96 protein-coding genes and 9 tRNA genes (2 of these 105 only partly in view) are annotated in these 115343 nt (G+C 45.4%); 85 read left to right on the forward strand and 20 right to left on the reverse strand.

Annotated elements, in window-relative coordinates; translation table 11 throughout:
- The 4 genes from ABD744_RS02730 to gloB all read right to left on the reverse strand — a co-directional run.
- Positions 1-1539, reverse strand: the 5' portion of a protein-coding gene (locus ABD744_RS02730) for an extracellular solute-binding protein (protein WP_344795214.1). 360 nt of this gene lie to the left of the window's left edge; 1539 of the gene's 1899 nt are visible here — the first part of the coding sequence; the start codon lies at positions 1537-1539; its stop codon lies beyond the left edge, outside the window.
- A gap of 12 nt (positions 1540-1551) precedes the next feature.
- Positions 1552-3399 (reverse strand): extracellular solute-binding protein, encoded by a 1848-nt coding sequence (locus tag ABD744_RS02735; RefSeq protein ID WP_344795216.1) that lies wholly within the window; start codon positions 3397-3399, stop codon positions 1552-1554.
- Between the two features lie 115 nt (positions 3400-3514).
- The gene (locus ABD744_RS02740) at positions 3515-5188 is read right to left on the reverse strand and encodes a lytic transglycosylase (RefSeq protein ID WP_344795218.1); all 1674 of its coding nucleotides are present in this window, start codon (positions 5186-5188) and stop codon (positions 3515-3517) included.
- Between the two features lie 110 nt (positions 5189-5298).
- Positions 5299-6093: a hydroxyacylglutathione hydrolase gene (gene gloB, locus ABD744_RS02745; RefSeq protein WP_344795220.1), complete on the reverse strand. Its 795-nt coding sequence runs from the start codon at positions 6091-6093 to the stop codon at positions 5299-5301.
- Positions 6094-6184: 91 nt separating this feature from the next.
- Between gloB and ABD744_RS02750 the strand changes: the two genes are divergently transcribed.
- From ABD744_RS02750 to dnaQ, 3 genes are read left to right on the forward strand one after another with little or no spacing between them, the layout of a single operon-like run.
- Positions 6185-7033, forward strand: a complete 849-nt coding sequence (locus ABD744_RS02750; protein WP_344795222.1) for a class I SAM-dependent methyltransferase — start codon at positions 6185-6187, stop codon at positions 7031-7033.
- Positions 6996-7454 (forward strand): ribonuclease HI, encoded by a 459-nt coding sequence (rnhA, locus tag ABD744_RS02755; protein WP_344795224.1) that lies wholly within the window; start codon positions 6996-6998, stop codon positions 7452-7454. Before ABD744_RS02750 ends, rnhA begins: the two co-directional genes overlap by 38 nt.
- Positions 7455-7465: 11 nt before the next feature.
- Positions 7466-8185 carry a DNA polymerase III subunit epsilon gene (dnaQ, locus tag ABD744_RS02760; protein WP_344795226.1) on the forward strand — a complete coding sequence of 240 codons (720 nt, stop codon included), beginning with the start codon at positions 7466-7468 and terminating at the stop codon, positions 8183-8185.
- Positions 8186-8273: 88 nt separating this feature from the next.
- Here the strand turns inward: dnaQ and nhaB are convergent, their stop codons facing one another.
- On the reverse strand, positions 8274-9917 hold the full coding sequence (gene nhaB / locus ABD744_RS02765) for a sodium/proton antiporter NhaB (RefSeq protein ID WP_344795228.1): 1644 nt from the start codon (positions 9915-9917) through the stop codon (positions 8274-8276).
- Positions 9918-10105: 188 nt separating this feature from the next.
- On the opposite strand from nhaB, the gene ABD744_RS02770 reads away from it, so the two are divergent.
- Together ABD744_RS02770 and ABD744_RS02775 are read left to right on the forward strand one after the other, a co-directional pair.
- A complete protein-coding gene (locus ABD744_RS02770; protein ID WP_344795231.1) occupies positions 10106-11809 on the forward strand; it encodes a FimL-related protein in 1704 nt (567 codons plus the stop codon).
- Between the two features lie 55 nt (positions 11810-11864).
- Complete coding sequence (locus ABD744_RS02775) at positions 11865-12482, forward strand: hypothetical protein (protein ID WP_344795233.1); 618 nt, start codon at positions 11865-11867, stop codon at positions 12480-12482.
- A 78-nt stretch (positions 12483-12560) separates the two neighbouring features.
- Here ABD744_RS02775 and ABD744_RS02780 read toward each other — a convergent pair whose 3' ends face one another.
- Positions 12561-12875, reverse strand: a complete 315-nt coding sequence (locus tag ABD744_RS02780) for an SCP2 sterol-binding domain-containing protein (RefSeq protein WP_344795235.1) — start codon at positions 12873-12875, stop codon at positions 12561-12563.
- A gap of 327 nt (positions 12876-13202) precedes the next feature.
- On the opposite strand from ABD744_RS02780, the gene sohB reads away from it, so the two are divergent.
- Together sohB and ABD744_RS02790 are read left to right on the forward strand one after the other, a co-directional pair.
- A complete protein-coding gene (sohB, locus tag ABD744_RS02785) occupies positions 13203-14267 on the forward strand; it encodes a protease SohB (protein WP_344795237.1) in 1065 nt (354 codons plus the stop codon).
- 57 nt (positions 14268-14324) lie between these two features.
- Positions 14325-15323, forward strand: a complete 999-nt coding sequence (locus ABD744_RS02790; RefSeq protein ID WP_344795239.1) for a YhdH/YhfP family quinone oxidoreductase — start codon at positions 14325-14327, stop codon at positions 15321-15323.
- A 94-nt stretch (positions 15324-15417) separates the two neighbouring features.
- Here the strand turns inward: ABD744_RS02790 and ABD744_RS02795 are convergent, their stop codons facing one another.
- The 5 genes from ABD744_RS02795 to metH all read right to left on the reverse strand — a co-directional run bounded on the left by ABD744_RS02795 (position 15418) and on the right by metH (position 24237).
- Entirely contained in the window at positions 15418-16599 is a 1182-nt protein-coding gene (locus ABD744_RS02795) for a cation:proton antiporter domain-containing protein (RefSeq protein WP_344795241.1), read from the reverse strand.
- A 175-nt stretch (positions 16600-16774) separates the two neighbouring features.
- The gene (locus ABD744_RS02800; protein ID WP_344795243.1) at positions 16775-17269 is read right to left on the reverse strand and encodes a DUF934 domain-containing protein; all 495 of its coding nucleotides are present in this window, start codon (positions 17267-17269) and stop codon (positions 16775-16777) included.
- On the reverse strand, positions 17253-18920 hold the full coding sequence (locus ABD744_RS02805; RefSeq protein ID WP_344795245.1) for a nitrite/sulfite reductase: 1668 nt from the start codon (positions 18918-18920) through the stop codon (positions 17253-17255). Before ABD744_RS02805 ends, ABD744_RS02800 begins: the two co-directional genes overlap by 17 nt.
- A gap of 210 nt (positions 18921-19130) precedes the next feature.
- Positions 19131-20522, reverse strand: a complete 1392-nt coding sequence (locus ABD744_RS02810; RefSeq protein WP_344795247.1) for an MATE family efflux transporter — start codon at positions 20520-20522, stop codon at positions 19131-19133.
- Positions 20523-20544: 22 nt separating this feature from the next.
- Positions 20545-24237, reverse strand: coding sequence for a methionine synthase (metH, locus tag ABD744_RS02815; RefSeq protein WP_344795249.1), 3693 nt, complete (start codon positions 24235-24237; stop codon positions 20545-20547).
- A gap of 253 nt (positions 24238-24490) precedes the next feature.
- Here metH and nfuA point away from each other — a divergent pair, with 253 nt between their 5' ends.
- A complete protein-coding gene (nfuA, locus tag ABD744_RS02820; RefSeq protein WP_344795251.1) occupies positions 24491-25099 on the forward strand; it encodes a Fe-S biogenesis protein NfuA in 609 nt (202 codons plus the stop codon).
- Positions 25100-25243: 144 nt separating this feature from the next.
- On the opposite strand, the gene ABD744_RS02825 is transcribed toward nfuA, so the two are convergent.
- Positions 25244-25573 (reverse strand): hypothetical protein, encoded by a 330-nt coding sequence (locus ABD744_RS02825; RefSeq protein WP_344795253.1) that lies wholly within the window; start codon positions 25571-25573, stop codon positions 25244-25246.
- 275 nt (positions 25574-25848) lie between these two features.
- Here ABD744_RS02825 and ABD744_RS02830 point away from each other — a divergent pair, with 275 nt between their 5' ends.
- The 8 genes from ABD744_RS02830 to ABD744_RS02865 all read left to right on the forward strand — a co-directional run bounded on the left by ABD744_RS02830 (position 25849) and on the right by ABD744_RS02865 (position 36507).
- Positions 25849-27357, forward strand: coding sequence for a sigma-54 interaction domain-containing protein (locus tag ABD744_RS02830; protein ID WP_344795255.1), 1509 nt, complete (start codon positions 25849-25851; stop codon positions 27355-27357).
- Between the two features lie 59 nt (positions 27358-27416).
- On the forward strand, positions 27417-28229 hold the full coding sequence (locus ABD744_RS02835; RefSeq protein ID WP_344795257.1) for a pseudouridine synthase: 813 nt from the start codon (positions 27417-27419) through the stop codon (positions 28227-28229).
- Positions 28230-28440: 211 nt separating this feature from the next.
- Positions 28441-29880, forward strand: coding sequence for a cytochrome c oxidase accessory protein CcoG (gene ccoG, locus ABD744_RS02840; RefSeq protein ID WP_344795259.1), 1440 nt, complete (start codon positions 28441-28443; stop codon positions 29878-29880).
- 125 nt (positions 29881-30005) lie between these two features.
- Positions 30006-30635 (forward strand): glutathione S-transferase family protein, encoded by a 630-nt coding sequence (locus tag ABD744_RS02845; protein ID WP_344795261.1) that lies wholly within the window; start codon positions 30006-30008, stop codon positions 30633-30635.
- Positions 30636-30989: 354 nt separating this feature from the next.
- Positions 30990-32033 (forward strand): GGDEF domain-containing protein, encoded by a 1044-nt coding sequence (locus ABD744_RS02850; protein WP_344795263.1) that lies wholly within the window; start codon positions 30990-30992, stop codon positions 32031-32033.
- 186 nt (positions 32034-32219) lie between these two features.
- Positions 32220-33293, forward strand: coding sequence for a helix-turn-helix transcriptional regulator (locus ABD744_RS02855; RefSeq protein WP_344795265.1), 1074 nt, complete (start codon positions 32220-32222; stop codon positions 33291-33293).
- A 254-nt stretch (positions 33294-33547) separates the two neighbouring features.
- Positions 33548-35194, forward strand: coding sequence for a parallel beta-helix domain-containing protein (locus ABD744_RS02860; protein WP_344795267.1), 1647 nt, complete (start codon positions 33548-33550; stop codon positions 35192-35194).
- Between the two features lie 26 nt (positions 35195-35220).
- Positions 35221-36507, forward strand: coding sequence for an SO2930 family diheme c-type cytochrome (locus tag ABD744_RS02865; protein ID WP_344795269.1), 1287 nt, complete (start codon positions 35221-35223; stop codon positions 36505-36507).
- Between the two features lie 164 nt (positions 36508-36671).
- Here the strand turns inward: ABD744_RS02865 and ABD744_RS02870 are convergent, their stop codons facing one another.
- Positions 36672-37640 (reverse strand): ChaN family lipoprotein, encoded by a 969-nt coding sequence (locus tag ABD744_RS02870; RefSeq protein ID WP_344795271.1) that lies wholly within the window; start codon positions 37638-37640, stop codon positions 36672-36674.
- Between the two features lie 41 nt (positions 37641-37681).
- On the opposite strand from ABD744_RS02870, the gene ABD744_RS02875 reads away from it, so the two are divergent.
- Positions 37682-38335 (forward strand): methyltransferase domain-containing protein, encoded by a 654-nt coding sequence (locus tag ABD744_RS02875; RefSeq protein ID WP_344795273.1) that lies wholly within the window; start codon positions 37682-37684, stop codon positions 38333-38335.
- Between the two features lie 122 nt (positions 38336-38457).
- On the forward strand, positions 38458-39093 hold the full coding sequence (locus ABD744_RS02880; RefSeq protein ID WP_344795275.1) for a MiaE family protein: 636 nt from the start codon (positions 38458-38460) through the stop codon (positions 39091-39093).
- 87 nt (positions 39094-39180) lie between these two features.
- Here the strand turns inward: ABD744_RS02880 and ABD744_RS02885 are convergent, their stop codons facing one another.
- The 3 genes from ABD744_RS02885 to ABD744_RS02895 form a co-directional block, all read right to left on the reverse strand.
- On the reverse strand, positions 39181-40752 hold the full coding sequence (locus tag ABD744_RS02885; protein WP_344795277.1) for a cation:proton antiporter domain-containing protein: 1572 nt from the start codon (positions 40750-40752) through the stop codon (positions 39181-39183).
- Positions 40753-40855: 103 nt separating this feature from the next.
- Positions 40856-41596 (reverse strand): UDP-2,3-diacylglucosamine diphosphatase, encoded by a 741-nt coding sequence (locus tag ABD744_RS02890; RefSeq protein ID WP_344795279.1) that lies wholly within the window; start codon positions 41594-41596, stop codon positions 40856-40858.
- Between the two features lie 10 nt (positions 41597-41606).
- Positions 41607-42104, reverse strand: coding sequence for a peptidylprolyl isomerase (locus ABD744_RS02895; protein WP_344795281.1), 498 nt, complete (start codon positions 42102-42104; stop codon positions 41607-41609).
- 151 nt (positions 42105-42255) lie between these two features.
- Between ABD744_RS02895 and ABD744_RS02900 the strand changes: the two genes are divergently transcribed.
- Positions 42256-43935 carry a glutamine--tRNA ligase/YqeY domain fusion protein gene (locus ABD744_RS02900; RefSeq protein ID WP_344795283.1) on the forward strand — a complete coding sequence of 560 codons (1680 nt, stop codon included), beginning with the start codon at positions 42256-42258 and terminating at the stop codon, positions 43933-43935.
- 90 nt (positions 43936-44025) lie between these two features.
- Here ABD744_RS02900 and folD read toward each other — a convergent pair whose 3' ends face one another.
- Positions 44026-44883 (reverse strand): bifunctional methylenetetrahydrofolate dehydrogenase/methenyltetrahydrofolate cyclohydrolase FolD, encoded by an 858-nt coding sequence (gene folD / locus ABD744_RS02905; RefSeq protein ID WP_344795285.1) that lies wholly within the window; start codon positions 44881-44883, stop codon positions 44026-44028.
- A 228-nt stretch (positions 44884-45111) separates the two neighbouring features.
- Here folD and ABD744_RS02910 point away from each other — a divergent pair.
- From ABD744_RS02910 to ABD744_RS02950, 9 genes are all read left to right on the forward strand, one after another.
- A tRNA-Arg gene (locus ABD744_RS02910) sits at positions 45112-45188 on the forward strand.
- Between the two features lie 17 nt (positions 45189-45205).
- Positions 45206-45290 (forward strand) — tRNA-Leu (locus ABD744_RS02915).
- 216 nt (positions 45291-45506) lie between these two features.
- The gene (tig, locus tag ABD744_RS02920) at positions 45507-46817 is read left to right on the forward strand and encodes a trigger factor (protein ID WP_344795287.1); all 1311 of its coding nucleotides are present in this window, start codon (positions 45507-45509) and stop codon (positions 46815-46817) included.
- A 222-nt stretch (positions 46818-47039) separates the two neighbouring features.
- Entirely contained in the window at positions 47040-47645 is a 606-nt protein-coding gene (gene clpP / locus ABD744_RS02925; protein ID WP_344797697.1) for an ATP-dependent Clp endopeptidase proteolytic subunit ClpP, read from the forward strand.
- A 67-nt stretch (positions 47646-47712) separates the two neighbouring features.
- The gene (gene clpX, locus ABD744_RS02930) at positions 47713-48999 is read left to right on the forward strand and encodes an ATP-dependent Clp protease ATP-binding subunit ClpX (protein ID WP_344795289.1); all 1287 of its coding nucleotides are present in this window, start codon (positions 47713-47715) and stop codon (positions 48997-48999) included.
- A 129-nt stretch (positions 49000-49128) separates the two neighbouring features.
- Complete coding sequence (gene lon, locus ABD744_RS02935) at positions 49129-51531, forward strand: endopeptidase La (protein WP_425562112.1); 2403 nt, start codon at positions 49129-49131, stop codon at positions 51529-51531.
- Positions 51532-51739: 208 nt separating this feature from the next.
- The gene (locus tag ABD744_RS02940; protein WP_344797701.1) at positions 51740-52051 is read left to right on the forward strand and encodes an HU family DNA-binding protein; all 312 of its coding nucleotides are present in this window, start codon (positions 51740-51742) and stop codon (positions 52049-52051) included.
- 21 nt (positions 52052-52072) lie between these two features.
- A tRNA-Asp gene (locus tag ABD744_RS02945) sits at positions 52073-52149 on the forward strand.
- Positions 52150-52248: 99 nt separating this feature from the next.
- Positions 52249-54126, forward strand: a complete 1878-nt coding sequence (locus ABD744_RS02950; protein ID WP_344795291.1) for a SurA N-terminal domain-containing protein — start codon at positions 52249-52251, stop codon at positions 54124-54126.
- 48 nt (positions 54127-54174) lie between these two features.
- Here ABD744_RS02950 and ppsR read toward each other — a convergent pair whose 3' ends face one another.
- On the reverse strand, positions 54175-54996 hold the full coding sequence (gene ppsR / locus ABD744_RS02955; protein WP_344795293.1) for a posphoenolpyruvate synthetase regulatory kinase/phosphorylase PpsR: 822 nt from the start codon (positions 54994-54996) through the stop codon (positions 54175-54177).
- A 217-nt stretch (positions 54997-55213) separates the two neighbouring features.
- On the opposite strand from ppsR, the gene ppsA reads away from it, so the two are divergent.
- The 10 genes from ppsA (at position 55214) to ABD744_RS03005 (ending at position 63866) form a co-directional block, all read left to right on the forward strand.
- Positions 55214-57574, forward strand: coding sequence for a phosphoenolpyruvate synthase (gene ppsA, locus ABD744_RS02960; RefSeq protein ID WP_344795295.1), 2361 nt, complete (start codon positions 55214-55216; stop codon positions 57572-57574).
- 75 nt (positions 57575-57649) lie between these two features.
- Positions 57650-58333, forward strand: a complete 684-nt coding sequence (locus tag ABD744_RS02965) for a Rossmann-fold NAD(P)-binding domain-containing protein (RefSeq protein ID WP_344795297.1) — start codon at positions 57650-57652, stop codon at positions 58331-58333.
- A 112-nt stretch (positions 58334-58445) separates the two neighbouring features.
- The gene (gene rraA, locus ABD744_RS02970; RefSeq protein WP_344795301.1) at positions 58446-58931 is read left to right on the forward strand and encodes a ribonuclease E activity regulator RraA; all 486 of its coding nucleotides are present in this window, start codon (positions 58446-58448) and stop codon (positions 58929-58931) included.
- Positions 58932-59033: 102 nt separating this feature from the next.
- Entirely contained in the window at positions 59034-59930 is an 897-nt protein-coding gene (locus ABD744_RS02975; RefSeq protein WP_344795303.1) for a diguanylate cyclase, read from the forward strand.
- Positions 59931-60315: 385 nt separating this feature from the next.
- Positions 60316-60618 carry an integration host factor subunit beta gene (gene ihfB / locus ABD744_RS02980; RefSeq protein ID WP_344795305.1) on the forward strand — a complete coding sequence of 101 codons (303 nt, stop codon included), beginning with the start codon at positions 60316-60318 and terminating at the stop codon, positions 60616-60618.
- Positions 60618-60917 carry a LapA family protein gene (locus ABD744_RS02985; protein ID WP_344795307.1) on the forward strand — a complete coding sequence of 100 codons (300 nt, stop codon included), beginning with the start codon at positions 60618-60620 and terminating at the stop codon, positions 60915-60917. Before ihfB ends, ABD744_RS02985 begins: the two co-directional genes overlap by 1 nt.
- A 12-nt stretch (positions 60918-60929) precedes the next feature.
- The gene (locus ABD744_RS02990) at positions 60930-62081 is read left to right on the forward strand and encodes a tetratricopeptide repeat protein (protein ID WP_344795309.1); all 1152 of its coding nucleotides are present in this window, start codon (positions 60930-60932) and stop codon (positions 62079-62081) included.
- A 17-nt stretch (positions 62082-62098) separates the two neighbouring features.
- Positions 62099-62794: an orotidine-5'-phosphate decarboxylase gene (gene pyrF, locus ABD744_RS02995; protein ID WP_344795311.1), complete on the forward strand. Its 696-nt coding sequence runs from the start codon at positions 62099-62101 to the stop codon at positions 62792-62794.
- Between the two features lie 132 nt (positions 62795-62926).
- Positions 62927-63184, forward strand: coding sequence for a ComEA family DNA-binding protein (locus ABD744_RS03000; protein ID WP_344795313.1), 258 nt, complete (start codon positions 62927-62929; stop codon positions 63182-63184).
- A gap of 25 nt (positions 63185-63209) precedes the next feature.
- Positions 63210-63866 (forward strand): YjbF family lipoprotein, encoded by a 657-nt coding sequence (locus ABD744_RS03005; RefSeq protein WP_344795315.1) that lies wholly within the window; start codon positions 63210-63212, stop codon positions 63864-63866.
- Here ABD744_RS03005 and ABD744_RS03010 read toward each other — a convergent pair.
- Entirely contained in the window at positions 63846-64094 is a 249-nt protein-coding gene (locus ABD744_RS03010; RefSeq protein WP_344795317.1) for a hypothetical protein, read from the reverse strand. The genes ABD744_RS03005 and ABD744_RS03010 overlap by 21 nt on opposite strands.
- Before the next feature lie 496 nt (positions 64095-64590).
- On the opposite strand from ABD744_RS03010, the gene ABD744_RS03015 reads away from it, so the two are divergent.
- From ABD744_RS03015 to ABD744_RS03055, 9 genes are all read left to right on the forward strand, one after another.
- A tRNA-Val gene (locus tag ABD744_RS03015) sits at positions 64591-64666 on the forward strand.
- 22 nt (positions 64667-64688) lie between these two features.
- Positions 64689-64765 (forward strand) — tRNA-Asp (locus ABD744_RS03020).
- An 8-nt stretch (positions 64766-64773) separates the two neighbouring features.
- Positions 64774-64849 (forward strand) — tRNA-Val (locus ABD744_RS03025).
- Positions 64850-64881: 32 nt separating this feature from the next.
- A tRNA-Asp gene (locus ABD744_RS03030) sits at positions 64882-64958 on the forward strand.
- A 7-nt stretch (positions 64959-64965) separates the two neighbouring features.
- A tRNA-Val gene (locus ABD744_RS03035) sits at positions 64966-65041 on the forward strand.
- Between the two features lie 55 nt (positions 65042-65096).
- Positions 65097-65173: transfer RNA gene (locus tag ABD744_RS03040), tRNA-Asp, on the forward strand.
- 531 nt (positions 65174-65704) lie between these two features.
- Positions 65705-67735 (forward strand): oxidoreductase, encoded by a 2031-nt coding sequence (locus tag ABD744_RS03045; protein ID WP_344795319.1) that lies wholly within the window; start codon positions 65705-65707, stop codon positions 67733-67735.
- A gap of 230 nt (positions 67736-67965) precedes the next feature.
- The gene (locus ABD744_RS03050; protein ID WP_344795321.1) at positions 67966-68985 is read left to right on the forward strand and encodes a hypothetical protein; all 1020 of its coding nucleotides are present in this window, start codon (positions 67966-67968) and stop codon (positions 68983-68985) included.
- Between the two features lie 81 nt (positions 68986-69066).
- Positions 69067-70074, forward strand: a complete 1008-nt coding sequence (locus ABD744_RS03055) for a 1-aminocyclopropane-1-carboxylate deaminase/D-cysteine desulfhydrase (protein ID WP_344795325.1) — start codon at positions 69067-69069, stop codon at positions 70072-70074.
- Here ABD744_RS03055 and ABD744_RS03060 read toward each other — a convergent pair.
- Positions 70002-71000 (reverse strand): DUF1853 family protein, encoded by a 999-nt coding sequence (locus tag ABD744_RS03060; RefSeq protein ID WP_344795327.1) that lies wholly within the window; start codon positions 70998-71000, stop codon positions 70002-70004. The two genes, ABD744_RS03055 and ABD744_RS03060, sit on opposite strands and share 73 nt — an antisense overlap.
- Before the next feature lie 108 nt (positions 71001-71108).
- Between ABD744_RS03060 and ABD744_RS03065 the strand changes: the two genes are divergently transcribed.
- The 38 genes from ABD744_RS03065 to flhA all read left to right on the forward strand — a co-directional run.
- Positions 71109-71996 (forward strand): NAD(+) kinase, encoded by an 888-nt coding sequence (locus ABD744_RS03065; RefSeq protein WP_344795329.1) that lies wholly within the window; start codon positions 71109-71111, stop codon positions 71994-71996.
- The gene (locus ABD744_RS03070; protein WP_344795331.1) at positions 71996-73009 is read left to right on the forward strand and encodes a metallophosphoesterase; all 1014 of its coding nucleotides are present in this window, start codon (positions 71996-71998) and stop codon (positions 73007-73009) included. Before ABD744_RS03065 ends, ABD744_RS03070 begins: the two co-directional genes overlap by 1 nt.
- Positions 73002-73856: a rhomboid family intramembrane serine protease gene (locus tag ABD744_RS03075; protein ID WP_344795334.1), complete on the forward strand. Its 855-nt coding sequence runs from the start codon at positions 73002-73004 to the stop codon at positions 73854-73856. Before ABD744_RS03070 ends, ABD744_RS03075 begins: the two co-directional genes overlap by 8 nt.
- 60 nt (positions 73857-73916) lie before the next feature.
- Positions 73917-74195 (forward strand): YeaC family protein, encoded by a 279-nt coding sequence (locus ABD744_RS03080; protein ID WP_344795336.1) that lies wholly within the window; start codon positions 73917-73919, stop codon positions 74193-74195.
- 23 nt (positions 74196-74218) lie between these two features.
- Positions 74219-75133: a DUF2797 domain-containing protein gene (locus ABD744_RS03085; protein ID WP_344795338.1), complete on the forward strand. Its 915-nt coding sequence runs from the start codon at positions 74219-74221 to the stop codon at positions 75131-75133.
- 81 nt (positions 75134-75214) lie between these two features.
- The gene (gene pepN / locus ABD744_RS03090) at positions 75215-77845 is read left to right on the forward strand and encodes an aminopeptidase N (protein ID WP_344795340.1); all 2631 of its coding nucleotides are present in this window, start codon (positions 75215-75217) and stop codon (positions 77843-77845) included.
- A gap of 225 nt (positions 77846-78070) precedes the next feature.
- On the forward strand, positions 78071-79453 hold the full coding sequence (locus tag ABD744_RS03095) for a DUF1329 domain-containing protein (RefSeq protein WP_344795342.1): 1383 nt from the start codon (positions 78071-78073) through the stop codon (positions 79451-79453).
- A 101-nt stretch (positions 79454-79554) separates the two neighbouring features.
- On the forward strand, positions 79555-80706 hold the full coding sequence (locus ABD744_RS03100) for a WD40/YVTN/BNR-like repeat-containing protein (RefSeq protein WP_344795344.1): 1152 nt from the start codon (positions 79555-79557) through the stop codon (positions 80704-80706).
- A 23-nt stretch (positions 80707-80729) separates the two neighbouring features.
- Positions 80730-83132 carry an efflux RND transporter permease subunit gene (locus ABD744_RS03105; RefSeq protein ID WP_344795346.1) on the forward strand — a complete coding sequence of 801 codons (2403 nt, stop codon included), beginning with the start codon at positions 80730-80732 and terminating at the stop codon, positions 83130-83132.
- Between the two features lie 284 nt (positions 83133-83416).
- Positions 83417-84724: a sensor histidine kinase gene (locus ABD744_RS03110; protein ID WP_344795348.1), complete on the forward strand. Its 1308-nt coding sequence runs from the start codon at positions 83417-83419 to the stop codon at positions 84722-84724.
- Positions 84724-86256: a sigma-54-dependent transcriptional regulator gene (locus tag ABD744_RS03115; protein WP_344795350.1), complete on the forward strand. Its 1533-nt coding sequence runs from the start codon at positions 84724-84726 to the stop codon at positions 86254-86256. Before ABD744_RS03110 ends, ABD744_RS03115 begins: the two co-directional genes overlap by 1 nt.
- 320 nt (positions 86257-86576) lie before the next feature.
- Positions 86577-86942, forward strand: coding sequence for a flagellar hook-basal body complex protein FliE (gene fliE / locus ABD744_RS03120; RefSeq protein ID WP_344795352.1), 366 nt, complete (start codon positions 86577-86579; stop codon positions 86940-86942).
- Positions 86943-87049: 107 nt separating this feature from the next.
- Complete coding sequence (fliF, locus tag ABD744_RS03125) at positions 87050-88849, forward strand: flagellar basal-body MS-ring/collar protein FliF (RefSeq protein WP_344795354.1); 1800 nt, start codon at positions 87050-87052, stop codon at positions 88847-88849.
- Positions 88836-89858 (forward strand): flagellar motor switch protein FliG, encoded by a 1023-nt coding sequence (gene fliG / locus ABD744_RS03130; RefSeq protein ID WP_425562113.1) that lies wholly within the window; start codon positions 88836-88838, stop codon positions 89856-89858. The genes fliF and fliG overlap by 14 nt, the downstream gene beginning before the upstream one ends.
- Positions 89859-90044: 186 nt before the next feature.
- On the forward strand, positions 90045-92336 hold the full coding sequence (locus tag ABD744_RS03135; protein WP_344795358.1) for a FliH/SctL family protein: 2292 nt from the start codon (positions 90045-90047) through the stop codon (positions 92334-92336).
- Positions 92337-92349: 13 nt separating this feature from the next.
- Positions 92350-93780, forward strand: coding sequence for a flagellar protein export ATPase FliI (gene fliI, locus ABD744_RS03140; RefSeq protein WP_344795360.1), 1431 nt, complete (start codon positions 92350-92352; stop codon positions 93778-93780).
- An 18-nt stretch (positions 93781-93798) separates the two neighbouring features.
- On the forward strand, positions 93799-94242 hold the full coding sequence (gene fliJ, locus ABD744_RS03145) for a flagellar export protein FliJ (RefSeq protein ID WP_344795362.1): 444 nt from the start codon (positions 93799-93801) through the stop codon (positions 94240-94242).
- A gap of 154 nt (positions 94243-94396) precedes the next feature.
- A complete protein-coding gene (locus tag ABD744_RS03150; RefSeq protein ID WP_344795364.1) occupies positions 94397-94675 on the forward strand; it encodes an STAS domain-containing protein in 279 nt (92 codons plus the stop codon).
- A 92-nt stretch (positions 94676-94767) separates the two neighbouring features.
- On the forward strand, positions 94768-95130 hold the full coding sequence (locus ABD744_RS03155; RefSeq protein ID WP_344795366.1) for a response regulator: 363 nt from the start codon (positions 94768-94770) through the stop codon (positions 95128-95130).
- 30 nt (positions 95131-95160) lie between these two features.
- Positions 95161-97371, forward strand: a complete 2211-nt coding sequence (locus tag ABD744_RS03160; RefSeq protein WP_344795368.1) for a chemotaxis protein CheA — start codon at positions 95161-95163, stop codon at positions 97369-97371.
- Between the two features lie 16 nt (positions 97372-97387).
- Positions 97388-97945 carry a chemotaxis protein CheW gene (locus ABD744_RS03165; protein ID WP_344795370.1) on the forward strand — a complete coding sequence of 186 codons (558 nt, stop codon included), beginning with the start codon at positions 97388-97390 and terminating at the stop codon, positions 97943-97945.
- A 347-nt stretch (positions 97946-98292) separates the two neighbouring features.
- Positions 98293-101034 (forward strand): methyl-accepting chemotaxis protein, encoded by a 2742-nt coding sequence (locus ABD744_RS03170; RefSeq protein ID WP_344795372.1) that lies wholly within the window; start codon positions 98293-98295, stop codon positions 101032-101034.
- A 105-nt stretch (positions 101035-101139) separates the two neighbouring features.
- Positions 101140-101985, forward strand: coding sequence for a CheR family methyltransferase (locus ABD744_RS03175; RefSeq protein ID WP_344795374.1), 846 nt, complete (start codon positions 101140-101142; stop codon positions 101983-101985).
- A 9-nt stretch (positions 101986-101994) separates the two neighbouring features.
- Entirely contained in the window at positions 101995-102651 is a 657-nt protein-coding gene (cheD, locus tag ABD744_RS03180) for a chemoreceptor glutamine deamidase CheD (RefSeq protein WP_344795376.1), read from the forward strand.
- Between the two features lie 14 nt (positions 102652-102665).
- Complete coding sequence (locus ABD744_RS03185; RefSeq protein ID WP_344795378.1) at positions 102666-103718, forward strand: protein-glutamate methylesterase/protein-glutamine glutaminase; 1053 nt, start codon at positions 102666-102668, stop codon at positions 103716-103718.
- A 141-nt stretch (positions 103719-103859) separates the two neighbouring features.
- The gene (locus ABD744_RS03190) at positions 103860-104165 is read left to right on the forward strand and encodes an STAS domain-containing protein (RefSeq protein WP_344795380.1); all 306 of its coding nucleotides are present in this window, start codon (positions 103860-103862) and stop codon (positions 104163-104165) included.
- 39 nt (positions 104166-104204) lie between these two features.
- Positions 104205-105923, forward strand: a complete 1719-nt coding sequence (locus ABD744_RS03195; protein WP_344795382.1) for an ATP-binding SpoIIE family protein phosphatase — start codon at positions 104205-104207, stop codon at positions 105921-105923.
- A 134-nt stretch (positions 105924-106057) separates the two neighbouring features.
- Positions 106058-106402: an Hpt domain-containing protein gene (locus ABD744_RS03200; RefSeq protein ID WP_344795384.1), complete on the forward strand. Its 345-nt coding sequence runs from the start codon at positions 106058-106060 to the stop codon at positions 106400-106402.
- 55 nt (positions 106403-106457) lie between these two features.
- Entirely contained in the window at positions 106458-107663 is a 1206-nt protein-coding gene (locus ABD744_RS03205; RefSeq protein WP_344795386.1) for a flagellar hook-length control protein FliK, read from the forward strand.
- Positions 107664-107829: 166 nt separating this feature from the next.
- The gene (locus tag ABD744_RS03210; protein ID WP_344795388.1) at positions 107830-108330 is read left to right on the forward strand and encodes a flagellar basal body-associated FliL family protein; all 501 of its coding nucleotides are present in this window, start codon (positions 107830-107832) and stop codon (positions 108328-108330) included.
- A gap of 111 nt (positions 108331-108441) precedes the next feature.
- Positions 108442-109413 carry a flagellar motor switch protein FliM gene (gene fliM / locus ABD744_RS03215; RefSeq protein WP_344795390.1) on the forward strand — a complete coding sequence of 324 codons (972 nt, stop codon included), beginning with the start codon at positions 108442-108444 and terminating at the stop codon, positions 109411-109413.
- A 108-nt stretch (positions 109414-109521) separates the two neighbouring features.
- Positions 109522-109977 (forward strand): flagellar motor switch protein FliN, encoded by a 456-nt coding sequence (fliN, locus tag ABD744_RS03220; protein WP_344795392.1) that lies wholly within the window; start codon positions 109522-109524, stop codon positions 109975-109977.
- A 148-nt stretch (positions 109978-110125) separates the two neighbouring features.
- Positions 110126-110806, forward strand: a complete 681-nt coding sequence (fliO, locus tag ABD744_RS03225; RefSeq protein ID WP_344795394.1) for a flagellar biosynthetic protein FliO — start codon at positions 110126-110128, stop codon at positions 110804-110806.
- Positions 110775-111527 (forward strand): flagellar type III secretion system pore protein FliP, encoded by a 753-nt coding sequence (gene fliP, locus ABD744_RS03230; protein WP_344795396.1) that lies wholly within the window; start codon positions 110775-110777, stop codon positions 111525-111527. Before fliO ends, fliP begins: the two co-directional genes overlap by 32 nt.
- A gap of 15 nt (positions 111528-111542) precedes the next feature.
- Complete coding sequence (gene fliQ / locus ABD744_RS03235; RefSeq protein WP_344795398.1) at positions 111543-111812, forward strand: flagellar biosynthesis protein FliQ; 270 nt, start codon at positions 111543-111545, stop codon at positions 111810-111812.
- Positions 111813-111822: 10 nt separating this feature from the next.
- Entirely contained in the window at positions 111823-112599 is a 777-nt protein-coding gene (fliR, locus tag ABD744_RS03240; protein ID WP_344795400.1) for a flagellar biosynthetic protein FliR, read from the forward strand.
- A gap of 42 nt (positions 112600-112641) precedes the next feature.
- On the forward strand, positions 112642-113775 hold the full coding sequence (gene flhB / locus ABD744_RS03245) for a flagellar biosynthesis protein FlhB (RefSeq protein WP_344795402.1): 1134 nt from the start codon (positions 112642-112644) through the stop codon (positions 113773-113775).
- A 264-nt stretch (positions 113776-114039) separates the two neighbouring features.
- A protein-coding gene (gene flhA / locus ABD744_RS03250) for a flagellar biosynthesis protein FlhA (protein ID WP_344795404.1) crosses the window boundary here: on the forward strand, positions 114040-115343 show its 5' portion. The gene runs 832 nt beyond the window's last position; 1304 of the gene's 2136 nt are visible here — the first part of the coding sequence; it begins with the start codon at positions 114040-114042; the stop codon falls past the right edge of the window.

Below are 115343 nucleotides of genomic sequence, written 5' to 3' on the forward strand. Positions count from 1 at the left end.
AAAATCAAATTCCTGATGTCGTTTGATGTATTGTTGAACGTCAATGGTTCGGATATTGACATCAATGCCCACTCGCTGAAGATTTTTCTGGAAGGGCAGTACCACGCGTTCAAAGGTTGGTTGGGCCAGTAATATCTCAAACTTCATTTGCTTGCCGTCTGAGTTGACCAGTTTGCCTTTTTTGAGCTGCCAGCCTGCGCTTTTCAGAATCCGAATGGCCTGACGCAGGTTGTTACGAATATTGCCGCTGCCATCGGTGGTCGGGATTTTATATTCCTTGGTGAAGACTTCTTCGGGCAATTGATCTCTGAATTTATTCAGCAGTTCCAATTCTTTGCCTTCCGGCAGTCCGGAAGAGGCCAATTCTGAGTTTTCAAAATAGCTGTCGGTACGTGTATAAGAACCATAAAACAAAGATTTGTTCGTCCATTCGTAATCGAACAGGTAACTCAGCGCTTCCCGGACTTTGATGTCATTGAAAGGGGCTCTTCGTGTGTTAAAGGCAAAAGCCTGCATACCGCTTGGGTTGTCATGCATGATCATTTCTTTGACCATTTTGCCTTCTTTGAATAACTTGCCGTTATAGGCCGTTGCCCACTCTTTGGCTGAGTTCTCAACCCGAAAGTCAAATACACCGGATTTCAGCGCTTCAATCATGACGTTGTCATCGAGGAAATATTCAAACTTGACTTCGTCGAAATTGAAGCGTCCCTTGTTGATGCCTTTATCTTTTGCCCACCAGTCTTCCACTCGTTCGTAGACAATGGATCGACCTGGATCAAGGGATTTGATGGTGTATGGCCCACTGCCCACAGGGGGAGTTAAGGTGGTTTTATTAAACTCTTTATCCTGCCAATAATGTTTCGGCAGAATAGGGAGTTGCCCCATAATCAAAGCCAGTTCTTTATTGGTGGTGTCTTTAAAACGGAATGTTACCGTGAATTCGTCCGGTGTTTCGACGGAAGTGACATTTCCGTAATAGGACGCATAGAGCGGGTGGCCTTGTTGGGTAAGTGTTTCGAAAGAAAACTTTACGTCGTCCGAACGAATGGCTTCGCCATCATGAAATTTTGCGTTGGGTTCCAACTTAAAGGTAACGTAGGATCGGTCTTCAGGCCAGATGATGGTTTTGGCAATGGCACCGTATTGCGAAAAGGGTTCATCTTCGGATTGAGTGGTCAGGGAGTCATAAAACAGACCTTGGCCTAAATAGCCCAGGCCTGAGGCCGGTGTACCTTTGAGAATAAAAGGATTGAGGCTGTCAAAATTGCCTCGGGACGCTCGTCGGATTTCTCCACCTTTGGGGGCATCCGGGTTGGCGTAATCAAAGTGCTTAAAATTATCAGGGTATTTAAGGTCACCGTGCATGGCGATGCCATGAGACTGATGAATTGCCTGAGGTTTTTTCAGGGATTCATCTTCAGCTGCTTGAGTGAAGGAACTGACAGTAATAGATAAAAGGGTAACGACGGATAGATTTTTAAGTGAACTTTTTAAAGAAAGACGTTCATTGTTAGCTGTTACAAAATTTAAAAGCATAATTTCCCTTTATTATTGTTTGGTCTCATTTATCCACCAGGTATCAAACGCCAGATCATAGATGGCCTGAGTGTTTGGTCGGCCAAAAAATGACTGGTAGGCCACTCTGTGGTGAGATATATGCCAATTTGGAATCATATAATGCTGCCATAAGAGTGCACGATCAAGTGCTTTACTGGCGGCAACCAGTTCTTCTCGTGTTTGGGCCGCAATTATCTTGTTTGTTAAATGGTCAATGGCCGGGTTTTCGATGCCGGCTAAGTTTAAGCTGCCTTTTACGTTCGCATTTTCGGAATGAAAATACAGTTTTTGTTCGTGTCCGGGGGACAGTGTTTGCCCAAGTACATAGGTGGTCATTTCGAAATCAAAGTCGTCAATGCGTTGCTTGTATTGACTTGGGTCCACCACCCTGGCTGTGGCTTTGATGCCTATTTTGGACAAGTTTTTAATGAAGGGGTTCACTACCCGGGTTAAGCTTGGCTGTCGGATGAGAATCTCAAACTCAAAAACTTCACCGGTTTTTTGATGGGTCAGCTGGTTTTCTTTCAGTGTCCAGCCTGCCTGTTTAAACAGAGATAAAGCCTGCCTTATTTTTCGGCGAATGTTCCCGGAACCGTTGGTTTTTGGCAGATTAAAGGCGTCGGTAAACAGCTTTTCCGGTAAGTGCTGTTTCACTTCCTTGAGGTAGTCCAGCTCTTTACCTTGAGGCAGGCCGGTTTGTGCCAATTCAGTGTTGGCAAAATAACTGTTGGATCGCTGATAAGCACCATAGAAAAGTTGCTTGTTGGTCCATTCAAAATCAAACATCAGCCCAATGGCTTCCCGTACTTTTACATGCTTGAACAGCTCTGTTCTGGTGTTCATAAAAAAGCCCTGACTGCCCGCCAGAGATTGATGCGGAATTTCTTCTTTTATGATTTTTCCCTGGTTCAGCAGAGGGAAGTCGTAGCCGGTCGCCCAGTTTTTTGAGATGTACTCAAGGTATATGTCGAAGTTACCAGCTTTAAACGCTTCAAATGCGACGGTTAAGTCTCGATAGAAGTCAAAGCGGACGCTGGAAAAGTTAAATCGCCCTTGGTTAACCGGAAGGTTATTGCCCCAATAGTTTTCTACTCGTTTAAAGGTAATCGTTTTTCCCCAGTCAAAGGTTTCTATCTGGTATGGGCCGCTCAACAGCGGTGGTTCAAGCAGGCTCTTTTCAAACGTTTTTCCGTGCCAGAAGTTTTTTGACAGAATGGGCATTTCGCCAATTCTTAGTGGGAGGGCGCGTTTATCGAGGCCTTTCAGTGGGAACTCAACCACCCGAGCGCTGAGGGCAATGGGTTGGCCGACGGCTCTCAGTTTGTTCTGAAATTGAGGGTGGCCGTGTTTGATTAAGGTTTCATACGAAAAAATAACGTCTTCAGCCGTAATCGGGCTGTTGTCATGAAACCGGGCTTCGGGACGAATATGGAACCTGACCCAGTCAAGCGAGGTAGGGTATTCGATGAACTCAGCAATCAGTCCATAACCTGTTTGAGGCTCATCGCCGGATATGCCTGGGTGCTCGGAGCCGGTCAGTAGGGTTTCGTTCAGTTCTGCTACCCCATACTTGAACATTCCTGGCGATTTATACGGGCTGTTGCCTTTTAATGTATACGGGTTCAGGGTGTCAAAGGTACCTGTGGCCATGACTTTTATATGGCCGCCTTTTGGAGCATTGGGGTTAACGTAATGAAAGTGCTTGAAGTCGGCAGGGTATTTGGGCGATCCATGCAGAGCATAGGCATGTGTTTTGATTATTGGGGTTTCTGAGGAAACTACGGAAGAAGAGAGCGTAAGCGTCAATAATACAAGACAGATTCGTATCAGTCGGTTCATCTTTGCCTTCCTTGTTTATAGCCTCGGTGGACTTTTATAATTATTATTTTTTTTGTGCAGTGCAAGATCTCAGAGTGCGTTGGGAGACCGCACTCTGAGTAGAGTAACGTTAAATTTAATTCAGTTTAGTGACATCAACGTACAGCGTAATGGATTGGCCTGGGTGGATGTACTTTGAGTCCGCTTTTGGATTCCAGCGTTTGATGTCGCCCACAGAGACGCTGAACTTGCTGGCTATGCGGGCGAGAGAATCGCCTCTGCGAACTTTATAGCCCACTTTGCGTATAACCTTCTGGCCATTTTTCTGAGTTTTTGGTGCTTTCGTCCAAATAACCAGTTTTTGATTGATTTTCAACGGGTCCGTTGGCGCCATTTGATTCCATTTAGCCAGCTCTCGGACACCCACACCATACTTACGTGAAATGGTCCAGAAACTATCTCCAGACTTTACGGCGTAGCTCGACTTATGGCGGCCATTTCCTGGGGATCGGCTTTGTCGTTTATTGAGGCGCTGAATTGCGCTGAGTGTGTATTCATCCATATCTCTGCTGGATGTTGGAATTAATAGCGTTTTTCCTGCCCGAATCATGTTGTTGCGAACATTGTTCACTTCGCGGATGACCTGAGGGGTGGTGCGGAATTTTTTAGCGATGGTGATTAAGCTGTCGCCGGAGCGTATCTTATAGCGCTTCCAGTGCACGCGTTGTTTGTTATCCAGTGCTGCAAAGTTCTCGGTGAACACGTCGTGTTTTTCAAGAGGTACAAGAATGCGGTGCGGCCCGTCCGGGTGAGTTGCCCATTGGTTGAACGCCGGGTTCAGTTTGTAAAGTTCGTCGATTTCTATTTCGGCCATGTCTGCGGCTTGGGCTAAGTCGATTTGGCTGTCGATTTCCATCACTTTAAAGAAGGGTTGGTTCGGCACATAAGGCCAGACCATATCGTATTTTTCCGGGTTGGCCAGTAATTCTGCCAGAGCGACTATTTTGGGGGCGTATGCGGATGTTTCTCGAGGCAAAGAAAGAGACCAGAAGTCAGTGGCACGATTTCTTTTTCTGTTTTTGCGCATGGCTTTGGATACATTGCCGCCCCCCGCGTTATAGGCAGACAAGGCCAGTAGCCAGTCGTTATCAAATCTTTTATTGAGATTTTCCAGATATGTCAGTGCTGCATCTGTGGATGAGATGATGTCTCTGCGACCGTCGTACCACCAATCTTGCTTCAGATTGAAGTATCGACCTGTGCTTGGAATGAACTGCCATAAGCCCGAGGCACGACCGTGGGAATAGGCGAACGGGTCGTAGGCACTTTCTACAATGGGAAGCAACGCCAGTTCAGCTGGCAAGCCTCGTTCTTCGATCTCTTGTACCACATGATACATATACTTTTCAGCGCGTTGGCTGATTCTTACGAAGTACTTGGGGTGGCGCTTATACCAGTTGATTTGGGCGATGACTCGGGGCTGACTGATGTCCCGCTCAAGTTGCATATTGTCTCGGATTCTGTCCCACAAATTGTCGTAGTACTCAGGACCAGCAAAGGTATCGTCTTTGAAATTGTAAATGCTGGCAGGTGCTTTATCTAACTCTGAAGCGTAAGAAGGGGTTTTGTGTTTGGTGGAAGCGTTATTGGATAGAGAGTCGTTTGTTTCATCTTTTGAGTCGTGCTTATTACCAAACAGGGTTTCGTAACCGTTCGACGTTGTCGTAGAAAGCTGGGCGCACCCGGAAAGTACGGAGGCGTTGAGCATTACAAAGGCAGATAAGATGCATAACTTAATTGTCTGGGCCATAAATACACGCAATTTATTAAAGATGGATGAATGTCGGTGCAAAAAATGCGCCCAGTATAGCCTACCCCTGACGCTCATAAAATAGGGCAGTTCATTTTATGTATAGTCGTCTAGAAAGTGTCTTTCCAACGGCGCAATGCTATGAAACAGTCTTTTTCGGTAAGGCTATCGGCCCCAATTTTCTGGGCTAGAGCTACATTACGTTGAACAGACTGTTGTGCACATCGCATAAAAGGATTGATCTTGCGTTCTTTTTTTAAGGTTGTGGGCAAGCTGGGGCAGGAGGTTAGGTCGAGCTGATTAACCCGTGTTATTTCTTTTTGAATGGCTTGATTGTCAGGCTCAACGGCCAAGGCGAACTTTAAGTTAGCGGTGGTGTATTCATGCGTGCAGAACACTTGTGTATCTTCCGGCAGTTGGTTAATTCGGTTCAGTGAGCTAAATAATAGTTCCGCACTTCCATCAAACACTCGGCCACAGCCTGCGCTGAATAAAGTATCACCGCAAAATAGGGTCGGGCTGTCGTTTGATGTTTGCATAAGGTACGCGATATGGTCTTTGGTGTGCCCTGGTACTTCCATGATGGAAACCGGAAGATCAAAAATACAGAGTTGATCTCCTTCGGATACCGTATTCGTAATTTCTGAAATTTTATCACTGTCCGGGCCATACACCGGGATGTCTCGGTTCTGAATAAGCTCTTTAATGCCGGTGATATGATCCCAGTGATGGTGCGTCACTAAAATACCTTTTAATTTAAGGTGGTTTGAGGATAAATAGTCTTCAACCACACCTGCATGTCCAGGATCAACGACCCAAGCCTGATGATTATCATTGGTGATGCACCATATATAGTTGTCTGTGTAGGCGTAGATAGGTAAAACGGATACAGTTGATTCAGGCATAAGAGAAGGCTTTTTTGTCGTTGTATTTGAGAGAGTGGTTATAATTTAAGTTGAGTTAACAAACAAATCCAGTGATTGAGTAGCTTGAAATATGCAAACCGATAAACATCACGCGCATCGATATTCCGATACCGCTTCTGTCAATTTGGCCTGGCAGGATTGGTTAGTCAGTCCAATGGGTAAAAAACTGCTGGATCAGGAAACGGAATTATTCAACAGCATCTTACCCGGTTTGCGGGGATATGCCTTAGCTATTTCATCATTGAGTCAACCGGACGCATTAGTAGCAGGTTCTAGGAATGCCCATCGTTGGTGGTTAAAGGTGGACGCCACCACAAAAGTGGCGGGAGCAGCCACTGAGTTGCCGATGGTTGTTCATGACCCTGTGCAGTGGCCGTTTCAAGATGATTCTTTGGATGTGGTGGTGCTTCATCATACTCTTGAGTTTTCGCAGTGGCCGCATCAAACCCTGAGGGAAGCCGTTCGCTGTTTAGAACCTTCTGGTCACTTGGTGGTTGTGGGCTTCAATCCTTTCTCATTGTGGGGTATAGGGCGGGCATTGTTTGGCCGCTGGAGTACTAAAATTCCTTGGTTATCCCGGTTCATCAGTCCCTGGCGTGTGGCTGACTGGTTGACGATGCTCGACTGCAAAGTGACCAGAGCGTATTATACCCGCGCGCTTTTTCCTTGGCAGAATATATTCAGCCGATGGGGCATCGGAATTAAGTTAAATAGTAAGAGTTTTTCTTCGGGCTACTGGCCCGGTGCAAGCTATGCCTTGGTATGTAAGCCTGAGGTTCCCTGTTTAACGCCAATTCAAAAGAGCTGGCGCCGAAGAGAGTTTACCGGATTACCTCTTGCAGGAAGAACCATCAAAGAAGCCCCAAATATCAGGAGCAGTCATGTCACAAACGGCCATGCCAGCAAGCATCGTCACTGAAATCTTTACCGATGGCGCTTGCCGGGGTAACCCCGGCCCGGGCGGCTGGGGAGCTTTACTTCGTTATGGCAACATAGAAAAGAGGATACACGGTGGGGAGTGCGATACCACCAATAACCGGATGGAATTAAAAGCCGCCATCGAAGGGTTGGCGGTTCTTAAACGGCACGCGAATGTCCGGCTGACCACGGATTCGCAATACGTTCGCAAAGGCATTACTCAATGGATTCATGGTTGGAAAAAGAATGGCTGGAAAACGTCATCGAAACAACCGGTAAAAAATGCAGATTTATGGCAACAACTGGATAGCCTGGTGTCGAAACATCAGGTGGAGTGGCGTTGGGTGAAAGGCCACAGCGGCCACAGAGAAAATGAGATCGCTGATCAATTAGCCAATTTAGGCGTGGATGAATTGAAATAAATGAGGTTGTAATGGCTAATCGTCAAATTGTACTGGATACCGAGACAACGGGTCTTAATGCCAAAACGGGCGACCGTGTGATTGAGATCGGTTGTGTGGAACTGATTAACCGTAAGCTGACGGGTAATCACTATCATGTTTATATCAATCCTCAGCGTGATGTACCGGAAGATGCAATTGCGGTTCACGGTATCACCAATGAGTTTCTGGCAGATAAACCCTTGTTTAAGGACGTCGCCAATGAGTTCCTGGACTATGTTCGTGGGGCAGAGCTTGTCATTCATAATGCGCCCTTTGACGTTGGTTTCTTGGAAAATGAATATCTGTTACTGACCGGAAAACCGTTCAACCTTCGGGATCATTGCGGTGTCCTGGATACATTGGCGATGGCTCGTCAGAAGTATCCGGGTCAAAGGGCTACGCTGGATGCATTATGTAAGCGTCTGGATGTGGATAACTCTGCCCGGGAATTGCACGGCGCTTTATTGGATTCCGAGATTCTGGCCGATGTTTATTTAGCGATGACGGGTGGCCAGACTTCATTGATTTTGGACGAAAATGATAATGGAGAGGGCGGCTCAGGCGGTATTCGGGCGCACAAAAAGTTAACTGATGTGAAGGATTTACCCGTTATTCTGGCGGCGCAGGATGAGCTTGAAAACCATAATTACTGTTTGGATCTGGTGGATAAGAAAAGTGATGGTGCGCTGTGGCGTAAAGAGACATCTTAGTAACCTGTGCTGCTTTGCTAAGAATTAAGGTCTGAAATAAAAAAGCCCGCTGGAAGGTTAACGCCAGCGGGCTTTTTTTTTAGAGAAACTATTTAACAATCAGCTTTTCTAATTCAGGGAACTTGTTAACGCAAATGTGCAGCTCACTGTTCACTTTCTCTGGGGCTGTAGGCTCAGAGATATTCGTTGCGCTGACAATCTCATTACACGTTGCGTTGCTGTAATACTCGTAGTTAGAAACGCCAATGAAACCAACCAACGTAAGAACAATCGTATATGGGAAAGCCATAATCACCATTCGACCGTAAGATAATCTGATCAATGGCGCCAGCGCTGAAGTTAATAGGAACAGGAATGCAGCCTGGCCATTAGGTGTCGCAACGCTTGGTAGATTGGTACCCGTGTTGATTGCAACGGACAGAGTTTCAAAATGCTCCCGGCTGATTTCTCCCTTTTCAAACACTTGTGCTACTTCAGAAATATAAACAGTAGCTACGAAAACGTTATCACTGATCATTGAAAGAATACCGTTTGCCAGAAAGAACATGCCAGGTTGCGCGCTTGGCTCCAGGCTCAGCACCCAATTCGTGACCGGGCTGAACAGATGTTGTTCGTGAATAACAGCAACGACGGCAAAAAACACCACCAACAGGGCAGTAAAAGGTAACGCTTCTTCAAACGCATGGCCGATCTGATGCTCTTCGGTATAGCCGTTGAACGCCGTCAGGAATACGATCACCAGAAGGCCGATCAAGCCGACTTCGGCAATGTGGAAGGCCAGACCCAGTACAAGGATCAGGGCTCCAATCGCTTGAATGATCAGTTGCGCCTTATGCTTTTTGTTCATGTTTTTGGCTTCTTTAGCCGCAAAGTCTTCCAGAATATGACGAACACTGTCCGGAAGGGTGTGGCCATAACCAAACCACTTGGTTTTTTCTAAGACTACGACAGTCAGCAAACCTGCAACTAATACAGGCATCGTCACAGGGGCCATCATTGAGAAGAACTTAATGAAATCATCCCAGCCGACGTACTTGGCAATCAAAAGGTTCTGAGGTTCACCAACCAGAGTACAAACACCGCCCAGCGCAGTACCTACGGCACCGTGCATGATCAGGCTTCTTAAGAATGAACGGAACTCTTCAAGATCTTCACGTTGATGATCTTCCATTTTGGAGTCATCGGAAGTGTCGTGGTGCTCTGGTTCGTAATGGCCGCTTGAAACCACTTTGTGATAAACGGAGTAAAATCCGACCCCAACGCTGATTAAGACGGCGGTCACCGTAAGCGCGTCCAGAAATGCAGATAAAAGCGCTGCTGCGATTGAGAAAAGAAGTGACAGTGCTAACTTGGACTTTACGTTAATCAGTAGTTTGGTAAATACAAAAAGGAGCAAGTCCTTCATAAAGTAGATACCTGCTACCATAAACATCAGTAATAAAATAACCGGGAAGTTAACTAATGCTTCATGGTAGACGTTTTCAGGTGTTGTCATACCGAGCGCAACGGCTTCAATGGCGAGTAAGCCGCCAGGCTGAAGTGGGTAACAACGCAGCGCCATTGCTAATGTAAAAATGAATTCTGCAATCAGCACCCATCCCGCAATGAAGGGGCCAAGCGTGAAAAGTATCAGTGGGTTAATAATTAAAAAAGCGATAATGGCTTTTTTGTACCACACTGGAGAGTGGCCTAAAAAGTTTTTCGCAAAAGCGTTGGGTAGAGTGTGTGGCATGTGTTTTTGTTTATTCCATGAGCTTGAAAGTTGCGCGATTTTAGGGATCTTCCAAGGTTATGTATAGGTTTTTTGAACTGAAAAACATTATTTTTTAACAGGATAGATTATATTTTCTTTAAAGAAAGTGGCTCGTGTGCATAATTGTCCGACTCACATACCTATATTTATTAGTAAAGGATTTCAAGATGGCGTCGACTGGTCATACCCCAATCAATCAAGCGATCTCATTTAATATCGTTCGAGAAGAGGTGATAGATTCGTTAAGCCAGGCAGAAGCAGCTTTAGAACGTTTTCTCGAAAACAGAGAAAGTGCTGCTGACATGCAGTTGTGTATTGATCAATTCACAGCATTAAAAGGTGTGTTTGATATTATTGAACTTGAGGGAGCAAAGATTCTTTGTGATGAAATCCTTGAGGTTGCCAATGAAGTTCCTGTGGGCGCTGGTGATGAGAAAGACACTGTCCTGACCGCAATGGGAAAAGGGATATTTTCTTTATCCCGTTATTTGGAATTTATTAATACCCGTCAAAAAGATTTACCGGAGTTGCTCATTCCGATTGTGAACGAGCTGCGTCAACAGCGGGATCAAACTTTAATTCCTGATAGCCACTACTTTGCCGTAAACCTGAATGTAAACCGACCGAAAACAAATGGTCAGTCAGTGCCTGTTGAGCAAATTGTAGAAATCAGCAAACGTTATCGCCATATGTACATGGTGGGCTTATTGGGCATTATGAAAGGTGAGCATGTTCCTTTGTGTTTACGTTTGATGTTGCGTAGCATGGAAGGGTTGGAAAAATTATGCGGTGATCACTCTGTTGGTAAACTTTGGTGGTTAGCGGCTTCGGCATTTGAAGGTTTATCTGTGATGCCGGTTACTGAAATTGCGGATGGCCGTAAGCGTCTTTACATGCAAATTGAGCGCTACATCAAAAAGTTAAATGTTAACCCTGATCAGGTGTTGGACATTGAACCGCCAAGAGGTCTCATTAAAGATATTCTCTATATTAATGCACTGGTTAAAGGCGAAAACGCACGTTCTCAGGAAGTACTCAAAACTTATGGTCTTGATAGTTATGCAGACAGTGAAATTGATCGCCAGCACCAAATAGCGTTGTTGATGGGGCCGGGTAGCTCTGTATTAGCGTCGGTATCGGCTGCCTTATGTGATGAACTGAATAAGCTAAAAGATCAGATAGATCTGACTGCACGAGTTCTAAGGCAAGAACCTGAAGACCTTGTGGATATCATCAGTGAACTCCGGAAAATATTAAGTACTCTGGTTTTGATCAATCTGGATGCAGAAGCAAAGCAGATTCACCGTCAGGTGGAACGTTTTGAAGGCTGGAAGTCTGAAGGTCAGCAAATTGATAATGAAGACCTGATGCAGACAGCCGATGTGCTACTGGCCGTTGAAGATTCAGTTAGAAACCTTGAAGTGACCTTGGTGAACCAAGCTGAAAATACCGTAGGGTCGCACAATATTTTGACTCACGAGTTGGATCAGGCGCAAATTAATGTGTTGAAAGAAGCGGATGCGGGTTTATCAATTACTAAGCGTGCACTTAATGACTTCGTTGAGTCCGATTGGGATAAAATGAATCTGGCCAACGTCAACTCAACCTTGGCCACTGTCCGTGGTGGATTCCAGTTCCTGGGCAAAGACAGAGCTGCTAATATTTTAGATGTGTGTTCTCGATATATTGAAAACTCAATCATTCGAATGAGTCAGCCTCCAAGAGAATCTGAGCTAAACGCCATTGCTGATGTTTTGTCGAGTCTGGAGTATTACCTTGAAGGCATGCTAACTTCGAGTGGTGGCTTTGGTGAACAGGTTCTTGATTTGGCAGAAGATGCGTTAAAGCAACTAGGGTGCAGAATAAGCTGATCTATCGAAATTGTTTTAATCTTTCATTGTTTCATTTTAACTAAGGGGCTTTGCCATGGAGTTGGCTCTCTTAAAATATACGTTGATTTTTTCAGGTGTAGTGGTGTTTTTTGTAGCCGCTTTTATCTTCTTTAGATTAACGAACTGGCTGGTCTGGTTAAAAGGAAATGTCCCGTTTTTTGTGGCTGTAATCGGGATGTGCTTGGCACTGATGGGTTTCAGCATGCTGCCTTATGTTGCTGTCAGTCCTGTTCATAGCATTATGAATGCCTCTGTTCAGAAATTGCCGGATGGGCAATACAAATTGCTGGTTGATAATGGCTCTGACGCTATTGAGTTGATAGGCCATGGTGATCAATGGCAGGCCAAGGTGGAGTTGGTTAAGCCGGGGTTTGTCATGTCAGTGCTTGGCATGACTGAACTGGCTGTGCTTGATTCGCTTACCCTGGAAGAGAACAGTTTTGAAAAATCGGTCTTGGCCGATGGCAAAGAGCAGTGGGTCAGGGATTACGGTTTTGCAGGAAAATTTGAATCAGTGGCAGTGACCAATGAACTGCACTTGTCCCGACAGTTACCACTGGTGAGCGGCGCTATTTTCGGTTTAGTAAAACGCTATGGCCGTTTGGTTTGGGTTGGCGTTAATCCGATTGCGGAAGAGGCGTTGGCCGAGTAATTCAATGCATGTGAAATGATTGATGCGAAAAAAAACCAGCCTTTGGCTGGTTTTTTTTGTGTTCCGAATAAGTAAAACTTATACAGGGAACAGCTCAGATAGCTTAGTAGCTAGCATGATGTCGCCTTCAGCTTTAAGCTGACCCATCATGAATGCTTGCATACCATCAACATCGCCACTCATTAAGCCACTTAGAGTTTCAGTGGTCATGATTAGAGTTACAGAAGGGTCATCGTTTTCACCTTCAGCGATTTCAAAGCTACCGTCATTGATAGTCAAGAAGAAGTCGTCGCCATCTTCAATGCTGAACTGGAAAACATTTTCCATACCTGATGCTGCGTCAGCGTTAAACTTGCTCTTCATAGTTTCAATGATTTCTGCAACTGTAGACATCGATTCTATCCCTTCTTTGTCGGGCTTCTGCCCTTATTAGTGTTTGACCAACGTGGTCGTTTGGTGTTTCGCCGCACAATTGTACTGGCTAAGCGATAGCCGAGATTAAAATGTCTTTAGTCGAGAGTCAAGGATTAATCAAACGAGCGTTTGAATGGTTGCCTGAAGCCATTGGATTTGGTGAATCTTTGATAAGGTTATGTAGATGAGACGACTTTTCTTGAACTAACTTCGGTTATTTGTCTTTTGACAATTGTTCTCAACAGCAGAGAGCTTTATTATCCATGAGATCAAATTTTGAATATTTTATAGCTAGGGAGAATCAGCTTGGGCTTTTGGAGTGAGTACAGTGTATTTCTTGCACAGACGGTCACCGTCGTGGTGGCAATTATTGTGATTGTTGGTTTTGTTGCTGCCTCGGGTCAAAGAAGCAGGAAAGAAGGTCACATTGAAATTAAAAAAATTAACGATAAGTTCAGTGATTTGCAAGATCAGTTTGAAGAAGCCGTGCTTTCTAAAGACGAGTATAAAGCGAAAGCCAAAGCACTGAAGAAAGAAGAAAAAGAAAAGCAAAAAGCAGCGAAAAAAGAATCGAAGCAAACGAAAAACGAAGAGAAAGCGATTGCGAGAGGCAAGCGGGTTTATGTGCTGGACTTCGATGGCGATATCAATGCTTCTGCAACCGACTCCATGCGCGAAGAAATCAGTGCTGTGCTCATGACGGCAGAGCCTTGTGATGAAGTGGTTGTTCGTTTAGAAAGCCCGGGTGGTGTGGTTCATGGCTATGGCCTTGCGGCATCCCAGCTAGACAGAATTATTAAGAAAGACATCCCCTTGACCGTCTGTGTTGATAAAGTAGCTGCAAGTGGTGGTTACATGATGGCTTGTTTGGCCAATAAGATCGTGTCGGCGCCGTTTGCCATCATTGGTTCCATTGGGGTGGTCGCTCAGATTCCTAACATTCATCGCTTGTTAAAAAAGAACGACATTGATGTAGAGCTTCATACTGCGGGTGAGTATAAGCGTACTTTGACGATGATCGGTGAAAATACCGAAGAAGGCAGAGAGAAGTTCAGACAAGACTTGCAAGATACTCATGAGTTATTTAAAAGTCATGTGTCCCATCATCGCCCGGAATTGGCCATTGATAAGGTTGCCAATGGGGATATTTGGTACGGAACGGAAGCGCTGAACAACGGTTTAGTTGATCAGGTCATGACCAGTGATGAGTATTTGATGCAACTGGCGGATGAAGCGGACGTTTTTGAAGTGCACTATGAAATGAAAAAGACACTTCAGGAAAAATTAGGTATGGCGGCTTCGATGGGCATTACACGCAGTGTGGATCGCATCATGACTAAATTTGTCGACAGCCGTACTCATATCCGTTGATTTGAATATGAACTGCGTGGCTCTGTTTTAAAAAGTTTGATTTTAGAGGCAAGGTGAATGGAAAGTTATCAGGCGTTTGAAGTGACGGAAAATTCGGAAGGCGCTTTCGAGCAGCAGGTTGTGACTCGCTCAGTACCTGAACTGGAAGAAGGCAAGGTACTTATTCGCGTGCGGTACTCCGCAATTAACTTTAAAGACGCCTTGTCCTCGACTGGCAATAAAGGCGTGACTCGTGAATACCCTCATGTTCCGGGTATTGATGCAGCAGGTGAAGTGCTTCAGTCATCGAGCGATCGTTTTTCAGTGGGTCAGCCGGTGGTTGTCACCGGCCATGACTTGGGCATGAATACGGATGGCGGCTTTGGTCAGGTGATTTCTGTGCCCGTTGATTGGGTTCATGCTTTGCCAGAGTCTCTGTCGGTACGAAATGCAGCGGTATTAGGAACGGCGGGAATCACGGCATCTTTGTGTATTGATAAGTTGTTGATGACCGGTTTAAAGCCGTCAGATGGCCCGGTTCTGGTGACAGGTTCTACGGGCGGTGTGGGCAGTGTCGCTATTGCACTTTTGTTCGGATTGGGTTTTGAAGTTCATGCCATTACGGGAAAAGCAGCGCAACATGATGCACTGAAGGCTCTGGGGGTGACTGAAATCTTTGGCCGGGAAGAGCTGTCAGAACCTTCTAAGCGGCCCATCTTAAAAGGACGTTGGGCTGCCGCCATCGACACTGTGGGTGGTGTACCGTTAGAAAATGTATTGAAATCGCTGAAACCTCAAGGGTCTGCGGCTATTTGTGGTTTGGTGGCTTCACCGACACTGAATATGACGGTTTTCCCGTTCATTTTAAAAGGAATTAACCTTTTAGGTGTTGATTCGGCCGAAGTCACTCCTCAAAAGAAAGCGGACATGTGGCGCTTTATGATAGAAAACCAGGCCGCTTTGACTAAATATCAGGACTGGGTGACTGAAATTGGTTTGGCTCAATTACCTGAATATGTCGATAAGATTCTACAAGGTAAGATTGCAGGGAGAACTTTGGTGTCTTTGGATCAATAACCGCAGACGCGCTTCCTTGCGAAAAAGCACTGCCAATAGGCGGTGCTTTTTTTTGAGGTGCTTTTTTTGCGCTTGTTTTTTGAGGTGTGTTTGGTCAGTCTCTCCGTAACTTGTCCGTCATGGCGATGGGGGACGGATATCGAGTGATGACTAAATACGTCGATATCAGAAAAGTAATAATGGCGGTTGCTTGAATAACGTGGGCCGCTTCGTTGCCAATCATCCCGGTGCCGAGCGCCAGGAAGGCGACCAATAAGGCAAACTCGCTGTTTTGACCCAGTCTGAAGCCGACTTCCCAGCCCATGTTCTGGCTTTCTTCCATCTTAAATAAAAGAAAGCGGAATACGAGGGGTTTAAGCACCAGAAAAATCGCCGCTAGTATCACGGAAGGCAACCAAACGTCGGGGAGAAGCCCTAAGTTGAAACTCGCCCCCAGTGAAAAGAAAAACAGTACCAGGAAAAAGTCTCTCAGTGGTTTCAGAGTTAATGCGACAAACTGTGCGATCGGGGTTAAAGCCATCGTCACGCCAGCCACGAAAGCGCCAATCTCAGTGGACAGCCCTAGGAATTTAGCCAGCTCGGCAAGGCCAAGGCACCAACCGATGGTAATCAGGAACATGAACTCCTGAATGCTATCAAACTTGATCAGCAATGGAATAATGACCCATTTGACGGCCGCCCAGGCGACTAAAATAAGCAGAGGTAACATGAGTAATGGCTTGATCATGCTGAATAAGTTCATGCCCTCACCAGCGGATTGATTACTGAGTGACTGAATGGCAATCAGAACCAGAATGGCTATCAAGTCTTGTAGTAATAATAAGCCCGTGACTAATTCACCGACGTGTTTATGATGCAGAGCTGTTGTTGGTAGCAGCTTGATGCCTATGATGGTGCTTGAAAACATCATAGCCAGACCAATAACTAATGCTTCAATGTCGCTGTAGCCGAACAGACTGGCGAAGGAGAATCCAGCAAACGCAAAGATAGCAGAAGAAGCTATCGCTACCAGAGTGGCTTTTTTGAGCATGTTAACCAGCTTGTTGGGCTGCATGTCCAATCCGAGCAGGTAGAGAAGAAAGACAATGCCGATGTGGGCCAAATCACTGATCAGGGTAGGGTCGTCAATCAGTTCAAAGCCGTAGGGGCCAAGAAGCGCGCCTAAAACAATGTAAGCGATGAGCAGGGGTTGTCTACCGAACATAGCCAGCGTGGCCAGAGCCGCTGAGCCTGTAAAGATGACAAAAAAGTAAAAGGTGATGTCAGTATGATCCATTACAGGCAAAAAACTCCTTGCTCATGAGCTTTTGACTATAGCGTTTTTAAGAGGGCTTGGACAGTTTGTTTTAGGAATGAGTCGCAGTGAGGCTGGAGAGAGAATTGAGCTGAATAATTGCTGATACAAAAAAGGACGAAGTGTATTCGTCCTTTTTCGGTGGTGCTTATCTCGATTAGCCTAAGCGCTTTCTGAAAAGCGGTGAAGGATCATCGTTAGCGCCCTGATAAGAATAACGGAAAGCTTCAAATGCTTTCAGTGCTTCTTCTGCATCACGGTCTTCACGGACAGCAAAGCTGTCGAAGCCACAGCGGGCCATGAAGTGCAGCTGATCTAACAGCACATCGCCAATAGCACGCAGTTCACCTGTGTAATTAAAGCGTTCACGGATCAGGCGAGCGTAAGAGTAGCCACGGCCATCAGCAAACTTAGGGAAGTTTACCGCTAAGAAAGCGACTTCATCAGCGATCTCTTTCAGCAGTTCTGCAGGTTGATCCGATTCCAGCCAAACCGCGACGTCGTCGCGGCCAGCAAGCTCAGCTCTTTGATCCAGATAAACCTGGACTGGCAAAATGATTTTTCCGGCAGGCACTGCATCGCCTTCGTTGAATTCTTTGATGAGTACGAAATCGTCTTCAACAACTGAGCGATTCTTAATTAGCTTTGGCATAGACGCGCTCCTTGAAAGTGCTCATTCCGATGCGATTGAAAGTGTCGATGAAAAGTTCATCGTCCTGGCGGTGTTCAACGTAAATATTCAGGATCTTATCCAAGACATTGACGACTTCATCACGCTTGAATGACGGGCCAAGAATTTTACCAATGGCAGTATCAGTGATCTTACCGGAATCTCCGCCAAGGGAGATCTGATAGAATTCTTCGCCTTTTTTATCAACACCCAGAATACCGATGTTGCCTACGTGGTGATGGCCACAGGCGTTCATACAACCTGAGATGTTCAGGTCAATATCACCCAGGTCGTGCAGGTAATCAATGTCGTCGAAACGGCGCATGATTTCATCGGCAACAGGAATTGACTTGGCGTTAGCCAGCGCACAGTAGTCACCACCCGGGCAGCAGATCATGTCTGTCAGCAGGCCAAGGTTTGGCGTGGCGAAACCGGCTTCTTTGGCTTCTTCCCAGATGGCATAAAGGTCTGATTTCTTAACATCAGCCAGCACAATATTTTGCTCGTGAGTGGTACGTGCTTCACCAAAGCTGTATTTGTCTGCCAGGTCGGCAATCTTTTCAAGCTGAAGGTCTGTCACGTCGCCCGGTGCATGTCCAGGGCGTTTAATCGCCAGTGTGGCAACTGCGTAACCGGGCTTTTTGTGCTCAGCAACGTTGCGCTTCACCCAGTTGGCGAACCCTTTAGACTCTGCTAACTTAGCTTCAAACGCTTCGTTGTTGTCGCTCAGTGCTTCGTAAGCCGGTTCAGTGAAGTATGACTTCATTTTCTCAATCAATTCTGGCGTCAGCTTGCTGTCGCTGTCTTTGATGTGTGACCACTCTTCTTCAACCAGTTCAGCGAATACTTCAGGTGTCAGTGCTTTAACAAGAATCTTAATACGAGCCTTGTATTTGTTGAGTCGGTTACCCTTCTGGTTGTATACGCGAATGATTGCGTCCAGATAAGTCAGCAGGTCTTCTGCTGGCAGGTATTCACGAATAGTGCTGCCAATGATTGGCGTACGGCCCAGGCCGCCACCCGCAACAACACGGAAGCCTGTTTCACCAGCGTCGTTCTTCACTAGGTGCAAAGAAATGTCGTGTACATCCGTAGCAGAGCGATCCGACAAAGTGTTTGCGTTCACTGCAATCTTGAATTTTCTTGGTAGAAACGCAAATTCAGGATGGAAAGTAGACCACTGACGAATGATTTCACAATAAGGGCGTGGATCTTCAATTTCACCGTGACAAACGCCGGCGAACTGGTCGGTCGTTGTGTTACGGATGCAGTTGCCTGAGGTTTGAACCGCGTGCATTTCTACGGTCGCTAACTCGGCCAGAATTTCAGGTACGTCTGCCAATTCAGGCCAGTTGAACTGTACGTTTTGACGAGTACTGAAGTGCGCGTAGCCCTTATCGTACTTGCGTGCAATCTCTGCCAGTTTGCGCAGTTGGTTTGAAGCAAGCATGCCGTATGGCACAGCCACACGAAGCATAGGCGCCATACGTTGAACGTAAAGGCCGTTTTGCAAACGTAAAGGCAAGAATTCTTCTTCACTCAGTTTGCCATCAAAGTAGCGATTGGTTTGATCGCGGAATTGATTCACACGGTCTTCAATGATCGCATGATCGTAGTCATCGTAAACGTACATGGGTTTGGTCTACTCCAGTTTCTCTGGTATTCAGAGAGCACTTAATCACAGTAATTATTGGTATTTAAAATTTTGCCAAAGATACAGCAATCTCGCCCGAGGCTAAACTACTGTTTTTTTATAATGGGCGCATTCTAAGTTATAAGGTTGTCAGGTCAAAATTCATATTTAATATAAACATAATCGAAAAAGCCGATTATCTTGGCTCTTTTAATTGATTTTGTGCATATCAAGGTGGTCAAGGCTGACGGAGTGGTGGTTGCGCTTGTGTTCTCTGCGCCAAATGGAATACAGCCAGATGCTGTTGACGGCCCTTTGGCCTGCGTGCATCAAAAGATACAGTTCCAGTGAGCCGTTTTCAGTAAGGTGTAAGACCAGCATCGAAGGCAGTAAAACGCCCCACTGGGTAAACACCAGAACTTTCATGACCGCTTTGTTTTGACGAATGGCATACAAAGACTGTTTGGTTGTGATGGCAAATGCTTCAAGCAAAAGAGAAGGCGCTAAAACAAGCAGTGGGATGAAGGCCGCGTCTATCACATCGGGCTCATCAGTGAGTGTTTGAAGTATTTCGTTGGGGAAGGCATAAAGGCCGAGGCTTATCATGGCCACTAAACCGCCGGCGATCTGAATCGCAATGCGATACCAGTCTGTTGACAGCTCGGGATGTTGTCCGGTGGCCTGAAATTGGCTGTATGATTGGCTTATGAAGGTTGTAGCCGCCATGCCAATGCCAACGATTGGTAAGATCAATATAAGTGACAGGGTAATGAGCAGATGGGCTGCAGCCAGTTCACTGACGCCTAAGCGACCTATAATGGCCATGAATGCAGCGGTTCCGATGGCAAAAATGGTTTGTTGTAATGACGTTGGCCACGCCAGGTGCCAGCCAGTTTTGAGTTCACTTAAGCTAATTCGTTGTATTTCTTGCTTAACAAACAGGTGGCGACTTAATAGAAGTAAAATTAAGGTGCCGACCGTGATGGAAATCAAGTTGCCGACAGCCGCTCCGTTTAATCCCAGCTCAGGAAGTCCAAGTTCGCCATTCACTAATAAATAGCACAACACGCCCGAGCCTATGTGGCTTGCGAGTAAGCAAAGTAAAAACACTTTGGGCTTGTTGGCGCCGTGCCAATAGCCACGCATAGACATGAGGAGGGCAATTGGGAGAACGCTGAAGGTTTTGATTTGAAGGTAGATGGAGCCTGCTTCAATCAGAACAGGGTCATTCACCTGGAACGCAATAATCTCTGTTTTAAACAGGGAGACAGCCCCCAGGATGAGTAATGCGCAGCTGGTGATCTGAAAAATACAGATGTGAACAAAACGGCGGGCTTTTTGCGGGTCGCTGTCAATATAACGCGCAACCTGGGTTTGAGCAGAAATTGCAAAGCCGGCAAATGCAGACAGAAAAATAAAAAAGACGTAGTTGGCGGCTCCGCTCGCCGCGAGTGCAACTTGATTGTAGTGACCAAGAATGATGGTTTCGACCAAACTAAGCAGGCTAAGGGATAGCATCCCGGCGGCAATAGGCAAAGCCAGCTTGGTCAGTTGACGAGCGGAGGGTGCGTGGGCACCCCCATTTGTAAGCTCTGATGTCATGCTTGGTTACTGCTGGTTGCTATTAAGAGTCGTAAGATAAGACAGGCGATAACCAACGTTCCAGTTCATTAAGTGGCATATTCTTACGCTCGGCCAGACTCTCGACCTGATCTTTAGCGATTTTTCCGGTGCCGAAGTAACGGCAATCCGGGTGAGAGAAGTACCAGCCGCTGACTGATGCCGCAGGGTACATGGCGAAGTGCTCGGTCAGCTCAACGCCAGTGTTCTTTTCGGCGTCCAGTAACTTAAATAAGGTCGCTTTTTCGGTGTGATCCGGGCAGGCAGGGTAACCCGGTGCCGGACGAATGCCCTGATAGCGCTCTTTGATAAGTTCGTCGTTGGACAGTTCTTCGTCAGGAATATAACTCCATAGTTCTTTACGAACTTTGCGGTGCATGTATTCTGCGAAGGATTCCGCCAGGCGATCTGCTAATGCTTTAACCAGAATTGAGTTGTAATCGTCGTTGTTGTCTTCGTAGGATTTGGCCAGCTCTTCTGCGCCTATGCCAGCGGTTGTTACGAAACCGCCGACGTAGTCGTTTTTACCTGAAGCTTTCGGCGCGACAAAATCGGCCAAACTTTGGTTGGACTTGCCTTCCGGGCGTCGGTTTTGTTGACGAATATGGTGCAGGGTTTCCAGCAGTTCATTGTTCTCGCCATAGACTTCAATGTCGTCATCGTTGACCTGGTTGGCAGGCCAGAAGCCCACAACCGCTCTTGCTTGAATGAGTTTTTCATCGACGATCTTCTTAAGCATTTTCTGAGCATCGTTGTACAGGTTCGTCGCGGCTTCTCCTACCACTTCATCTTTAAGGATTTTGGGGAATTTACCCGCAAGATCCCAAGAGATGAAGAATGGCGTCCAGTCAATGGTGTCGACCAACTCTTCCAAAGGGAAATCCTCATACACTTTAACACCGGTGAAGCTTGGTGCCGGCGGCGTATAGCTGTCCCAATCGATTTGAGTTTTATTGTTAATGGCTTCCTGGTAAGTCAGGTCGGCTTGTTTCGGCTTGCGCTTGGCGTTGCGTTCACGAACTTTGACGTATTCGGCGCGGGTGTCCGATACAAATTTATCGCGCATGTCATCACTTAACAACGAGGTTGCAACCCCAACGCTGCGTGAAGCATCGGCCACGTAGCACGCCAGGTTTTTGGTGTAGTTTTGTTCAATCTTCACCGCTGTATGGGCTTTGGAGGTCGTCGCACCACCGATGAGCAGCGGGATATCAAAACCCTGACGCTCCATTTCTTTAGCAACGTGTACCATTTCGTCCAGTGACGGCGTAATCAAGCCGCTGAGGCCAATGATGTCGACATTGTGTTCTTTGGCCGCTTTTAGAATGGTTTCACAGGGCACCATTACGCCAAGGTCGATTACTTCGTAGTTATTACACTGCAGAACTACGCCAACGATGTTTTTACCGATGTCGTGAACGTCGCCTTTTACGGTGGCCATCAGAATTTTGCCGTTGGATTGAATGACACCGTCTTTTTCCGCTTCAATGAATGGAATCAAGTGCGCTACAGCCTGTTTCATTACGCGGGCACTTTTTACCACCTGAGGCAGGAACATTTTACCGGCGCCAAACAAATCGCCGACCACGTTCATGCCGTCCATCAGCGGGCCTTCAATGACTTCAATCGGGCGTTTTGCCTGAAGACGCGCTTCTTCGGTGTCTTCAATAATGAAATTGGTTAAGCCCTTTACTAAGGCGTGCTCAATCCGCTTGTTTACCGGTTGTTCGCGCCAGCTCAGATCTTCTTGCTGTTGTTTGACGCCGTCGCCACGGTACTGGTCGGCAATTTCAAGCAGTCTGTCCGTTCCATCTTCCCGGCGGTTAAGAATAACGTCCTCAACCCGTTCGCGAAGTTCTTTGGGAACTTCTTCGTAAATTTCCAGTTGGCCTGCATTTACAATCCCCATGCTCATGCCTTTTTGAATGGCGTGATACAGGAATACGGCGTGGATGGCTTCTCGTACCGGGTTGTTGCCCCGGAAGGAGAAAGATACGTTACTCACGCCGCCGGATATTTTTGCGTATGGCAGGTTTTTAATGATGTAGTCACAAGAGTTAATAAAATCGACAGCATAGTTGTTATGCTCTTCGATGCCCGTAGCAACCGCAAAGATGTTGGGGTCGAAGATGATGTCTTCCGGGTTGAAACCAACTTCATTAACCAGAATGTCATAAGAACGTTGGCAAATTTCATTTTTACGCGCTTCGGTGTCCGCCTGGCCAACTTCATCAAAGGCCATAACAATGACAGCAGCGCCGTAGCGCATACATAGCTTAGCGTGATGAACGAACGCTTCTTTGCCTTCTTTCATGCTGATGGAGTTTACAACGCACTTGCCCTGGACGCACTTTAGGCCCGCTTCGATGATTTCCCATTTCGAGGAGTCAATCATAATCGGTACGCGTGAAATGTCCGGTTCAGAAGCAATCAGGTTAAGGAAGTGAACCATGGCGTCCTGCGATTCCAACATGCCTTCATCCATGTTGATATCAATGATTTGAGCGCCGGCTTCTACCTGTTGGCGAGCAACTTCGAGAGCTTCATCGAACTGCTCTTCAACGATCAGGCGTTTAAAACGGGCCGAACCAGTCACGTTGGTTCGTTCCCCCACGTTTACAAACAAAGAATCTTCTGTGATGTTAAACGGCTCAAGACCACTTAAACGACATGCTTTCGGAATGTCCGGAATGACGCGTGGCTTAATGCCTGAAACTTTATCGGCAATGGCTTTGATATGCTCAGGGCTGGTACCGCAACAACCACCTACAATGTTGACGAAGCCGCTGGTGGCGAACTCAGCAACAATGTTGCCAGTTTCTTCCGGAGTTTCGTCATACTCGCCAAACTCGTTGGGTAAACCCGCATTCGGGTGTGCACTGACAAAACAATCTGCTTTGGCGGCTAATTCTTCAACGTAAGGGCGAAGTTCGTCGCCACCTAATGCACAGTTAAAACCAATGCTTAATGGCTTGGCGTGAGCCAGTGAGTTGTAGAATGCTTCCGCCGTTTGACCTGATAAGGTACGACCACTGGCGTCAGTGATGGTGCCTGAGATCATGATCGGCAGGTCAAAACCCAGTTCTTCAAATACGTCCTGTACAGCAAATACGGCCGCTTTCGCATTTAAGGTATCGAAAATGGTTTCGATCAAAATAATGTCCGCACCGCCTTCAATTAAGCCGTGGGTTGCTTCCCGGTAGTTTTCAGCAAGCTCATCGAAAGTAACGTTACGCTTTGACGGATCATTCACGTCAGGAGAAATGGACGCAGTACGGCTGGTTGGGCCTAATACTCCGGCAACAAAACGGGGTTTGTCTGGATTCTTGGCGGTGTATGCATCGGCAGCGGCACGAGCAACACGAGCGGACTCTCGGTTCAGCTCTTTAGCAATTTCCTGCATGTCGTAATCGGCTTGGGAAACTTGCGTCGAGTTAAAGGTGTTGGTTTCAAGAATATCGGTGCCTGATTCCAAATAGGCTTCATGAATCTTTTGGATAATCTCTGGCTGAGTAATCGACAGTAAATCATTGTTGCCTTTGATTTCCATATGGAAATCAGAAAAACGATCGCCTCGATAATCTTTTTCTTCCAGCTTATAGCTTTGGATCATAGTGCCCATTGCACCATCCAAGACCAGGATGCGTTTTTCTAATTCTTGTTTTAGTCGCTCTGTTCTTTGCTGTCTGGTATCCATTAACTTACCGCCGTAATTTTCGCTGCTTGGTTCAACATGATTTGTTCATTTAAATCATGCTGATACATATTTCGAACTAAACCTGTTGTGAAATGACAGATTATATAAACCTAAAAGGGCGGTTATTCTACCAGATTTCCCAGAAGTTGAAATGGCTGGTACTTGAGTAAAACACTATACTAATTGAAGTAACCGTAAGTTAGAGTACAATGCACATCCTTGATGATGAGCCGCAGGCATAAAAAGGCAGGTTATGAGCGAATACGAAGATATTGATCACAACATTAACGTGACAGATGGTGCAAAGAAGTACTTGGGTGAGTTATTGGCTAAACAAAATTCTCCAGGTATGGGTGTCCGTATGTATGTGACTCAGGCTGGAACCAAAGACGCTGAGACATGCCTGGCATATTGTAAGCCTGACGAAATCGTAGAATCAGACTTGGTCTCTGACTACATTGATTTTCGTTTGTACGTTGAACGCAACAGCGTTCCTTATTTGGATGAAGCGGTGGTGGATTTTGCTGAGGACAAACTTGGCGGCCAGCTTACAATTAAGGCACCGAATGCGAAAATGCCGAAAGTGGACGAAAACAGCCCGCTGCATGATCGCATCAACTACTTGTTAATGACCGAAGTTAATCCTGGTTTGGCTGCGCACGGTGGTGAAGTGAGTCTGGTCGAAATCACCGAAGATAAAGTGGCGGTATTACGTTTTGGTGGTGGTTGTCAGGGGTGTAGTGCGGTGGATATTACGCTGAAGAACGGTGTCGAAAAGCGTTTGCTTGAAGTGATTACTGAGTTGTCAGGTGTTCGTGATGTTACCGACCACACTGTGACGGATAACGCTTATTATCAGTGATTATTGATCTTAGCGGCCAAGCGCTGCTATGAAAAAATAAAGCCCGAAGAGTATTTGCTGTTCGGGCTTTTTTGTTAAAGGTGTGATGAGTATAAACATGAAGTTGGCCTGAGTTGAATTATGTATGATTTCAAGCGAACTCAGTTATTTTATGTCCTTCATGGATGCTCGAATGTAATCCGTTTCACCGTAAGCCTCTAGGATGGATATTTCTCTCAGCAGCTGGTTGGGGTCTATGCAGGTGGGCCTGTCCTCTAAATGACTGTGACCTAAGCTGCTGCCTGAAAAATCCCACTCTATGAGAAAACCCATGCTGGCGGGGTTTTCTAAAAAACGGCGCATTATTGGACTGTAACGCTCTTCCAGGATGTCCAGCGTTCGTTGTTTTAGAGGCGTAAGGCTTTCAAAAATGACGCTCCATTTGGCGATTTCCTGTTGTTGCTTGTCATTTCTTCCAGCAAAAGCATGAACCATTGTTGCCTCCTGTATCTTTCCTCATGTGGTTATTACTGGCGTCGTAGCTAAAGCGCTACATTGAATTGAGCCCTTTAACTCGATTCAGTAATCCTTTAAGTCTAGTTCGAAGGTATTAATATGGCTCGCTATTGATATGTGAGTTAATAGCTCTTTCGGATGGGCGGTTCGTAAAAAGACGACTTTAAAACCTGATTAATGTCAGTGAGGGTAACTCTCTAAGTTGCTAGAATGGTTGTTTAATGGATTTGTTATGACAGTTGAGTTTCAAAACTATGGCGCTTAAAAATAAACCGAATCAAGCAATGATGGGCTTGCGAAATGATAATTCGGTGGATGAGTTTGTACAGCGATATGAGCTGATTCTAAGTTCAATGAGCGAAGGCGTTTATGGGCTGGATACAGAAGGGAGGGCGACGTTTGTGAATCCGGCGGCGGAGCAAATTACCGGATGGACGGCAGGGGAAACCATCGGTCATATGATTCACGGAATGCATCATCATACCAAACCGGATGGCAGTCCTTACCCTCAGCATGAATGCCCTATTTTTAAAACGGCTAAGACGGGTGTGCAGCATGCCATAGAGTATGAGCTGTTTTGGCGAAAAGACGGTACCAGTTTTCCTGTTGAATATTCCAGTACGCCCATTTATATGAATGGAGATATCGTCGGTGCTGTGGTGGTCTTTAAAGATATTTCGGAGCGAAAACAGGCGGAAGCGAAACTTCAGCAGGCATTCCATCAAGTAAAAGTCTTAACGGAAAAGCTCGAAGCTGAGAATCGTTACCTCAAGGATGAAATGGAGGATGAGCTGGATTTATCGAGTTTGATCGGTGGTAGCTCTGCATTGAAGTCGGTTCAGGTTCAGATCGAACAGGTTGCGCCTACCGACGCTTCGGTGTTAATCCAGGGAGAGAGTGGAACGGGCAAGGAGTTAATTGCCCACGCGATATACCAATCAAGCCTTCGAAAAAAACAACCCATTGTGAAAGTGAATTGTGGTGCCATTCCTTCTAATTTGGTTGAGAGTGAATTGTTTGGTCATGAAAAAGGGGCGTTTACCGGGGCCATTGGGCGCCATATTGGCCGCTTTGAGTTGGCAAATGGCGGCACACTATTTCTGGACGAAGTGGGGGAGTTACCACTGAATGTTCAGGTTAAGCTATTGCGTGTGTTGCAAGAAGGTGAGATCGAGCGAGTGGGGGGCACAGGCACCATTCCGGTGGATGTTCGGGTCATTGCAGCAACAAATCGTGACTTGAGAGTCATGGTGGATGAAGGGCAGTTCCGGTCTGATTTGTATTATCGATTGAATGTTTTTCCGTTAATTTCGCCGCCGTTACGTGACAGAAAAGAAGACATTCCGGCCTTAATTCAGTTTCGATTGCGCAAACTGGAAAAGCAGTTAGGAAAAAGTTTGTTGGGTGTTACGCCTGAAACCATGTCTCAGTTCATGAGTTATCAGTGGCCTGGTAATATCCGGGAGTTAAATAATCTTCTGGAGAGGGCCGCAATCATTAGCGCAACGCCTTGGTTGGAGGTTTCAGGGCTTGAACCTTCGTACCAAAGGAAAGGCAGCGTGACTTCCTCGGTTGCTAAGACGTTATCTTGTTTTTCTGCAAATATGACCATGGCTGAAGCCGAACGAAATCATATCGTCTCGGTTTTGGACTCCGTGGGGTGGTTAATTGCGGGGAAGGGAGGGGCCGCAGAAGTGCTTGACCTGCCGCCGAGTACGTTGCGTTCGAAAATGAAAAAGCTGAATATTCAGCGACCATTGTGACGTGGTAAATCCAGTAGAATAGCTCAGTTAATCCAGTACATTTAATTCAGTAATAGCTAATGAAATTAGAAATCCTTTATATTGACGACAATCTTGTGGCCATCAATAAACCGGCGGGTTTGTTGGTGCATCGTGGTGAACGTGATAAACCGGGTACCTTAATGGCCTTGCAGTTGTTGCGTGATCAGCTTGGGCGAAGAGTTTACCCTGTTCACCGCTTGGATAGAGCAACATCAGGCGTGATGATCTTTGCCTTGAATTCTGAAACCGCAAGTGTGATGGTGGATCAGTGGCGGGAGCGGGATGTTGAGAAACGGTACTTGGCCATCACAAGAGGCTTTATGCCGGATGAAGTGCATTTGGATTATGCCATGTCTCCACCGATTGATCGCTTTGCTCGCCGGCCAAAGGTTAAACCACCTCAGGAAGCAATTACCGATTTCCGGTGTTTGGCTACAGTAGAGATACCGATAGCAATTGATAAATACCCTCAGTCTCGGTATTCGCTGGTTGAGGCTTTACCTCGGACGGGAAGAAAGCATCAGATTCGTCGTCATTTAAAACACCTTAATCATCCGATTATTGGCGATACCCGTTATGGGAAAGGGCGTCATACTCAATATTTTAGGGATCATTTTCAGTCACCAAGAATGTTACTTCATTCCTGGAAATTGTCTTTCATTCACCCTTATTCAAAGCAGTCATTAACTTTGATTGCTGGTCTGGACACCGTTTGGTGTTCGCTGCTTGAACGATTTGACTGGCTTAGTGCTTTACCTCAAACGTTACTTTCTGCGACCGATAAAAGCCCCGGTGAGGACGCGTCTCGTGTACTTCCTGTTCTGCCTGGGGATGACTTGCCAGAGCCGTAGTCACGACATTGATTAAACGAAATACCGTGCGCACGTTATTTCGTGTCTGTATTTGGTTTTGTTGTTGAGGTGTTCACTTTTCCTGGATTGATAATTCTAATTAAATCAATGTGTTAGTTTATTCGAGTGTCGATTTTTAAAGCTTGGTTTGATGGTACATCGCTTGCAATAGATGCCTGTGACAAGATTTTCTTGATGAGACAGGTAAGTAATGAATAGCAAAATAGATGTAAAGCAACTCGAATCAGAGCCTTCTTTAAGTATTGTAGAAAGCTTCAACCAAAACGTTCAATCCAGTGAAAAAATTCAAGTTAAAGCGGCTACAGGTTTTCACAGTAATCTAAGAAAGATCGTAGCGGGGCTGGGTTTTTTAGCGTTTTTTGGTTGTGTCTGGCTGCAATGGGGAGGCCATCAGGCGGTGCTCTGGGATTTATCCAATCGCCAGTTCTTAATTTTCGGCCTTACTGTTTGGCCTCAGGATTTGTATTTGCTTTCGTTTGCTCTGGTGATCAGTGCTTTTGGCTTGTTTGCTGTGACGACCTTGTATGGCAGGGTGTGGTGTGGATATGCCTGCCCTCAAAGCACCTGGTCATGGGTGTTTATCTGGATCGAGAACTACGTTGAAGGCGACAGAAATAAACGCAGGAAGCTGGATAAGCAGCCTTGGTCTTTAAGTAAATTTGCTAAGAAATCGCTCAAGCATCTGGGTTGGTTTACGGTGGCATTTTTCACCGGGTTGACGTTTGTGGGCTATTTCACACCCATCAGAGAGTTGGTGGCAGACATAATCAGCCTGGATATTTCATTAATTGCCTTGAGTTGGGTGATGCTGTTTACCGTCCTGACCTATTTGAATGCTGGGTGGTTGCGAGAGCAGGTTTGTTTGCATATGTGCCCATACGCGCGTTTTCAGGCTGTAATGTTTGACAGTAATACCATGGTCATTTCTTACGATGAAGAAAGGGGTGAACCCAGAACGGCGTCAAAAAGGAAACGAAACCCGGAGTGGGTAGAAGGAAGCCAACCGGCGGTCGGTGATTGTGTGGATTGTACCTTGTGTGTTCAGGTGTGCCCGACGGACATTGATATTCGGGATGGTCTTCAGTATGAGTGTATCAGCTGCGGAAAGTGCATTGATGCGTGCAACAGCGTGATGGATAAGATGGGATTTGCCCGAGGCCTGATCAGTTATACCAGCGAGAATAAACTCAAACATAAAGCGTCCTCTTTTTTTTCGAAACGTTTTTTGGGCTATTCAACGGTGTTGACCATCATGGTTGGCTGTCTTACGTTTGGTGTCCTGACCTTACCAACGGTGGACTTAGAAGTGGATCGCGGCAGAGGTGCCAGTTTATACCGGGAGAACTATCTGGGCGATATTGTGAACAGTTATAACCTGAGGGTGATGAACAAAACGCAAACCACCCAAACGTTTGAAGTGAAAGTGACCGGTTTGGACTACAAAACGGTGGAAGGCCTTGAGCCTGTTACTTTGGATGTGGGTGAAGTCAGTCAGTTACCGGTTGCGGTCACGGTAAAACTTGAGAAGTTATCCGAACGGGTTTCGCCGATTCAGTTTGAAGTCTGGAATGTTAATGATCCAGACCAGAATGATGTGGTGGAGAGCCGGTTTGTGGCCCCAGTGCATTAACTTAGGATGATGATGGTATAGCGTTCCCTGAAAGGCCTTCACTGAAGGCCTTTCTTATGGGTGACATTTTTATGTAAAGATTCTATGCTCTGCCAGAACAAATTCAACAGTATGAAGGACTCTACATGATCAAAGTCTATGGTTACCCGAAAACACGTGCGACCCGAATCGTTTGGTTGCTGGAAGAGATGGGGATCGATTACCAATATTGTTTAGTGGACTTTGCAAAGGGGGAGTCTCAGTCGCCCGAGTTTTTGAAAGTGAATCCGGCGGGTAAAGTGCCTGCCGTTGAAATGGATGGATTTGTTATGATCGAGTCGGGCGCGATCGTTACACATCTAGCGGATAAGTATTCGGCCGGTGAGCTGATCCCTGAAACGGGCACGGCTGAACGCGCACGCTATGAGCAGTGGAGTTACTTTGCATTAACCGAACTTGAGCAGCCATTGTGGACATTGGGTAAACATAAATTTGCATTGCCTAAGAAATATCGTGTTGAAGCTGCGTTACCGACTGCAGCCTGGGAGTTTCAAAAAGCGTTGAAATTACTCAGTGAAGGTTTGGGCGATAAGCAATATATGCTGGGCGATAAATTTACCGCAGTGGATATTTTAATGGCGCAAACCCTGCGTTGGGGGATTAATTTCAAACAGCCTGTAGAGCAGGAAAACCTGCTGGCCTATTTGGAACAAGTGGAATCACGGCCTGCCCGAGAAAAAGCACTGCAAAGAGAAGCGGCAGAAGCTTCCGCTTAACTGAACCAATATCTTAGGCTCCTGACGTGCGTGAACTGAATTCTATATTCTCAGTTTCGAGCTTCAGGGGCTGTTTATAGAACAATATTGTTTGTCAAAATCATCGCTCTTATCTCACGGCCATTCGTCTATCTGTCCATTTATTTATACTTATTTCTGATGTAATGTTGTTGATCGAAAAATGACCTTTTTGAATGTGTTGTTCCGTCTATACAACACTGAATTTTACAAATGTTAACTTAAGTGGTGTAGAACCGAACACATAACTTCGAGTACGTTTGGAAAATGCTCATAATTTTGAGTGGATTAAAAAATTACAATAACAATATCAGACAATCGAAAATAAGTAGTCTTATGTCAGGGATCGGACTGGAAAATACTCGAAGAAACGATGCTTTAAGCTCTTCATTGTGCTTGTTGGGTACCTTCTTTCTGACAGTATTTGGTATTAAATCCTATTTGTCGGGCTTGCCTTCGTATGGCATGGGTCTGATCATTTTTGCGTTTTGCACTTTTCTGGTTTGGCTTCAATTTCAACTGACTAAGAATTGGCTGGTGTTTCAGGCGATGATCTGCCTGGGGTTTTCGTTTTTGTATCTTTTTCTTTTGGCCTCCGGTGGTCAGGAAAATACAGGCCTTTTGTGGTGTTATGCGTATCCGCTGATCGTTTTTTCTTTGTTTGGAAGTCGGTTAGGGGCATTGCTGGTGGGTGTCGTGCTGATTCTTTCTTGCGTGATTTTATACGTTCCGGATTTATCATTCGTCAGTCACGGTTATACCGATGATATTAAATATCGCTTTACTGGTTCTATTTTGTTTGTGACTGCGATGGGTTACATGATGGAGAACTCAAGAATGCAAGCTCAGCGAAAAAGCGATGAAGCGAATGCCGTATTGAAGTCGATGGCGCACCGGGATGAATTAACCGGTTTGTTTAACCGAAGGGGCATTAAAGAATGTCATGGTTCTGATGCTCACCTGGATTGTTCATCTCAACCGGAGATGACAGTGGCGGTGTGTGACTTAGACCACTTCAAGAAAATAAATGATCAATACGGACACGACGTTGGTGATGAGGTGTTAAAGTTGGTCGCCAATAAGTTGAAGACTTGTCTAAGGGAGTCTGATCTGATTGGACGCTGGGGTGGTGAAGAGTTTTTGATTTTGTTGCCGAAAACCACACTGAAAGAAGGTTATGTGCTCATTGACCGGGTTCGTCAGGTTATTGCGGAATGCGAATACAAGGTCGGCGACGAGCTGATTACTCTATCGATCAGTTCTGGGTTAAGCTCTACCCGGTATTATGACTCCTGGGATAGTTTAATAAAGGCGGCGGATAAGCATCTTTACCGTGCAAAGAATCAAGGTCGAAACTGCACTTGTACCACTGAGCACTGAAGGCTGTTATCAGAGCTTCGGTGCGGAGGTTTGGGTTCTGAAAACCCTGGATCTGGCATGCAGTTATTCATTTCTGATAGTTTTATTAATTATTTCCTTTCAAAGCATACTGACCTCTGGGTAGTATTATTTCCATATGGAAGACTTCCAAATGGAAGCTTGTGACGTTCTGGTTGAGGGTAAAGTGTGGAGTTTTTAACTGGCTTCGGGTTGGCGTGTTTGTCATTGATTTTTGTATTAATTGCCCGTGATTTTGGCCGTTTAACCGTTGCCAAGGTGTTTCTTGCGTTGTTATTTGCGGCAGGGGGGTTTCTTTTGCACCCTTTGGTGCCCTCTCAATATCACTGGTTCACCATTGATCTGCAGGTCATGGTGCCGGGGTTATTTTGGCTTTTATGTCAGTTTGCGTTTACGGATCGGCCCAAATTAAAGTCGGTTTGGGCCGTGATGGCGCTTTACACCGCATTGGCTCCTATTACCGCCCGAGCTTTCTGGGATCGAGATGTGGTTGAGGGAGGTATACAGTTCTTTGGCTGGACGTTCGGGGAGTGGCTGGAATATCCGGTAATTTTAAATGGTTTATGGGTCATTGTTTCCAACTGGTCGAATGATTTGGTGGAGTCTCGTCGTCGGTTACGGGTTGCGATGTTGGTGATTGTTGGCTTTGCTGTTGGCAGTGCGGTGGTCTCCTTGAATTTTCGTTTGGCGGGTGAATACACTCGCGCAATCATTGTGTCTGTGTCCACATTTACGGTGGCGCTTCTCATGCTTAAAGGCAGAACCGGTGCGCTATATGGTGAGGCTCCCGAGCCTAAGCCTCCAGCGGAGTTGATTTTGCAGGCTGAGGAGGAACTTGAACCTGCTTTTGAAGGCGAGAAAGAAACTGTTTCTGATGCTGTGCCAGACGAAAATACACTTCAGAAAGAAGATGAAAAGAAGTTGCATACGGTTATGGCGAAAGGTTTTTATCGCACGGAGAACTTAACGCTGCGAATGTTGGCAAAAGAAATCGGGTTGCCTGAATATAAAACCCGAACTTTAATCAATCAAACCATGGGCTATCGTAATTTCAATGATTATATAAATCAGTTGCGGATCAGTGAGGCTGCTCAGCGTTTAATTGAAGACCCAGAAGTGCCCATTTTAAATATTTCTTTGGATGTGGGGTATCGTTCTATCAGTTCTTTCAATCGTGCTTTTAAAGACATTATGTCTTTGTCACCCACTTCTTACCGGCAAGAAACCATTCAAAAAAACTAATGGTAAATTCTTAGGTGTAGGCTGCGAACTCGGTGCCTAATTTTCAGAATGTTGCTCAAAAAGTGCAAATGGAGTTTTTGAGCAACCATAATTCATTGAATTGCAAACCCTTTCTAACCCCTGTAAATACTGACTATTCAAGAATTTGCATATGAGTTTTGTAATTTGAAAATAGCTTCTGCTCGTCGGCGGTAGCCAAACTCTTTAATTTCTAACTCGTAATAATTACAAAAATAAGTGTTTGGAGATTAGGAATGAAGAATCGAAATTTGAAGCCTGCCTGGTTAAAGAAAAGCTTGTACTTGTGTCTAACCGCTGCCTTGTTAGCGGGTTGTAGCAGTGATGACGGAAAAGACGGAACCAACGGTCTTAATGGGGCTGATGGTGCAGCAGGCGCTGCTGGTGCCGATGGTAATGGAAATCAAGATCCTTCGTTGGTGACAACGTCCGGCTACGCGTTTCCTTCGGACGCCATATTTGTTGCTCCAAACGCTCAGGATGGAGACAACATCACGGCAGACTTATTGCTGGCATTGTTTGATGCCCCTGCGGGAAGCACCGTGGTGATGCCTAAAGGCAGTTTCGTGGTTGATGAAACGATTACGGTTGCTAACGCCAATGAATTAACGTTAACCGGTTATGGAATTACAGACACTAAGCTCGATTTCACCGGGGCTACCGGGGATGACGCATTTCGTTTTGAAGCTGGTCTCGATATTACTATTCGTGATTTTGGTGTTTACGAGGCCAATAAAAACGGCATTAAAGTGGTGGGCGTTAACGGTGTTCATCTAACGTATACCGCGACCATCTGGGAAGGTGCTCTGGAAGCGGATAACGGTGCATATGGGTTGTATCCTCTGCAGAGTCAAAACATCTTAATGGAGCATAACTATGCCCGTGGTTCTGCGGATGCCGGTATTTATGTTGGCCAGTCCAATAACATTGTGGTGCGTAACAATATAGCCAAAGAAAACGTGGCAGGCATTGAGATTGAGAACTCAAACAATGCTGATGTGTATAACAACCTGGCGGTGGGTAATACCGGCGGTATTTTGGTGTTTGATCTGCCTGGGCTGGATCAGGCTTATGGTGGAAACGTCCGCGTATTTAATAATGAATCATACGCCAATAATGCTGAAAACTTTGCCGGTGGTGGTGCGGTGAGCATTGTTCCTCCGGGTACGGGTATTTTGATTTTTGCCACCAGTGGTGTGGAAATTTACAACAATACATTGACGGATAACGAAACCTCAGCCATTGAGATAGCAAGTTATTTCTTATCCGATGCGGATGTGGCCAATTATCCGGCAAATTATGGCGGAACCATGGCCAATGGTTGGAGCCCGCAAATCAAAAACGTTTATATGCACGACAACATCATCAAGCGTTCAGGTGCAAATCCTCGCGGAACCTTGCTTACTGATATCGTGAATGGTTACACCGCACCTGTTGCTTTGGGTGGAAAAGGCGAAACTATGCCGGCCATTCTGTACGGCGGCATTGGTGAGTTACTTTCAAATGCAGGCGCTTTGGCTGCGTTTAACGGTTTGATCACTGATCAGGATGCCATAGATGATGGTGTTAACTATAACCCATACACGGCTGCTGACTTGATTTGTGCCAATAACAATATCAATGATAATGAAGCGGCGGCTTTGCCTCAGTTCCCGGATGTGAACATTGGTTTGGTGTATGGCACGGACCCTACCGACAATGCACCTGCTAACTTTGATGGCGACGGTAACCCGGTGCCTACCTTACGAAGCGAACCATTGCAGGGCAATGCCACACTGCTTAACTGCACCTTGGATCGGCTGGCGCCAACAGAAGTGACTTTCCGTGGGAAGACTTACGGCTGTTCTGGTGATGACCTGGCTGAACCGGCCTGTTCTTTATAAGTCTGTCTGCTTAGAAGGTGTATGTTATGAAAATGAAAGAACTACATAAACTGATGTGTGGCAGCTTGGTGTTGCTTGCAACGACCTTAGGGTTGAGTGCGTGCAGTGACAGTGACTCGTCTGGCTCAAGCAGTTCAGCTCCAACGGCCAATTCCAGTTCGGTAAACGACGGTGCCGGTGCGCCTGATGGTCAGGAAGGTTCGTGCGATGCAGAAACTATAGGCGTCAATTGGAATGCTTTGATGACGAAAACCTGCCCGAACTTGTCCGATTACAATTTGTTTAAGGACAGCTCTGATCCTACTGATAATCCGAACACTGGTGGTATGCCTTATGGCTTATCGACCGCGTTGTTCACGGATTATGCCACTAAGTATCGCTATGTTTTTGTGCCTGAAGGTGAAAAAGCCGAGTATACCGAAAATGAGGTTCTGGACTTCCCGGTGGGTACGGTATTGGTTAAAACCTTTGCCTTGCCGGAGAACACCGCGTTCAGAGACGGCGCAGAAACCGTGATTGAAACGCGCCTTTTGGTTCATCGCGAGTCAGGATGGAAAGCGCTGCCTTATTATTGGGACACCGAAAACGATGCTTCTTTGGCCATTACAGGCAAAAGCATTGCAAATATGACGACCAATCATAACGGCGTGGATTTGAACTTCACTTATCAGGTGCCTAAGGCAACGTCCTGTACTTCATGTCACTCTGTAGTGCCTATTCTACAGGGGCCAGATGACCGTCGTCAGGCAATTTTCAAACCGATCGGGCCTAAAGCAAGGTTCTTGAATCGGGACTTTGATTACGCCGACAGCAGTATGAATCAACTTGTTTATTGGCAAGAGCAGGGCATTTTGGACAATTTGCCAGCGGATTTATCCACTGTGTCTAAGGCGCCAGTGTTTGACGATTCAACGGATATTGGCGCTTTGACGGCCGCAGAAGTGGATGACGCAGCAAAAGCCTACCTGGATATTAACTGTGCGCATTGTCATCGCTCTGAGCTTAGTTTGCCTGAACCAAATTACGCAGGGCCAGCGGGAAGCAGTGGCGTGAATGTGGAATATAACCGTGTTTATGCTGACAATCCGACCAAGTTTGGTACTTGTAAAGTGCCCGTGGCCGGCGGTCATGAAGACTATTCAGCCGACGTTGTGCCGCAGGATGCAGGTGATTCGTATTTGTTGTTCAGAATGAGCACGAATGATCAGCGTCATCGTATGCCGGAACTGGGTCGTTCGACGGTGCATCAGGAAGGAGTTGATCTGATTGCCGCCTGGATCAACGGATTGCCAGCTGCGAGTTGCACCCCGTAGTGCGTTATTAATTGATTGTATATTTTTCTCTTGTTAGGGGTTCTGGCTGAGTTTTACAGAAGCCCCACCGGTTACCAACTTGCTAGTGGTGAGCGTTTGGCAGCTAAAGTGACCTTTGGCTGCCTTTTTTGTTTGCGGGGTTTAAAACTCATTGGTACTAAGAGTTAAAGCTGATTGCCTTTGGCTTTGATGTCGTCGCAATAGTCTCTGTTACTCCACTTGGGTGTGAACCATAAATAATCGGCCGTTTGATCATCGACCTTCAGGTAATCAGAAGGTTCTGTTTTGCCCGGTTCAACTTCCACTATTTGTACAATCAGACTGGTAGCTTTGGGTTCTAGCTGCGCCAGATGAACAGGAACGCCAAGTGTTTTGTTCGCATGAAAATTACCGGTTATGAGTATGTTTTTGGGGGCTGATGAATTGACCATCGAGAACGCTAAACTGGCGTCTTTCGCTATTTGGATTTTGCTCATAGGCCCAACCTGGGACATAGGCATTAATTCGCAGTGTTGTTCAAAAATGTATTTGTCCAGCGTTAACATTTGAGCGTCGTTAAGCACATTCATGGTGGTGAATCGGTTGGCGGGTTTGAGAGACGCCGGGTTTGCTGAATACAGGGTCATGATCTGTTCTTTGGGCAGGTTGCCGCCAGAAATGGTTGCGCCTTTGTTTAGCGAAGTCTGAAGCAGAGGCAGGTACATTTGAGGTGCCCAACCTGAGGTTTGAAAGTTGGCGGCCGTTGCTATGTCACTTGTTAGGGAGGATGCGTTTAGCGTGTCCAGCTGGCTTTGCTGGTCGTAGGTCATCATTTCATAGGTTACTTGGTATTTCGCATTGGGCAGCAGCTGAGTGAGTAGCCAGTTTTGAAGCAGGTGGTGATCCGGGTTGTCGTGTTTTTCGCCGATCAGCACATAGTCCGCTTCAGCAAGCTCTTCCACTAACTGGCTGTCAGAAATACTGTGCTGTGTATCGGTTTTGATGATGTGGCCAACCAATGGGTGATTCATTTCCAGCTCGGACTGCCACTGTACTTCTGTTTGAGGGTAATAGGCACACGCAGTCATTCCTAAAAAAAATACACTCAATAAGCAGTTGGAAGCGTGTTTCAATGTCATAATGCGATTTAACATAGGTTTTAAGTCGATCCTTCATAGGACAATTGGAATTCGGAATGGAACATAACTTCTGGCATAACAAATGGCAAATTAATCAAATAGGTTTTCATCAGCAAGATGCTCATATCGGATTAGTGAACTACTTTCCGAAATTAACAGCGCAGTCCAAAGTAATGGTTCCTTTGTGTGGTAAATCGGTCGATATGATTTGGTTGGCTCAGCAGGGTTGTCGGGTTGTGGGCGTTGAATTGTCTGAAATTGCCGCGCATCATTTTTTGAAAGAAAATAATTTATCGGCGCAAAGAAGTGACATATCGATAGAAGGTGCATCGTTCATCGTGTTTCGTTGTAAAGAACTGTCGATTGATCTTTATATTGGTGATTATCTGAAATTCAAAGGTCAAACGTTCGATGTGATTTATGACCGGGCTGCCTTGGTAGCCTTGCCTGACGTCATGCGCGCTGAATACGTTGATCACAGTAAGCAGTTGCTAAATGAGGGCGGACGATTGTTTATCGTAACGCTGGAATACGACACTGATATTGCGTCAGGCCCACCGTTTTCTGTGGATGAACGTGAGTTAACCGAGCTTTGGCAAGGCGTTTTCAACTTGCTTTCTGAGCAGGAGTTGATTGATCAGGAAGAGCGTTGGCGCAAAAAGGGGTTGTCCAGTTTTGTGGAAAAGACTTGGTTGTGGTCTGAAACGTAAAACGTTGAACCTGAACGGGGGAAGACTGGGTGTTGAATGGAACTTGTTCTGAATCAGTTGTGAGTCCGTTGAACTTGGTTATAATGCCTGCTCGAATTTACGAGACCAGAAGTTGATTAGAAATGCAGCAAGTAGACCCGAAAGCCCTCGAAGAACTGAAAGCCTTTTTACCTTGTGAAACCCCCGACGCTTGGGTTCAGGAGGCTCTGGATAATCAGGAAACGCTGTTGATCAATCATGCTTATCTGGAGAAGTGCGCCGCCAGAACGGCACTGAATCTCATGTTCAAGCATCCGGATAAGCCTGACTTACTGCATAAAATGTCACGTTTGGCGCGTGAAGAGCTAGTTCACTTTGAACAGGTAATGAAAATTATTAAAAAACGAGGGTTGAAGTATAAAGCCCATAAGCCTTCTCGCTATGCAGGGTTGCTTGGGAGCGAGATTCGTAAACAAGACCCGCATCGGGTTGTGGATACGCTGATTGTGGGGGCTTTAATTGAAGCTCGATCGTGCGAGCGTTTTTCTAAATTAGCCCCGCACTTGGATGAAGAGCTGGAGAAATTCTATACCTCGCTTTTAAAATCGGAAGCGCGACATTTTAAAGACTATATCACCCTTGCTGAAAAGTATGCTGGTGAGCCCATTGATGATCGGATCGCGTTTTTTGCTCAGATTGAAAAAGAAGCCATTGAATCACCGGACCCTCAGTTCCGCTTCCATAGTGGTGTCCCAGTGAATGCTGTCCCTACGAAGTAGTCCCACTGATAAGTGTCGCTACGAAGTAGTCCCAGTAAAGTAACTCTATTAACTTCTATTTATTTTTAAGTCATACAATGAGCCTCGTTACTGAGGCTCGTTGATGATTTTTAAACTCTCCTCAGCAAAGCCTGTACCTGCTTCTGAAAAGAAGTTAAATACATGATCAATACCGTAGCTTTGAAGCAGCAGTTGCTCGTCAGCGTATCGAGCGATGCCGGCAATCGAGCCTTTATAGTTGTTAAAGCGAAGTTGTTCGGTAATGTTTTGCATATCGTCAATGGAGGGCAGAGCAAGCATCACCAGTTTTACTTTGTTCAGGTTGATGTTGTCCCAGAAGTCGGCATCTTCTGCATCGCCGAGTACTGCGGGCATGCCATCCTCTGATAAGTTTTTGATGGTGCGGTTGTCTGCATCAATGCCGCAAACGCGCTCGCCAATTTCTTTGTAAAGAGACCTATAGGCCCCTTGGCCTACCCGGCCTAAGCCGATCACAAATACTTCGGCGTTGGGCGGCTGACAAAAAATATCCCGGTTCAGGCGTTGTTCGGATTCGAAGCGACGGATCAGGTGCTTGTTCTTGGCGTAAAATACATGCGCACCTTTGTATGAAATGCTGGTGAAAACGAATGAGATGGATACAGCCAGGGCCACAATCACCAGCCAGTTGTTGTCCAGCCAGCCGGAATTAACACTGAGTACCATCACGATAAGGCCGAATTCACTGAAATTCATTAAGGACAAGCCAGATAAGTAAGACGTTCTTCCTCTGAGTTTTAACCCTGTTAACAGACCAAAATACAATACAGCTTTAAATATCAATAACAGGCAAACACCGAGAGCGATGAAGAACATATCCAGGGTTGGCAGAGCAGTGAAGCCAATGGTTAAGAAAAAACCAATCAGGAACAAGTCTTTAAAACTTAGAAGGGACTTGGCCAGTTCTCCGGCTTTTCGGTGATCAGCCAGTAAGGCTCCGAAAACTAACGCGCCTAGATCGCCTTTCATGCCTACCAGTTCGAACAGCTCATAACCGCCAAAAGCAAACAGAAAGCCGGTGAGCGGGAGCATTTCACCGTGCCCTGAGCGGTCTAGCAATATCTTTAAAAACGGCTTGGAGAATACCAAAAGCAATAAGCCCAGCGCCCAGATACTGGGTAATTCACCCTTGGCAAAGACCAAGAATAATACGGCAGCAAGATCCTGAATGACCAAAATGCCGATGGCTAACTTACCGTGGCGGGTTTTCATTTCTCCGCTTTCTTCCAGTAATTTTACCACGCACACAGTACTACTGAAGCTAAGTGCAAAGGCGATGATGGCGGATGACTGGAGTGTTAAATCAGTGAAGTAAGGTAGCGCGGTGGCGGATAATAAAGTAAACAGGCCGGTCAGCAAGCTGGTCCAGATGGCCATATGAAACAATGTTCCGCCCCAGACCTCGATGCGGGTAAGGTCTTTAATCTGAACTTTCAGGCCGATTGTAAACAGCAGCAGTATGACGCCGTATTTGCCCAGTGCGTAAAGAAGATCATCTGCTTGAAAGCCGTAGGCATGGAGGCCGAAACCTGCAAGTAGGTAGCCAATCAGAGGAGGAAATCCCAGTTGTTTAATAACGAAGCCGAAAATGTAGGCAATCAGAATCCAGATGAAATCCATAAAGTACTCAATATATTATGATGACGCTTTCGGGGGAGCTTATGATGATGCTCCCTAAGTGATTAGCAGAAGAACATTCAGTATTGCAAAATATACAGCTTCCTTATTGATTAATATCAAAATCCACTAAAACCAGCTGGCCTTTATCGTAGCTCAGAAACCAGCCTTTTTTGTCCCAGTCGCCCAAAACAATTCTTTCAGCGTTCGAGCATTGAAGGGCTTGGGCTATTTCCGGCATAGGGTGGCGTTGAGGTCGATGAGTGTGGCCGTGAATTATTAACGGCACGTTTTTTTCAATCATGACCTGTTCTATGGTGTCGATGGTGACATCCAGAATACTGTAGTCGCTGATGTCTCTGGATTTACTTTGAGAGCGAAGTTTGGCACCGATATTTTGGCGAATGCGTTTAGGCAGCTTTAAAAAAAACCATTGCACCAGAGGGTTGTGAACCACTCTGCGGTACTGTTGGTACTTTTCATCACTGGTGCACCAAACATCGCCGTGGGAGAGCAGGGCGTGTGTCAGACCGAGCCGAACAGGGTGCGGGTCAGGCAGCAAGGTTGCCTCTGCGATGTCACAGAATTTTTGGCCGACCAGAAAGTCGCGGTTGCCATGCATGAAATAGGTGGTTACTTGCTTTTCTTTTAGGGTGCCCAGTTTTTCTGCTACTTCTCGCTGAAAATCTGTCATCAGGTCGTCGCCGACCCAAACTTCAAAGAAGTCACCCAGGATGTAAAGGGTGTCTTGAGGCTGGACTTTTTCATCAAGAAATCGATAAAACGCCCGGGTAATGTCCGGGCGTTCTTCTTGCAGATGCAAGTCTGAAATAAACAGAGTGGTCATATAGAGGAAATTACTCTTCGATGATCTCTGCTTTTTCGATGGTTACGGTTTGAGCTGGTACGTCCTGGTAGCCCATGTGAACCGTTGTCGAAACTTTCTTGATTTGGTTTACGATGTCCATGCCTTCTACGACTTTACCGAAAACTGCGTAACCCCAGCCTTCCATCGTTTCTGCTGTATGATCCAGGAATGTGTTGTCAGCCACGTTGATGAAGAACTGTGCTGATGCTGAATGAGGGTCCATGGTGCGAGCCATTGCAATGGTGCCTGTCATGTTGCTTAGGCCATTGTTCGCTTCGTTTTTGATTGGATCGTTCGTGGTTTTTTCTTTCATGTCAGCGTCGAAACCGCCACCCTGAACCATGAAGCCATCGATTACCCGGTGAAAGATCACGCCATCGTAAAAGCCGCTTTTTACGTACTCTTCAAAATTTTTCGCGGTATTTGGTGCCTTTTCGTAATCTAATTGAATATCGATGTTACCAAAATTGGTGGTTAGACGGATCATGGAAAGCCTCATGCTTTGTTAAAATTAATATAAAAGAATCAACCGACCGTAACATGGATCGGTAGCACTAACTTGTGCTCGAAGGTACAATGATACGATTTTGAACGCTTTAAAAAAACACGTTTGTTTGTAGGGATAGTGAATTTTAGATATGACAGCTTCTGAAGCACCAAATACGCCAAGTAATTTTATCCGTCAGATTATTGATAAAGATTTAGCCAGTGGTAAGCACAATCAAGTGATCACACGTTTTCCTCCGGAGCCGAATGGTTACCTGCATGTGGGTCACGCTAAGTCTATTTGTTTGAATTTTGGTATTGCTCAGTCGTATCAAGGTATCTGTAATCTTCGTTTTGACGATACTAATCCTGAGAAAGAGAATCCCGAATACATCGAGTCTATTCGTAACGATGTTGAGTGGCTTGGTTTTCAGTGGAGTGATGATGTTAAGTTTTCTTCCAGCTATTTTGACGCCTTGTATGGGTACGCGATTGAACTGATTGAGAACGGCAAAGCCTATGTGTGCGATTTGACACCGGAAGAAGCCCGAGCACATCGGGGTAACCTGACCGAACCGGGTAAAGACAGTCCTTACCGTAATCGCTCGGTTGCAGAAAATCTGGACTTGTTTGAGCGCATGCGTAAGGGTGAGTTTGAAGAAGGGAAAATGGTGTTGCGTGCCAAGATTGATATGGCCTCGCCAAATATGAATATGCGTGACCCTATCATCTATCGCATACGTTTTGCAGAGCACCATCAGACAGGGGATAAGTGGTGTATTTATCCAATGTATGATTTTACTCATCCGATTTCTGATGCACTGGAAGACATTACTCATTCCTTATGTACGCTTGAATTTGAAGATCATCGCCCATTTTACGATTGGCTGTTGGACAACATTTCACTGGAATGCCACCCTCAGCAAATTGAGTTTGCGCGTTTGCAGTTAAATTACACGGTGACCAGTAAGCGTAAACTAAAGCAGTTGGTGGATGAAGGGCATGTTAGTGCCTGGGATGATCCGCGTATGCCAACCATTTCAGGCATGCGTCGTCGTGGTTACACACCGGCGGCTATTCGTAACTTCTGTGATTCTATTGGTGTGGCAAAGGCAAACAGTACCGTCGATGTGGCGATGTTAGAAGCTGCGATACGGGATGACTTGAATGAGAATTCGCCACGCGCTATGTGTGTTTTGAATCCTCTGAAGATTACCATCACTAATTACCCAGAAGGCCAGGTGGAAACGCTTTCTGCACCGATTCATCCGCAAAAGGAAATGGGTAATCGAGAGCTGCCTTTTACACGCGAAATCCTGATTGATAAAGAGGATTTTCGTGAAGAGGCAAATAAGAAGTTCAAGCGTTTGGTGTTGGGCAAAGAAGTTCGTCTAAGGAATGCCTATGTAATTCAGGCGAACGAGGTGATAAAAGATGAATCGGGTGAGATTGTAGAAATCTTATGTACTTATGACCCGGAAACGTTGGGTAAAAATCCGGCGGATGGTCGTAAAGTGAAAGGTGTGATTCACTGGGTATCTGAGTCCGAATCTTTACCGGCTGAAGTTAGAGTTTACGATCGTTTGTTTTTGGATGAGAATCCGGACGGCAACAAAGAAAAAAGCTTTTTGGAATTAATCAATCCGGATGCGTTTTCAAAAATTACCACTGCGCGCGTAGAGCCGGGAGTGGCAAAATTTGAAGCGGAGCAGGGTTTCCAGTTTGAGCGTGAAGGTTATTTCTGTATTGATCGTTATGACAGCAAGCCTGAGCAACTGGTGTTTAATAAAACGATTGGCTTGAGAGATACGTGGGCTAACTCTGGCGGTTAAGCCGTTGTCGGCGCTAGGGCTGATCCATGTATTAAGCACAAAAAAGCCGGCGAGTTGCCGGCTTTTTTGTGTTTGTGAATAACAGGCTGCTTATTTGTCGTGCAGGGTCTCGCAAGCGTACAGCGTATTTTCCATTAGGGTTGCAACCGTCATTGGGCCTACCCCTCCTGGTACGGGTGTGATCCAGCCAGCTCGTTTTTGTGCTTCTTCAAAACCTACGTCGCCAACTAACTTGCCTGATTCCAGGCGGTTGATGCCTACATCAATTACGATACAGCCCTCTGGAACCCATTCGCCTTTTACGAGGTCTGGCTTGCCGGCGGCGGCAATGATGATATCCGCTTGTGCCAAATGTCCCGGAAGGTCTTTAGTGAATCTGTGTGTTGTGGTGACCGTACAGCCTTTAATGAGTAACTCAAGGCCCATTGGTCGACCGACAATGTTGGATGCGCCCACAATAACAGCATGTTTTCCGTGAAGATCAACGCCAGTGGATTCCAGTAAAGTGATTACGCCTTTAGGGGTGCAGGGGCGCAGAACGGGTAAGCGTTGAGCCAATCGACCCAGATTGTAAGGGTGGAAACCGTCTACGTCTTTGTCGGGTTTGATGCGTTCCAGAAGGTCGTCTGCATTTAAATGGGCTGGCAGAGGTAATTGAACCAAAATGCCGTCGATGGCTTCATCTTCATTTAACTCGTCAATCAGACTTTCCAGGGATTCCTGGGAGGTGTTTTCAGGCAAATCAAATGACTTAGAAAGGAAGCCAACTTGTTGGCAGGACTTGCGCTTATGGGCCACATATACTTGAGATGCCGGGTTTCCTCCGACGAGGACAACGGCTAGTCCTGGTGCTCGCTTGCCTTGCTTTGCACGGTCAGCAACGCGCTCGCCTATCTCCTTTTTGATGTTTTCAGAGATTTGTTTTCCGTCGATAATTTGAGCTGTCATTTTGATTGATACCCCTCTGGATGGGTGTCCTGCCGATAGTTTTTATTTCACTGTAAATTGAAAATAACCATTATTTTTGCAGGGCTGGTAAAATTTGCGCGCATTTTCTCATGACCACCGCTTAAGGGCAAAAAGATATTTCATGTTTTATGAATAAATTTGGGTGAAATAAAAATTATTGGTTGACCGAGAAAAAAAGCTGATTATAATCTGCGTCCATCTTGAGTTGGGGGTGTAGCTCAGCTGGATAGAGCAACGGCCTTCTAAGCCGTAGGTCGCGGGTTCGACTCCTGCCACCCTCGCCATCATCAAGATACTTGTTGCGGAAGTGGTGAAATTGGTAGACACGCTGGATTTAGGTTCCAGTGCTTCACGGCGTGAGAGTTCGAGTCTCTCCTTCCGCACCATTCTTTATGTTTCCTTTCTGTTTTTAAGACCCTGTACAGTCAATTAATATCAGCTTTTGTCTATAACTGTGCCAGTATTTTGTTCGTTGCATATTTTTCTTGATTCCTTTGGCATCAATCCTTAAAGTAGCGGTTTATTTTTTTGCCGTACTGGTGCTGGAATGTGCATCAATAAATTGGCGTCACTACGAATTAAGTTAAGTTTGAGGAAGTTCCATGCAAGTTTCAGTAGAAACAACATCAGGCCTAGAGCGCAAAATGACAGTAGGTATTCCTTCTGATCGTATCGATACAGAAGTGAATAACCGCCTAAAAGACACTGCTAAGCGCGTTCGAATTGACGGCTTCCGCCCTGGCAAAGTTCCAATGAGCGAAGTTAAGCGTCGTTATGGCTTAGGTGCTCGCCAGGAAGTTCTAAGCGAATTAATGCGTTCAACGTATTTTGAAGCGGTAATGCAAGAGAAGTTGAACCCAGCGGGTGCTCCTTCTATTGAGCCTGTTGAAGCTGCTTCAGAAGGTGAATTCTCTTATGTTGCTACATTTGAAGTTTACCCTGAAATTGAGCCAAAAGGCCTTGAAGCAATCAGTGTTGTTCGTCCGAACGTAGAAATTAAAGACGAAGACGTTGCTGAAATGATCGATATCCTACGTAAGCAACAAGCTACTTGGGAAGAAGTTGATCGTGCTGCCGCTGATGGCGATCAGGTAACGATTGATTATGTTGGTACTAAAGACGGTGAAGAGTTCGACGGCGGCAAAGCTGAAAACGCACCGTTAGTTTTGGGCTCAAACAGCTTTATTCCTGGTTTTGAAGAGGGCCTTGTGGGCGCTAAAGCCGGTGAAGAAAAAGTACTGGATCTTACTTTCCCTGAAGACTATGGCAACAAAGATCTGGCAGGTGCAGCAGTACAGTTTACTGTAACTGTTAAAGCGGTTTCTGAGCAGAAGCTGGCAGAGCTGAACGAAGAGTTCTATGAGCGTTTCGGCGTGCAGGACAACAGCGAAGAGTCTTTCCGTGCTGAAGTGTTGAAAAACATGGAACGCGAGCTATCTCAAGCGGTTAAGAACAAAGTTAAAACACAAGTGATGGATGGTTTGGTTGAGCAAAACGAAACTGACATTCCTGCATCTCTTGTGAATGAAGAAATCGATCGCATGCGTGAGCAGGCTGTACAACAGTTTGGCGGTGGTGCTCAGGGTTTTGATCCTAAGTCTCTTCCGGCTGAAATGTTCCAGGATCAGGCTAAGAAGCGTGTTCATGTAGGTTTGGTTGTTGCGGAAATCATTAAAACGAATGAATTGACTGCAGACGACGAAAAAGTAGATGCGATGCTTCAGGAAATGGCATCTGTTTATCAAGAGCCTCAGCAAGTAATTGACTGGTACAAGAACAACCCTGAACAGCTGAATCAGCTGAAAGCGGTAGTTTTGGAAGAGCAGGTTGTTGAAAAAGTGTTAGCTTCAGCTCAGGTTGAAGAAAAAACGATGGGTTATCAGGAAGCAGTTAAGCCTGAAGGCCAAGCTTAATCCTGAACACTCTGTTTAGAGATTAAATCAATAGCATCTGTCGCGAGTGGTTCCATTCGGCAACGACAGGTGCTATTTTTGTATCAGAGTACACAAATAAAACTAATAGTCTGATTTTGCTTACAATTTGAGCAGTTTTTCAGGGAAATCCGAAATTCTTTAGGGAGTGGGCAGTTAATGATTAACTATCCTTTTGGTAACCAGTTTTCTTCAACTGAAGGTATGAATGTAACTGATCCGAGTGCAGCGCTTGTTCCAATGGTTATCGAGCAAACTTCTCGAGGCGAACGTTCATACGATATTTATTCTCGTCTGTTAAAAGAGCGTGTGATCTTTCTTGTTGGCCAGGTTGAAGATCATATGGCGAATTTGATTGTTGCTCAGTTATTGTTTCTTGAGTCAGAAAACCCAGACAAAGATATTCATTTGTATATTAACTCTCCTGGTGGTTCTGTGACTGCGGGTCTTTCGATCTATGACACAATGCAATTCATTAAGCCGAATGTAAGCACTATGTGTATTGGGCAGGCTTGCTCAATGGGTGCATTTTTGTTGGCGGCAGGGGAGAAAGGTAAGCGTTTTGCCTTGCCTAATTCGCGCGTTATGATTCACCAGCCAAGCGGTGGTGCTCAAGGCCAGGCATCAGACATAAAGATTCACGCTCAGGAAATTCTTGACCTTCGTGATCGTTTGAATCAAACGTTGGCAGATCATACCGGGCAGCCTTTAGAGGCCATTGAGCGTGATACCGAACGAGATAACTTTATGTCGGCAAATCAGGCAAAAGAATATGGTTTAGTGGATGCAGTACTCGACAGACGAGTATAGGCGTCCTAATATAGCCTAAAATGAAGCCATTTTTTATGGCAGTGTATAGAAAGATACGGAGTAGTCGATGTCCGACGAAACCAAAAACAAAGGCGACGATAACGGAAAACTTCTTTATTGTTCGTTTTGTGGTAAGAGTCAACACGAAGTAAAGAAGCTGATTGCTGGTCCTTCGGTTTTCATTTGCGATGAGTGTGTTGATCTTTGTAATGATATTATCCGTGAAGAGGTTCAGGAAGCTGAAGCTGAATCACAGGGTGATCGTTTACCTACGCCTCTGGAAATCAAAGAGACCTTGGACGAATACGTCATTGGTCAGGATAAGGCTAAGGTAGTTTTATCGGTTGCTGTATATAACCACTACAAGCGTTTGCGCTATGGTGACCGTGCCGGTGAAGTCGAATTAGGTAAGAGTAATATTCTTCTGATTGGTCCGACCGGTAGTGGTAAAACATTATTGGCTGACACGCTTGCACGTTTATTGAATGTTCCTTTCACGATTGCTGACGCTACCACGCTTACTGAAGCGGGTTATGTGGGCGAGGATGTGGAAAACATCATTCAGAAGCTTCTTCAGAAATGCGATTATGATGTAGAACGAGCTCAAATGGGCATTGTTTACATTGATGAGATTGATAAAATTTCTCGTAAGTCTGATAACCCATCCATTACGCGTGACGTATCGGGTGAGGGTGTTCAGCAAGCATTGTTGAAGCTTATCGAAGGGACTGTTGCATCTGTGCCTCCTCAGGGCGGACGTAAACATCCTCAGCAGGAATTTTTACAAGTTGATACTTCAAACGTTTTGTTTATCTGTGGCGGTGCATTTGCGGGCTTGGATAAAGTAATACGTGATCGTACAGAGAAAAGTGGTATTGGTTTCTCTGCGGTGGTATCCAGCAAAGACGACTCTAAACAAGTTGGTGAAGTGCTGAATGAAGTCGAGACTGAAGATTTGGTTCGATATGGTTTGATTCCGGAATTTGTTGGTCGTCTTCCTGTGGTTGCGACACTGACAGAACTGGATGAAGATGCTTTAATCGAGATTTTGGTTGAACCGAAGAATTCTCTCACAAAGCAATACATCAAGTTGTTTGAAATGGAAGGTGTAGAGCTTGAATTCAGAGATGAAGCATTACGTGCTGTGGCTAAAAAAGCTTTAGTGCGTAAAACAGGTGCTCGTGGTCTGCGTTCAATTCTTGAATCTGTACTTCTATCTACCATGTACCGTATTCCATCCGAAGAGAATGTGAGTAAGGTCGTGATTGATGAGAGCGTGATTAGCTCAGACGCTGAGCCCCTTCTTATTTATGAATCTCAAGACGCACCCAAGGTCGCATCTTCTGAAGATTAAAAAATAAAGGCCCTTTTTAGGGCCTTTTCCTTGTTTTTATACTTTTAATCCCCACATAATCTTAAAGACTGTTACGCCGGTTTCTTTTTATCTTTTCTGCACGCCGGTATTTATTTAGAGGAAGTGTTTATGACAGCAACTGAGATTGAAAAAACGAACGGTGTTCCTGTATTACCTCTCCGTGATGTGGTTGTGTTTCCGCATATGGTTATTCCATTGTTCGTAGGAAGAGAAAAGTCCATTGCTGCGCTCGAAGAAGCAATGGCTGCGGATAAGAAAGTTTTATTGGTTGCTCAGAAAGATGCCAATCTGGACGACCCTCAAGCGAACGACTTGTACCAGGTGGGGACTGTAGCCACAATTTTACAGTTGCTTAAATTGCCTGACGGAACAGTAAAAGTATTGGTTGAAGGGTTGCAGCGCGCAAATATTGATGCAGTTGAAATTCAGAATGAACTCATGGTGGCTAATTTAACCTTGCTTGAATCGGAAGAGCTTAAGGGTGAAGAGTTTCAGCAGGTTATAGATACCGCAATTGAAGAAGTTGAAAAGTACATTAAGCAAAGCAAGAAAGTACCTTCTGAGGTGCTGAGTGCCATTAAGAATATTTCTTCTCTGAATCGTTTAACGGATACTTTGGCTGCTCACTTTACGTCATTGAAGGTGCCTGAAAAGCAGGCGTTACTTGAGTTGTCAGATCCGCTGGATCGCTATGACCAGATTTTGGGAATCATTGACCGTGAACTGGATGTGGTTCAGGTGGACAAAAAGATTCGTGGTCGAGTTAAAAAGCAAATGGAGAAAAGCCAGCGAGAGTATTACCTTAATGAACAGGTTAAGGCGATTCATAAAGAGCTGGGTGAAATGGACGAAGGCTCAAGTGAGCTGGATGAACTTGAGAAGCGCATTGACTCATCCGGCATGCCTAAGGAAGCAAGAGAGAAGGCGGGTTCTGAGCTGAAAAAGTTGAGAATGATGTCGCCGATGTCGGCTGAGGCTTCTGTGGTTCGTGGTTACTTGGATTGGTTGGTCAATGTTCCTTGGAAAAAACGTTCTAAAGTTCGCTTGGATTTAAATAAAGCCGAAGAGGTTTTGGATGAAGATCACTACGGGCTGGAAGAAGTAAAGGATCGTATTGTTGAGTACCTTGCCGTTCAAAAACGAGTGAAGAAACTTAAAGGACCGGTCTTGTGTTTGGTTGGTCCTCCTGGTGTGGGTAAAACGTCTTTGGGTAAATCCATTGCCCGTGCTACGAACCGCCAGTTCGTGCGTATGGCTTTGGGTGGCGTGCGTGATGAATCAGAGATTCGTGGCCACCGCAGAACCTATATTGGTTCAATGCCGGGTAAGCTGATTCAAAAGATGTCTAAAGTCGGTGTTAAAAACCCGCTGTTCTTGTTGGATGAAATCGACAAGATGGGGATGGATCAACGTGGTGATCCGGCTTCAGCGCTTTTGGAGGTGTTGGACCCTGAGCAGAATAATGCATTTAATGATCACTATATGGAAGTCGATTACGATCTTTCGGATGTGATGTTTATTTGTACCTCGAACTCGATGAATATTCCTGCGCCCTTGCTGGATCGAATGGAAATAATTCGAATTCCAGGTTACACCGAAGATGAAAAAGTAAATATTGCGCAAAAATATCTGATACCAAAGCAATGCAAAGATAACGGTCTGAAAGACGGTGAGCTTGAAGTTCCGGAAGAAACTATTCGTGAGCTGGTTCGTCATTACACCCGTGAGTCTGGTGTTCGTGGTTTGGAACGTGAAATTGCTAAGCTTTGCCGTAAAGTGGTTAAGTCTGTGGTGACGGGTGATGAACATAAAGCGCAGGTTGAGCCTTCTCATCTTGAAGATTTAATTGGTGTTCAGAAATTTAAATACGGTATTGCTGAAGAAGAGAATAAGGTTGGTCAAGTAACGGGGCTGGCCTGGACTCAGGTGGGTGGCGAACTGTTAACCATCGAAGCGGTTGCCATGCCGGGTAAAGGCAGAACGATCAAAACCGGTTCTTTGGGTGATGTGATGCAGGAGTCTATCCAGGCTGCAACGACTGTTGTTCGTAGTCGTTCAAAAATCCTGGGTATTCCGGATGATTTTTACGAAAACCAGGATTTACACATTCACGTGCCTGAAGGGGCAACGCCAAAAGACGGGCCGAGTGCGGGTATTGCAATGTGCACGGCGCTGGTTTCTGTATTGACTGGTGTACCGGTGCGTTGTGATGTGGCAATGACCGGTGAAATTACCCTGAGGGGACAGGTTCTGCCAATTGGTGGCCTGAAAGAAAAGTTATTAGCTGCTCATCGAGGCGGAATTAAGACCGTTATTATCCCGGATGATAATGTTCGGGATTTAAAGGAAATACCATCTCATATCAAAGAAGACCTCGAAATACGTGCTGTTAAATGGATCGATGAAGTCTTGGATGTCGCGCTGGAATACGTGCCTGAACCTGGCAATGAAAGTGTAAATGACAAAAAAAGTGACGTCGATGGCGGTGATGACCGAATTAATGCACATTAATTTACAAAAAAGTGCCTCAAAGTAGAAAAAAAGTACTTTGGGGCAGTTACTTTTGTGAAGATTTAGGTAAAATAACTCGCACTTAAATAAGAAACTGAGCGTGCTCGGGACAGAGAAACCCGCCTTCTATATGCTTGACAGGATAGATAGGTAATTGATAGATTTTTTCTTCCTGTTAGATACAAAATGCACCGCAGGGAATTATTAGATCAGTTTAAATACTGCTGACTTTTTAAAGGGGAATAATGTGAATAAGTCTGAATTAATCGAAGCTATTGCTGAATCTGCTGACATCAACAAAGCTGAAGCAGGTCGTGCTCTAGATGCAACTATTTCTGCAATTACTGGTGCTCTAAAAGAAGGTGATCAAGTTGCATTGGTTGGCTTTGGTACTTTTGCTGTTAAAGATCGTGCAGCACGTACAGGTCGTAACCCTCAGACTGGTGCGCCAATCGAAATCGCTGCTGCTAAAATCCCAGGATTTAAAGCAGGTAAGGCGTTGAAGGATGCCGTAAACTAAAATCTGTTTACATAGATTTTAGGAGCAGTAGTTCAGTTGGTTAGAATACCGGCCTGTCACGCCGGGGGTCGCGGGTTCGAGTCCCGTCTGTTCCGCCAATATACGGGGCGCATCAACTGATGCGCCTTTTTTGTTTGAGAAAGATGCTTTTGCATCTGATTTGAATTGTTATAGATAGGGATAAGCTAGGTTAAGCTATGCTTCAGAGTATCAGGAATAACACACAAAGCCTGTTTGCCAAGATCTTGGTAGGCGTGATTGTTTTAGTTTTTGCATTATGGGGCGTAGATGCCATCGTTGGCGGCTTTAACGGTGAAAAGCCAGCAGCTACTGTTAACGGCGAAGACATTGCTGAGGTAAACCTTCAGCGTGCAATAGAGTTGAAGAAGCGGGAATTATATTCTCGGTTTGGTGAAGGGTTTGACCCGTCCTTGATCGATGATAATTTGATTCGTAACGCTGCCCTGGAAGAGTTAATCGGTCGCGAGATTATTGCTTCCGACGCTTCGGCCCAAGGTGTTTCTTTTTCAGATCAGGCGCTGGATAAGATGATTGTAAATGCGCCTACTTTTCAGGTAGACGGTAAGTTTTCTCAGGAAGCATTTGATTCGGCCATCCGAAGCTTGGGCTATACCCGTGTTGGTTTCCGTGAGATGGCCCGTGAAGATATGATGATTGGCCAGGTGCGTGGTGCACTGTCTTCAACTGCATTTGTTACCGAGCGAGAAGCAAAGCGTTTAACTGCCCTTGAGCAGCAGCGTCGCGATTATGCATACACAACGATTTCCCGTTCTTCTATGGATGATAAGGTTGAGCTTTCTGACGAACAAATCGAAACTTATTATCAAGACAATGCCCAGAATTATAAAACCGAAGAGCAGGTCAAAGTTGAATACATTACTGTTTCCTTGGACGATTACACAGCAGGTGTAGAAGTCAATGAAGAAGACCTAAAAGCGCTTTACGATGAGAGCGTTCGTGAGATGGAAGTAACTGAAGAAAGAAAAGCCTCTCATATTCTGGTAGCCGTTGACGACGAAGTATCCGAGGAAGCTGCGATTGCAAAGATTTCAGATCTTAAAGCACGTATTGATGCAGGTGAGTCTTTTGAAGATTTGGCTAAGGAATTTTCTGATGATCCAGGTTCTGCTCAACAAGGTGGTGATCTAGGATTTGCGGGCACAGGTACCTACGTTGAACCTTTCGAAGACGCGCTTTTTGCTCTGAATGAAGGGCAGATGTCTGAGCCGGTGGTAACAACCTTTGGTGTTCACTTAATCAAATTGACTGATCTTCGTACACAAAACATTCCTACTTTTGAAGAAATGAAACCTAGATTAGAGCAAGAACTTCGCGTGTCTGAAGCCAAAACAGCGTTCGTTGCTGCAGGTGAAGAGCTGGCGAACAGTGCATTCTCGGCGGATACTTTGGCTGAAGTGGCGTCAGAGCTATCGTTGGAGGTTGTGACCACAGATTACATCACCAGAGAAGGCGGTGCCGATCAGGTAACCAGCAACGCTCAAATCATCAATCAGATTTTTAATGAAGAATTCATTGCAGATGCCCGGACCAGTGATTTGATTGAATTAAGCGATGAACAGTCGGTTGTGATTCGGGTGATTGATCACATCGTTCCGGAAGTTAAGTCTCTGGAGGAAGTTAAAGAGCAGGTCGTGTCTGCATTAACTTCTGAGTTGGCACAGCAGAAGGCTCGTGATGCTGCGGAAGCGCTTTTAAAAGAACTTCGTGAAGGTAAGGCTCTGGAAGACTTCACCGAAGTGCCTGGCCTTTCCTGGTCGGTGATTGAAAGTGCAGGACGCACAACAGACTCTGTGAATGCCGCAATTAATAATAAAGCGTTTACGATTGGGGCTTCAGAGTCCGGAAGTTTCGACCGCGTTTCATTAGGTAATGGTGATGTGGTTGTGATTCGTCTTGATCAAATTATTGAGGCGGAACAACTTGATGAAGAAGAAATTAAGTCTACGCTGCAGCTTCAGGGTAACCAAGCGGCTCGTTTGGATTATCAGGCATATCAACAGTCGCTTCGTGCACGCGCTGAGATTGAAAGATAAAACCTGATGTTGTAAAAAAAGCCACAATTTGTGGCTTTTTTTTCGTCCTCAGTTTTTACGCTCAATGCCAGTGATGTTCAAAATTCTGGCAGATATTTCTTCAATCGAGAAAAAAGTGCTGTTGATGTGAGGAATGCCTTCCTTGATAAATAACTCTTCGACTGAATCGACTTCCATCTCACACTGAGCAAGAGAAGAATAGCGGCTGTTCGCTCTTCGTTCATTGCGAATGTTAGATAGGTTTTCAGCATTGATGGTGAGCCCAAACAGCTTATGTTGGTTCTCTTTCAGAAATTTTGGCAGTGTGATCATGCCGTCGCGCATGTCTTCTTCGGTAATGGGGTAGTTGGCAGCGCATAAACCGTATTGAAGAGCCATATATATGCAGGTAGGTGTTTTTCCGCAACGGGATACGCCAATTAGAATGATATCGGCATCTCGGAAATTTTTTGTCCTGATACCATCGTCGTTATCGAGTGCAAAATGAACTGCGTCGATTCTGCTTTTGTAGGTGTCTTCTTCGGTGATGGAGTGTGACGTTCCTACCGTATACGAAGATTGGTGGCCCAGTTCTCGTTCCAAAGGGGATAGAAAGGTTTCAAAAATATCAATCGGAAAACCGTTACACGTTCGTATCACGGAGCGAATCTCTTTATCCACTACCGTGTCGAAGATAATGGGTTTTTGGCCGTCTGTGATAAACGCTTTGTTAATTCTTTCAGCGGTTGTTTGAGCTTTCTCAATTGTGTCGATATAAGGTAAGACGTTTCTTTCGAACTCTATCCCTTCAAATTGCGTTAATAATGCATTACCCAGTGCTTCAGCAGTAATGCCTGTTCCGTCAGATATGAAGAAAACGCTGCGTTTCATGTAAATTTATCTCTGAAATTGAAGTTCGAACTATTATAGCGTGCAACTGGCTTTCTATAATACCTGCTCCTAACATTGATCTTTGTTAATTCAATAAAGAATAAGTGCAGTGAAAAAAGAAACGCACTAGAGTTTCATAACGATTTTCCAGTACTATACTGGCCTATCTGGGTACGGGCTTCTACCGATGGGGTTAGCCTTTTAGAAGGAGAGAAAATTGAGCAAGAATATTATTTGGTTCGATAAATTAGGATTAACAGATATCGAGTCTGTAGGAGGCAAAAATGCATCCTTAGGAGAAATGATCAGCCACTTAAGCGATGCTGGCGTTTCAGTTCCAAATGGTTTTGCTACTACTTCTAGTGCTTATCAAGAATTTATTCACTCCAATGGCTTGGCTGAAGACATCAATGCTTTGTTGGCTGAGTTGGATGTGTCCGATGTGAATCGATTAAGCGATGTAGGCTCTCAAATCCGAAACTTAATTTTGAATGCTCGCTTCTCTGAGGCGTTTGAAAATGACATAAGAGCCTCGTTTGAAACTTTGTCGGAAGGTCACAATATTGCAGTGGCTGTTCGTTCCTCTGCGACGGCGGAGGACTTGCCGGATGCTTCGTTTGCAGGCCAGCAAGAAACTTTCCTGAATATTAAGGGCGTAGACAATGTCCTTCTGTCCATAAAACAGGTATTTGCTTCTTTATTTAATGATCGTGCGATTTCATACCGTTCACATTATGGGTTTGATCATGATCAGGTTTCCTTATCTGCAGGGATTCAAAGAATGGTTCGCAGTGAAACGGCGAGCAGCGGTGTTATGTTTACCTTAGATACAGAATCAGGCTTTAGGGACGCTGTATTTATTACCTCTTCTTACGGTTTAGGAGAAACGGTGGTACAGGGGGCAGTCAACCCGGATGAGTTTTATGTGCATAAGCCAACACTGCTCGCTGGTCGTCCGGCCATTTTAAGAAGAAATATGGGTTCTAAAGCCGTAAAAATGATTTACGGTACTTCCACCGATGTAGGTAAAACGGTTGAGACTGTTCCGGTTGAAAAGACATTGCGACAGAGTCTTTCAATTACGGATGAGGAAGTGACAGAGCTTGCTAAACAGGCGGTCATCATTGAAGAGCATTATCAGCGTCCGATGGACATTGAGTGGGCGAAAGATGGTGACGATGGTAAGTTGTACATCGTACAGGCTCGCCCTGAAACTGTTAAAAGCAGAACCACAGCGACTCAAATTGAACGTTTTTTATTGAATGAAACCGGTACTGTGATTGCCGAAGGCCGCAGCATCGGTCATAAAATTGGCTCGGGGCAAGTCCGTATAGTTCAGGATGTTTCCGAGCTTGATAAGGTTCAAACAGGCGATGTTTTAGTCACGGATATTACCGATCCGGATTGGGAGCCGGTGATGAAAAGAGCCTCGGCTATTGTCACTAATCGCGGGGGCAGAACTTGTCATGCGGCAATCATTGCCCGTGAATTAGGTATTCCGGCTGTGGTGGGGTGTGGTGATGCAACTGAGCGTTTGGCTTCAGCGAAACAGGTCACGGTGTCTTGCGCAGAAGGTGATACTGGTCTGATTTATGAAGGTATGCTGGATTTTGAAAAGAAAACCGACAGTGTCGGCAGTATGCCTGAAATACCGTTCAAAATTATGATGAATGTCGGAAACCCGGATCGTGCTTTTGATTTTCATTCGCTGCCCAATGAAGGGGTGGGTTTAGCCCGATTAGAATTTATTATTAACCGAATGATTGGTGTTCACCCTAAAGCGTTGTTGAATTTTGATATTTTACCGGATGATATCAAGCGCATTGTTGAGCGGCGTATGGCTGGCTACTCAAACCCGGTTGATTTCTATGTTGAAAAGTTGGTTGAGGGAATTTCAACCTTAGCCGCAGCGTTTTCGCCGAAGAAAGTGATTGTTCGTCTATCTGACTTTAAGTCTAATGAGTATGCGAATTTAATTGGCGGACGCATCTACGAGCCGGGCGAAGAAAATCCAATGCTTGGTTTCCGGGGGGCTTCACGTTATATCTCAGAGACTTTCCAGGATTGCTTTAAATTAGAGTGTCGAGCATTGAAGAAAGTCCGTGATGAAATGGGCTTTACTAATGTTGAAATCATGGTGCCGTTTGTCAGAACTGTCGGTGAAGCTGAGCAGGTGGTTGAGCTATTGGCTGAAAATGGTCTTAAACGCGGCGAGAACGGCCTCAGATTGATCATGATGTGTGAATTACCTGCCAATGCATTGTTGGCAGATCAGTTCCTTGAGTATTTTGATGGTTTCTCAATCGGTTCGAATGATTTAACCCAATTGACACTGGGTCTGGACAGGGATTCGGGCGTTATCGCGCACTTGTTTGATGAACGTAATGAGGCGGTGAAAGCATTGTTGTCGATGGCAATACAAGCGTGTCGCAAACAAGGCAAGTATATCGGCATCTGTGGGCAAGGCCCGTCAGATCACCCTGATTTAGCGGCTTGGTTGGTGGAGCAGGGTATTGAGAGTGTTTCGTTAAACCCTGATTCTGTGCTGGATACTTGGTTCTTTCTTGCAGATAAGTAAGTTTGGGTTATATAAATATAAGGGAGGCTAAGCCTCCTTTTTTAATTTTGGGATCGACTAAAAGGACTTGAACTGATGACTCAAAAATGTGCAGTGATTTTTGGTGCCACGGGGCTGACGGGCTCAGCTTTGTTGAATGAATTGCTGCTGTCACCTCATTATCTGCGGGTCTATGCGTTTACCCGAAGTCCTATTTTGACTGAGCATGCAAAGCTAGAGGTGTTTGAACAGCCCTTGGATGCGATTAATAATGAAACTATTTCTCTGCTGCCCAATGAGATGGACGTTTTCTTTTGTTTAGGTACGACTTTAGCCAAAGCGGGCAGTAAAGACATGTTCAAAAAGGTTGATTACTATTTACCGTTGAAGCTGGTAAATATGTTTGCCCGAAAGGCCGACCACTTTTTAATTATTTCCAGTTTGGGTGCTCAGCCAGATTCGTTGTCTTTCTACTTATCTGTTAAAGGGCAGCTTGAGGTAGACCTTAAAGTTCTTGATATTGAGCGGTTAACTATTTTCAGACCGTCATTGTTGGTGGGTGACAGAAAAGAAAAACGTTTTAAAGAAGACTTCTCCAGTACTTTAAGCAAGTTGGTTAACCCGTTGTTTTCGTTTAAAGTGCTTAAAAAATACAAGCCAACTGATTGTGAGGACTTGGCTAAGGCAATGTGTTTGGTGGCCACAACAGGAAAAGGCTTAGGCAACGCTCGAACCAATGTTATTTCTTCTGATATGATTGCCGACTTAATAAATTCTTAGAGTGTTTTGTACTGTCATGACGTCGAATAGATCCTTCATCGGGTTGCATCTTTGATGAAGGTTCGGTTGTTGCAGAGTACAAAGGCTTTTCTTAACCCTTGGAGTGCTAGTTATGGAATATATTACCCCGGACTTATGTGATGAATATCCGGAAGTGGAAGTGTTTGAGCCTATTTTTAATAACTTTGGTGGTCGCTCCTCGTTCGGTGGAGAAGTCGTAACGGTTAAATGTTTTGAAGACAACTCGATTGTGAAGGAACAGGTCGGCTTGCCAGGCGAAGGCCGTGTGATGGTTGTTGATGGCGGTGGCTCTATGAGAGCAGCTCTGTTAGGTGACATGTTGGCCGAAAAAGCGGTAGAAAATGGCTGGGCAGGTTTGGTGATCTTTGGTTGTATCCGCGATGTGGATGCCATAATGGAGCTGGATTTAGGTGTACAGGCTCTGAATACTCATCCTCGCAAAACGGATAAGCGTGGTTTGGGGGATCTGAATGTGGATGTGACCTTTGCCGGTTTGACTGTAAAACCAGGGATGTACGTCTATGCTGATAATAACGGCGTGATTTTATCCAAAAAGCCGTTGTCCATGCCGCAATAAGCTATCTTTTGATAAAAGAGTCGCTTCTATGTGGCTCTTTTATATTGTTTTTCCTTATTTGAAAGTTTCAGCTAAGCTGAAAGAAAACAGTCAGAAAATTCTATGGCGAAAGAAACTATTCTAATTGTGGATGACATAGCGCAGAACCTACAAATTCTGGGTGAAGTTTTGTCTGCTCAAGGGTATAGGGTAGCGGTGGCAACTAACGGGTTGCAGGCTATTGATGTCGCACAGAAAGTAAAACCGGATTTGATTTTACTCGATGTCATGATGCCTGAAATGGATGGCTATGAATCTTGCCGTCGGATGAAGAATATCCCAGAAATTGAGAACATTCCCGTCATATTTCTCACGGCCAGAAATACCTCTGAAGACCTTGTGGCTGGTTTTGAGGCGGGCGCAGTGGATTTTGTCAGTAAACCTTTTATTAACGTTGAGCTGTTGGTGCGAGTGAAAACTCAAGTTCGAATGAAGCACCTTGTTGAAGAGCTTGAGAGAAAAAATATAGAACTCGAAAATAAAGCCATTCATGATGATCTGACTGGTCTGTTCAATCACGGCCATATGTTTGAGCGACTGACGCATTGCCAGGAAATAGGCGTCCGCTACGGAACCAGCTTGTCGGTGATCATGTTTGATGTTGATCACTTTAAGTCGGTGAATGACAACTGGGGGCATCAGGTGGGTGATCAGGTACTCAAAAAAGTGTCTCAGATCATTAAGGATACCGTTCGTAAAACAGACATTGCCGGTCGCTACGGTGGTGAGGAATTTATGGTGATTTGTCAGGAAACCACCATTGAAAATACTTACGCTTTAGCAGAAAGAATACGAGAGAATATAGCTCAGGCAGATACGGGCTATGAAGGGCTTAGAGTGACCATCAGTGGTGGTGTCGCTGAAAGTCGTGTTGGAGAGCCGGTAGAGCAATTGGTAAATCGAGCCGATGAACTTTTGTATGAATCCAAAAATTCTGGCAGAAATAAAATTACTCAATAGTTCGGTAAACACTTAAAAGCTCCATTGAGTTGTGAATACAGTTTCAGCATTTCAGAAATTCTTCTTTATATGAACTTTATTGCATTTAGCGTTTACGTTGCGGGCATTTTTACACTTAGGTAACTGAAGGATATTCTTAGGAATTGAAATCAGTGTTGCATGACAACGGGGATGCCGGTTTATCTTGTTCGAAAATTACTATGGTGCAGTGAACGTTTGTTCGATAGGAACTCGTGTCAAGGTTGAGTCAAGATACTGGCTTGAATCTCGACTTTGTGACACAAATCTTGTTGTAAATCTTTGATTTTGATTGCAACTTTACTTTTTCATATTAAGTTTTTGTGCTAAGTTGATAAAAAATAATCAGAAAGAGGCGTAGGCCGGAATGACCAAATCAGAGTTGATAGAACGGATTGCTGCTCGTCAGAGTCATTTGTCGGTAAAAGATGTTGAGCTTGCGGTGAAAACGATTATCGAGCACATGGCTCAAACATTGGCAAATGGAGAAAGAATTGAAATTCGGGGCTTCGGCAGTTTCTCACTGCACTTTAGAGAGCCTCGTAAAGGCAGAAATCCTAAAACGGGCGAACCTGTTGAATTAACAGGTAAGTATGTGCCGCACTTTAAACCGGGTAAAGATCTTCGTGATCAGGTGAATGAAGGCATGCTGGAAGAAAAGAAACTTTAATGAGACTGCTTAAACTTCTCTTTTTTATTGTTGTTATGTCTGTTGTCGCCATTACAGGAGCTTTGTTTGTAATCGATAACCCAACCCTGGTAGATATTAACTTTTATAAGTGGCAATTGCCGAACATCAGTGTGCCGCTCCTTTCTCTTTTTGTTTTTGCTGTAGGACTATTGACGGGAGCATTTGCTACGGTAATCCGCGTTATTGCTCTTCAGTCTAAGTTGGCTCTGGTGAAACGCCAGCTAAAGCAGGTGGAAAAAGAAAGAGATAAACTGAGATTGTTAGGAATAAAAGAATAATCCGGAGTTTCAATGCCTGACTGGCTGATTTTTCTGGCAGTAATCTTACTACTTGGAATCGGCTGGTTTATTGGTCGGTCACAGGCCCTCTATTTTATCCCCGATTCGTCACCCCCTCAAAGTTCTTCCCGCTTATTCAAAGGCTTAAATTATTTAATTAATGAACAGCCCGACCAAGCCATTCATTATTTTGTCAGTATGTTGGAAGAAGATTCCGAGTCAATTGATTTGCAAATTATTTTGGCCAAACTGTTTCGTAAACAAGGGGAGTTAGACCGGGCAATTACCATTCATCAACGACTATTGGCCCGCCCTAACCTGACAGAAGCAACGATTGACCGAATTCATATTGAACTGGCACAGAATTATTACAGTGCAGGCTTGCATGATAGAGCCGAGCAGCTGCTTTTGGATCTGGTTCATTCAAAGTCTTCCGGTAAAGCGACTGACCTGCTTTTTTCTATTTGGGAAGATCAAAAAGAATGGGACCAAATTATTGAGATTACTCCCACTCTGAAATTCCTCACTGAGTCCGCAAAGGCTCGTGTGGTGGGTGCTGCCTGTGAGTTGTTCGTCAGGCAGCCTGACACAGGCTTCAGGTATTTGACGTTGGCTGAACGGCATAGGGCAGACAGTGTCATGCTGAACTATCATTTTGCTGAAGCGCATTTAGCTGATAAAGCATATCGAAAGGCCATCAAGCGACTTAAAAAAGTCGTGGCTTTGGATCAGAGTATGATTCCAGTTGTGTTACCTGTTGCTCGCCGTTGCTTTGAGCATGGAGTATGGGGGCTGAACTATCATTCTTTGTTGAACGAGTGGTTTCAAATTCACCCTTCCTTTTCTTTGGTAAAAGAAATCTTTTCTATTTTGATGCATGAAGAAGGGGTTGATTCGGCCAAAGTGTTTTTATCTGATTATTTACAAACACATCCCTCTATTCCTGGTTTGGTTCAATTGGTAGACTTGCACCTGCAAACAGGGCATTGGGAAGATACCTCAACGGTCAAGATGTTCCGGGGGTTATGTGATCAGATAATTGATCATGATATGAAGTATCAGTGTCAGAAATGTGGTTATCAAACCATGAAGATGTATTGGCAATGTCCGGGCTGCAGAGCTTGGGAATCCATAAGGCCGATTTACGGCCTCAATGCGGAATAATATAGGAAAATGGTGATATGAATAAACGTGTTGTAGTTGCTCTTGACTACCCGACTCAGGCTGAAGCTTTGACTATGGCGAGTCGTCTGGACCCATCGCTTTGTCGGGTCAAAGTGGGTAAAGAACTATTTACACGGTGCGGGCCTTCAGTTGTAGAGAGTTTACATCAGCGAGGTTTTGATGTTTTCCTTGACCTTAAGTTTCATGATATTCCCAATACGGTAGCGCATGCGATTCTCGCGGCGGCAGAAATGGGCGTGTGGATGGTGAACGTGCATGCTTCTGGCGGTCAGGCGATGATGGAAAGAACCGTAGAGTTACTGGATCAAAAAGGCGTAGAGAAACCTCTTTTAATTGCGGTAACGGTATTAACCAGTATGCAGCAAAGTGACTTGGCTGGTATCGGTTTGGATGTTCCTCCTGTGGAGCAAGTAAAACGATTGGCCTTGTTAACACAGAAGAGTGGGTTTGATGGTGTGGTTTGTTCTGCGCAAGAAGCTCCGGTGTTAAGATCATTGGTTGATCCGTCGTTTAAGCTTGTGACGCCAGGGATTCGACCATCCGGAGCGTCCAGTGATGATCAGAAGCGCATTGTCACGCCAAAAGACGCGATTCGAGATGGCAGTGATTACTTAGTGGTCGGACGGCCCATTACGCAGGCAGAAGACCCGGTTGCAGCGCTACAAAAGATTATTGATGAGATAAACGCTTAGTTCATGATTTTTTGTGGTATCCAGTAAGTGATAACTCCTATATTTGAGGCTTTTTCTCATATTTGTTATACGTTTATTGGATGACCTCATTACCTCTTGTTAAATTTTTGTGACATTTTACAGGAGGTAAACATGAAGAAATTAATTGTAGGCTGTTGGGTTTTACTTTTTTCATTGAGTTTATGGGCTATTGAGCCTGTTAATATTAATAATGCGAGCAAGGAAGAGCTTGAGTCACTGAAAGGTATTGGGCCAGTGCTTGCTGAAAGGATAATTCAGTATCGTGAAGAGAATGGTGGTTTTTCGGAAGTGCATCAACTGGCAGAAATCTCTGGAATCTCGGATAAATGGGTTCAGACCAATCTTCAGGTCGTCCAGCTGTCGGATTGAAGCTAAGTCACGAAAAGGAAGTGGGTTGCTAAGGAACATCGGTTGGCCTACTTTTTTTCTTTGTATGTTCGTAATGTTGACGGGCTGTACTCAAAATTCTGCGATGGGCGTGGTCGGAAAGTCTTTAGAGGTCGCTTTTTATGGACATCCGGATGCAAAATTTGATCGGGAATACATAGAAAGCATCCCATACGCTACGATGATTCTTAAAATTGGAATGGGCCCTAAATCGTTGGTCGTCCACTCCAAAACCGTAAATAATGATATTCATTGGATTGCAGCCGATTACACACTTTACGTAACCAGAAATGGCAGAATTGTCAAAACGGTGAATCTTCCCATCAATAGAGTGGGGTTAGAGTCTCGAGCACCTGATCCCATCACTCAAATCGAGCAGGGTAAAGCTTGGGACTACGACTATTATTATGAAGTGGATTTGCAGCCAGGCAATTTTTTTGCGACGCCCATACGCTCGAAATTTTTCTTTGACGGGGAAGAGGTGCTGGATATTATGGGGGAGAAGGTGTTAACCAAACGTTATGTTGAAGTCTTCTCAAGTAAGAAGCTGTATTGGGAGGATAAGAATTACTTTTGGTTTGATGCCAAAACAAATAAATTAAAACAATCCCTTCAGTTTATAGACCCAAAAACACCGGCTTTTTTAACTCAGGTAACTCGCTGATAAGTTAAGGCAGTGGTCTCTTAGCACCAGAAGGTCTTCATCGTGCGAGCAGCTGCTTTCAAGCTCGTTGAGACAAATGTTAATTGCATCTTGGCATTGGTTGTTTTCTGTAGGGGTTCTTGCGACTTTCAGTGCCTTTATTAAATAGCTCAATGCCGCAGCGTAGTCTTTATCTTCTTCTGCGATAAAGGCTATGTTGATGCAGTGGTCAAAGTTCTTATCCATCATTTTTTACATAACTCCTCGTAATTCTAAAATTCTAGCTGCCTTATACTTTTTTGTATGTTGATGTATTTCAGTAGTTTCTTTAAAGAAATATATTGCTTGGTTACTGCTTTGTGTGAAAAGTAACCATAAGTTAACAAGTTGGTTTTCTTATTAAATTGTTAAAATCAGTGCTCATCCTGAACTTTCAGTCTGGTTTATCGGCCCCTTGATCAAAAATATGAGTGCGATGTAAGAAAAACGTATGTTTCTAGTCTTAAAATTAAATTTACTTCTATAAATTTTTTGATGCGCTGAAGAAAGAAGTTATGGGGTGTTAGTTTATCCTAATCTCGATATCTGATCTGTTTTTGTACAAAATCAATGTTTTTTGGGTGATTTTTAAGCAATATGACAATATTATAAAAAAAAGTAAAAAATGGCTTGCATAGGGTAAGCCCCTCTGTATAATGCTGCACCACGAAACGACGGAACGGATTTAAGAAAGTTCTTAGATTTCGGGTGGTTAGCTCAGTTGGGAGAGCATCGCCCTTACAAGGCGAGGGTCACAGGTTCAAGCCCTGTACCACCCACCAAGTTTCGTGAGATATATGCTGTGGAGCAGTAGTTCAGTTGGTTAGAATACCGGCCTGTCACGCCGGGGGTCGCGGGTTCGAGTCCCGTCTGTTCCGCCATTTTACTGGGGTGGTTAGCTCAGTTGGGAGAGCATCGCCCTTACAAGGCGAGGGTCACAGGTTCAAGCCCTGTACCACCCACCAATTAAATGGCACATATATCGACAATTTGAAGTGGAGCAGTAGTTCAGTTGGTTAGAATACCGGCCTGTCACGCCGGGGGTCGCGGGTTCGAGTCCCGTCTGTTCCGCCATTTTGCTGGGTGGTTAGCTCAGTTGGGAGAGCATCGCCCTTACAAGGCGAGGGTCACAGGTTCAAGCCCTGTACCACCCACCACTAAAATGGCGATAGTTCAAATTGTTACTCGACACGCTTAGGCGTGTATTAATGCGGAGCAGTAGTTCAGTTGGTTAGAATACCGGCCTGTCACGCCGGGGGTCGCGGGTTCGAGTCCCGTCTGTTCCGCCATTTCTTTCCTTGTTTTATTCAAAAAAATCTTTTCTGAAATCTTTCTGTCATATATTTGTCTTAATCTTCTTGTTGTCTTGGCACATAACTTGTATTTCTTTATGTGTCTTAAATTTGAACATGAGGATTCTATTATGGAAATGACGGATGAAAACATTGAAATCTGGTACGACGATGATGACTACTATGATGACGGTGTAGAAATGTAAGCCTATGTTTTACCTTGAAATTTAGTTTTTACTGTCCAGCCAATCCAGAGTACGATGTTTCTGGTTGAAGTGGCTGGAAGTTTAAACTAAACCCCCTTCTTTACTTATTCCTGTTGATACGTGTTCTTTTTCCGGGCTTTTCGGCTCATCCAGTCTGATAGTTTTGCTTTTAATTAGTGCAGGTCAGCTAATTTGTGGTCAATTTTGCTCCTTTTGTCTGTCGTTAGGCGATAGCCCCTTATTCGCATTGAAGGTCGGCGTTTCCCTGTCTAGATTCAAGTAAGTTCTGTGGAAAATCTTAGATGACGGATTGGAGTGTGCTATGTCTGGTGAAGTCAAATATCCTAAAATGCTAGAGCCTTTGGATTTGGGGTTTACGACCTTAAAAAACCGAGTATTAATGGGGTCTATGCATACTGGGTTGGAGGAAGCAAAAAACGGCTTTGAGCGTATGGCTGCATTTTATGTAGAGCGGGCCAAAGGTGGTGTTGGCTTGATTGTTACAGGAGGCATTGGTCCTAACGCAGAAGGCGCGGTCTACCAAGGTGGCGCTAAAATGGACACGGTGGAAGAAGCCGATAGGCATAAAGAAGTGACCAAAGCCGTGCATGAGGCAGGTGGAAAGATTTGTATGCAGATTCTGCATGCAGGCCGGTACGCATATAACCCGAAGTTAGTCGCTCCCTCGGCGATTCAGGCACCCATCAATCCATTTAAGCCACATGAATTAACCGATGATGAGATTGAAGAGCAGATAGAGGCGTTCGTCCATTGCGCTGGCCTTGCTCAATATGCCGGTTACGATGGGGTCGAGATCATGGGCTCCGAAGGGTATTTCATTAATCAGTTCATTGTAGAGCACACCAATCAGCGTACCGATAAATGGGGCGGCAGTTATGAAAATCGTATTCGCTTAGCGAAGGAAATTGTTCGCCGAGTTCGAGAAAAGGTTGGGTCTGATTTCATTATTATTTATCGGCTCTCCATGCTGGACTTAATTGAAAAAGGCAGCAGTTGGGCTGAAGTCGTGACTTTGGCCAAGGAGATTGAGCGGTGCGGTGCAAGTATTATTAATACAGGCATTGGTTGGCATGAGGCGAGAGTTCCTACCATAGTAACCAAAGTACCAAGGGCGGCATTCACCCAAGTGACTCGTCAACTGAAAGGCGCGGTTAAGATACCTTTGATTACGACTAACCGGATTAATACGCCTGAGGTGGCTGAGCAGCTGCTGGAGGAAGGGCATGCTGATATGGTCTCTATGGCCAGACCATTCTTGGCTGATCCTGATTTTGTTCAGAAAGCATCTGAGGGCAAGGCAGATGAAATTAATACCTGTATTGGGTGTAATCAGGCCTGCCTCGACCACACTTTTAATATGAAGTTGACTTCGTGTCTTGTAAATCCCAGGGCGTGTCATGAAACAGAACTCGTGTATTTGCCTGCATTGCATCAGAAAAAAATAGCGGTTGTTGGGGCTGGCCCGGCAGGGTTGTCGTTCTCGACGGTGGCTGCCAGCCGGGGTCACTCTGTGACTGTATATGATGATCATCAGGAAATTGGAGGCCAGTTTAATGTGGCGAAACGCATACCCGGAAAAGAAGAGTTTTATGAGACGTTAAGATACTTTAAGAACTTAATCGAAAAAACCGGAGTCAGGTTGGTGCTCGGTAAGAGGGTTTCGGCTGAAGAGCTTGTTGCTGAGCGCTTTGATGAAGTGGTACTTGCAACCGGTATTTCTCCAAGAACACCTTCCATTGACGGAATTGATCATCCGAAGGTTGTAACGTATTTGGATGCACTTCTTGAGCGGCGAGAAATTGGGAAAAAAGTAGCCATCATAGGCGCAGGTGGAATCGGTTTTGATGCAGCCGAATTTTTGGCGCATCAAGGAAAGTCGTTAAGTTTAAACATTGATGCTTTTATGAAAGAGTGGGGGGTTGATCTGACGGTAGAGCACCGAGGCGGTGTTATTTCTCCTGAAGTGGCGCCTTCGGCGCGAGAAATCTATCTTATTCAGCGTAAGTCATCAAAAGTCGGTCAGAACTTGGGAAAAACGTCCGGTTGGGTTCATCGCACGGGGCTTAAGAAAAAAGGGGTGAAAATGATCAATAAGGCGGACTATCAGAAAATAGATGATAACGGTTTGCACTTGTTGGTGGATGGTGAGCCGGTTACCTTGGATGTGGATCATATTGTTTTATGTGCAGGTCAGGAGCCTTTAAGAGAGCTTCAATCGTCTTTAGAAACCGCAGGGCAGATGGTGCACCTTATTGGTGGGGCGGATGTGGCTTCAGAGTTGGATGCCAAGCGTGCAATAAATCAAGGGGCGCGTTTGGCGGCCGAAATTTAGGCGCTCGCGAACAGGTTGTAGTCTTCTTTTTGGGCCAAGAGAGTTGAACGCTTTTGGCCTTTTCTTTTTGGTTTATTGAGTCGCTTTATCTCGTAATAGTCTATTTTGCTTTGTAAACTTTCGTCACGACGAGTGAGCTAATATGTTCCTGCTAACTGGATCACAGATAGTTTTTTAAGAAACACTAGACTGTCGGTTATCAGGTTGAAATTAAGTTTGAGGTTTTTTTCATGAACTCTGCGAATGATAACTTACCAACGGTCGAAGCGGTTCTCCTTTTTAAAGGGGCTCAAGTGGTCGAGCAGATGCTGTATTCAGAATTCGAAGGAATATTGGATCATGTATCTAATTTTCCGGGTTACGCTGATGAGCGTGTAAAGGGATGTTACGTTCGGGTTAATCCTAATTTAACCATAGCGGGGGTCATTTTCTTTTATTTGGATTTTGATGACTTTGGCTATGCAGATCGTTCATGGTGCTTGCCTTTGAGGCGCTTAATGGGTCAGGCGGGCATGGGGCCGGATTTAGGTGCAGGGCCAGTGCATTTAGTGTGTCGGACTCGTTGCCCTCAGGTGGAGTTAAGAGAAGAGTTTTGGGACCCTTCCATTCAACCCGGCATGAATCATTTCCAGATTCTGAAAAGCGCGATTCAGCAGAATAAATTGAATATTAATGATCAGTTGGCTGTGTCTCAGGCTTCTTTATCCGGCTGCATTGATATCCCTGTGGTGGTCAACGAAGATGAAGACGCAAAGAACAGAAGAGATAAACTGGCAGAGGTCATTAAAAATCAGCGCTTCAGAATAGAAGCACTGACGAACGAGTGTGATGATAAGGTAAATGAACTGACCCGTGCTCGCAGGCATGATCAGATTCAGTTTAATGAGAAAAAGCGTTTGTTTGCTCAGAAGTTTGAACAGCTGAAAGTAAAATATCTGAAGCAGGATGAGCAAATGACCAACGCGGTGGCTTTGATAGCGCGCTTGTTAGGTGTTGATGATCCGGAAGTCATTAAGGAGCACCTTGAAGACTTGAGAGCCGTTGGAAACTTAGCGGACCTTTCCACAGGCGAAGGCAATACCGAGCAAATGGAGCTTATTCAGACCAAAGCAGAGAATTATCTTCTTACTCAGCAGTTGGTGCAATTGAAGCGAGCTTGTTCGGTTATGAATCAAAAGTTAAGGGTTTATGAAGAGGCGAACATGCCGAAGGTCACTCCGATCACTACGCCTCCGAAAAAGGTGAGTTAGTTTTTCTGTAAAAAATCTTAGATTTGTTTTTGTAAAGCCTTTGGTACAATTCTTTGTCCAGAGGCTTTTTTTTGTTGGGGTATGTTTATCGCTTCGTTTACTCTCGATACATCGCAGTTGAATCTTCCTGTCGAGCGACTTCAAACTGAGTGGTCTGAACAGGCCAAAGTAAATTTATTTTGTCTTCGCTTAGACCTGACAGACTTGGCTGTCTCTGGGAATAAGTGGTTTAAGTTGGCTCATAATATTGCAGAGGCAAAATCAAAGGGTATCTCGCAGGTGCTCACGTTTGGAGGCGCTTTTTCAAACCATATTTTTTCTACTGCGCATGAGTGTGCCAGGCAGGGCTTGAATTCAGTGGGTGTGATTCGTGGCGAGGAGTTAAACCCGAACGCTAATCAAATGCTTGAGCAAGCATCGAAAGCCGGGATGAAGTTTTGTTTTGTATCGAGATCCGCGTACAGAAACAAATATCATCAAGATCAGCTGGCGTATTACCAATCCGAATTTGGAGAATATTTTTTAATACCTGAAGGTGGCAGTAATCAAAACGGGGTTTTGGGGTGTGAAGCGATCGGTGAGCATATTGCCCGGCAAGGTATTTGTTTTAATGATGTTTTTGTCGCTTGTGGAACCAGCGCCACTTGTTCCGGAATCATTCGTGGTTTGCATGATGCACATAATCGAGGGCTGTTGAACTTCAGGCCCAAAGTGCATGGGGTGTCCATGTTTCCAAAGCCAGACAAGCCGGGTTGGCAGAGTTGGATGAAACCAGAGTTGGAGGGGTATTTGGGGGATGTGAATTATCCCTACCAGCTGCATGAGTCTGGCTATTTACCGGCTTATGGACGACTAACAGAAGGGTTGGCCGAATTCATTTCAGAGTTTCATACGCAAAGTTCCATTCTGTTGGACCCGGTTTATACCGGAAAGCTGGTTTATTATCTCAAGCATCTTTGTGAGGTTGGCCAGTTTAGGCCACAGAGTAACCTTTTATTTGTTCATACGGGAGGCCTTCATGGTTGGCTGGGTTTTGAAAGTCCTCCCCAATTGTCGGGAACGATAAAAAACCGGCTGTCTTCTGTATAGTGGTGTAAAGATCCATCGTCTGATTGGTTATCTATGGATGCAATCAACACTGGCCGGTGCCACTTCGACATGATTTTTTTGACTTCATTGAAAAGGCTGGCTTGGTCAAAAAGTAAGTTGTTGTCTTTCTGGTGGTGTTTACTTAACCAATAGGGCTTATTCAGGATGATGTAGCTGTGTTGCTTGTTAAGTTGTTCGTTGGCTGAAGATAGGGTGAACCAACGATGGTCTTGTTCTTTGGCGCTTCCTGAGGGTAGGCTCAGATGTTGGTTGGGGTTTCTGAATAAGTAGCCGACCAGTAATACAGATTGATGAGTGGGTATTGGCAACTTGTTGGTTTGGGCGTAATCCTGAAAAACCGGTGAATGAGAAATTTGGGATTGATGGTTGGTTAAGTGCGACGTTTTTAAATCAAGCCGGTCGTTAATCATCGGACCTAGCCAGTGGCGCAATGGTAGCGTTTGGTTCATCCAGGCTTCCGACCCTAAATAGAATTTCACTGCTACTTCAAGGTGAACGACTTCGTTGGTGTTCATGTCTCGATAGATAAAGTCGATTTCTCCTAGCGTTTTCCCCTCATGGTGAACTTGCAGGTGCTCTGCAATAACATCGAACTCAGGGTAGGTGTTCAGAACATAACTCAGCAGCGATTCAAAATAAAAGCCGACGCGTTTAGACGCTTTTTCTTCCACGAACTGAATCAGTTTTTCCGGGGCTCGGTTCAGTTTGTCCATTCGGGTTTGCCAGCATTCAGGATGTGCCTGAGATGGCAGGCATGGTGTTGATGCAATCCCTTTTTCATAAAGATTGGCTAAAGTGTTATTAAAGTAACAAGGACTTATCAAGCTGGGTTGTTCAATCAGCCAGCAAAGATCGGCTACATATTGGTGCGAAAAATTCAGAGTAAACAAATTGTTATCAGCCAAAAGAGTGGTATTGACGGTGTCTGTCGGTTGTTGAAGTCAGTATAAAAGAGTAGCATGCCAGATAGACAAAAATTAATGTAAATCTGAACAGAAGCTAGCTAAATCATCATGGATCAATTTAGAAATATCGGAATTATTGGCCGTATCGGCAGTGCAAAAGTGGTAGAAACAATTCGTCGTTTGATGAAGTTTTTTGATGATCAGGCCATGAATGTGATCCTGGAAGATCGAATTGCAGAAGTAATTCCCGGCCATAACCGTCAAGTGGGGCGATCCCAGCTATTGGGAGAAATGTGTGACCTGGTGATTGTTGTGGGAGGCGATGGTAGCCTGCTCGGTGGTGCACGTAAATTGGCCAAGTACGGTGTGCCGGTGTTGGGCATCAACCGAGGTAAACTTGGGTTTTTGACCGACATTAGCCCAGATGAACACATGGAAGAAAAAATTACCGAAGTGCTTGAGGGCAGATACATCACTGAAAGCCGCTTTTTGTTGGATGCTCAGGTGAGACGAGGCGGGCAACCGGTTGCAACGCTTTCAAGTCTGAATGATGTTGTTTTACATCCAGGTAAAGCGACCACCATGATTGAGTTTGACTTATATATCGAAGGCAAATTTGTATACGTTCAAAAATCTGACGGTTTGATTGTGTCCACGCCAACGGGATCTACGGCCTACTCGTTATCCGGTGGTGGTCCAATCATGCATCCGAAACTTGATGCCATTGTATTGGTGCCTATGTTTCCTCACACATTGAGCTCTCGGCCGATTGTGGTGGATGGTAACAGCGAAATTAAATTGATTGTTTCTGAAAACAATAAAACCTATCCGCATATCAGTTGCGATGGTCAGGAGTCTTTTACTTTGGCTCCTGGTGATACCATTTATATTCATAAGAAACCTCAAAAGCTGAAGTTGATTCATCCTTTGGATCATGATTTTTATCAGACATGTCGCGATAAATTGGGTTGGCAGACTCAAAGAGGCTTGCAGTAATGAGCAACAACCAAACCTTGAAAGGCTATGACATTATTGGTGATATTCACGGATGTTCAGAAGCTCTGGAACGTTTGCTGATAAAGCTTGGTTACAGCAAGGTAGACGGTGTTTATGGTCATCCGGACCGAAAAGCTGTCTTTGTTGGAGACATCATTGATCGCGGGCCGCACATCAGGCAGGCCGCGTGGTTGGTGCATGATATGGTTAAAGCCGGCAATGCTCATATTACGATGGGGAATCACGAATATAACGCCATCGCTTATATGACCGTTGTGGGTGAAGAAGGTAGCCAAGAATATCTTCGTGAGCACAATCATCGTCATACCCGAATCATGCGGGAAACCTTGGATCAGTTCGCTGACTATCAGGATGAATGGCAGTATCTGATCAGCTGGTTTTTGACCATTCCTGTGTTTCTTGAATTACCGGGATTCAGAGTGGTCCATGCTTGTTGGGATGAGGAGCTGATTGAAGAATTCAAAGCTCGCCGAAACACTAATACGATTGATCTTGAGTTTCTCATTGCCTCTTCGGATCTTGATTCATTTGAGTTCCAGATCATGGATCGCTTATTGCGGGGAACCAATTTGAAGTTGCCCAACGGAATGGCCATTGAAGGCAAAGATGGTTACGTGAGGCAGTTTTTCAGAACTAAGTTTTGGACGGATGAGCCGGATATTTACCAGGACATTGTTTTTCAGCCCGATCCTTTACCGGATGAAATTGCTCAAAAACAACTGACCGATGAGGACCGGGATAAACTGTTGAGTTACGCCGATGATGCGCCGCCGTTGTTTTTTGGCCATTACTGGCGAATCGGTAAACCGGAGTGCATCAAACCAAACTTGGCTTGTCTGGATTACAGTGCGGTCAAATACGGCAAGCTGGTGGCTTACCGGTTTGACGGGGAAGAGCAACTCAGCGACTCGAAGTACGTCTTTATTGATGTAACGCCAACTGAGTTTCCGTTAGATGACAGTAATGGGTTAGAAGACCTAAGTCGTGTTTAAGTTGGGTGAAGTTCAATCTCCTGAGGCAGTTGCGGAACTGAGTGCTCGTTTGTGGAAGGCAAAAATTCCGCATCAAGTGGTTGAACGCCCGGCTGAAGAAAGTACAACGGGTGTGCTTTCTGAAATATGGTTGGTTCGTGAACAAGACTTACCCTTGGCTGTTTCTCTCCTAAATAATGCCTCTTCGGATACTTCTGTCAGTCAGGAGCCGTCTCCCATTGTTGCCTCGCTTTCTTATGCAAGGTTAACTTGGGTTTTCATTGTTGCTTGCGTCATTGTTTCTATTGTTACCGGGCTTGGTGCCAATATTCCGGTTTTGTCGTACTTCTCGATAGTGCCCATTGAAGTTCGGGGTGATCGCTTGTACGCGGCTACGCTTGATTATGCACTGTCAGAAGGCCAGATTTGGCGACTGTTTACTCCTGCGCTCTTGCATCTAAGTTTCATGCATATCCTTTTTAATATGCTATGGCTTTGGGAGTTTGGTCGTAAGATAGAATTACTGGATGGTAAGTCCAGGCTACTCACGGTAATCATTAGCTCCGCTGTCATTTCAAATTTGGCTCAATACTATGTCGGTTCTGTGTTGTTCGGAGGCATGTCCGGGGTGATCTATGCCTTGCTAGGATATATGGTTGTTTTTGATAAATTGATGCCTCAAGCCCGTTATCAACTGCCGACAGGTATTGTTGTGTTTATGCTGATTTGGTTGGTGTTGGGGTACACTCAATTCACCGAAGCTTTGGGAATGGGCAAAATTGCCAATGCTGCTCATACGGCCGGATTATTTTCCGGCGTGATCCTGGCTTTCTTATCGGCTTTTATTTTCAGACCCGCCAGAAATTAGCTTTCTTAGTCAGTGACTAATACAATGTGACACTTTAAATTTTTAAGTTGGACGCAAGTGATGACTTTAGACGATCTGATTAAATCCATTAATCCTGAAATTTATCAAAATCTGAAGACAGCAGTAGAGCTTGGGAAATGGCCTACCGGTCAAAAATTAACTGAAGAACAAGTGGGCTTATGTCTCCAGGCCATCATGCATTATGAGTCTTCCAACGATTTGCCTGATGCAGATCGCATTGGTCATATCAGCCGTGAGAGCATGCCCGCGCATAAGCGTAAGAGAGCAAAAGAGGAAGAGCAGCTTAAACGTTCTATTGCTGTCCAGCAGTTGCATTGATTCATAGTTAGGTTGTTATTCTCATGCAAAGTGATTTATTCGAAACGGATCAATCCGTTTCAGACGCTTCTGAAGTACCTGAAGCCGTAACTAAAATAACAACGCCGCCTGAAGCTGGTGTTGTTTTTGAAGGTTCTGTCTCTAAAATGCGGGTTCGTTTGGCTGAACCTGTCCAGTATTCTTTGGGTGATGTTTCGGTGAACCGCCTGATTGGCTCGAACCTAAAGCTTACCTATAAGGGGTCAATAAACTGTATTTCTTGTGGCTCACTAACGAATAAGAGCTTCAGTCAAGGGTACTGTTATCGTTGTTTTACCACCAAGGCTGCATGTGACAGTTGTATCATGTCGCCTGAGAAATGCCACTTTGATCAGAATACATGTCGGGAGCCAGAATGGGGTGATCGCTTTTGCATGCAATCGCATTACGTGTATCTTGCTAATTCATCAGGGATTAAAGTAGGGATTACCCGAGGAACACAGGTTCCAACCCGATGGATTGATCAGGGGGCTTGTCAGGCATTGGCGATTTATCGTACAAATAATCGGCATATGTCTGGCTTAATTGAAGTCGTCATGAAACAGCACGTCGCAGATAAAACTAACTGGCGAACCATGTTGAAGGGCGAACCTGAGGTTTTAGACTTAACGATCATCCGTGATCGCTTATTTGAAGAAACAAAAGAAGAAATTAAGTCTCTGACGGATCGTTATGGCTTGAACAGTATGCAGCCTTTGTTGCATGCTGATACGGTGAATATTTCATATCCTGTGAGAAATTACCTGGAGAAAATTTCTTCCTTTAATTTTGATAAAGACCCCATTGTTGAAGGTAAACTGGAAGGAATTAAGGGCCAATATTTAATTTTTGATTCTGGTGTAATCAATTTACGACGGTTTACAGGTTATCAAATCGCGGTCGAAGTTTTAGATAAGTAAACAATTACGAACATTAAAACAATAATAGATTTTTAAAAAATGCTATATCCCCGGAAAGGGGATTATCTCGGAGAAGGCTACATGTCTCAGGCGCCTGCCACAGCCATTTTGTTGGAAGACTATGCTCCAACACCTTACGTTACAAAAGAAACTTTTTTAGATTTTGAATTGCAGTCGGAATATACCTTAGTGCATTCGAGATTGACGATTGTCAGAAACGAAAAAAGTAACTCAGATTCGAATACTCTCATCTTAAACGGCAGTGAGCTTGAACTGCTGTCCGTTAGTATTGATGGGAAAGTATTGACGGATTCTGATTATGTCTTGAATTCAGAAACGTTATCCATAAACGTGGATAAAGACGCCTTTGTACTGGAGTGTACGACGCGGATATACCCAGATAAAAATACCGCTCTCGAAGGCCTGTATATTTCAGGCGGAATGTACTGTACCCAATGTGAGGCGGAAGGGTTTAGGCGAATTACGTACTTTCAGGACCGCCCGGATGTCCTCTCTGTTTTTACCACACGCATTAATGCCGATGTTGAACAGTATCCGGTAGCGTTATCCAACGGAAACCTGGTCAGTCAAACCATTGAGAATGGCCGAGTGATTGCAGAATGGCACGACCCGTTCCCTAAGCCTTCTTATTTATTTGCGCTGGTGGCCGGTGATCTTGTATGTCAGGAAGATGCATTTATCACTCAGTCCGGTCGTAATATCGCGCTGAAAATGTATGTGGAACAAGAGAATGAACACAAGTGTGAGCATGCGTTGGAGTCTCTTAAAAGGTCCATGAAGTGGGATGAAGAGGTTTATGGTCGGGAATATGATCTGGATCTTTTTATGATCGTTGCGGTCGATCACTTCAATATGGGGGCCATGGAAAATAAAGGACTGAATATCTTCAACTCGTCTTGTGTCTTGGCAACACCGGAAACGGCGACGGACGAGGCTTTTGCCAGAATTGAAGGCATTGTTGGCCATGAGTATTTTCATAACTGGTCCGGTAATCGTGTAACTTGTCGAGATTGGTTCCAGTTAAGTCTGAAAGAAGGGTTTACTGTGTTTCGGGATGCTGAGTTCTCTGCAGACATGGGCAGCCGAGCGGTTAAGCGTCTTGAAGACGTGAGCTTTCTGAGACAGCACCAGTTCCCTGAAGACGCAGGGCCGATGGCTCATGCAGTACGCCCTTCGTCATACATGGAAATTTCGAACTTTTATACCGTGACCATCTATGAAAAGGGCTCGGAAGTGGTTCGAATGTTACGAACCATGTTAGGGGAGCAACTGTTCCGAAAAGGCAGTGATCTCTACTTTGATACTTTTGATGGCCAGGCCGCGACAACAGATGATTTTGTATGGGCGATGGAGCAGGTCAGTGGTCAGGATCTGACTCAGTTTAAGCGTTGGCACAGTCAGGCGGGCACTCCCAGGTTGTCAATCTCTCGTGAGTTTAATGAGTCTGAAAAGACACTAACCATTTCGGCCAAACAACATACGCCACCTTCTGCAGATCACTCACCTAAAGAGCCGTTTGTGATTCCGGTTCAGCTGGGTCTGATTGATGATCAAGGAAGGGCTTTACAAGAAATCACCTATGATGCAAGTTATAGTTCAGACAATCAGGTTTGGTTGGTGACACAAGAAGAGCAGAGTATTACGTTTAGTAATCTTGAAACGATGCCTGTGGTTTCTTTACTTAGGGATTTTTCGGCCCCGGTTTTGTTGATGGATGATTTGTCTGATCAAGAACGGGTTTTGTTGATCGGTTCGGATTCAAACGGTTTCAATCGCTGGGAGCAGTGCCAGATTATTTATAAGAAGATGATTCTTCAGGGGGTGACTGATTCCGTTGACGATGCTTTATTCAGTGCTTTGGAAAGCGCTCTAAAGCAATTGCTAGTGGATAAGAAGGTTGAAAATGCAGTTAAAGCCGAGTTGTTAAAGTTACCAGCGGAAGTTGAATTATTGCAGCTTTCACCAAAAGTAGACATTCTGGCGGTTGCTGCCAGTCGTAAGCGCTTGATGAGTCGTTTGGCCGCTGCACTTTCGGCAACGTTGACTTCTTTATATCAAACTCTGCCTGTTACAGAAGTCTATCGTTTTGACTCTGAAAGTGTTGGTATTCGTAAACTTAAAAATGAACTGCTTGAATTATTGATTTTGTCTGACGGCGATCAGTATATCGAACGGGCTTCAGCTCAGTTTACGCAAGCTAATAATATGACGGATCAGTTGGCTGCGCTTCGGTTGTTAGTTAAGTATGGGTCTGAACAAGTGTATCAGGATGCGTTGGATCGCTTTCTGGATCAATGGGAAAGCGATGCTCAGGTTCTGGAGCAGTGGTTCCGGGTGCAGATGGTAAGAACCGATGACAAAGCGCTGGATCGTGTGTCGGCGTTATTGAATCATCGACTGTTTGAATATCAAAACCCGAATAAAGTCCGGGCGGTGATTGGTGCATTTGCGATGGGCAATATTGAAGGATTTCACGCAGAGGATGGCAGTGGCTATCATTTCTTAGGTATGCAGGTGGAAACACTGGATGCTCTGAATCCTCAAATTGCAGCGCGTCTGGTTGGGCCATTGGTAAAATGGCAGAGTTACGACGACGCACGTGGTCAAAAAATGAAAGCGGTTCTGACGCAGTTAGCGGGTAAAGAGTTGTCCAAAGATCTTTACGAAGTTGTGAATAAAAGCCTGGTTTAATTGGCTGAATTCGCTAGAAGATTATGAATATTTGTTGGGGTGATTTTTGTTGCCTTTTGTATCAAAAGGTTAACTTGAGCGTATCAATAACTTATTTTGTGCGGAGGTGATCTCGCTAAATAACAAAAGAATAGTGTAATGTAAGTTCCAAAAGGCCAGGAAGGCTCAGGAACAGTGGAAAGTTCTGCCAAAAGAAATCTAATAAAATGGTCAGGTAAAGTTTGTATGTCGACGCTACGTAAAACACTAATAGCCCTCACTAGCTTAGCTTTAGTGGTGCCTATTGCGAATGCTAAAGTTTCTTCTTCGGAAGCAGCTAGGTTAAAAACAGATTTGACTCCATTTGGGGCCGTTCGTGCTGGTAACAGTGACGGAAGTATCCCTGAGTGGACTGGTGGGCTGACAACGCCACCACCAGAGTATCAGGAGCCGGGTCAGCACCATCCTAACCCGTTTCCTGAGGACGAAGTTTTATATACCGTGACTTCGCAGAATATGGAGAAGTACGCAGATATTTTGACGGAAGGCCAAAAAGCATTGTTTGCTGCCTATCCTGAAACTTACCGGGTGCCTGTGTATCAATCTCGAAGAACGCACGCTGCGCCGGATTGGGTATATAAAAATACCTTCGATAACGCGACCACAGCGGAGTTAGCAAATAAAGGCAATGGCGTTAAGAAAGCCTACGGTGGTATTCCTTTTCCACTGGCCGCTCAAACGTCCAAAGACGGCTTGGAAATGTACTGGAACCACGTTACTCGCTGGCGTGGTGTTTATTTGGTTCGTCGAGCGTCAGAAACGGCTGTTCAGCGAAATGGTGATTACAATTTAGTGACATCGCAGCAAGAAGCGTATTTCAACTTTTACAATCCGAAAGGATCTGCTAAATCGTTGGATAACATGCTGTTTTATTATTTGTCGTTTGTAAAAGCACCGCCGAGACTGGCAGGTGGTGCAGTTTTGGTTCATGAAACCTTGGATCAGGTGAAAAAACCTCGTAAGGCTTGGGGTTACAACGCTGGTCAGCGACGTGTTCGTCGTGCACCTACGTTGGCATACGATACGCCGATTGCCGCGATGGATGGGCTACGTACTGCGGATGATACCGATATGATCAATGGTTCACCGGATCGCTTTGAATGGAAATACGTTGGTACTGAAGAGAAGTTGATTCCATATAACAATTATATGATCAGTGACCCGGCGACTAAGTACAAAGACTTACTGTGGGCTGGTCACATTAACCCTAAGTTTGCTCGCTACGAAAAGCACCGTGTGCACGTAGTGGAAGGTACGTTGAAAAAAGGAAAGCGTCATATTTACTCCAAGCGAGTAATGTACATTGAAGAAGACAGCTGGAGTGCTGCAACGATTGATCAGTACGATGGTCGTGGTGAACTTTGGCGTGTTTCTATGGCGTATTTAAAGAACTTCTATGAGTTGCCGTCTACTTGGACGTCACTGGATGTGTTCCATGACTTACAAGCACGTAGATACGCAGTTCAGAGTATGGATTCTGAAGAGTCCGCAACGACTGACTTTAGTCAGCCGATTCCTAAAAGTCGTTACTTCAAGCCTTCGTCTTTGAGACGACGTGGTACGCGATAATTGGATTTCGACTGAATTAAGGTTAATAAAATGCAAGAGTAGCCAGCTAGGCTACTCTTGTTGTAACTGAGTTTATAAAACTGTCTATTATGAGCCCTTTTATGGTCAAAACTGTAAAAAACCGAGTGTTTAAGTCCTTGCTCGTGCCTTTGGTGGCGGCAAGTTCCTTCGCTCTGAGCCAACCAGTCTTTTCATTTTCCGATGTATTGGAAACTTCCGCGACTAAATCTGCAAAAGCTGCTGAATCTTTGTTGTTAGATGTGCAGAAACTCAAGAATGGTCGATTGGTTGCCGCTGGAGAAAGAGGCCACGTTCTTTACTCTGATGATGATGGTAAGAGTTGGGTTCAATCGGAAGTACCTGTGATTGTAAATATCATTTCCATCTATTTTGTGAATGATAAAACGGGTTGGGCTGTCGGGCACGACGGCATCGTTCTAAAGTCTACGGACGGAGGTCAAAGCTGGACGCGTCAATTTGATGGGTTTAAGGCTAACGAACAGACGTTAGTTCAACGGCAGGAGAAGGTTGCTGAGCTTGAACAAAAATTAGAATCCGCTTCAGAAGAAGAGATGGAAGATCTTGAATTTCAACTGGAAGAAGCCACTTTCTCTATGGAAGATGCCCAGTTTGATATTGAAGGCGGTTCTACCAAACCTTTCTTAGATGTGTGGTTTCAAGACGAAAATACGGGCTTTATCGTTGGTGCGTATGGACAAATGTTCCGGACAACGGATGGTGGGGAAACCTGGAATAATACGGCCGGACTTTTGGAAAATCCGGATCGCTTTCATTTAAACGCAATTAAAGAAATTCAGCCTGGTCATCTTGTGATTGTGGGTGAGGCGGGCATTATTATGCGCTCCACAGACAATGGCAACAGTTGGGAAACATTAGAATCTCCTTATGACGGTTCTTTATTTGGTGCTGTTTCCACAAGACAACTGAACGGTATGTTGATTTACGGTTTGCGAGGCCATGTTTTCCGGACGTCAGATTTTGGTGATTCCTGGGAACAAGTGGAAGTTAATACTGAGCAAACGTTGAACTCCGGCAATGCCTTCAAAGACGGAACCATCATGATTGTGGGCAATAACGGTATCGTTTTAAAGAGCTACGATTCGGGTCGTAACTTCTCTGCTACTGTGCGAAAGGACAGAAGTTCATTAGTAGGTGTTACCGAATCAGATAATGGTGGCATTGTTTTAGTCGGGCAGGATGGTTTATACCTAGCACTGCCAAACGCTGAATAATAACGAAAGAAAAGGGTTGGTAAATGTCAACAAAACACCATCATGATTCCGATAACTATATTTTAACACCGGAAGCTGAGCCATTTTTAGAAAGACTGTTTTTTAATAATCGTATTCTTTTCTTATTGATCTTTTTGGGTTTAACCATATTTTTGACCTATAGTGCGATCAATATTAAGCCGGATGCCCGTTTAGAAAAGCTAATTCCTCTGAAGCACCCGTACATCATGAATATGATGGAAAACCGGGACAGTTTGGATAACTTGGGCAATAGCATTCGTATTTCGGTCGAAAGTACTGATGGTACGGTCTTTAATGCTGAGTATATGGAAGCGCTTCGTCTAATTACCGATGAGCTGTTCTATATTCCGGGCGTGGATCGTGCAGGACTGAAGTCTCTGTGGACAGCGAATGTTCGTTGGGTCGAGGTGACGGAAGAGGGGTTTCAGGGTGGTCCCGTGATTCCGCCGACCTACGACGGTTCAGAAGAAAGTCTGGATACGCTTCGTCAAAATATTCTTCGATCAGGCACCGTAGGGAGCTTGGTTGCCAACAACTTTAAATCGACCATTATTCAAGCGCCTCTGTTTGAGAAAAACCCTGAAACCGGTGAACAACTGGATTATCAGGCGTTTTCCCATGAACTTGAAACCCGTATTCGCGCCAAGTTTGAAAATGACAACATCAAAGTCCACATCGTAGGTTTCGCCAAGAAGATCGGCGATCTTATGGATGGCATTAAAGACATTGGCTTTTTTGCACTGATTGCCATTGCAATTACATTTGTGCTGTTGGTTTGGTATGCACGCTGCTTGAAGAGTGCTGTCATTCCGGTTATCTGTTCTATTATTGCGGTGTTCTGGCAGCTGGGTATCTTGAACCTTCTGGGCTTTGGTTTAGACCCTTATTCGGTTCTGGTGCCGTTTCTGGTTTTTGCCATCGGTATTTCCCACGGGGTACAGATTATTAATGCGGTTGCGCTTGAGTCCGCTGAAGGCCGCAACAAGTTCGATGCTGCCCGTCATGCGTTCCGTGACCTGTATGTTCCAGGTATGTTGGCGTTGATGAGTGATGGTATTGGCTTCCTGACGTTGCTGTTGATTCAGATTGACGTAATTCAAGAGCTGGCAATCACGGCAAGTATCGGTGTTGCGGTGATTATTTTCACAAATCTAGTGTTGTTGCCGTTGCTAATGTCTTATGTGGGCGTTTCTAAGAGTGGCGTTAATTATTTCAAAAAGAACACAGAAGCTGAGCCAAAGATCGCCAAGATTATGTCGTACTGTGCTCACCCAACGGTGGCTCCGATTTCCATTCTTATTGGTATCGCGCTAGCAGGTGCCGGTGTTTACTACGGCCAAGACTTAAAAATCGGTGATTTGGATAAAGGTGCTCCAGAGCTGCATCCGGATTCTCGCTACAACCTGGACAATGCCTTCATTACGGATAATTACTCCACCAGTGCCGATGTGATGGTTATCATGGTGAAGACCGAAGTCGAGCAATGTTCTTCCTATCAAACCATGGATGCGATAGATCGTTTCCAGTGGGTGATGGAAAATGTTGAGGGGGTTCAGGGGACTGCATCACTGGTAACAGTATCTAAGATTGTAAGTACGGGCATGAACGAAGGTAATTTAAAATGGCGTTCACTGTCTCGTAACCAGCAAATTCTTAACTCCTCCATTCAGCGTGCTCCGGCAGGCTTGTTGAATGCCGACTGTAGTTTGGCGCCGGTTATTTTGTTCCTGGCTGACCATAAAGCTGAAACTTTGGAGCGAGTCACCGCTGAAGCTGAGAAGTTCGCAGCCGAATACAAGGTTGATGGAGAGCTGGAATTCTTGCTGGCTGCCGGTTCTGCTGGTATTGATGCCGCGACTAACCAGGTCATTGAAGCCGCTCAGGACCGTATGTTGGCGTTTGTATACGCAGTTGTATCCATCTTGTGCTTTATTACCTTCAGATCCATTCGGGCCGTGCTTTGTATTATCACCCCGCTGGGCATTACCTCTGTGTTGTGTGAAGCCTTGATGGTATACAAAGGTATTGGTGTTAAGGTTGAGACATTGCCTGTAATTGCACTGGGTGTGGGTATTGGTGTGGACTACGGGATTTATATTTATACGCGTCTTGAGACGTATATCCGCGATGGTCTTGGTTTACAGGCTGCGTATCTGGAAACATTGAAGACAACAGGTAAAGCGGTTGCCTTTACTGGTGTTACTCTGGCCATTGGTGTTGTGACTTGGGTATGGTCTTCTATTAAGTTCCAAAGCAATATGGGCTTCTTATTAACCTTTATGTTCTTGTGGAACATGGTGGGAGCGCTTTGGTTGTTGCCTGCATTGGCTCGATTCCTGATTCGTCCGGAACAGATCATTGCTAAAGAGCGAATTCGTCAGCAGAAGCAAATTGCAGACGACTGAGTTCTGAGTAAAAGAGAAATGATCAGCGCTCGTTGATTGTTCTTTTGAAAAACCCCGCTGGTCGGGGTTTTTTTATGGGAACAATAAAAACAACCCTCCTCTGATATTTTGACTGTTGCAGTGTTTGTCGGGTCAAAATCCTGTCGTATACCATCGCCTGTTTTGTAAGTTGTTGATAAGTAATGATTTGTAAATCTGGCATGTGGTTTGCTCTATATTGATTGGGTCCTCAGTAAGTGCCAGTTTTCTGGCCTGATAAGACGAGTTAAACGGATGCAGCAGATATGACTATGATTGATCCACAGCAAAACCTGGATTTACTTGGTGGTAAATTAGCCGATGGCGCGGCTATGTTAGAAGCACTGAATTCCGGAGCTATGCCAACCTCGAATTTTATAGAAGGTGATACCCCCAGAGAGCTGGAAGGTTTGCATCGTACCTTTGAACTTTTTGGCCAGATGTCACAGCAGCTTAGTCAGTCATACGTCATGCTCGAAGATCGTGTAAAGCACCTTTCGAGTCAGCTTGAAAAGCAAACGGCTGAACGAATCAAAGAGCTGGCTGAAAAAGAACAGCTGGCTGAAAGACTCACTGGTTTATTGGATTTATTGCCCGGTGGTGTGGTTGTTATTAATGAAGATGGTTTGCTTGAGCAATGTAACCCGGCTGCACGAGAGCTGTTAACGATATACCCGGGTGAACTGATTGGTAGCCGGTGGGTCGATATCATCCGTTCCTGCTTTCGGCCGAAACATGATGATGGCCATGAAGTCTCCACGGCCGATGGCCGTCGTCTGAGTATTTCCACTCGTTCACTGGATAACCAACCGGGGCAGATTGTGCTGTTGACCGATCAGACGGAAACCCGTCGTTTACAGGCCGAGCTGTCCAGAAGTGAGCGACTAAGTGCGATGGGAAAAATGGTGGCGTCTTTAGCACATCAAATTCGCACGCCTTTATCTGCAGCTATGTTGTTTGGCGGGCATTTGGGGGTTCCTCATATTGAAGACGAAAAACGCCTCGATATCGCCGATCGCCTGATGTCGCGCTTGATGCACCTTGAGCAGCAAGTTCGCGATATGCTCATTTTTGCCAAAGGTGAGCTGAAAACGGCAGAGCTGGTGAAAGTGAAAGAATTTTGTCTTTCATTACAGGAAGCGGTATCGGCTAATCGCTGGCCTGAAAATGTTTATATTGACCTCAGAAATGAATGTCCTGAAGAACAGTTTTATTGCAATACCGAAGCCTTGGTTGGGGCGGTATTAAATCTGGTGGAAAATGCTGTGCAGGCGACCAGCCATCAGGTGACGATTCAAATTTCGCTTAATCAGTCTGAAGATCAGAAGTTCTTTGTCTGTTCTGTCAAAGATGATGGGCCGGGCATTGATGATAAGACGTTGTCCAAAGTTATGGAGCCTTTCTATACCACAAAATCACAGGGTACTGGGTTGGGCTTGGCAGTAGTAAAAGCAGTTGTGACTGCTCATGGTGGTGATTTTTCTCTTGTTTCTGAGTCAGGGGAAGGTACCCGGGCAGAAATGACAATTCCATTTGCACGAATAACTCCAGCAGAGATTGAAGGAGCTTACTAATGGCGAAACAAAAAATATTGGTCGTTGAAGACGACCGTGATCTTCGTGAAGCCTTGTGCTTGACCCTGGATGTCGCGGGTTATCCCTACGAACAGGCTTCTTCGGGGGAAATGGCGCTGGAGATCCTGAAAGATACGCCGGTCAATATGGTGATTTCAGATGTGAACATGGGCGGGATGGATGGTCATGAGCTGTTGGTTAAAATCAAACAGAATTTTCCTGGTATCCCGGTTGCTTTGATGACGGCATACGGCGATATCGAGCGGGCGATTGATGCCGTCAGGAACGGTGCCGCTGATTATTTGGTTAAGCCTTTTGAGTCTGAAACCTTGTTGCAGTTGGTGAAGTCTACTCTGGGTGATCAGGTAATGACTACAGGTTCTAATCAGCCTGTTGCCGAAGAACCGAGTTCCATTGAGTTATTGGAGTTGGCGAAGCGAGTGGCAGCGTCAGAATCCACTGTGTTAATTTCAGGTGAAAGCGGCACAGGTAAGGAAGTACTTGCTCAGTTCATTCACGATCACTCCCCTAGATCTGATAAACCTTTCATTGCGATCAACTGCGCTGCCATTCCTGAAAATATGCTGGAAGCGATTTTGTTTGGTCATGAGAAAGGGGCTTATACCGGGGCGGTAACCAGTGCGCCGGGTAAGTTTGAACAAGCAAATGGTGGCACTATTCTGCTGGATGAAATCTCGGAAATGGAAATAGGCCTTCAGGCTAAGTTGTTGCGTGTGCTTCAGGAGCGGGAAGTTGAGCGTTTAGGGGGTCGAAGAACCATCAAGTTGGATGTTCGGGTGGTGGCAACCACCAACCGGGATCTTCGAGAATATGTTCAGGAAGGTAAGTTCCGAGAAGATTTATATTATCGGTTGAGTGTGTTCCCGCTTCAATGGAAACCATTAAGGGAAAGACCGAGGGACATTGTGCCTTTGGCGAGACGCCTGTTGAAAAAGAATGGTAAGAAAATGGGGAAGGGAACCCTCAAGTTGGATGCAAGTTCAGTTCAGTTGCTGACTCACTACCCTTGGCCTGGCAATGTCCGTGAATTGGATAACGCAGTACAGCGTGCGCTGGTGCTTCAGCAAGGAACGGTCGTGACTGCGGATGACTTCAGATTGGAAATGTCGCCTCCGCCAGTTTATAACGCATCCAATCAAGCGTCGCCTGTTGTTCCTGCATTTGAGCCTGTAGAAGCTCAGGTTCCGGCTTCTGCTGTATCTTCTTCTGCTTCAAGCACACAAACTGCGGGAGTAGGCTATTCTGAAAATCGTGATATAATTAATGCTGAAGCGTCTGCTTTTTCTAATCAGGCCCCGGCGGGTTTGGAATCCCTTCAGAGCGAAGCATCTTTGGGGGATGATCTGAAGCAGAGAGAATTTCAGGTAATCTTAAATACCTTGCGGTCTGTCAGCGGCAGTCGAAAGCAGACCTCAGAAATACTCGGCATCAGCCCACGTACTCTTCGCTACAAGTTAGCCCGGATGCGTGAAAGTGGCTTGGATGTTGATGAATTGCTGGCGGCCTCCTAAAGGGTGGCGGCTACAATAACGGGATCAGTATATCCCGTGAACTAGATCCATGTGGCGTGGATCGAATTCTCCATTTAAGCCCGGTTCATTGGCCGGGCTTTTTTCTGTCTGGTGTAATTGAATTACGTCTCTCATTTTAGCTATCGCCCGTATCCTTGATAACTTTAATACCATCTTCTCTTTTTATTAAAACTTGGCCTGCTTTGTGCTCTTTCCTAGATAACGAAGAAATTAATAACAGGTTTTTGACGCTGTAGCGTCTAGAACAAGCAACGCCGAAATGACTGACAATAAATCGCCGTTTGCTTAAGGAGAAAATAATGGAAGTCAGATCCGATATTTCACAAGTGCTTTCCCAAATGCGTCAGATGAAGTCGCAGGTGCAGGATCAATCTCGAACGAATACTGAGATTGGCCAGGTCATGGATGTTCAAAAGCCTGGGAATGTTGAAAAAGACGACGCGCCAGAATTTTCTCAGTTATTAAAAATGGCTGTTGATCAAGTGAATGAAACTCAAAAAGCGGCTGGTGCATTGGCGACGGCTTATGAGAAAGGTGATCCGACGGTGGATATTCCCGATGTGATGATTGCGTCGCAAAAAGCAAGCGTTGCGTTTCAGGCAATGACACAGGTGAGAAATAAACTCATCAGTGCCTATGAAGACATAATGAAGATGCCAATTTAATGGCAAAACCGGCTGACGTTCAGTTTGGCTAGTGTGAAACGTGCTCGCTAAAACTGTAAAACAAACGTGAAGTAAAAGTCCGCAAGAATTTAAATAGGTATTCGACAATGGCAACGATCGCAGCAGATGCAACTTCAGGTGGCCTACCTGCAGAAGTAGGGAACCAGCAAGTGCCAACCAATCAGCAACAAAATGCAGCGCAGGGCAACACCAATCAACTTGCTCCTCAAAATAATACCCTATCGGAGCTGGAGTCCATTGAAGCCCCTCCGTCGGCCCCTATGCATCCTATCGTTGCGGGCTTTAACCGGCTTGGTATCTTGCGTCAGGCAGGGCTGATTATTGGTTTGGCGGCCAGTGTGGCCATCGCGTTTGCTGTTTTCTGGTGGACCCAAGAAGAAACCTATAAGCCGCTGATCAATGATTTCGGGCGCTACGATGCAGCGGAAGTGATGGAGATTCTGGATCAGGCCAGCATTGTTTATCATGTGGACCCCAACAGCGGCATGTTGATGGTGAAAAGCGATCAGTTTGCCCAGGCCCGACTCAAGCTTGCGGCCCAAGGCATTACTGAAACCCAGGCCATTGGCTACGAGCTTTTGGATAAAGAGCAGGCGCTGGGCACAAGTCAGTTCATGGAAACGACTAAGTACCGACGCAGCCTTGAAGGTGAGTTGGCAAGAACCATTACCAGTATGAATCAGGTAAAAAGTGCGCGTGTGCATTTGGCTATTCCTAAGCGTTCTGTGTTTGTACGGGATACCCGTAAGCCAACGGCATCGGTGTTTCTTGAACTGTACGCAGGACGGGCTTTGAAGCCTGAGCAGTCCATGTCCATCGTCAATTTGGTGGCATCCAGTATTCCTGAGATGAAGCCAGAAGATGTGACTGTGGTGGATCAAAAAGGTCGTTTGTTGTCGATGGAAGATGACAGCAGCGACCTGGCCATTGCTTCGAAACAATTTGACTACACTCGGAAACTGGAAGACACATTATCCCGTCGAATTTACAGTATTCTGGAACCTATTGTTGGTGGTGAAAATTTCAAAGCGGAAGTCTCCGCTGATGTGGATTTCACCACTCGTGAGCAAACAGAAGAACAGTTTAATCCGGATTTACCGGCGCTTCGTTCTGAACAGGTTCTGGATGAAAAGAAAATCGGCGGTATGGAAGGCGGTATTCCTGGTGCACTGTCTAATCAGCCTCCAGGTGAAGTAAGTGTCCCCGAAGTGGCCGGCGCGGGTGAGGATGGTCAACCTCAACCACCAACGAATACGCGTAAACAAGCAACCCGTAACTTTGAATTAGACCGAGTGATCAGTTACACCAATCATGAATTGGGTAAAGTACGTCGCTTGAGTGTTGCCGTTGCGGTAAATGACCTTATTTTACCGGATGAAGAGACCGGTGATCTGAAACGCGTTGCCTGGAGTCAGGAAGAGATCGACAGATTGACTATATTAATTAAAGACACCGTTGGTTTTCAGGCGGCTCGGGGTGACAGTGTGACGGTGATTAACAGCCCGTTCCTGCCTGACGATGAGGCCATGCTGGAAGAACAGCCATTCTGGACGCAGCCTTGGTTCTGGGATATCGCGAAACAAATGCTGGCTATCCTGTTTGTGCTTGCGATTGTCTTCGGTGTGGTTCGTCCGGCGATTAAGAGCCTTACTTCGACCGACGAAGAAGGGTCTGTGGATGATGAGTTGGATGCAGACTTGGCCGCGCTTGAAGCATCAAGCAGTGATCTGTCTGATGATTTGGTCTCTTTGACCGGAGGTGAGTCTTTGTTACCAGGACCATCTGAAGGATTTGAACGTCAACTTAACGCTCTGAAAGCTCTGATTGCTGAAGATCCTCAGCGAGTGGCTCAGGCGATGAAAGATTGGATTAATGACAATGAGTAATGACGATTTGCCTGACGTATCAGGTATGCCAAAAATTGAACGAGCAGCGGTTTTGATGATGACTCTGGGTGAGTCTGATGCGGCTGAAATTCTGAAGCACATGGGGCCAAAGGAAGTTCAGGCAATCGGCAGTGCTATGTCAAAATTGCCGTCGGTAAAACGAGACGTGGTAGAAGCCGTTGTCAGTAGTTTTATTGATGATGTGGGTATGCACACAGGTTTGGGTATAGGTTCAAACGACTATATCCGAACCATGTTGACTTCGGCCTTGGGTGAAGAAAAAGCCAATGGCTTAATTGACCGTATCTTGTTGGGTGGTAACACCAAAGGGCTGGATACGTTGAAATGGATGGACGGCCGCTCTGTTCATGACATCATCAAATACGAGCACCCTCAGATTCAGGCCATCGTCATCGCGTACCTTGACCCGGATCAGTCTTCGGAAGTACTGGCTTTGTTTGATGAGAAACAGCGTCTGGACATTATTTTGCGGGTCTCTGCTCTGGAAGCGGTGCAACCAAGTGCTTTGCAGGAACTGAATACCATTCTGGAAAAACAGTTCTCTGGAACAGCGGGTGGTCAAACAGCATCCATGGGTGGTGTGAAGTGCTCTGCAAACATCATGAACATGATGGATGGTTCCATTGAAGCCGACCTGATGGATGCCATTAAAGAAGTCGATGAAGAACTGGGTAATCAGATTGAAGACCTCATGTTTGTCTTTGATAACCTGGTGGAAGTGGACGACCGTGGTATTCAGGCGCTGCTTCGAGAAATTCAATCCGATACGCTTATTATTGCGCTTAAAGGTTCGGACGACGCCGTCAAAGACAAATTCCTTAAGAATATGTCGAAGCGTGCGGGTGAATTGCTCATGGATGACTTGGAAGCGAAAGGTCCGGTTCGTGTCAGTGAGGTGGAAACCGCACAGCGTGAAATTCTTGCGACAGCCCGTCAGATGGCGGAAGCCGGCGAAATTGTGTTGGGTGGTGGAGAAGATATGGTATAGGCCTGAGGGCCTTTTTTCTGAAATTATTTCGGGTGTCGGAAAAATGACAGAAAAAGCTGTCACGATCTTTGCATTTATCTTTGTTGTGCAAATGTAAGTTATACGGAAGTAAAGAAAAGATCTTGGCGACAAAAAGCGAATGTATGGATCTTTCTTGTCGTTAATTCAGCAGTAGATAGGTGCTCTATGACCAACGAAATTAAACAAGGCCGAATTCCTGAGACGGGAACCATGACAGCGTATGAGCGTTGGGAGTTGCCGTCTTTGGATGAAATTGATGAAGCGGCCAATGAAGTTGAAATAGAGCCGGTGACGGCTGAAGAAGTGGAACAAATACGGCAGGACGCTTTCACCGAAGGTTATGACCAAGGCTCCAAAAAAGGTTATGACGAAGGTTTATCCTCAGGAAAAACCGAAGGCCATCAGCAAGGGTTAGCGGAAGGCACGAAGGAAGGTCAGGCCAAGGGTTTTGAACAGGGCCTTCAACAAGGGTTGACCAAAGGCCAGGCGGACGTAGATGCGGAAGTCAAAAAGCTGTCGGACGTGATACAACAGTTTGATCAGCCGTTGGCCAATCTGGATCAACAGGTTCGCGACTCGCTATTGAATGTGATTACTGCTGTCAGTCGCACAGTGATACATCGTGAACTCCAAACAGACAGCTCCCAGCTCAATGAATTATTAAAACACGGGTTGTCTCAAATGGAAGGCACTCGTGATCAAATTGAAATGCAGGTGAACCCCGCTGATTTGATTCTTGTTGAAAACGCTGCCGAGGAGGCTGGCTCAAGCTGGAAAATCACGGCCGATGAATCCATTCTGCCGGGGGGTATCAAACTTAAAAGCGGAGCATCATTGGTAGACCTCACCGCTGAACACAGGTTTCAACAAGCCATTCTGAATTTACTCGGTCGCAACGACTGGGCCATAGACCTGGCGGCGGGAACAGCGACAGAGGAACAAAAAGCATTAACTTCATTAGCGGATGGTTACGACACTGACGCTGAGACCGATTTCGAAAACAGCCTTGAAGCTGACGCGACAGAAGCGGTTTCAGAGGATGAACAAAGTTCAGCTCCGGCTGATGGTTCATTGGATGACGTACATCCAGATGACTTGTTGGATGGAAATCAGGCAGACGCACTGGCTGACAATCAGGATGAACCGGCCGATGAGGGCGAGGTTCAGGTGCAAACAGAAGCGTTGGCCTCAGAAAATACTGATGACGAATTGTCGGATGAGAACCCACTGGCATCCGATTTGAGCCAATCGAACGAACCAGAGAGTTCGGAACGTATTTCTGAAGATAGCTCTGATGTCCGGACTGATGCCGGATCTGAGCATGGTTCTGAAAACAGCACTGAAAGTCTGGAGGTGGATAATAATCAACATGCAGCTCCGGACAATGGCAGTGATAGCGATAGCACAGGGAACCCTGACGCTCAGGCGATAGATGCGTCTTTGTCTGAATCAGGTAAGACTGAGCCTGAAAACGCTGAAGCCCATGTGCCTGAGCCGTCCAGCGAAGAACAAGACTCTAAGGTTGAATCTCCTGAGGCGCCTAGCAGTCACGGAGTTCAAGACACCTCAAATACGATTGATCAGGAAGAAGGGCCGGTAACGCCTCTTTCTGAAGAAGCGCCTTTAATGGCGTCCGATGATGAATCAGAAGAAGTTTTTGACTTTGATGCTGGTCAGGGGGATGAAAATACTACGGTATACCCAGAGAAACAGACCGTGTCTGACTTGATGAAACAAGAGGGAGATGAGTCTGCTTCGAACGCTCCCGATTCTGGTACGGGTTCAGACTCAAATCAAATGGCCGATCCTTCTGCCCCGCAAGAGCAAGCTCATCGGGCAGACAATATTAACCCTCAGGCAGACAACACTAACCCAGAGGTTCAATCAATGATGCAACCTGTTAATCAAGGAAATGGATTTCAGGCTTTTGGCTGGCAAACGCCTCAAATGCAGGCGCAGCAACAAGCGCAAATGCAAGCAAACGCAGCATCGGCACAAGCCCAACAAGCACAGATGCAGGCTCATCAGGCACAAGCGCAAGCACAACAAGCCCAGGCCCATGCGCAAGCCATGAGTCAGCAGGCTCATCAGGCGAATGCTCAGGCTCAAGCGCAACAGATGGCGTATCAGCCTCAGTATCAGCCGCAACAAGGTTACCCATATCCTGGTCAGCAACCTGGATACCAAATGCAGCCAAATCAACCGCAGTTTGCCCCGTTTGTGGCGCCGAATGTCGTTCCGCAAGGTGGAATGATGCCGATGGCTCCACAGCCCATGCAGGGGCAAATGCAGCCGCCAGTACAAAATTATCAGGGCATGCCTGTGCAGCCTGTCCCTATGGTTCAGCAACAAAATTTCAGTGCGTATAATTTTTCAGCCAATCCGCAGGGTAACCAACCTAATGGTGCTGGCCAGGCAGCGCCAGGTTTTATGCCTTACCCATACCCAAATGCCTGATGGAATGCTTTAGATGACCGACTTACTGGATTTTTTAAATGATGCCAAAGGGCGCATTGCAGAAACAAGGGTGGCTGCGTCTGAAGGGCGGTTGGTGCGAATGGTCGGTATGACTATTGAAGCTGCGGGTTGTACTGCGACGGTGGGTGATCACTGTGTGGTGGTTTCTGACGGTGGAAAGCATGTAGAAGCAGAAGTTGTTGGTTTTGCCGAAGGTCGCCTGTTTTTGATGCCAACCGAGTCAACGGTGGGCTTGAAGCCTGGTGATAGGGTGATCCCCTTGCCTGGCCAAAGTACCATCCCGGTTGGGTTTGGGTTATTGGGGCGCGTGCTAAACGGTGTTGGCCAGCCTTTAGACGGTAAAGGTGCGCTGGACTCCAGTGAAGAAGTACCTTTGATCGGGGATATTATCAACCCGTTGGCTCGTCGTCCGATTCGTGAACCATTAGATGTAGGAATTCGTGCGATTAATTCACTACTTTCTGTAGGAAAAGGCCAGCGAATTGGTCTTTTTGCAGGCTCAGGTGTGGGTAAGAGTGTGTTGCTTGGGATGATGACCAAACACACTAAGGCGGACATCACGGTTGTGGGCTTGATCGGCGAACGTGGTCGAGAAGTAAAAGAGTTCATTGATGAAATTCTGGGGGAAGAGGGGCTGGCGAGGTCGGTGGTGATTGCCTCGCCGGCGGACGATTCTCCTCTAATGAGATTACGTGCCGCCATGCTTACTACGGCTATTGCGGAGTTTTATCGGGATCAGGGCAAAGATGTCTTGTTGTTGATGGATTCCCTGACCCGTTATGCTCAGGCTCAGCGTGAAATCGCCTTGTCAGTGGGGGAACCGCCAGCCACCAAGGGTTATCCGCCCAGTGTATTTTCCAAAATTCCACAGCTGGTTGAGCGCGCGGGCAATGGGGATGAACGAGGTGGCTCTATTACGGCGTTTTATACCGTACTGACAGAGGGTGATGATCAGCAGGACCCAATTGCAGATGCTTCCCGTGCTATTTTGGATGGACATATCGTACTGTCCCGGAGTTTAGCGGAAGAGGGGCATTATCCTGCGATTGATGTAGAAGCGTCTATTAGCCGTGCTATGCCTCAAATCGTGTCAGATGAGCATCTCAAAGCGGCGCAGGGATTCAAACAAATGTACTCTCGCTACCAGCAAAACCGGGATATGATTACCATAGGTGCGTATTCACCAGGCAGTGATCCTGAAACGGATTTGGCGATTAAGTTGAATCCGGCAATGAAAGCGTTTTTGCAGCAAAGCATGAAAGACGCTCATGAGCTGGAGGCATGCATCGAGGGGCTGAAACAGTTTGGCCAAGCACTTGGTCAGCCTCAGCAAGCAGAACAAAACAGGCCTACCTTGCAGGGCGAGGCTGCTGCACAGCATGCGCCTGCTGCACAAAGAAAGCCGCAGCCCACCCTTCAATAAACCGAGCGCAGGTTGGAAATGAAAAAAGCGGAACGTCTGAAAGTTGTACTTGATCTTGAGATGGTAAAAAAAGATAAAGCGGCTAAGGCGTTGGCGGAAGCCATCTCTAACCTGGATAACGCAAAAAACTCATTGCGCCAACTTTCTGACTACCTTGATGACTACCAGAGTCAGGCCATTGAAGTTGGGAAGGTGGGGGTGAATGCGGCCGCTTTCAGAAATCGTCAGTCCTTGGCGGGTCGTATTGGTGGTGCAATCGAGCAACAAGGCCATTCCATAGATTTATTTGAACGTCAACTTGAACAAGTCCGCAAGCATTACGAAAAAGTGTATGCACGTGTTCGCTCCATTGAAATTCTGATTGAAAAGTCGGAAGCGCAAGAACTGCGTAAGCAAGCCATTCAGGAGCAAAAAATGTTGGATGAGTTCACTCAGGCGCAACAGTTTCGAAAGAATATCTGATTAATTTCATAAAGTTCTCTCAGGTCTTGCCGATAGCCAAATTCAGATATGGCTTACTTCAAAAATCAGCTTCTGTAGTTGTATCTACCTAGAAAATTAAAGATTAGTTACTAGACTGAACTTGGGTTGCATGTTTTTTCGTGGGAGCAGTGATATGTCGGACAGTGTTCAAATAGATGCCGGTGAAAAGCTGCACATCTCCGTTGTTGAGATGCTTCACGAGAAACTGGAAGACGCACTTTCAAATCATCAAAACGTAGAGTTGGATTTGTCAAAAGTGGGTCAAGTGGATACGGCCAGTATGCAATTGCTCTATGTCTATAAAGTTGCGGCAGATAACGCCGGTATTGACTTTAATCTTTGTAAGCCTACCGATGCAGTCATAGTGGGTGCCAAGTTGTTAGGCTTGCAGCAACACCTGAATTTGAGTTGATTTTGGGTGGTTGGGCAATCTGTCGACATACTGACAACAAGTGAAGTTTTAAAGTAGGTGAAAATAGTCGTTTTAATTAAGGAGCTGGATAAATGCCGAAAATTTTAGCTGTAGATGATTCTGCCTCAATGCGTCAAATGGTGACTTTTACGCTCAAAGGAGCAGGTTTTGAGGTGGAAGAAGCGGCAGACGGGCAGCAAGCGCTGAACATTGCCAAAACCAGTGGTTTTGATTTGGTGCTTTCAGATGTGAATATGCCTGTGATGGATGGCATTCAATTAGTAAAGGAACTCAGAGCTTTGGCTGAATATAAGTTTACTCCGATTCTTATGCTGACGACTGAGTCGGCTTCCGATAAGAAAGTTGAGGGTAAACAGGCCGGCGCAACAGGCTGGATTGTGAAACCTTTTAACCCGGATCAATTGTTAAATACGATTAAAAAGGTATTGGGTTAGTCACTTCTTTCCAGTGGAGTGGGGGGAAAGATGAGTATAGATCTAAGTCAGTTTCATCAAGTGTTCTTCGAAGAAAGTTTCGAAGGTTTGGATTCCATGGAAGGGGGGCTGTTAGATTTAAACCCTGATGACTTCGATGTAGAAACCATAAACACCATTTTTCGTGCAGCGCACTCCATTAAAGGTGGTGCCGGGACCTTTGGGTTTCAGGTCGTTGCCGATTTTACTCATGTTGTAGAAACGTTACTGGATGAAATCAGAGCGGGTTCACGCGCGCTTGAGGCACCGCATGTGGATGTGCTTTTGAGATCGGTGGACTGCTTGCGCGATATTATGCAGGCACTGCAAGATGGTGATGAACCTGACATGAGCACCGCCGATACGCTTAAAGCCGAGTTTGTGGCTATTTTGAGTGGTGCATCGGAATGTACCCCAGAATCCGCTGTTTCACCCGATAGTAACCTCGATGAGTCAGATGGTGCTTCGGATGAAACACCTTCCGGTCACTGGGAAATTTACTTTAAACCGGATGCGGATGTTTTGCGTACCGGGAATGAACCGGTGCGGATGTTCAGAGAGTTGGAATCTCTGGGCCGGTTAACCACTGAAGTGGTGGTTTGTGATGTGCCTGCTTTTTCATCTTTGGAACCGGAAACTTGTTACTTCGCCTGGAATCTGACGCTGGAAGGTGGCAGCCGGGAAGAGGTTGATGAGGTTTTTGAATGGGTTATTGACGAGTCCGAACTGTCCATCCGGTGGGTTCATGGCGGTTTAACTGAATCCGCTAAAAATACGACGCAATCTCCCCCTGCGACAACAACGGATAATAATCAACAACCGGTTGAGTCAGGTTCCACGTCGGTTGATGATTCAGCGCCGACTAAGGAAATGCTCTCTGAGCCGGAGGCAGATTTACCTGAGCCAGAACAAGAACTTGAATCTAAACCGGTTGAAGCTGTTGTATCCAGCGCAGCATCCGTGGCTGGTGACAAGAAAACAGAATCGCCAAAGAAACCTCAAAAATCTTCTTCGCCTGAATCCACTTCTATCCGTGTTGGGATCGACAAAATTGATAGCTTAATAAACATGGTGGGCGAGTTGGTCATTACTCAATCCATGTTAGGTCAATTGGGGTCGGATTTTGATATGGGCAAACTGGTTCGTTTGCAGGAAGGTTTAGCCCAGCTGGAACAAAACACCCGTGAGCTGCAAGAAAGTGTCATGCGGATTCGAATGTTACCAATCAGCTTTACCTTCAGTCGTTTTCCTCGCCTGGTTCGGGATTTAAGCAAAGCGATGGACAAGAAAATCGACTTGGTGCTTTTGGGCGAAAATACTGAACTGGATAAGACGGTGATGGAAAAAATCGGTGATCCTATGGTTCACCTGATTCGAAATTCACTGGATCATGGCATCGAAAAACCAGCCGACCGGTTAGCAGCGGGTAAGCCTGAAACCGGTACGATCACGCTTAATGCCTTCCACCAGGGCGGGAACATTGTCATTCAAATCATAGATGACGGGAAAGGGCTGGATCGTGATCGTATTCTTATGAAAGCGATTGAAAATGGTCTGGTCAGCAAAGATGACAATTTGACGGATGAACAGATTTACGAACTGATCTTTCATGCCGGTTTTTCTACCGCAGAAACCATTTCTGACATCAGTGGCCGTGGCGTGGGCATGGATGTGGTTCGTCGAAACATTCAGGAACTGAACGGCTCAGTGGAAGTTCAGTCAATGCCTGGCGAGGGCTCCACGTTTACCATTCGGTTGCCACTGACGTTGGCGATTCTTGATGGTCAGTTGGTTCGGGTTGGCGAAGAGGTGTTTATTTTGCCGCTGGTCTCAATCGTAGAATCTCTCCAGGTCGATCTTGGCATGATTAATAATGTGGGTGGCAATAACGAAGTTCTCAGGTTGCGCAATGAGTACGTGCCGATTGTAAAGCTGCATGAATTGCTCGATGTGGAGCCTGAAAACTACGAACTGGAGAAAGGGCTGTTGGTCGTTGTTGAGGGGGATAACTCCAAAGTCGGACTGTTCGTCGATGATTTATTGGCACAACAACAAGTGGTAATTAAAAGCCTTGAGCAGAACTATCAAAAAGTGGACGGTATCTCCGGTGCAACCATATTGGGGGATGGCAAAGTTGCTTTGATTGTTGATATATCAGGTGTCCTTCGCATTGCAAGCAAAGTGAAAGGCAAGCCCGTTTCCGCAGATCATCAAGCCGCATAATAAAGTAGGAAATGTAATGAGTGAGCAAGCCCTAAGTAATCAATCTGGTGTGTCTTCAAAAGAAGAAATGGAAAATGCACTCGGTTCTCATGATGTTGCGACGGATCAGTTCCTGACATTTATTATGGCGAATGAGGAATACGGCGTCGATATTCTGAGCGTTCAGGAAATCCGGGGCTGGGAGGCCGCTACCACCATTCCTAATAGCCCTGATTTTGTGAAAGGTGTGATGAATTTACGTGGGACCATTGTTCCTATCATTGATTTGCGGCTCAGGTTCGGACTTGAACATGTGGAATACGGACCTATGACCGTGGTGATTGTACTTAAAGTCAATACGCCCACCGGTGACAAGATCATTGGCATTGTGGTGGATGCAGTGTCTGACGTGTACTCCTTAACCAATGAGGAGATGCGCCTTCCTCCGGATATGGGCGATCAGGTCAATACTGCTTTTATCAAAGGATTGGCGGATGTGCAGGGCAAAATGGTGATATTGCTGAATATTGATGAACTGTTGGACTTACAAGAAATACCGGATGCTGAAGTACTGAGAAACATTGTTCGAGATTAACTAACGAATTGTTGTTTCAAAATATTAATGATTATAACAACTAGGCCGATGATTTCTTTTATGAACTCTGATTACTAAGCACTGGAATAATTGTTTTAAAACAAGAAGATATTTCAATTTATTTTGGTGGATATAAACAACTGATTGGATGTTTGGTCAGACCAGGGAGTTCAGTGGAAGAGTGGGTTAAGAGGGGATCAAAATGGGATTTAGAACTGCATACCTTATAGGGCAATGTGTTGTCTCCGTAAGGCACCGACCGTTGTGCCGGACATCTGTTTTTACCCCCGTTGTGTCTAATTTATTTTCAGTAGCGCTGAAATACCAGGTTTCCTAAGGAGATAATGATGAACTGGGTAAAGGCAAGTCTCAATAGACAAATGATCGCTATCTTAACTGTAACTATGTCGATGCTGGGTATTCTGGTCTTCGGAGCAGAAAATTATCTGGTCAAAGAATCAGAGTATTACAGTGAAGAAATTAAAAATATGTTCCATGAAGCGGAACGGGCTGCTGAATTACAAAAAGAATTTAAAACTCAGGTACAAGAGTGGAAGAATGTATTAATTCGAGGTTTCAAGGAGTCTGATCGCGAGAAGTACTGGGTAAAATTTCAAGAGTCTGAAGGCAATGTTCAACGGCTGGTGGAAGACATTCGAGAGCACGATAAGCATGGCCGTTTTACTCGTATCTTAGATAAATTCCAAACACTTCACACCAGAATGGGGGTGTCCTATCGCACCGGTTACCGAGCCTTTATTACAAGCGGTTACTCTCCTACGGCTGGGGACGAGTCTGTTCGGGGGATTGACCGGGAACCTACGGAGCTGGTCAGCGAGTTGGTGACTGTTTCGGATGATGCAGTGGATTCGTTGATTAATGAGCAAGAAGCATCGATGGAGCGAGCTGAATATATATCATTGGCGCTTATTTTTATCTTTATGATCATTCTTACCTTGGTGATTCTTTGGTTGGTAAGGAAAGTGATTATTCAGCCAATGGCGGATCTATCGGTGGATGTTGGTAAATACGGTGCCGGAGAGGATGTTGAGTTCTTTTCGACCCGAGAAGATGAGCTGGGTGCGTTCAGTCAAACATTAAGCACCATGAAAGCCAATCAAAAAGAAAGAATCGAAGCTGAACGGGTACAAGCCAATATCAATGCAGGCATTAAAATGGCGTTAGATAAGTGTCAGGCGAATGTGATGTATGCTAATACGGACTTGGAGATTACTTATCTTAATGATGCTGTCATTAAAATGCTGAACAAACGGGAACAGCAGATACAAAAGGTACTGACCAGTTTCAGAGTGAAGGATTTAATCGGAACGTGTGTGGACGATTTTCATCAAAATCCGGCGCATCAACGAGGTCTGTTAGCTAATTTGCGTGAGCCTTACAAAACCCGTTTAAAAATATCTGATCTGACGTTTGATTTAATTGCATCTCCGGTTATTGATGCTGATGGGACTCGCTTAGGTACCGTCGTGGAGTGGGATGACATTACCGTTTCACTGGCTAAACAAGAGGAAGAGCAGCGAGTTGCGAATGAAAATTCCAGAATTAAACAAGCACTGGACTCGGTCACGGCGAATACCATGTTGGCAGATGACCAGGGCAACATTGTTTACGCCAATGACTCCGTGATTTCGATGCTTCGTACTGCAGAGTCCGATATTAGAAAAGCGTTGCCGAACTTTAGCTCTGATAAAGTGATTGGCAGTAACTTTGATATTTTCCATAAAAATCCGGCTCATCAAAGAAATTTGCTGTCCAGTCTGAGTTCAACTTATCGGACGCAAATTGGTGTTGCTGACCGAACCTTTGCTTTGATTGCTAACCCAATTTATAACGATGAAAAAGAACGTTTGGGAACGGTGGTTGAATGGAATGATCGTACCGATGAGGTGAAGGCTGAACGTGAAATTGGTGACCTGATTGAAGGGGCCGCAAAGGGGGATTTAAGTGTTCGTCTTGCAACGGAAGGGAAAGAAGGCTTCTTTAAATTAATCAGTGACGGTTTGAATGAGCTCGTAGCCATCGCGGATGGTGTCATAAATGACTCGGCTCGTGTATTGGATGCAATGTCTCACGGTAAGCTGACTGAAAAAATTGAGCAGGATTACGAAGGTATTTTTGGGAAACTTAAAACCGATGCCAATCAGACTACTGAGAAATTGACGGATATTATTGGTCAGATTCGCCAATCCGCTATTAATGTTTCTTCGGCGGCCGATGAGATTGCTCAAGGAAATGCCGATTTAAGTCAGCGAACAGAGGAACAGGCCTCTTCACTGGAAGAAACTGCGTCCAGTATGGAAGAAATGACCAGCACGGTAAAACAAGCGGCTGATAATGCCGCAGAAGCCAGTCAGTTGGCAGAAGAAGCGAAGGCCAAGGCGCAACAAGGTGGCGCAGTGGTTATCAACGCAGTGAGCGCGATGGAAGAAATTAATGTTGCCAGTAAGAAAATCTCTGACATCATTGGTGTGATTGATGAAATTGCTTTCCAGACAAATCTGCTCGCATTAAATGCGGCGGTAGAGGCGGCTCGTGCCGGTGAACAAGGTCGCGGGTTTGCCGTGGTCGCGGGGGAAGTTCGAAACCTGGCGCAACGGTCTGCGGGTGCCGCGAAAGAAATTAAAGACCTGATTCGAGACAGTGTTTCCAAAGTGGAAGACGGTACGGCACTGGTGAATGAATCAGGTAATACCTTGTCGGATATTGTGGGTGCCGTGGAACGTGTGACTTCAATGGTGGCGGACATATCCAACGCGGCCCGAGAGCAAACATCAGGTATTGATCAAGTTAATACGGCGATCAGTCAGATGGATGAGATGACGCAGCAAAATGCGGCCTTAGTTGAAGAAGCATCGGCTGCTGCGGAAGCGATGGCGGAACAATCCCGTAAGATGTCAAACTTAGTAGGCTTTTTTACTTTAGGCGGGGGTGGCAGTAGCTCTCTTTCATCCATTATTTCGCCGGCAATGGCCAGTATTCCAGCGCCTTCTGTATCATCATCGTCGTCAGTTGTAACCCCTGCTGGTATGGATGTCTCACATGCTGAAGATGAGTGGGATGAATTTTAGTCCCAGCGGTTCCTTCCGTTAAATCAAGGCCCTTTAAGGGGCCTTTTTTATCTTTGTTTTTTTCTCAGTCTGTTTATCTGGTTCAAGAGGAGTGGTGTGGTGAACATGAAGTCACGCGAATTTCCGATGACGGATGCTAATTTTGATCATATTAAGAACATGGCATATGACCGTACAGGAATCGTGCTAGGTGATCATAAACGGGAAATGGTCTATAGCCGGTTAGCTCGACGATGCAGGGCGCTTGGGGTGCATGACTTTGACCAGTACATTCATGTGCTGGAGAACCGAGAAAGTGATGAACTCAGTCACTTTGTGAACAGTATTACAACCAATTTAACTTCGTTTTTCAGAGAACGGCATCATTTTGAGTTTCTTGAAGAAACGGTATTGCCTGAAGTGTTTAAAGCGAACTCGGCCTCAAAGAGGGTGCGTATCTGGTCTGCGGGGTGTTCCACGGGAGAGGAGCCGTATTCCATTGCGATCACTTTGGCCAGATTTCTCAAAAATAATCTGGTTCGCTACAAAGGGTGGGACGTGAAAATCTTGGCCACAGACCTGGACTCCAACGTATTAGCCAAAGGCAAACGAGGCATATACCCAAACTCAGGCGCCGACGGGTTAAGTAAGTCAGACCGGCTGGAGTTTTTTGATGAGTCAGGTCAAGGAAATGATCATCAACTAATGGCTAAGGATAAAATTCGCAACCTGATTACGTTTAACCGTCTAAACTTGTTACACAAATGGCCTATGAAGGGGCAGTTTGATGTGATTTTTTGCCGGAATGTGGTGATCTACTTTGATAAAGAAACTCAAAAAGTTTTGTTTGATCGTTATGCCAATGTATTAAAAGACCCGGGATATTTGATGATAGGGCATTCTGAAAACTTACACAGAGTTTCAACAAGGTTTAATGCATTAGGTCATACACGTTATAAAAAAATAAACTAAAGGCACTACATGCTTGATCGAAAACAAAGACCTCAACCACCCAGATTATTACCTGGTTTTGACCATGTAAAACGTTTCTGGGACCCAAAGCACGCGTGTTATGTGGCGAAAATTCTACCAGGGGAGTTTTATCTTTCTGGAAAACAAGAGGTTATATCGACGGTATTGGGGTCATGCATTTCAGCGTGTATCCGGGACCCGATTTTGGGCATTGGAGGCATGAATCACTTTATGCTTCCTCATCATAATGGCCATTCAAACGTTTCATGGGATGGGGCTCCGATAAGCAGTGAAACCCGCTATGGTAATTGGGCCATGGAATATCTGATTAATGGTTTGTTGAAATTGGGGGCTCTACGTCAACGGATGGAGGTTAAGGTTTTTGGTGGTGGTCAGGTGCTTGCAAACATGACGGACATCGGGGCCAGAAACATCCAGTTTGTTGAAGAATATTTGAAGAGTGAAGGCATGGATATCATTGCGAAGGACATCGGTGGCGTGTTGCCCAGAAAAGTTATCTATTTTCCCGACACAGGAAAAGTATTGGTCAAACGTATACGTAAGGTATCTAATGATACGATTCTTGCCAGAGAAAAAGACTACATGCGTAGGATTGATAAAGACATTGGGGATACCACAAGTGGAAGTATTGAGTTGTTTGATTAAAGGATTGTACCCGAATGCAAAAAGTTAAGGTGTTGATTGTAGATGATTCGCCATCCATTCGGAGTGTTCTGGAACAGGTGCTAAATTCAGATCCGGGCATTGAGGTGGTCGGTACTGCAGAAGACCCCTTGGTTGCCAGAGAAGAAATCAAACGGTTAAACCCGGATGTACTGACATTGGATGTTGAAATGCCAAGAATGGATGGTATTTCATTTTTACGTAATTTAATGAGACTGCGACCTATGCCTGTTGTCATGGTCTCCACGTTAACAGAGCAAGGCGCACCCATAACCTTGCAAGCACTTGAACTGGGTGCTGTGGACTATGTAGCCAAACCGAAGGTCGCAGGTGAATTGGCCCTTTCCGGCTATATTGATGAAATTTGTTCTAAAGTGAAGGTTGCAGCCAGAGCGAATGTTCGTTCGATTGAACTTGAGCCTTCAGCGCAGAAACTGACGGCATTGGTTGTGCCTGAACACGTGAAATCCAAGGTGGATCACTCCAGAGTGATTGGCATTGGCGCATCGACAGGAGGGACAGAAGCTTTGAAAGAAGTTCTGACCCGAATGCCTGCAGACTGCCCGCCGATTATTGTCAGTCAGCACATTCCTGCTGGGTTCAGTAAGTCATTTGCTGAGCGGGTTAATAATGGCAGTGCCATTAGGGTAAAAGAAGCTGAGCATGGCGATCGGTTGTCCACGGGTATGGCCTTGATTGCTCCGGGTGACCGGCACTTAAAAGTAAGTCGCTCCGGAAGTGGTTATTATGCGGTACTCGACGATGGTGAAACGGTAAATCGCCATAAACCTTCGGTGGAAGTGATGTTTGACTCTTTAAGCTTGGCATCCAAGGGGCATTGTGTTGCTGTCATGTTAACGGGCATGGGGGCCGATGGTGCTGAGGCCATGCTTCGTGTGAAGCAGATCGGTGGTCGTACTTTGGCGCAAAATGAAGCAACTTCTGTGGTATGGGGAATGCCTGGGGCTGCCGTAAAACTGGGCGCAGTGGATAAAGAAGTGGCTTTACCACATATGGCGCAAGCGATTTTGAAAGCCTGTATAAAATAATAGAAACTTTAGTAAAATCATAAAATTATCATTTCTTGAATCAAAATGGTTGGATAAACATAATTTTTGGCTATTATGTAGGTAATCACTCTTTAATTGGGTGAGGAATGGAATCGTATAAAATCAATAATGAGGTTATCTATGGCAATTGTTTCTTCGCTTGATGGCAGTACAGGTGAGCTTACTATTAAGGTTAAAGGTCGTTTTGACTTTAGTGCACACCAAGAATTTCGTGATGCCTATGAGAAAGTTGACAGTGCACCAGCCTTATATCTGGTCGATATGGGCGAAACAACGTATCTAGACAGCTCTGCATTGGGTATGCTTCTTTTATTAAGAGATCATGCGGGTGGAGACAGTGCACGTATTAAAATTTCCAGCTGCAATAGCGATGTTAAGAAAATTTTGACGATTTCAAACTTTGAACAGCTTTTTGAAATCGACTAATGATTAACTTCGGCTAAGAAAGCATGGAGATCCCTTATTATGGAAGATGATGGTGGCTCCCTTAAAATACTAATTGCCGACGATAATGAAACGGATCGCATGATTCTCCATGCGATTGTCAAAAAGCAAGGTCATGCGGTGGTTACCGCCAGTGACGGTGTTGAGGCAGTTGAGCGTTTTATTGAAGAACAGCCTGAGTTGATTCTCCTGGATGCGCTCATGCCCAATATGGACGGTTTCGAAGCGGCCAGAAGAATTAAGGAACTGGCTGGCGAGGATCTGGTTCCGATTATTTTCCTTACCTCTCTGAAAGATGCTGAATCGCTCGCTAAGTGCCTGGAAGCGGGCGGCGATGATTTTTTATCGAAACCTTACAACCGAATTATTCTACAAGCTAAGATCAATGCTTTCCGTCGAATGCGGAACATGCATTTAACGCTTCAAAAACAGCGTGATCAGATTGTGCTTCATAACGAGCATTTATTGCATGAGCAGGAAACGGCGAAAGCGGTATTTGATAACGTAGCGCACTCAGGTTGTCTGGACTCTCCGAACATTAAATATTTGTTGTCTCCCCTTGCGGTGTTTAATGGCGATGTGTTACTTGCCGCCCGAAAACCTTCCGGGGGGATGCATGTGTTATTGGGTGACTACACCGGCCATGGCCTTCCGGCTGCGATTGGTGCGATGCCAATGGCAGAGATTTTTTATGCGTTAACCAGTAAAGGGTTTACCATTGAAGAAATCATTCGTGAAATAAATGCCAAGTTGAAAGCCATTTTACCTACAGGCGTATTTTGTTGTGCCTGTATGGTGGATATTGAGTTTCGCGAACGGGAAATGAAGGTGTGGGTTGGTGGCTTACCTACCTGTTATTTGTATAAGAAAGCGTCTGGCGAACGATTGGAGATAAATTCAAATCACTTGCCGTTGGGTGTGCTCGGCTCAGATCAGTTCAAAGTAAAAATGCAGGTGTTCGAGGTCAGTGAAGGCGACCGGGTCTTTATGTGGTCTGACGGTATTCATGAAGCAAGAAATGATCAGGATGTCATGTTTGGTGAAGAACGCCTCATCGAAATTTTTGATCGCTGTGAAAAACCGGAAAACTTGTTTCAGGACATCAAAGGAACCGTAGAGGCCTATTTGGGCGAAGCCGAACGAGATGATGACATTACTTTGGTGGAAGTGCGGATTCCGAATGAACAGGAAATTGAGGCTCTTCCCGAAGAAGCGATTAATGTCTCGGACAAAGGGCCTATGGATTGGCACCTTGATTATCGTTTGAACCCTTTAAGTTTAAAATACTTTAATCCGTTACCTTTTGTACTTCAGCTTATTACTGAGGTTCCGGGCTTGAGAAGATGCAGTGGCCAAGTCTTTACCATTTTGGCAGAGCTGTACTCTAATGCTCTTGAACACGGGGTGCTGAAGTTGAACTCTGATCTTAAAAAGAATCCCTTGGGGTTCAGTGAATACTATGATTTACGTGCTGAACGTCTCGAAAGCCTGGAAACAGGCTTTGTTAACTTCAAATTGAATCATGTGCCAACGGAAACCGGTGGTTCATTAAGTGTCTTGATCAGTGACAGTGGTGAAGGTTTTGATTTTCAAAGTAAAATGGAAAACGAATCGGATAAACAGTATTGCGGGCGTGGTATTCCATTGATTTCAACTTTATGTCGCTCGGTAGAATATCAAGGTAAGGGAAATCAAGTTGAAGTGATATTTGATTGGCATTATACCCAAACTGGCAGCTAGCCTCCCTGGGCCTAAAAAAGCTGGTGCTGGGAGATTTCAATCAACGCGACTTAAAACACTTGCCTTCTACCTCAATCAGACTATTTAATGTAGTTTTAGAAAATTATAACGGAATACGGAATCAGGAAAGATTAATGACTGAACTTCAACACTTGGACTTGGACGCCCTTTCAGAGCTGAAAGATGTGATGGAAGATGAGTTTCAAAGCCTTATTGAAACTTTCATTGTTGATGCAGAGCGGAAACTGGCTGCGTTCAGGGTCGCGATTGATAGCGGCAATGCCGATGAGGTCGGTAAGGTTAGTCACAGTTTTAAAGGCAGTTGCAGTAATATCGGAGCGCCTTATTTAAGCAGTTTATGTAAACAAACCGAAGATAAGGGCCGTGAAAATGACCTATCCGGTGTTGAAAGCCTTTACAGTGGCATCGAAAGTGAATACCTGATCGTTAAAGAACTTCTGATCGAACAAATTAATTAATCTTGGCAAGCTAATTGCTCTATAGAATCATGGTTATGATTTTTGGAGCAATAACATGGCAACTCCTCAACTGAATATTATTTCTTCAGAAGCCCCGGTTAGCAGCAAATCGGCTGATAATAAGGGCTTTCATCGCAGTGATTCAGAATCTGGTACCGATTTTTCGGACAGCTTCGAACAGGCAATGGCTGATTTTGTAGAAAAGCAAAGCGGCACTCAGTCTCCGGTGGATGGCACTGCTTTGCCAGGCAGGGAAGGTGAGTTACCGGAAGGCTTTTTGAATGAACTGCAGCAAACTTTGGATGATTACTTTGCTCAGTTGGGCGATCTAGAGTCTTTAAGTGAAGATGAGTTGATGCAGGCTTATCAGGATATTTCTCAGCGGCTTGTAGGTCTGGCAAATGGCTTTGGCTTGCAGCTGAATGCGTCTGATATTCAAAATGCGTTGGCTAAACTGTCTGAAGGGCAGTTCACAATGCCTGTTGGTTTGCAGCAAAGTGGGCAAATGCCTTGGATGTTGCTTGGCCAAAATCAGCTGGGCGGTCAGCCTAAAGAAGGTTTGGTTGATACTGGTTTACCGCAAACGGCTGATACTTCTTTATTGTCTTCACTTAAGTTGTTAAAACAATCTGTGCAGTCTGAAAACTTTGCGAAAAGTTCTGTGTTGGATGGCCTCAAGTCGATGATGGCTTCTACGGCAGCTACCAGCCTGTCAGCGTCGTTGGATGATATAACCAACGGCTCGCAACCGACAGTACCGTTGCAAATGTATAATCAGCCTCAATCTTCCGCGATGGAAGAGGCTGAGGTTTCTTTGCAAAAAATTCCGGTTCCTCCAGGTCATCGTCAGTTTACTCAAGAGTTGAGTGAACGAGTCATGGTGATGTCGACCAAAAACATCCAAACCGCTGAGATTAAACTGTCGCCGCCTGAACTTGGCGCGTTGATGGTCAAAATTAATGTGGAGGGTGATCAGGCCAGTGTCGTCTTTACTTCCCCGAATGCAGGTGTACGAGAAGCCCTGGAGCAACAAAGCTTCCGCCTTAAAGATATGATGGAAGAAAACGGGGTTGATCTGGTGGATGTTGATGTGTCCGATCAGCAAAAAGATGATTCCGAGCCGCAAGAACTTTATTCAGAGGAAAACAGTCGCCAACAAGCGGACGAGCCTGATGACACCGCCGTTATGGAATTGCTGGAAAATCTGGATAAACAAAAATCGGTGACAGCGTCATTAAAGCTGGTTGATTATTACGCGTAAGCTGGTTTTCTCATAACCTTGACTACAATTAAGAAAACACCTTTTTACATAATTATCAGTATATTAACTTGAAGAATGGCATTGAACTTAGGTAAAAAGGTGGTATTAATCAGGACGCTCATAGAGTGGCATAATTTTAATAAACGCAAGGTGATACGGAGAAAACATGGCTGAAGAAGATATTGATATGTCGGATCAACCTCAAACAGGAAAGAAACGGCTGTTTTTGGTGATCGGAATCGTTGCTTTGGTGAGTTTGTTGTCCATCGGTGGTGTTGCCTTTTTGGTGTTCAGTGGCGATGACGAAAAATCGGAAGAGGATGTGGTCGAAGAGGTTGTAAAACTACCTGCGCAATACATGGAAATTCAACCTGCGTTTGTGGTGACTTATAAGGTAGGTAATCGTCAGCGTTACATGCAAGTTTATGTGACTTTAATGGCTCGTGATTCTGACCTCATGGCGGCTCTGGAAGTCAACAAGCCAGCCATTCAAAGTGGTTTGTTGGCTATGTTTGGAAGCCAGGATTTTAACCATCTGAAAACAGCGGAAGGCAAAGATGAGTTAAGAGAAAAGTCATTAAAAGTCGTGAATGAAGTGGTGGCTGAGAATATTGGCGAAGGAGGAATGGTTGAGCAGGTGTTATTTACCAACATAGTGATGCAATAACGTTCAGCACAGCTATCCAATAGTTTCATTGGTGGTTATGCAATTATGTTGGTTTGGTACGTGATCAAGCATCTTTCTTTTTAATAACAAATAAATAAGCAGGTATGAGTTGTGCAGGACTTACTTTCACAAGATGAGATCGATGCGCTTTTACATGGCGTTGATGATGGTGACGTTGATACCGATTCCGAAGGCGGAACGGGTGAAGGCGTAGCATCTTATGACATTACGAGTCAGGACCGGATTGTTCGTGGTCGGATGCCGACGCTTGAGATGATTAACGAGCGATTCACCCGTTATACTCGTATCAGTTTATTTAATCTGTTAAGACGCAGCGCGGAAGTAGTGTCTGGCGGTGTTCAGATTATGAAGTTTGGTGAGTACGTGCATTCTTTGTATGTGCCTACCAGTTTGAACTTGGTTAAGATCCGGCCATTGAAAGGCACTGGGCTTTTTGTTTTGGATGCCAAACTGGTTTTTAAGTTGGTGGACAACTTCTTTGGTGGAGATGGCCGACACGCGAAAATTGAAGGGCGTGAGTTTACACCGACAGAAACCCGTATTGTTCAGATGGTTCTTGAGCAGCTGTTCATTGATATGAAGGAAGCCTGGGGCTCCATTCTCGATGTGGATTTCGAGTATCTTAACTCCGAAGTCAACCCTGCAATGGCCAACATTGTAAGCCCGGCTGAAGTCGTGGTGGTGAGCACTTTTCACATTGAACTTGACGGTGGCGGCGGTGATTTACAGCTGACGATTCCGTATTCCATGATCGAGCCTTTGCGGGAAATCCTGGACGCCGGTGTTCAATCGGACATTGATGAAGTAGACGAACGCTGGGAAAAAATCCTCAGGGAGTATTGTCTGAATCTGACAGCGACCTTAACCGGGTCTGTTTGTAAACGACAGATGACGTTAGGAGAGATCGTTGAATGGAAGGTTGGGGACATTATTCCGGTTGAAATGCCAGAGCATATTACTATGAGCGCGAACAGTGTTCCGACGTTTGATTGTCAGCTCGGGGCTTCTGCTGAGCGTTTGGCAGTGAAAGTGGTTAAACCTGTGAAGAAGCGATTGCGATAAGAAGGCTATTCGTTACTTAAACGTAGCCAAAGTTTTCTTACCTTTCATGTGGTGAGAAACGTATAAATTAAAGAACACCTAGATTGAAGTATTTAAAGGGGAGTCGACATGGCTGACGAAAATACGCCTGAAGGTCAGGAAGAGAATGTAGATCAAGATCAACTGTCGGATGAGTGGGCGGCAGCGATGGAAGAGGCCGGTGCGGGTGGGTCAGAAAGTGGTGATGAAGCCGTATCGGAAAAAAATAAGATTCTTGAGCCGGATAATGAGCCTATGGAAGGTGATATGCTGGCCGATCCGAATAACCCTAATCTGGATGTTATTCTTGATATTCCGGTCACCATTTCCATGGAGGTGGGTAATACTGAAATCTCCATCCGTAACTTGCTTCAGCTGAACCAAGGGTCTGTTATCGAGCTGGACAGACTGGCAGGTGAGCCGCTGGATGTATTGGTGAATGGTCAATTAATCGCACACGGGGAAGTTGTGATGGTGAACGAAAAGTTCGGTATTCGACTGACCGATGTGGTGAGCCCAACCGAACGTATTAAGAAACTTCGATAGCCTGTTTGTATAAACCTTCTGAACCCCTGAACAAAAGATGGGTAACAGCTAAGCTGTTATTCATCTTTTGTTAGTCACCTTAATTTTTCACTGTTAGACTGATATAAGCCGTAATAAAAAATAACAGGGTATTGTAATCGGGATGTCTGTGAAAAATTCTTACTTTCGTTTCAGCTTAGTGTTGCTGTTCTTGTGTTCTTTGAATACTTCTTTGGCCAGCGACGTTTCAGTGGAGGATGTTCTTATTCCTGAGGAGGCAGCTGAAAGTTCTTCAGATGCGAATGTTTCAAAAACGAACTCTTCTTCAGATATGGCTGTTTCTGATTCGAATGCGTCAGAAAAGGCAGAGCAGAGTCAGGAAACACCTCAGACGGCCACTTCGGATTACGTCAAACAATTGATGAGTGATCCTCAAAATCCGGATTCTACCAACTCCCATACCTCGACTGTGCAGCTGGCTACAACGGTTGCAGGGCTTTTTGCGGTAATAGGCATGATTTTTGTAGCTGCTTGGTTAGTACGACGTTTATCTGGCGGTCAGATTGGACAAAGTAATGCGGTGATCAAAATATTGGCGACGCAGGCTTTAGGTACCAAAGAACGCATTTGCTTGATAGACGTGGGCGGCCAGCAGGTTTTGGTTGGGATTACGGCGCAAGCAATGCAGACCTTAATGGTTCTTGATGAACCGATTGATATTAAGGCAAATAAGAAGCAAGCGACCTGGTCTTCTCCTGAATCTGTTAATAGCGTATTCGGCGCTAAGTTACAGACCATGTTAAAGGGGACGGCAGTAAATGAGGGTAAACAGACTAAAGTGGACGATTAGTCTCTTAATCGGATTTTTGACGGTTTTACCCGCTTGGGCTGAACCGGGCATTCCCGCCGTTGCTTTGACAACGAACCCTGATGGCAGTCAGGAATACACAGTTACCATCCAAATTTTAGCCATCATGACCATGCTGACTTTGTTGCCAGCCATGGTCATGATGATGACATCTTTCACTCGAATTATTATCGTATTTTCCATTGTCCGACAGGCCATGGGGCTTCAGCAATCGCCTTCGAATCAAATTCTGGTTGGTTTGGCGCTGTTTTTAACGTTTTTTATTATGACCCCCATTTTGGAAGACATTCATAAAAACGCTTTAATGCCATACATCAATGAAGAACTGACCTCGCTGGAAGCGCTGGAAATAGCTGAAAAACCCATGCGGGCATTTATGCTGGGGCAAACCCGCGAAGATGATATTGCCTTGTTCGTCCGGATTTCAGGGAAAACCGACATAGAGGGGCCTGAGGATATTCCGCTCAATATTGTGATTCCTGCCTTTGTGACCAGTGAGCTTAAAACTGCGTTTCAGATTGGGTTTCTGATTTTTATTCCTTTTTTGATCATCGATATGGTGGTCGCTTCCGTTTTGATGGCGATGGGTATGATGATGTTGTCACCCATCATTATTTCTCTGCCTTTTAAAATTATGTTGTTTGTCTTGGTGGATGGCTGGGCGTTAATTATTGGAACGCTGGCGTCGAGTTTTAACGTTTGACTGGGGAGAGAAAGCATGACACCTGAAGTGGTAGTGGATATTTTTTCGGAAGCGATTTATCTGATTATGATCATGGTATCGCTGATCATTGCTCCGAGTTTGGTGGTTGGTCTGATTGTGAGTACTTTTCAGGCCGCAACCCAGATTAACGAACAAACGCTGACGTTTTTGCCTCGCTTGATTGTTACTTTGTTCACTCTGATTGTGGGTGGGCCATGGTTAATGAGGGAGTTGATGGACTATACCCAGACTTTGATTACCAACATTCCGTTTGTGATTGGCTAAGGACCGCGCCATGATCGAAGTCAGTACACCTGAAATTACCGCATGGGTTGGCCGATACATGTGGCCCATGTTTCGTATTTCAGGTTTTTTGATGGCTGCCCCTTTCTTTGGCGCTAATTTTGTTCCGACGCGCATACGATTGTTGTTGGCGCTGGTGATCACGATTGTGGTTGCGCCAATCTTACCGCCTGTGCCGAGAATGGACCCGCTGGCGATGGAGCACATTTTACTGATTTTGAACCAGACTTTGATCGGTGTTTGCTTGGGCTTTTTGCTGCAAATTTTTATGCAGCTGTTTGTGATTTCAGGCCAGATCATTGGTATGAAAATGGGACTGGGTTTCGCGATGATGAACGACCCGGCGAACGGGGTCAGTGTGCCTGTGATATCCCAGTTTTATTTGATGATGGTGACGGTCATGTTTCTTGCCAGTAACGGCCATTTGGTGGCCATTGAAATACTGGTGGAGAGTTTTTATACCATCCCCGTAAATGTAAAAGGGCTGGATGTGGAAGACCTGCATCTCATTCCTTTGTGGGGAAGCTGGATGATGGCGGGGGCTTTGTTGATGTCGTTACCTGCCGTAGTCGCGTTAACCATAGTCAATATGGCGTTTGGTGTGATGAGCCGTGCAGCGCCTCAGATGAACGTGTTTGCCTTGGGCTTTCCTGTGGCTTTGATTCTGGGATTGTTTGTTATGTGGGTTACTCAAATTAATATGTTGGCGCTTTATCAGACGTTTGTGGCGGATACGTTGCAGTTTATGCGTTTGCTTGTTAAAGCATAGTATTCAGATGATTTTGCTTCCTGGTTTCAAATAGGGTTTGTTATGGCAGAAGAAGACAGCAGTCAGGAAAAATCAGAAGAGGCCACGCCCAGGCGGATTGAAAAAGCCAGGGAGGAAGGCGATGTTCCCCGGTCGCGGGAACTGAGTACCTTTGCTGTTCTGATGGCAGGAACCGTAGGGCTTTGGATTTTTGGCGGCAATATCACTGAATCGATGATGAATCTAATGAAAGATAATTTTTCGGTTCAGCGTGCAGCGGTTTTTGACACGAACCAGATGGCTATTCACTTGGCCAGTTCAGCGGAAGAGGCTGTGTTGGGGTTGGCTCCGTTGATGGCTCTGTTGTTGTTTGCAGCCATTGCCGGGCCGCTTGGTTTGGGTGGATGGAACTTTGCCAGTAAAGCATTGGCGCCAAAATTAAATCGTATCAGCCCGATCAGTGGTTTCAAGCGTATGTTCTCGATGCGCTCAGTGATCGAACTTATTAAGTCAATTCTTAAAATTTGCCTGGTCGGTGGCCTTGCGGTTTTGATTATGGATTGGATGCAATATGAAATCCTGACATTGCCGATGGAATCGCTGGAGCAATCAATCAAGCATTCGATGGTGATTATCTCGTTAAGTGCCATTGCGTTGTCGTCTGCCACCTTGATCATTGCCATCATTGATGTGCCCTACCAGATTTATGAGCATGCCAAAAAACTCAAAATGAGCATGCAGGAAATCAAGGATGAATTTAAAGAAACGGAAGGTAAGCCAGAAGTTAAACGTAAGATTCGTCAGTTACAAATGGAGATGGCCAACAGCCGAATGATGGGCGATGTGCCGGATGCGGATGTTATCATTACTAACCCGACCCACTATTCGGTGGCGTTGAAATACGACCCTAAAGTGGCGTCTGCGCCGATCATGCTGGCAAAAGGCGCGGATCAAATCGCACTTAAAATTCGTGAGATTGGTAACGAATACGACATTCCAATTCTGGAAGCGCCGCCACTGGCTCGTGCTATTTTTTATAACACGGAAATTGGGGATGAAATTCCAGAAGGGCTGTATGTGGCGATCGCTCAGGTACTGGCTTACATATTCCAGTTGGATCAGTACATGAAGGGCAGAGGGCCGAAACCGAAAGATCTTGGAGATATGCCAATTCCAGACGATTTACAACACGATTAAGTCTAATGCGGAAATTTCTTTGCTGGGAGGAAGTTTTCGCATTTTTGGTTATATGTTCACTGACATAAAACCCTCCTGCCTCAGGTTGCAATTGGCCCATATTGTTTTTTAAACCGAAGTTATTTTAATTATTTTCCGAAATATACCGAAATAGGAACACTTCTTGCGGAAGACCCTTCAGATTAATTAATGCGTCAAAAAAATGTAGTCGACGTTTAAAGGGAGTGGAGCTTAATGAAATTTCCAGCGTTAGGTAGGCCGAGCATGTTAACCAAAGATATGTTTCGTAATGCCGGTAATGTTTTCAGTAATAATATGGGGGTGCCCATACTCTTGCTGACTTTATTGGCAATGATGACCTTGCCAGTCCCTCCATTTATTCTCGATGTGTTGTTTACCTTCAACATTGCCTTGGCTCTGGTGGTTTTATTGGTTGGCGTTTATGCCCTTCGACCATTGGAGTTTGCTGTTTTTCCTACCATTCTTTTGGTCGCTACCTTATTACGTTTAGCATTGAATGTTGCTTCCACCCGAGTGGTGTTGCTTGAAGGTCACCAGGGCGGAGATGCCGCCGGTAAAGTGATTGAAGCGTTCGGTGAAGTGGTTATTGGCGGAAACTATGCAGTTGGTTTGGTGGTGTTTGCCATTTTGATGATCATCAACTTTGTGGTTGTCACCAAAGGTGCTGGTCGTATTTCCGAAGTTAGTGCCCGTTTCACCTTGGACGCGATGCCTGGTAAACAGATGGCAATTGACGCCGACTTGAATGCCGGCCTGATCGATCAGGAGGAAGCCAAAACCCGAAGGGCGGATATTGCTCAGGAAGCGGACTTCTACGGTTCCATGGACGGTGCCAGTAAATTCGTTCGAGGCGATGCGGTTGCGGGTATTTTAATCCTCTTAATAAACTTGATCGGTGGGCTGTCCATCGGTATGGGGCAGCACGATCTTGAGTTTGCTGATGCCGTTGAAAAGTATTCTTTGTTGACCATTGGTGATGGTCTGGTTGCTCAAATACCTTCTTTAATTCTATCGACTGCTGCGGCCATCATGGTGACGCGAGTGAACAGCGCGGAAGAAATGCGCGATCAGGTTGTAGGTCAGATGTTCAGTTCTCCTAAAGCGTTGTCGGTATCAGCGGCGATTTTGATTGCGATGGGGTTGGTGCCGGGTATGCCGCATATGGCGTTTCTTGGCTTAGGTGGTTTGGCCGCAGCCGGTGCTTACTTAATCCATTACCTTAAAAAGAAGAAAGAAGACGTTCAGCAAGAGGGTAAGGCAGGGGAGCTGTTGGATAAAAATGTTCCGAAAGGGCAGGCAGAGGGTCAAGCGGAAGATGTCAAAGATCTGTCTTGGGACGATGTAACACCTGTTGACCCCGTTGGTTTGGAAGTGGGTTATCGATTGATCCCAATGGTGGATAAAAGCCAGGGTGGAATGCTGCTAAACCGAATTAAAGGTGTCCGTAAGAAGCTGTCGCAAGAAGTTGGTTTTCTGATGCCTTCGGTCCATATCCGGGATAACCTGGATCTGCTGCCAAACGTCTATCGTATTTCGTTAATGGGCGT

The organism is Litoribacillus peritrichatus, from assembly GCF_039537985.1.
GTDB classification, from domain to species: Bacteria; Pseudomonadota; Gammaproteobacteria; order Pseudomonadales; family Litoribrevibacteraceae; genus Litoribacillus; species Litoribacillus peritrichatus.

Coding starts and splice junctions, on each gene's coding strand:
- ABD744_RS03210 (WP_344795388.1), top strand. CDS start 107,830: ATGGCTGAAGAAGATATTGATATGTCGGATCAACCTCAAACAGGAAAG.
- ABD744_RS02870 (WP_344795271.1), bottom strand. CDS start 37,640: ATGTTAAATCGCATTATGACATTGAAACACGCTTCCAACTGCTTATTG.
- ABD744_RS03105 (WP_344795346.1), top strand. CDS start 80,730: ATGTCAACAAAACACCATCATGATTCCGATAACTATATTTTAACACCG.
- fliJ (WP_344795362.1), top strand. CDS start 93,799: ATGAAAAAAGCGGAACGTCTGAAAGTTGTACTTGATCTTGAGATGGTA.
- ABD744_RS02880 (WP_344795275.1), top strand. CDS start 38,458: ATGCAGCAAGTAGACCCGAAAGCCCTCGAAGAACTGAAAGCCTTTTTA.
- ABD744_RS02735 (WP_344795216.1), bottom strand. CDS start 3,399: ATGAACCGACTGATACGAATCTGTCTTGTATTATTGACGCTTACGCTC.
- ABD744_RS02810 (WP_344795247.1), bottom strand. CDS start 20,522: ATGACATCAGAGCTTACAAATGGGGGTGCCCACGCACCCTCCGCTCGT.
- ABD744_RS03110 (WP_344795348.1), top strand. CDS start 83,417: ATGACTATGATTGATCCACAGCAAAACCTGGATTTACTTGGTGGTAAA.
- ABD744_RS02850 (WP_344795263.1), top strand. CDS start 30,990: ATGTCAGGGATCGGACTGGAAAATACTCGAAGAAACGATGCTTTAAGC.
- ABD744_RS02975 (WP_344795303.1), top strand. CDS start 59,034: ATGGCGAAAGAAACTATTCTAATTGTGGATGACATAGCGCAGAACCTA.
- ABD744_RS02895 (WP_344795281.1), bottom strand. CDS start 42,104: ATGATCCGTCTAACCACCAATTTTGGTAACATCGATATTCAATTAGAT.
- ABD744_RS03205 (WP_344795386.1), top strand. CDS start 106,458: ATGGCAACTCCTCAACTGAATATTATTTCTTCAGAAGCCCCGGTTAGC.
- ABD744_RS03135 (WP_344795358.1), top strand. CDS start 90,045: ATGACCAACGAAATTAAACAAGGCCGAATTCCTGAGACGGGAACCATG.
- lon (WP_425562112.1), top strand. CDS start 49,129: ATGACAGCAACTGAGATTGAAAAAACGAACGGTGTTCCTGTATTACCT.
- ABD744_RS02885 (WP_344795277.1), bottom strand. CDS start 40,752: ATGGATTTCATCTGGATTCTGATTGCCTACATTTTCGGCTTCGTTATT.
- ABD744_RS02750 (WP_344795222.1), top strand. CDS start 6,185: ATGCAAACCGATAAACATCACGCGCATCGATATTCCGATACCGCTTCT.
- fliG (WP_425562113.1), top strand. CDS start 88,836: ATGACAATGAGTAATGACGATTTGCCTGACGTATCAGGTATGCCAAAA.
- ABD744_RS02860 (WP_344795267.1), top strand. CDS start 33,548: ATGAAGAATCGAAATTTGAAGCCTGCCTGGTTAAAGAAAAGCTTGTAC.
- ABD744_RS03170 (WP_344795372.1), top strand. CDS start 98,293: ATGAACTGGGTAAAGGCAAGTCTCAATAGACAAATGATCGCTATCTTA.
- tig (WP_344795287.1), top strand. CDS start 45,507: ATGCAAGTTTCAGTAGAAACAACATCAGGCCTAGAGCGCAAAATGACA.
- ABD744_RS02825 (WP_344795253.1), bottom strand. CDS start 25,573: ATGGTTCATGCTTTTGCTGGAAGAAATGACAAGCAACAACAGGAAATC.
- pyrF (WP_344795311.1), top strand. CDS start 62,099: ATGAATAAACGTGTTGTAGTTGCTCTTGACTACCCGACTCAGGCTGAA.
- ABD744_RS03195 (WP_344795382.1), top strand. CDS start 104,205: ATGGAAGATGATGGTGGCTCCCTTAAAATACTAATTGCCGACGATAAT.
- nfuA (WP_344795251.1), top strand. CDS start 24,491: ATGAGCGAATACGAAGATATTGATCACAACATTAACGTGACAGATGGT.
- ABD744_RS03045 (WP_344795319.1), top strand. CDS start 65,705: ATGTCTGGTGAAGTCAAATATCCTAAAATGCTAGAGCCTTTGGATTTG.
- ppsR (WP_344795293.1), bottom strand. CDS start 54,996: ATGAAACGCAGCGTTTTCTTCATATCTGACGGAACAGGCATTACTGCT.
- ABD744_RS03150 (WP_344795364.1), top strand. CDS start 94,397: ATGTCGGACAGTGTTCAAATAGATGCCGGTGAAAAGCTGCACATCTCC.
- ABD744_RS03000 (WP_344795313.1), top strand. CDS start 62,927: ATGAAGAAATTAATTGTAGGCTGTTGGGTTTTACTTTTTTCATTGAGT.
- ABD744_RS03055 (WP_344795325.1), top strand. CDS start 69,067: ATGTTTATCGCTTCGTTTACTCTCGATACATCGCAGTTGAATCTTCCT.
- ABD744_RS02890 (WP_344795279.1), bottom strand. CDS start 41,596: ATGACCACTCTGTTTATTTCAGACTTGCATCTGCAAGAAGAACGCCCG.
- ABD744_RS02985 (WP_344795307.1), top strand. CDS start 60,618: ATGAGACTGCTTAAACTTCTCTTTTTTATTGTTGTTATGTCTGTTGTC.
- fliI (WP_344795360.1), top strand. CDS start 92,350: ATGACCGACTTACTGGATTTTTTAAATGATGCCAAAGGGCGCATTGCA.
- fliN (WP_344795392.1), top strand. CDS start 109,522: ATGGCTGACGAAAATACGCCTGAAGGTCAGGAAGAGAATGTAGATCAA.
- ABD744_RS02965 (WP_344795297.1), top strand. CDS start 57,650: ATGACTCAAAAATGTGCAGTGATTTTTGGTGCCACGGGGCTGACGGGC.
- ABD744_RS03100 (WP_344795344.1), top strand. CDS start 79,555: ATGGTCAAAACTGTAAAAAACCGAGTGTTTAAGTCCTTGCTCGTGCCT.
- ccoG (WP_344795259.1), top strand. CDS start 28,441: ATGAATAGCAAAATAGATGTAAAGCAACTCGAATCAGAGCCTTCTTTA.
- ABD744_RS02775 (WP_344795233.1), top strand. CDS start 11,865: ATGGAGTTGGCTCTCTTAAAATATACGTTGATTTTTTCAGGTGTAGTG.
- ABD744_RS02800 (WP_344795243.1), bottom strand. CDS start 17,269: ATGCCAAAGCTAATTAAGAATCGCTCAGTTGTTGAAGACGATTTCGTA.
- ABD744_RS02865 (WP_344795269.1), top strand. CDS start 35,221: ATGAAAATGAAAGAACTACATAAACTGATGTGTGGCAGCTTGGTGTTG.
- ABD744_RS03160 (WP_344795368.1), top strand. CDS start 95,161: ATGAGTATAGATCTAAGTCAGTTTCATCAAGTGTTCTTCGAAGAAAGT.
- ABD744_RS02780 (WP_344795235.1), bottom strand. CDS start 12,875: ATGTCTACAGTTGCAGAAATCATTGAAACTATGAAGAGCAAGTTTAAC.
- ABD744_RS03185 (WP_344795378.1), top strand. CDS start 102,666: ATGCAAAAAGTTAAGGTGTTGATTGTAGATGATTCGCCATCCATTCGG.
- clpP (WP_344797697.1), top strand. CDS start 47,040: ATGAATGTAACTGATCCGAGTGCAGCGCTTGTTCCAATGGTTATCGAG.
- nhaB (WP_344795228.1), bottom strand. CDS start 9,917: ATGCCACACACTCTACCCAACGCTTTTGCGAAAAACTTTTTAGGCCAC.
- ABD744_RS03115 (WP_344795350.1), top strand. CDS start 84,724: ATGGCGAAACAAAAAATATTGGTCGTTGAAGACGACCGTGATCTTCGT.
- ABD744_RS03095 (WP_344795342.1), top strand. CDS start 78,071: ATGTCGACGCTACGTAAAACACTAATAGCCCTCACTAGCTTAGCTTTA.
- ABD744_RS02830 (WP_344795255.1), top strand. CDS start 25,849: ATGGCGCTTAAAAATAAACCGAATCAAGCAATGATGGGCTTGCGAAAT.
- fliF (WP_344795354.1), top strand. CDS start 87,050: ATGGCAACGATCGCAGCAGATGCAACTTCAGGTGGCCTACCTGCAGAA.
- ABD744_RS03050 (WP_344795321.1), top strand. CDS start 67,966: ATGAACTCTGCGAATGATAACTTACCAACGGTCGAAGCGGTTCTCCTT.
- ABD744_RS02805 (WP_344795245.1), bottom strand. CDS start 18,920: ATGTACGTTTACGATGACTACGATCATGCGATCATTGAAGACCGTGTG.
- pepN (WP_344795340.1), top strand. CDS start 75,215: ATGTCTCAGGCGCCTGCCACAGCCATTTTGTTGGAAGACTATGCTCCA.
- ABD744_RS02770 (WP_344795231.1), top strand. CDS start 10,106: ATGGCGTCGACTGGTCATACCCCAATCAATCAAGCGATCTCATTTAAT.
- ABD744_RS03085 (WP_344795338.1), top strand. CDS start 74,219: ATGCAAAGTGATTTATTCGAAACGGATCAATCCGTTTCAGACGCTTCT.
- ABD744_RS02875 (WP_344795273.1), top strand. CDS start 37,682: ATGGAACATAACTTCTGGCATAACAAATGGCAAATTAATCAAATAGGT.
- ABD744_RS02990 (WP_344795309.1), top strand. CDS start 60,930: ATGCCTGACTGGCTGATTTTTCTGGCAGTAATCTTACTACTTGGAATC.
- ABD744_RS02790 (WP_344795239.1), top strand. CDS start 14,325: ATGGAAAGTTATCAGGCGTTTGAAGTGACGGAAAATTCGGAAGGCGCT.
- ABD744_RS03165 (WP_344795370.1), top strand. CDS start 97,388: ATGAGTGAGCAAGCCCTAAGTAATCAATCTGGTGTGTCTTCAAAAGAA.
- fliQ (WP_344795398.1), top strand. CDS start 111,543: ATGACACCTGAAGTGGTAGTGGATATTTTTTCGGAAGCGATTTATCTG.
- metH (WP_344795249.1), bottom strand. CDS start 24,237: ATGGATACCAGACAGCAAAGAACAGAGCGACTAAAACAAGAATTAGAA.
- ABD744_RS03080 (WP_344795336.1), top strand. CDS start 73,917: ATGACTTTAGACGATCTGATTAAATCCATTAATCCTGAAATTTATCAA.
- ABD744_RS02845 (WP_344795261.1), top strand. CDS start 30,006: ATGATCAAAGTCTATGGTTACCCGAAAACACGTGCGACCCGAATCGTT.
- ABD744_RS02740 (WP_344795218.1), bottom strand. CDS start 5,188: ATGGCCCAGACAATTAAGTTATGCATCTTATCTGCCTTTGTAATGCTC.
- ABD744_RS03175 (WP_344795374.1), top strand. CDS start 101,140: ATGAAGTCACGCGAATTTCCGATGACGGATGCTAATTTTGATCATATT.
- ABD744_RS02950 (WP_344795291.1), top strand. CDS start 52,249: ATGCTTCAGAGTATCAGGAATAACACACAAAGCCTGTTTGCCAAGATC.
- folD (WP_344795285.1), bottom strand. CDS start 44,883: ATGACAGCTCAAATTATCGACGGAAAACAAATCTCTGAAAACATCAAA.
- rraA (WP_344795301.1), top strand. CDS start 58,446: ATGGAATATATTACCCCGGACTTATGTGATGAATATCCGGAAGTGGAA.
- ABD744_RS02835 (WP_344795257.1), top strand. CDS start 27,417: ATGAAATTAGAAATCCTTTATATTGACGACAATCTTGTGGCCATCAAT.
- ABD744_RS03155 (WP_344795366.1), top strand. CDS start 94,768: ATGCCGAAAATTTTAGCTGTAGATGATTCTGCCTCAATGCGTCAAATG.
- ABD744_RS03190 (WP_344795380.1), top strand. CDS start 103,860: ATGGCAATTGTTTCTTCGCTTGATGGCAGTACAGGTGAGCTTACTATT.
- ABD744_RS03200 (WP_344795384.1), top strand. CDS start 106,058: ATGACTGAACTTCAACACTTGGACTTGGACGCCCTTTCAGAGCTGAAA.
- gloB (WP_344795220.1), bottom strand. CDS start 6,093: ATGCCTGAATCAACTGTATCCGTTTTACCTATCTACGCCTACACAGAC.
- ihfB (WP_344795305.1), top strand. CDS start 60,316: ATGACCAAATCAGAGTTGATAGAACGGATTGCTGCTCGTCAGAGTCAT.
- fliR (WP_344795400.1), top strand. CDS start 111,823: ATGATCGAAGTCAGTACACCTGAAATTACCGCATGGGTTGGCCGATAC.
- ABD744_RS03070 (WP_344795331.1), top strand. CDS start 71,996: ATGAGCAACAACCAAACCTTGAAAGGCTATGACATTATTGGTGATATT.
- fliP (WP_344795396.1), top strand. CDS start 110,775: ATGAGGGTAAACAGACTAAAGTGGACGATTAGTCTCTTAATCGGATTT.
- ABD744_RS02795 (WP_344795241.1), bottom strand. CDS start 16,599: ATGGATCATACTGACATCACCTTTTACTTTTTTGTCATCTTTACAGGC.
- rnhA (WP_344795224.1), top strand. CDS start 6,996: ATGTCACAAACGGCCATGCCAGCAAGCATCGTCACTGAAATCTTTACC.
- clpX (WP_344795289.1), top strand. CDS start 47,713: ATGTCCGACGAAACCAAAAACAAAGGCGACGATAACGGAAAACTTCTT.
- dnaQ (WP_344795226.1), top strand. CDS start 7,466: ATGGCTAATCGTCAAATTGTACTGGATACCGAGACAACGGGTCTTAAT.
- flhB (WP_344795402.1), top strand. CDS start 112,642: ATGGCAGAAGAAGACAGCAGTCAGGAAAAATCAGAAGAGGCCACGCCC.
- fliE (WP_344795352.1), top strand. CDS start 86,577: ATGGAAGTCAGATCCGATATTTCACAAGTGCTTTCCCAAATGCGTCAG.
- ABD744_RS03065 (WP_344795329.1), top strand. CDS start 71,109: ATGGATCAATTTAGAAATATCGGAATTATTGGCCGTATCGGCAGTGCA.
- ABD744_RS02900 (WP_344795283.1), top strand. CDS start 42,256: ATGACAGCTTCTGAAGCACCAAATACGCCAAGTAATTTTATCCGTCAG.
- ABD744_RS03010 (WP_344795317.1), bottom strand. CDS start 64,094: ATGATGGATAAGAACTTTGACCACTGCATCAACATAGCCTTTATCGCA.
- cheD (WP_344795376.1), top strand. CDS start 101,995: ATGCTTGATCGAAAACAAAGACCTCAACCACCCAGATTATTACCTGGT.